Below are 92,525 nucleotides of genomic sequence, written 5' to 3'. Positions count from 1 at the left end.
CCACGCGTTACTCACCCGTCCGCCGCTGACACCCGAAAGTGCCCGCTCGACTTGCATGTGTTAAGCCTGCCGCCAGCGTTCGCTCTGAGCCAGGATCAAACTCTCACGTTGAAGAGATTGATCTGGCCGATCACGTAATTCTCAGACGGAGCCTCACAATCGATCCCGCAGCGCTTCACAGCGCGACGAAATCGGTGAGCTCAAAAAGAGAAACACGACGATCGGCACTAGTCTCTCACTTGCCAGGGCACGAAGCCCCAGCCGCAAGGACAAACGCCGTCCGCGTCTCCCTTCCTCAAATCCAACAATGTCAAAGACCCGCGGCACCGGCAGAACCGGTATCGCTGCAGACGATACGTCGATCCGGGCCGAGACCCCGATCCACCGCTTGTCCGACTAGGAGAACCGTGATACTGGCCAGACCATCCGGTCGGCCGCCTCAGCGGTGGAGGGCGTTTAGAGCCCGCCGATCTCCCTGTCAACCCCGTTGTTCAGCCCGCGGAAGCGGAGAAGACCTCAGGGTCGGCATCGAACAAAAACAGCAGACCGCCCGGCAAACCCGCCGGCCAATCGCCGATCCTGTTAGAAGATGCTTCAGCGCCCGGGCCACTTCCGCGGCCGGCGCCGATGGACAGCTCTATAGGCAGGTGAACCGGGGGCGTCAACCGGTTTGTTGCGGTGCGATCGTGGGCCTGTGTGAATCCGGAAAACCAGCGCGCAGCGCTCAGTAGCCCTTCTTCACCTGGGCCAGCGCACGGCCGAGGCCCTGCGCGATGCGCGCGCGCTCGTCCGGATCGGCATCGCGCGCGACCAGAGCCTGCTGGCGCCGCGACACCAGGGTGAGTCGCTGGAGCCCGTACTCGTCGTCCTCGACCGTCACGATCTTGGTCCAGAGCGGATTGAACCGCCATTCGTGCCGCTCGCCCGTGTAGCTGACCCGGGCGAGCAGGATCTCGATCTGCGAGATCATCACCTCCTCGAAGGAGCGGCCGCGCCGGAAGCTGACCTTCAACGCCGCGTAGATCGCCAGCATGTCGAGGCCGAAGAACCCGGCCACCGGCCAGAACCCCATCCGCCAGGCCCAGACCGAGACGGTGAGCGAGACCAGGCAGCAACCGGTCATCACGATGCGGAAGCCGAGACGGCTCAGGGATTGATGCGGCCGGATGGTGGCGGAGAAAACCGGCCGGTCGATCGTGTCCGGGTCGAGCCCGTGCGGATGGACGGAAGGATTGCCGGTCGCCATGCGATCCATATAACGCGCCGATGCCCGCCAGAAAGCCTCCGCCCTCGGTTAACAGCCCCCCTCGACGGCGTGCCGCAGGCGGGACCGCGAAGGCCGCGGCGTCCGGGCGTCTCGGCGGACGGATCGGCCCGGCCCAGACCGCCCGAATCGAGACCGCGCCGGAGGCGGTCGATCCGGCGACGCTCACCGAGATCTTCCGGCGCTTCCACGCGGCAGAGCCGGAGCCGAAGGGCGAGCTGCAGTACGTCAACCCATTCACCCTCCTGGTCGCCGTGGTCCTGTCGGCGCAGGCGACCGATCGCGGCGTCAACCTCGCCACCGGCCCGCTCTTCGCGGTGGCCGACACACCCGAGAAGATGCTGGCGCTCGGCGAGGAGACGGTCCGCGGCTTCATCCGCACGATCGGGCTGTTCAACACCAAGGCGAGGAACGTCATCGCGCTCTCGCGCATCCTGGTCGAGCAGCATGGCGGCGCGGTGCCGGCGAGCCTCGAGGCGCTGCAGGTGCTGCCCGGGGTCGGGGCCAAGACGGCGAGCGTCGTGCTGAACGTCGCCTTCCAGGTGCCGCGGATCGCGGTCGACACCCATATCTTCCGGGTCTCGAATCGGATCCCGCTGTTCGTCGGAGGCACGACCGACAAGGTCCAGGCCGGGCTGGAGGCGATCGTGCCGGAGCCCTACCGGCTGCATGCCCATCACTGGCTGATCCTGCACGGCCGCTACACCTGCAAGGCGCGCAAGCCCGAATGCCCGCGCTGCCTCATCGCCGATCTCTGCCGATACCCGTCGAAGACCGCCGCGTGACGGCGTGATGGGTGGGGCCCGCAGGCGGTCGGCGGCACGTCCGGGCCCGCGCCCGCAATCCCGCCCTGCGGGCCAACGCGTTGTGCTGGAACCCCGGTTCGGCTAGTTTGAACGGCAGTAGCCGGGCCCTCGGGCAGAGGCCGTCCGGCTGCCCGACCTCAGCATCCGGTCGCCGCGCCGCGGATTCCTCCCAATCGTCGCGCATCAGGAGCCTCGGCCCATGGACTTCCTCAAACCACGGTACACGCCTATGAACCGCCGCCGTCGCATCTACGAGGGCAAGGCGAAGGTCCTCTACGAGGGGCCCGAGCCCGGGACGCTCATCCAGCACTTCAAGGATGACGCCACGGCCTTCAACGCGAAGAAGCACGAGATCATCGACGGCAAGGGCGTGCTGAACAACCGGATCTCGGAATTCGTGTTCCAGCACCTCAACGACATCGGCGTGCCGACGCACTTCATCCGCCGGCTGAACATGCGCGAGCAGCTGATCCGGGAGGTCGAGATCATCCCGCTCGAGGTGGTGGTGCGCAACGTCGCGGCGGGCTCGCTGGCGACCCGGCTGGGCCTGGAGGAAGGCACCCAGCTGCCGCGCTCGATCATCGAGTTCTACTACAAGAACGACGCGCTCAACGACCCGATGGTGTCGGAGGAGCACATCACCGCGTTCGGCTGGGCGACGCCCCAGGAGATCGACGACATCATGGCGCTGGCGATCCGCGTCAACGACTTCTTGTCGGGCCTCTTCCTCGGCGTCGGCATCCGGCTCGTGGACTTCAAGATCGAGACCGGCCGCCTGTGGGAAGGCGACATGATGCGCATCGTCGTGGCCGACGAGATCTCCCCGGATTCGTGCCGGCTGTGGGACATCAAGTCCTCGGACAAGCTCGACAAGGACCGGTTCCGCAAGGATCTGGGCGGCCTGATCGAGGCCTATACGGAAGTCGCCAAGCGGCTCGGGATCATGTCGGAGAACGAGAAGGTCCAGGGCGGCGGCCCGCGCCTCGTCCAGTAGGCCGCGCCTCGCGCCTCGCCCGACCCGGAAGCCGGCGGCCACCTTTCGGGGCGATGCTCTAGGCGGGCGGGCGTCGCACCGGTGCCGGACCCGCTTCCGGAAACCCCGCGCGCAGGCGTGCGTGGGTCGAGAGATCCGGGTCGAAGCCCGGGTGATAATGGGGGTCCTGCACCAGCAGCGGCCCCCATCGCTTTTTGAGCGCCGCGATCTCGCGCTCGTGGCGGGCGCGGGCCTCCCGGGTCCAGCGGCGGCTCGCCGATTCGCGGTGATGCAGCACCGCCCCGGGCACCAGCAGCGTATGGTGACCGGCCGCGTTCAGGCGCAGGCACAGGTCGACATCGTTGAAATCGACCGCGAAATCCGCATCGTCGAAGCCGCCGACCGACCGGAATTTTCGGGTCTCGACCATCAGGCAGGCGGCGGTGACCGCGGACACCGCGTGGGTCGCGCGCAGGCCCGCGAGGTAGCCCGGAGCGTCCCCCGGGAAGTGGCGATGCGCGTGCGTGACCAAGCCGCCGGTGCCCAGCACGATGCCGCCGTGCTGGATCCGACCCTCGCCGTCGAGGAGCCGGGCGCCGACCGCGCCGATCTCCGGGCGCAGGGCCTCCCGGGCCATCCGGGCGAGCCAATCCGGCCGGAACGCCTCGACGTCGTTGTTGACGAAGACCAGCAGCGCACCGCGGGCGCGGGCGGCGGCGGCATTGTTCATCGCGGCGAAGTTGAACGGCCCGGGACAGGGCACGACGCCCCCCCTCCCCTCACGCTCGAGGTTTTGCAGGAAGGCCAGCGTCTCGGGCTCGCGGCTGTCGTTATCGCAGACCAGGATCTCGAGGTTCGGCCAGTCGGTGCAGGCCGCGAGGCTGTCGAGGCAGGGGCGGAGCAGGTCGAGCCGGTCGCGGGTCGGCACGATGACGCTCACCAGGGGTCGCGGATCGGGCAAAGGATGCTCGACCTGCAGGAGGCCGTGCCCATCGACGACGATGCGGCTCGCGGTCTGGCCCGACCGGTCGAGGTGGCGGCGCAGGGCGTCGCGATGGCGGTGCCGCCCCCCCTCCCCTGCCGGCGACACGGTGTCGGCCGGGTCGCCGCGCCGGATCGCGAGGATCTCGGGCAGGTGGCCGATCGTGCGGGCGCCGTACCGCTCGGCGATCTGGAACGCGGCGTCGGCGGGCCCGCTCGGCTGCGTCTCCGGCGCCAGGGCTCCCGGACGGCAGGCCAGCAGGGGCTCGAGATAATCGACCGCGGCCAGGAGGTCGGTGTCGAAGACCGGCGGGAGCAGCGGCCGCACCGGGCCGCGCGCGCGGTCCTGAATCAGCGCGTCGCCGTAGACCGCCTGGAGTTCGGGATCGGCCGCGAAGGCGGCGGCGATGCGCGCGGCCGCGCCCGGGACGAGGACGCCGTCGCCGAACACCCGGATGGCGTCGCGCGGCGGGGCCGGCGCGGGCGGGAAGCGATCGAGGATGCCCGCCGGGAGCGCGAGCCGGTGGTCGATCCCGACCAGAGCCGCCAGCTTCTGGCGCGCGCGCAGGCGTCGACCCTGGAGCCGCGCGAGCAGGATCTCTCCCGTCGCCCGGGGGCGGCCGAGAAGATGGCGCAGCGCAGCGAGCATCGCGCGGCCGGGGCGGCGCGGGATGCCGAGATGCAGCGTCTCCGCAAGCTCCGGCGCAGGCCGTTTCATGGCCGCCGCATCATTCGAGATCCTCGCCGAAGGTCGTGAGCGACAGGGCGGGATGGTAATACGGATCGTGGCGGATCACATCGCGCCAGCGCTCGGAGAACCGGGCGGCCTCCTGCTCGAAACGGGCGCGCTTGGCCCCGACCGACGGCCCCCGGCTGACGGATTCGAGATGGGCCAGGGTGGCGGACGGGGTCCAGATCGTCTTCCAGCCGGCGGCGCCCAGCCGCAGGCAGAAATCGACATCGTTGAAATCCACCGGGAAGGATTCGGCGTCGAAGCCGCCGACCGCCAGGTATTTGTCGCGCGATACGGCGAGGCAGGCGGCGGTCACCGCCGAGACCTCGTGGGCCACGCGCAGGCGGCCGAGATGGCCCGGCGTATCCCCGGGACGGCGGCGCAGGATATGGCCGGCGCGCCCGCCGAGGCCGACCACCACCCCGGCATGCTGCAGGGTACCGTCCGCGTAGAGGAGCTTTGCGCCGACGGCCCCGACTTCCGGGCGGCCGGCCTGGCGGACCATCGCGTCGAGCCAGCCGGGGTCCAGAACCGCCACATCGTTGTTGAGCAGCACCACGATCGCGCCGGTCGCGGCGGCGACGCCGTCATTGACCATGGCGGCGAAGTTGAAGGGTCGCGGGTCGATCAGGATCCGGACCCGCGGGTCCCGGCGCAGCTCGTCGTAATGGGCCAGCACGGCCGGATCGGTGGAGCCGTTATCGACGATGATCAGCTCGAGATCGGCATAGGCGGTCTCGTGCAGCACGCCGCGGCAGACCCGCTCGATCAGGTCGAGGCGGTCGCGCGACGGGATCACGATGCTGGCCCTCGGGGCGGGGCTCGGCAGCGGCCAGTCGAGCTGGATCGCGCCGTTGCGGAAGGCGGCCCGGACCGGGGCGGCCAGCCCCTCGAGGCGGGCAGCGAGCGCCCGCGCGCGCGCCGGCGGATCGAGGACATCGCTTGTCGTGCGGGCGAGGACGCGCGGGACATGGGTGCCGCGCGCGCCGGCAACGATCGCCGCGGCCTCGATCGCCAGGACCGCCTCGGCCATGGATCCGAGCGGCCGGGGCGGCAGCCGGTCGAGCAACGTGCGCGCGAACAGGGCCGCGCGGCTCGCGTAGCCGGTGGCGAGGGCGAGATCCGGGCTCCAATCCGGCTTGAGCCGCGGCCGGTCGTCGGGGCCGAGTTCGTCGCCGTAGGCGAGATCCGCCCCCGCCAGGGCCGGCGCCAGCAGGGCGAGCGCGTCGGGGGTCGGGATGTCGCCGGCCCGGAGCAGGCACAGGGCGTCGCCCCCGGCGATCAGGTCGGCCGCGGTGGCGCGATCATCCCAGATTTGATGCGCGGCCCGGGGATCCGGCGATGCGGGGCGGGCATCCTCCCAGGCGACGCCGATGCTATGGGTCGGGTGGCCCTGCACGGCCAGCGCGTCGAGGGTCGCGGCGAGCGCCGCCGCCTCGCCGGATCGGGTCAGGACGAGGCAGCGGATCCGCAGATCGGTCGGAACGGCGCGGACCGGGCGGTCCCGCGATGCCGCCCAGGACCGGTACTGCGTCAGCGGCGTCACCGCGCAGGCCCCGCGCAGCGTATCGCGGTAGCGCCGCTCGGACCCGCGCGCGCGTTCGTAGAGCGCCGAGACGAACCGCCCGGGCCGGCGCAAAAGGCATTGGGCGAGCACGGAGACCTCGCGCCGAGCCCCGACCCGCTCCAGCGCGAAGCCGGGGCCGGCCGACAGGCGGATCTCCCGGGTATCCGGGGGGATCAGGCCGAGCCAGTGGGCGTAGCCGTGCGCGGCGCCCGGCAGGACGAAATCCTGCGGCACGCCGTCGGCCCCGCGCAGGACCCGCAGGATCGGCCGGCGGGGCACGGCCCCCGGATCGCCGGCATAGCTCAGCACGATCCAGCCGGCCGGGTTGTCGGGCAGGACGAGGCGGCGATCGAAGACGGCATCGTCGGCCGACTCCAGCCGGAAGCGCGTCGCGCGGCCGAGCCAGGGCGCGCCGTGTCCGGCTTTCCCCGTCAGCGCGATCGGATCGACAAGACGCGCCGCGGCATCACTGGGCAGCGTCGCCTCCGCTGGCGGGCTCCGCGGCGACCGCCGGCTTCTTGCGCCGCGGCTTCGCGGCGGCCTTGCCGCCGGCGGTCCTGCCGCTGCCGACGCCGACGGTGATGTCGTAATCCTCGGCCGCGGCCGGCGGGACCGTGAGCTCCTCGGCCACGATGGTGGCGAAACCCTGCGCCTCGCCCGGGCCGACGACCACGCTGGAATGCTCGACGCGGCTCGCGAGCACCTTGCCCTCGTGGCGGATCTGGATCGTCACCGGCACGTCGAACCGGCCGGGGGCGCCCTTCGGGCCGAGCAGGACATTGGCCTCGACCCCGACCTTGACGGTGACCGAGCCGTCCTGGCGCCGGGTGCATTCCCGGGCGAGACGGCCGACCGAGAACTGGGTCCGCACGTCGCTTCCGGCGAGGATGCGATAGGCCGCGCCGTTCTCGGCCACCTCGACCGGGGGGCAATAGGGCGGATCGAGGCTCTGGGCCTGCGACGGCGGCACGGTCGTGCCGCCGAACTTGAACAGGTTGGAGAGGACGTTGCCCTCCTCCGCACGAGCCGGGCCCGCGGCCAGCGAACCCGCGAGGATCAGGCCGCACAGGCCCAGAAACAGGTCACGACCTCCGATCATCGCGCGGCTCCCGAGCGGCATCGTCATTTCAAGCTGTCGAACCCGGCCGCGAAGCCTTTCATCGAAAGCGGAATGCCGACGCCTTCCTCGGGCGTCTGGAACACGATGAAGGTCGCCTGCGTGCCGCCCTTGAACTGGCGGATCAAGCCGTCATCCATCACCACCTCGGCCACGCAACCGGTGGTGAGGCAGCGCACGAAGCCGGCCCGGCCGACATCGGTCTGGTCGATCTTCAGGCCGAGGCCGGAGGGAAGGAGCACGCCCAGCGGCGCCACCACGCGCAGCAGATAGCCGCGGTTGTCAGCGGTCTTCAGGACGATCACCACCAGGGTGAGGTTGGGGCGATCCTCCGCGGCCAGATACTGCACGAGCGCGCATTGCTCGGCCTTGGCGCCGGCCGGCGTCTCGCAGCGCAGCTGCCAGTCGTCGAAGGTCTTGCGCACCATGCCCTGGGCGGCGGCCGGCCCGGCGGAGGCGAGCCCCAGGGCGGACAGGGCGAGGGATACCGGCAGCGCGACGCGCCGGACCACGCGCCGAAAACGATCGAGCCTCGCGTGAAGCGGCACCACCGAACCCTTCGGAACGCCACCGCCGAGGACCGGCGGGGCCGTAAAATCGCGGGTGTTCCGACCATGGTCAGCCCCGCGCTGTCAAGCGATGCCGGCTCCAGTGTTGCCCCTGGGCGCTACCCGGGGGTTGCAGAACGACCTAAATGAAGGTCGCTTTTCCTCCAGCGCAGGATCCTGAAGCTGTGATGCGCCTGTTCGCCCTCTCGGCCGCCTGCTTGCTGGCCACCCTCGCGCAGGCCGGGGCGCAGTCGCTTCCGGTCTCCGAGACCACCTACGTGGAACGCTCCCTCAACCGCTCCGACACGCTGGTCGTCGAGCATCCGCCGGTGGCGGTGAACCCGTATGGCCGCCGCAACGGTCAGGCCGCGATCGCCGGCTATTGCCGCGAGGGCGGCCTGGTGCGGCGCCGCGACGCCTTCGGCAACCCGGTGATCATCCGCCAGCGCGAGGTCTGCGACAGCGTGGCCCCGCGCACGCTCGAGCCGGGCCATGTCGATCCGCGACCGGCCTGGCCAGCCGAGACCGTCACCCGCCAGAAGGTTCTGCGCGCCAAGGGCTGAGGCCCGATCAGCCGTAGCGGTGCAGGCTGGTGCCGTTGCGCTTCAGCCACGCCTCGGCCGCGTCGACGTTCGGGCACAGGCCGCGCAGCAGCGCCCAGTAGCGGGCGGAGTGGTTCATCTCGCGCAGATGCGCCATCTCGTGGGCGACGAGGTAATCCAACACCATCGGGGGCGCCAGGATCAGGCGCCACGAGAAGTTCAGCTCGCCCCGGGCCGTGCAGGAGCCCCAGCGGCTGCGTGTGTCCCGCAGGGTAATGCGCGCCGGCCTCTGGCCGAGCAGCGGCGCGTAGCGCTCCACGGCCTCGAGGAGGTCCCGCCGCGCCTCCCGGGTCAGGTAGTCCCGGATCCGGCGCGGGACATGCGCGGAATCGCAGGAAACCGAGAGCACCGGATCCCCCTCCCCCGCCTCGACGCGCACCGTCCCGCTGCGGGTGTCGCGCAGTTGCACGCGATGCGGCTCTCCGCGCACGGGCAGGATCGCGTCCGGGACGAACAGGACCCGCTCGGGCACGCGCGCCAGCCGCGCCGCGATCCAGCCGGCATGGCTGGTGGCGAAACGCTGGGCCGTGTTCACCGCGGTGCGGCTCGGCAGGGTGATCACGACCTCGCCGGTGGCGGCCGAGACCCGCAGGGTGATCCGGCGCGCGGTCGGCCGCCGACGCAGCGCGATCTGGAAGCTGGCTCCCTCGTGCTGGACCTCGAGGTGGCCGGGATCGGGGCGACGCAGCAGCGCGAACGACATGGTTCCGTTCTAGCCGGCCCCGGACCGGGGCTCCAGATCCCGTCGCCGGGAATCGCTCCGGTTGGCCCGTGCTGGCCGGTGTGTGCGGCGCGGCTGCGTCAGCCCGCGAGCGCCCGGGTCCAGATCTCGGTGTCGGGCATGACGAGGAGCGCGGCCGCGGCGAGCGCGATCCCGTAGGGGATGCCGGTCTTGGCGTCGTGAAGATGCAGCGCGAAGGGCAGCCGGGCGACGCGCATCGGCAACGGGTAGGCGCGCGCGGCCAGGATCGCCAGCGTCAGGGCGCCGCCGAAGATGGAGGCGACCAGGAGATAATCGCCCAGGCCCTCGAAGCCGAGCCAGAGCGCGGTGGCGGCGGCGAGCTTCGCGTCGCCACCGCCGATCACCCCGAAAGCGAACAGCGTGAAGGTTCCGGCAAGGACGGCGGCGCCAGCCCCGAGATGGAGGCCGATCTCGGACCAGCTCATCGGCCCGGTCAGGGCGAGCAGCGCGAAACCCGCCACCAGAGCCAACGAGATCCGGTTCGGGATCAGCATCGTCAGCAGGTCGCTCGCGGCCGCGTAGGCCATCAGGAACGGGAACAGCACCATGAGGCCGAAGCCCGCCGTGCCGAGGCTCGCGATCGCCGATCCTGCGCCAACCATCTCGGGTCCAACCCTATCCATGCCTGCCCGGTACGCGGCTCGGGATCGAGGCCGCCGCCGAACGGCGAATCCGGCCGGCCGAGGCTCCCTCGCGCCACGCGACGGAGCCTCGGACCTGCCGCAGATCCTGACCGCTCGGACGTCGATTACTGGGTGGCGGTCAGGTTGCCGGAGATGGCGCTGAACTTGGCGGACAGCGAGGTGCCGACGGTCTTCAGCGCGCCGATGATCACGACGGCGATCAGGGCGGCGATCATGCCGTACTCGATCGCGGTGGCGCCGGACTCGTCCGAGGCGAAGCGCGAGAACAGGGTCTTCATAGGAGGCGATCCTTCGAACAAGAACTTGTAACGTGAAGCTTGTGAGATGACCGACGAAGATTTCTACGTCCCGATCGGCGGCCGCTGCAGACTGTTCGATACGCCTTGAAAATCGGTTAAATCACGCCTCGATCAAAGTTCGCGCCGGTCCGTCTGCGAGCTTAGTGAAGGATCAGTTTCGCCGCCGCTTGACATGCCGCGGCATTACTCATGCTTAGCGGTTCCTTCATCGATCCCGCGCTAGCGCTACAGCTTCAGGCGCCGCCTCGCGCGGGCGCCGGTCGCTTCCGAGAACCGCCCGATGCGCCGCACCCTGTCGAATGGGGCCCGAGCTGGCCTCGTCCTCCTGCTGACGGGCGCGTCGGTCGCGGCTGCCCAGCCGGAGCCGCTGCCGATCGTCACCGTGCTGGTGGACAACGCCAAGGTGATCCGCCTGCCGGAGAAGACCGCGACCGTCATCGTCGGCAACCCGATCATCGCCGAGGTTACGCCGCAGAAGAACGGCGTGCTCGTGCTCACCGGCAAGAGCTTCGGCTCGACCAACCTGATCGCGCTCGATACCGGCGGCAGCCTGATCGCCGAGACGATGATCCGGGTCGAGGCGTCGCGGGATACGACCATCACGGTCCAGCGCGGGCTCGACCGGGAATCGCTCTCCTGCACGCCGAATTGCCAGCCGGCGGTGCAGCTCGGCGATTCGGCGAATTATTTCGGGACGACCAGCGGCCAGGCCGATGCCCGGCGCAGGCTGGCCACCGGCGGCGGCGCCGGCGCGCCCCAGGCCGCCGAGCATTGACGGCACCGAACGCGACACCGCGCGGATCCTGAGGCAAGATCCGCCCCGGCGCGGCCCCGACGCGATCCGGCCGGATCCTGCGGCGCGCCGTCAGCGAGGTCCCCGCCGATGCCCGGCATCACGCACAATCCGCCGCCGCCCGCCGTCGATCCCGACCTGCTCGCCGCATTCCAGGACGTCGCCACGGCGACGATCAGCGATTGCCTCGACCGGATGCCGGTCCTGCTCGGGCTGCGTGCCTTCCACCGGCGGAGCCGGCTGCTCGGCACGGCCTTCACGGTACAGGTGCGGGCCGGCGACAACCTCGCGATCCACCAAGCGCTGGAGCAGGCCCGTCGCGGAGACGTGATCGTGGTCGATGGCGGCAGCGATACGAGCCGGGCGCTGGTGGGCGACGTGATGAAGGCGATCGCGGAGAGCCGGGGCGTAGCCGGCTTTGTGGTGGACGGGGCCGTGCGCGACACCGACGCCTTCGCCGAGTCGGACTTCCCCTGCTACGCCCGCGCCGCGATCCCGAGGGGCCCGTTCAAGACCGGGCCCGGCGCCACGAACCTTCCGGTGTCCATCGGCGGCTGGACCGTGAACCCGGGCGACGTGGTCGTGGGCGATGCGGACGGCGTCGTGACCTTCCCGCCCGCGCTCGCGCCCGGTTTGATCGAGGCCGTGCATGCGCAGGTGGCCCGGGAAAACGAGGTGCTCGCGCAGATCCGGGCGGGCCGGTACGACGGCCGCTACGCCCGGGAGGCGAAGGGCTGAGGATCCGCCCTCACGCCTTGCGCGCGCGACGTCTCCTGTGGACGATGGCGCATGGAGTCCCAGACCCTCACCTACGCCATCGGCGACGTGCATGGCCGCGCCGACCTGCTGGATACGTTGCTGGAGCGGATCGCCGCCCATGCCGGGGAGCGCGCCCACCGCCTGGTCTTCCTGGGCGACTATGTCGACCGCGGCCCCGACAGCGCCGCGGTGCTGCGCACCATCAGCCGCCTGAGCTGGGCCGAGCCCGAGCGCGTCACCTGCCTGATGGGCAACCACGAGCGCATGCTGCTCGACGCGCTCCTGTCGCCGGATGCGGCCCGGCACTGGCTCTATTGCGGCGGCGACGCCACGCTCGACTCGTTCGGGGCGCGGGATCTCACCGGCCTGCCGCGCGACACCCTCGACTGGATCGAGGGGCTGCCGACCCTGCACGGGGACGCGGCACGCTGGTACGTCCATGCCGGCCTGCGTCCCGGCACCGCGGCGCCGGATTCGGACGTTCATGACCGCCTGTGGATCCGCGAGCCGTTCCTCGAGGGGGATCACGATTTCGGCCGGCACGTGGTCCACGGCCACACGCCCCAGCGCAGCGGCCGTCCGGAGGTGCGCCCCTTCCGGACGAATCTCGACACCGCCGCGGTCTATGGCGGCGCGCTCACCGCCGGCGTCTTCTCCGAGGCGCAGGGGCCGGCGCTAGACTTCCTGTCGGTACGCGCGGCCTGAATTCCGGGCCGGCTACGACGCGATCTTCTGGCGCACCGCGATATCGGGGCTCGACGCGCCGCAAGTCGGCAGACTCTCGACCGGACCGTGGACCGCCGACGTGCTCGACGAGAGGTCGTGGTAGCAGATGCAGCCTTCGGCGAAATAATGGTGCACCAGCGCCTTGCGCGAATGGCGCAGGTCGTTGCGGGCCGATCCGCCGTGCAGGAGATTGGCGTGCCAGAACAGCACGTCGCCCTTGCGGGCCAGGAAGTGCTGCGGCTGGGCGCCGTGATCGGCGATCTCGCGCTTGATCGCGGGCTCGTAGCGCTCCGCATAGGCCGCGTAGCCGCGCTCGCGGAAATCGTCGGTCGAGATGCCGACGTCGTGGCTGAACAGGTACGGCAGGCGGTGGGTGCCCGGATAATAGACCAGCGGCCCGCAATCGGCGTGGATGTCCTCCATGGCGATCCAGCAGGCCGCGAGATAGCCGAGCGGATACGTGGTCATGTGGATCGAATCCGAGTGCTCGGATTGCTGGCTGCCCTTGTGCGAGGCGATGGTCTGGAACGGGATCGCCGGGCGCCCCAGAACCATGCTGCTGAAATTGACCAGCACCGGGTGCTTGAGCAGCTGGTCGAGCTCCTCGACCTTCAGGTGCGGGTTGAGGTAGCGGCCCGGATGGGGATCGTCCTCAGCGGCCTTCTCGGGCGCCAGGGTCAGGTCGCCCCGGGCGATCGCGGCCTCGTAGGCGGCCCAGGCCTCGTCGATCGTGTCGGGGTCGATCGCCCCGCGGGCGACGTAGTAGCCATGCTCGGCCCAGTAGCGGCAGATCTCGGCCTGCTTGGCGGTGATCTCACCCCGGGCGACGCGCCGCGCGATCGTTTCCAGCGCATCGGGTCGGTCGAGCCACGGGCTCGGTCCCGATTCCGGAAAGTTCTCGGCGCGGAAGACCTTGATGCAGCCGATATCGACCGGGATGTCGGCGTCGACCGCGTAGGATCGGGGCGGCGGCAATACGGGGGCGACCGGCAGCGCCTCGTCGCGTCCGAAGGTGAGGTTGCGCGCCGCGGTACCCCAGCTGCGCGCGAGCGTCTTCACCCGCGAGAGTCCGTTCGCCACGTTCCGCCCCCTGGTCCTCATCCCGTGCGGAGCGAAGGGAGCGGGGGAATGCGGTGTTCCTAAGGCACATCACGATGGCGTGACATGCGTCCCGCCTCCGTTGTTACCCAGCGTGATGGGGCTCGCGCCGACCGGGAATCAGGGCGCCGATCGCCCCCAGGAGCCAGCCGCCCATCAGGGCGAAGCCGCCGATGGGGGCGGCCATCGGGAAGAGCGGCTGCTGCAGCCAGGTCCGCACCGAGAGGTCGCCGCAGAACAGGATCAGGCCGAGCACGAGCAGCCCGGCCGCGCCGCGAGCGAGCGCCGGCCGCGCCAGACCGAGGCGGCCGAGACCCGTGAGCCCCAGGATCGCCGGAGCGTGGAACAGCAGGAACTGGGCCGCGGTCTTGAGCGAATCCGCGCCAGGAATATGGGCCGCCGCCGCGCTGAGCGCGACGCCGAGCAGCCCGGCCAGGCAGGCCAGCGCCACGAGCGCCCGGTCGAGTCCCGAGACCCTCATGCGCCGCGCTCGACCAGCAGCCTGGCGATCGCCGCGCGAAGCTCCGGCACGCCGAGATCGTCGCGGCTGGAGGTGAGGATGACCTGCGGGAAGGCCGCCGGCCGCTTGGCCAGCCCCGCCTGGATACCGGCGATCCGGCTCTCGATCTCGCCCTTCTTCAGGGAGTCGCCCTTGGTGAGCACCACCTGATAGCTCACCGCGGCCTTGTCGAGCCCGTCGAGCACGTCGGTGTCGATCGACTTGAAGCCGTGGCGGGCGTCGATCAGCATGAACACCCGGGCGAGGTTGGCCCGGCCCTTCAGGTAGGCGTGGATCAGCTTGGTCCAGGCTTCGACCTTGGCCTTCTCCACCGCCGCGTAGCCGTAGCCCGGCATGTCCACGAGGGAGAGGCGATCGCCGATCCGGAAGAAGTTGAGCTGCTGGGTCCGCCCCGGCGTGTGGGAGGTGCGCGCCAGGGTGTTGCGGCCGGTCAGCGCGTTGATCAGGCTCGACTTGCCGACATTCGAGCGCCCCGCGAACGCGATCTCGACGCCCTCCATGGGCGGGATGCGCTCAAGGACCTGGGCAGCCGCGTAGAAGTCGGCCGCGCCGGCAAACAGGAGGCGGCCGGCCTCCAGGAGGTCGGCCGCGTCGTCGTTGGTCTCGGTCACGACTTTCCTTGTCAGCCCTTGGTGGCCGCCGCCTTGGTGCCGCCGCGCCGGAACGTGGTCCGCAGGTTGTCCCACAGCTCCACCTTCACGCCGTTGCGACGCATGATGACGTATTGCTGGATCACCGACAGGGTGTTGTTCCAGGCCCAGTAGATCACCAGGCCGGCGGGGAACGAGCCCAGCATGAAGGTGAACACGATCGGCATGAAGGTGAAGATCTGCGCCTGGACCGGGTCCGGCGGCGCGGGGTTCATCTTCATCTGCACGAACATGGTCACGCCCATGATCAGCGGCCAGACGCCGAGATGGACGAAATCCGGCGCCGGGAAGGGCAGCAGGCCGAACAGGTTGAGGATGCTCGTCGGATCCGGCGCCGCGAGATCGTGGATCCAGCCGAAGAACGGCGCGTGGCGCATCTCGATGGTGATGAACAGGACCTTGTAGAGCGCGAAGAAGACCGGGATCTGGATCAGCACCGGCCAGCAGCCGGCGACCGGATTGATCTTCTCCTTCTTGTACAGCTCCATCGTGGCCTGCTGCTGCTTCAGGCGATCGTCCTTGTAGCGCTCCCGGATGGCGGCCATCTCGGGCTGCACGGCCTTCATCTTGGCCATGGACACGTAGGAGCGGTTGGCGATCGGCAGGAACAGCAGCTTCAGGCAGAAGGTGACCACCAGGATCGAGACGCCGAAATTGCCGAACAGGTGGAAGAAGAAGTCCAGCGCCCGGAACATCGGCTTGGTGATGAAGAAGAACCAGCCCCAATCGATCATCAGATCGAAGTGCTTGATGCCGAGGTCCTTCTCGTAGTTGTTGATCAGGTTCACTTCCTTGGCGCCGGCGAACAGGCGCTGGGTCGTGGTGGCCGAGGCGCCGGCTTCCAGGTTCACGGCATCGCCGCGGATGCTCGCCTGGTAGACGTTGGTGGCGCCGTCGGTGCGGTCGGTGAAGGCGCCGGTATAGGGCGCGTTCTGGTCGCCGGGCATCACGGCCGCGGCCCAGTACTTGTCGGTGATGCCGACGAAGCCGCCGCTCACGCCGTTCCAGGCACGGCCCTTGGTGTTGGCGCCGCCATAGGCGCCCTCCTTGGCGAGCTTGTCGTAGGTGAATTCCTGCAGGCCCTCGTTGCCGAGATAGCCGATCATGCCCTCATGCAGGACGTAGTAGCCCTGGGTGTGCGGCTTACCCCAGCGGGAGACGAGGCTGTACGGGTAGAGCGTCACCGCGCCCGAGCCCTTGTTCTCGACCTCCTCGCGGACGGTGAACATGTACTTGTCGTCGACCGCGATGATGCGCTTGAAGACGAGGCCGGCGCCGTTGTCCCAGGTCAGGGTCACGGGCATGCCGGGGGAGAGCGTCTTGCCGTCGCTGGTCCAGAGGGTCTCGCTGCCGGGCAGCGGCCCGGCATTGGCGCCGACCCAGCCGAACTCGGCGTAGTACGGCGCCTCGCTGCCGGCCGGGGAGAACAGCACGATCTCCGGGCTCTTCGGGTCCACGGTCTCGTGGTAGTTCTTCAGCGACACGTCGTCGACGCGGCCGCCCTTGAGGGCGATCGAGCCGCTGAGCGCCGGGGTCTCGATGCGGATGCGCGGCGAGCGGGCGAGCGCGGCCTCGCGGGAGACCGGGCCGCCCTGGCCGGGAACCGTGCCGGGCACCGGCGCGGCCGGGCCGCCCTCCTTGGGCGAGGGCGACGGCACGCCCTCCGGGGTCACGCCCGGCGGCTGCTGCTGTTGCTGCGCGGCCTTGTTCTGCGCCTCAATCAGGCGCTGCTGCTCCACCCGGGGGCCGGCCACGAAGTACTGCCAGCCGAGCAGCACCAGCAGCGACAGGCCGATGGCCACGAACATGTTCGTCTTGTCATTGCCCATCGGGGACACCGCCGCACGCGTTCGGAGTGGCAACAGGAGCGGCACCGACCCGATCGGGCCCGCGCGCATCCGTGATTCGGGAGTCTCTGGCATCACCCGGCGACGGGTCGCGACCCGATGCGCCGGAGGATGCAGGCTGCGCGGGCGCCCGGCCCGCATCGCGCTGGAGAGGTGTGGTCTTGGACGGCCGGCCGCCAGACTTGCTGCCAGACTTGCCGCCGGATCTCGCACCGGGCGGCCGCGGCGTGGCCGGTCGCGTCACGGTCGGGATGGCGCGGCGCAGATCCTCGGCCAGGGTCTCGAAGGGCGCAGTCAGGGCCGGACGCCGGGCGATCAGCACGATGTCGGCGGGCAGCCCGGCTACTTCGCCCGGGAGATCGGGCGCGACAAGGCTCACGGCCGCGCGCAGGCGCCGCCGGATGCGGTTGCGCTCGACCGCATGGCCGACGCGCTTCGTGATGGTGAAGCCGAGCCTCAGCCCGTCCGCGGCCTGCGGATCACGCAGGCGGCCCTGGGCGGTCATGCGCTCGGTATGGAAGCGGCGCCCCTCGGCTGTCGCCAGGAAGTCGGGCCGCTTCTTCAGCCGCTCGATCGTCGCCATCGATGGTTCGATCCCGGCCGATCTCATCCTGTGTGCTGCATGACGCGTTCGGAAAACCGGGTTTCACGTTTCCGCGTCATGCTCACGCCTCGCAGCGCGGCTGCCTGAGCAAGGCCGCGCCGGCGAGGATCCGCCGGCTCAGGCCGACAGGCGCTTGCGACCGTGGGCGCGACGGCGCGCGATCACCTTGCGACCACCCGCGGTGGCCATGCGCGCACGGAAACCGTGACGACGCTTACGGACGAGCTTGCTCGGCTGGTAGGTTCTCTTCATGGCACAGAGCCTTCAAAGGTCGAGGCGCGCTCGCGGGCGGCTGATGCCGCACCCGACCTTCACGCGTCCTGGTTGTCTGCAAACACGAAGGGCGCCCATGCGGGGCGCCACGTCGCGAGTGGCGGGCTTATGGCGGATGGGTCCCGCGAAGTCAACGTTTCGTGGACGTCAATGACCCTCGAACTGCATCAGGGCGCGCACTTCGACGCCCATGTCGCGCAGGCGCTGCGCCCCGCCGATATCGGGCAGGTCGATCACGAAGCAGGCCGCCACGATCTCGGCGCCGATCTGCCGGAGCAGGTTCACGGCCGCCGTGGCGGTCCCGCCGGTGGCGATCAGGTCGTCGACCAGCAGCACCTTGTCGCCGGGCTTCACGGCGTCGACATGGATCTCGATCTCGTCGGTGCCGTACTCAAGGGCGTAGGCCATCGAGACGGTCTTGTGGGGCAGCTTGCCCTTCTTGCGGATCGGCACGAAGCCGCAGGACAGCTGGTGCGCGATGGCGCCACCCAGGATGAAGCCCCGCGCCTCGATGCCGGCGACCTGGTCGATTCGCCCGCCGGCATAGGGATGGACCAGCGCGTCCACCGCCCGCCGGAAGGCGCGCGGGTCGCTGAGCAGCGTGGTGATGTCGCGGAAGATGATGCCGGGCTTCGGGTAATCGGGAATCGAGCGAATCGAATCCTTCAGCGCGACGTGGCGGCGGGCTTCCATGGGTTCGGGCCTTCCGTGGGGGACGGCGCGCTTAAAGCAGATGCCCCGGTCCCTGACCAGTTTCGCGGGCTCTTGCGGCGATCAGGCCGCCTGCACCTTCTTGAGCAGGGCGAGCAGCTCCCGGTGCAGCACCTCGTTGCCGCAGGCCACCGAGCGGGCGGCGAGCGGCTCGGCCGCCCCGTCCGCCGAGGTGACGTAGCCGCCGGATTCGCGCACCAGGATGACGCCCGCGGCGAAATCGTAGGTCTGGAGGTCGCGCTCCCAGTAGCCGTCGAGGCGGCCGCAGGCGACGTAGGCGAGGTCGAGGGCCGCCGAGCCCATCCGCCTTGTGCCCCCGGCCACAGCCATCACGGCACCCAGCTCGCGCAGCAGGCGCGGATGGCTGCCGCGACCGAGATAGGGCGTGCCGTAGCCGACCAGCGCGTCGGCCATGTCCTGCCGGCCCGAGACCCGCAGGCGGCGGTTGTTGAGATAGGCGCCCTTGCCGCGCTCGGCGACGAACAGCTCGTCCTTGATCGGATCGAAGATCACGCCGGCCACGATCTGGCCCTCGCGCTCGAGCCCGACCGAGATCGCGAAATGCGGCACGCCGTGCAGGAAGTTCGAGGTGCCGTCGAGCGGGTCGACGTGCCAGGTGTGGCTCTTGTCGGTGCCCTCGATGATGCCGTTCTCCTCCAGCACCAGGCTGTAGCCGGGACGGGCCTTCATCAGGGCGTCGCGCAGGGTCTCCTCGGCCTTCCGGTCCGCGGCCGAGACGAAGTCGCCCGGCCCCTTCCGCGAGACCTGAAGGTTCTCGACCTCGCCGAAATCGCGGCGCAGGCCGCGGGCGGCCTTGCGCACGGCGTCGACCATCACGGTCATGAGCGGAGAGGAGATCATTGGTCCGGGACTTTTCGGGGAATGGAGGTTGGCGCCGTGGTTACAGGCCGGCGCCGGAAAAGACGAGCCTGCCCGAGAATGGGCAAGGTTAGCGGATTGTGGCGGGGGCTTCCGACACAGGCGGAGCGAAGCTGACGCGCGCCATCCCCTCCCCCCTGCGGGGGCGGGCGGCCCCTGCGACAGCAGAGGTCGGGAGAGGGGAACCCGGCGCCCGGAAGAGCGGCGTGGGCGTGACGGCGCAGCCTCATTCTCCACTGCCGCTCCCCTTCCCCGCAGAGGGGGCGGAGCGGCGCGCGAGGCCGGCCGCAGCAAACCTACTCGGCCGCCTCGACGAACACCGTCCCGGCGCGCGGCAGGTCCAGGGTTTCCCAGGTCTCGGCCAGCGCCGCGGCGAGGCGGGCGATATGGGCCGCGTCGTGGAACGGCGACGGGGTGATGCGCAGGCGCTCGGTGCCGCGCGGGACCGTCGGGTAATTGATCGGCTGGATGTAGATCGCGTGGCGCTCCAGCAGGTGGTCGGCGGCCGCCTTGCACAGCTCGGCGTCCCCGACCATCACCGGCACGATATGCGTCTCGGTCTCCAGAACCGGCAGGCCGGCCTCGGTCAGCGCCGCCTTGGTGGCGGCGGCCTGGGCCTGGTGCGCCTCGCGCTCGGTATTCGAGCGCTTGAGATAGCGGACCGAGGCCCGGGCGGCCGCGGCCACCGCCGGCGGCAGCGCGGTGGTGAAGATGAAGCCGGGGGCGAAGCTGCGCACCGCGTCGCAGATCGCAGCCGAGGCGGTGATGTAGCCGCCGACGCAGCCGAAGCCCTTGGCGAGCGTCCCCTCGATCACGTCGACCCGGTGCATCACGCCGTCGCGCTCGGAGATGCCGCCGCCGCGGGGCCCGTAGAGGCCGACCGCGTGGACCTCGTCCAGGTAGGTCATCGCCCCGTAGGTGTCGGCGAGGTCGCAGATCTTGCCGATCGGCGCGATGTCGCCGTCCATCGAGTAGACCGACTCGAACACGATCAGCTTCGGCCGGTCGCCGGCGGCGCGGAGCAGCTCCTCGAGGTGCTGCAGATCGTTGTGGCGGAAGATCTTCTTGTCGCAGCCGGAATGGCGGACGCCCTCGATCATCGAGTTGTGGTTGAAGGCGTCGGACAGGATCAGGCAGTTCGGGATCAGCTTGGCGATCGTCGAGATGCCGGCCTGGTTCGAGACGTAGCCCGAGGTGAAGACGAGGCCGGCCTCCTTGCCGTGCAGGTCGGCGAGCTCGCGCTCGAGATCGACGAGCGGCGAGTTGTTGCCGGCGATGTTGCGCGTGCCGCCCGCGCCGACGCCGCAGCGCGCGGCGGTGTCGGTCATCGCGGAGACGACCTCCCTGTGCTGGCCCATGCCGAGATAATCGTTGGAGCACCACACGGTGATCTCGGTGGTCTTGCCGTCGGGCTTACGCCACTTGGCGGTCGGGAACCGGCCGGAGATCCGCTCGATATCGGCGAAGACACGGTAGCGCCGCTCGCCATGGAGCTGGTCCAGGGCACCCCGGAAATACCGCTCGTAGCCAGAGCCGGCGCGCGTCGAGCCCGCTTGGGCGAGCATCGTGCTGGGCATCCGGGTGACGGTCATCGAGCGTCCTTCGCGTGTTCGGCCGTGCGGGCGGTGCCGGCACGGCACCCAAGTCCCGCGATCGAGGTACGGCCTCGGTCCAGTCCTTCGCGTGAGAGGCGCAAGATACGCGCGGATCTGGAACTGGTTCAAGGTAAGGTTCCGACATCTCTGCCCTGCGCCCGTTGAGAGGCCAGGACGAACCCGCTAGCCTCGCGGCCGCTCGCGACCCACCCGAACACGGCTCCAGATCCTTGAGCATCCCCTCGTCTTGCTGCCGAATGGCCTGCCCCGGTGCGGGATCGCGCACCTCAAGCCTGCGGCGACGAAGGGTCGCGCGATGAGCGAGACCAAGGATGCCCGCGCCGAGCGCCTGAAGGCGGCGCTTCGCGAGAATCTGCGGCGGCGCAAGGCCCAGGGTCGCGGCCGCGCCGAAACGGGGCCGTCGCCCGGGGCGGGCGAGTCCGAACCCAGCGAAACCGATTCTCGCGGTCCAGATTCCGACAAAACCGGTCTATAGGGGACGGCCAAGCCTGGGCGCCGCGGCGTCCACCAGGAGAACGGCCGGCCGCGCGCCAGGGAGGTGCGCCGCCCGAGGACACACGATGGACCGCATTCACATCACCGGCGGCGCGCCTCTCAACGGCGTGATCCCGATCTCGGGCGCCAAGAACGCGGCGCTGCCGCTGATGATCGCGAGCCTGCTCACCGGCGAGACGCTGGAGCTGATCAACGTCCCCCGCCTCGCCGACATCTCGGCGCTGACGCGGATCCTGGGCAATCACGGCGTCGACCACATGGTCGTCGGCAAGCGTCCCGGGCAGACCACCGAGACCGGCCAGACGATCCGCCTCACCGCCTCGAACGTCATCGACACCACCGCGCCCTACGACCTGGTCTCGACCATGCGGGCCAGCTTCTGGGTGGTGGCGCCCCTGCTCGCGCGCTTCGGCGAGGCCAAGGTCTCGCTGCCGGGCGGCTGCGCGATCGGGACCCGGCCGGTGGACCTGCTGATCATGGCCCTGGAGAAGCTCGGGGCCGAGATCGAGATCGACGCCGGCTACGTGGTCGCCCGCACCAAGAACGGCCTGCGCGGGGCCGAGGTGAATTTCCCCAAGGTCACGGTCGGCGGCACGCATGTGGCCCTGATGGCGGCCTCGCTGGCCTACGGCACCACGGTGATCGAGAACGCCGCCCGGGAGCCCGAGGTGGTCGATCTAGCCGAATGCCTGAACAAGATGGGCGCCAAGATCCGCGGCGCCGGCACGCCCCGGATCGAGATCGAGGGCGTCGCCCGGCTGAACGGCGCGCGTCACGAGGTGCTGCCCGACCGGATCGAGACCGGCACCTACGCCATGGCGGTGGCGATGACCGGCGGCGACGTGATCCTCAAGGACACCCGGGCCGAATTGCTGCATTCGGCGCTCGACGTGCTGTCGACCACGGGGGCCGAGATCAGCCAGGTCGAGGGCGGGATCCGGGTCCGCCGCAACGGCGGCGGGATCGCGGCGGTGGACGTGACCACCGACCCGTTCCCGGGCTTCCCCACCGACCTCCAGGCGCAGTTCATGGCGCTGATGACGCTCGCCAAGGGCCAGTCGCATATCCGCGAGACGATCTTCGAGAACCGGTTCATGCACGTGCAGGAGCTGGCCCGCCTCGGCGCGAAGATCCGGCTCGAGGGCGACCTCGCCATCGTCGAGGGCGTCGAGCGCCTCAAGGGCGCGCCCGTGATGGCGACCGACCTGCGCGCTTCGGTCTCCCTGGTGATCGCCGGCCTCGCCGCCGAGGGCGAGACCCAGATCAACCGGGTCTATCACCTCGACCGCGGCTTCGAGGCGCTGGAAGCCAAGCTCGGGCGCTGTGGGGCACAGATCGAGCGGGTGCGGGCCTGAAGCAAATCTGATTTCGGTTGAACGACGTCTCGCCAGCTTGGAAATCCTTGTTCCCAATACGGGAACAGGCTAATGGCGTTACGTGTGAACGTCGTGGCGCGCTCTGCCCTCGTGGCTTTCTGGACGCGGTATCCCCGATCGGAGGTGCCGCTGCGGGCTTGGTATAGTCAGGTCACGAAAGCTACCTGGGCAGGCCCGGCCGATATCAAGCGCCTGTTCGGCAACACAGTAGATTTCATTGGCGACAACCGAATCATCTTCGATATCGGCGGCAATAAGTATCGATTGATCGCCCGAGTGTCCTACACATACAAAGCGTGCCAGATAAAATTTGTCGGCACGCACGCCGAATATGATGCCGTTGATCCGCTCACGGTGGAGATCGGATGATGCAGATCGAAACGGAAGCCGTTCGAGAGACGGATTCGGTTAGGGGTGTCAGGCCAATTCGCACGGCCGACGATCACCGTTGGGCGCTTGCGGAAGTCGATCGCTACTTTGCCAAGGAGCCCGCCGTCGGGACCCCGGACGGTGACCGGTTCGAGGTTCTCCTCACGCTGATCGCGGCCTACGAAGAGCGGGTCTTTCCAATCGCAGCGGCTGATCCGGTCGAGATCCTGCACGCCGCCATCACAGACATGGGCCGGTCGCAGGCGGAGCTGGCCCGTCTTCTCGGCTCGCGGGCGCGCGCCTCGGAGATCCTGAGCCGGAAACGGCCCCTGAACCTCGCGCAGATCCGCGCCATCAGCGAGGCCTGGCACCTGCCGATCGCGCTGCTGGCGGCGCCGTATCGTCTCGCGCACGACGCCGCCTGAGACGCCTCAGCCGCCGATCTGCCCGCGCTTGTACCCGAAACCGGGTATCTCGCAGCCGCAGGGCGCGTTGTACGGGGCGGGACGGGTCGGGCAATCGCCTCGGGCCGTGACGCAGATGCTGCCGTTGCGCCAGCGCCGGTCGTAGCGCGGCCGATCCCAATCGTCGTCCGGGGGCGGCGGGGGCGGGGGCGGGCGCCGACGCGGCCGGTCGTAATCGTCGTAGGGCGGCGGTGGCGGGGGCGGAGGCCGGCGGGGCCAATCGTCGTCCGGCGGCGGCGGGGGTGGCGGCCGACGGCGGCGGTCGTACTCGAAGCGGTCCGGCCCGGGGCGGCCGTAGATGTAGACATCCGCGTCCGGGCCAACCTGCGCGCGCACCGGGACGGGGATCAGCTGTGCCAGGGTCAGGGCGGCCAGGGCCGCGAGCGGGATCCGTTTCACCATCGTCGTCCTGCCTCGAATCGTCGCCTCTTCGTCCGGCCGCCCGTCTCGACGGAGCCCGGTCGGCCTTCTTTTGGGCGCGCTCGCTTGCGCCGAACCGGTGTCCGCTCCGGCGGCGAGCGCACGAGCGTGAATCGGATGAACCGCCGCCGAGACGGCGATCCCGGCCCCAGCCGTTGCCCGCGCCGGGTCTGACCGCTACCTACGGCCTGCCGCGAAGCCGCCGCCGTCGCACTCCGCCCGCGCCCCGCTATCCCCGAGGATCCTTTCATGGAGCTGCTCAAGCTCGCCGCCCTCGATACCGAGGACCTGACCGTGATCTCCGCGCACCTCCAGGACGCGATCCTGCGCCCGGAGGATCTGACCTACCTGGCGGGCGAGCAGCGCTTCCTGATGGTCGTGCGGCGCTTCGACTGGACCCCGGACGTCCCGCCCCGCCGGCGCCTGGCCGGGGTGCATTTCGAGCGCGTCCTGCGGGTGAAGACCCGCGGCCTGGCACCGGGCGACGCGATGCCGATGAGCCTGCTCGCCCTGACCTTCGAGGCGACCGACGCGCCGTCCGGCCATATCGACATGGTGTTCTCCGGCGGCGCCGCGGTCCGCCTGGAGGTCGAGTGCATCGAGGTCCGGATGAAGGATCTCGGCCCGGTCTGGGAGGCGGTCGCCCGCCCCGGCCACGCGATCGATCCCGAGATCGACGCCATCCCCGCCCCCGGCCCGGCGGCCTGAGACAGACGAAAGACATCCGATGGTCCGGCTCGACAGCCAAGCTCCGAACTTCGCCGCCGACTTCGCGCGGCTGCTCACCGCCAAGCGCGAGATCGCCGAGGATGTCGACGAGGCGGTCCGCGGCATCATCCACGAGGTCGTGACCCGCGGCGACGCCGCCCTGGTCGAGTTCACCCGGCGCTTCGACCGGCTGGGTGCGGAGTTTTCCGCCGACGCGCTGCGGATCACAGAGGCCGAGATCGACGCGGCCGTGGCGGCCTGCCCGGCCGAGGCGCTAGACGCCCTACGCCTGGCCGCGGAGCGTATCGAGGCGTTCCACGCGCAGCAGAAGCCGCAGGATTACCGGGCGACGGACGCACTCGGCGTGACCTCCGGCTGGCGCTGGACGGCGCTGGAATCGGTCGGCCTCTACGTGCCGGGCGGGACGGCGAGCTACCCCTCCTCGGTGCTGATGAACGCCGTGCCGGCCCGGGTCGCGGGGGTGCCGCGGATCGTCATGGTGGTGCCGACGCCCGACAACACCCTCAACCCCCTGGTGCTCGCCGCCGCCCGCCTCTCCGGGGTCCACGAGGTCTACCGGGTCGGCGGCGCCCAGGCGGTCGCGGCCCTGGCCTACGGCACCGCCAGCATCGCGCCGGTGGCGAAGGTGGTCGGCCCGGGCAATGCCTGGGTGGCGGCGGCCAAGCGCCGGGTGTTCGGCCAGGTCGGGATCGACATGATCGCCGGCCCGTCCGAGGTGCTGATCCTGGCCGACGGCCACGCCAATCCGGACTGGATCGCCGCCGACCTCCTGGCCCAGGCCGAGCACGACACCGCCGCCCAATCGGTGCTGATCACCGACAGCGCCGCGCTGGCCGAGGCGGCGGAGGCCGCCGTCGAGCGCGCGCTCACCACCCTGCCCCGGGCCGAGATCGCCCGGGCGAGCTGGCGCGATTACGGCGCGATCATCCGGGTGCGGGATTTCGACGAGGCGGTGCCGCTGGTCGACCGGCTCGCCCCCGAGCACCTGGAGATCGAGACCCAGGATGCCGAGGCGCTCGCGGGCAAGATCCGCAACGCCGGGGCGATCTTCCTGGGGTCGCACACCCCGGAGGCGATCGGCGACTATGTCGGCGGCCCGAACCACGTGCTGCCCACCGCCCGCTCGGCCCGGTTCTCCTCGGGCCTCGGCGTCCTGGACTTCATGAAGCGGACGACGATTCTGGCCTGCACCCCGGAGAGCTTGCGGGCGCTCGGCCCGGCGGCGATAACGCTCGGCCGGTCGGAGGGTCTTGAGGGTCATGCCCGCTCCGTCGCGATCCGGTTGAACCTGTGAGGGTGTGGGGATGGCCGAGAAGCAGCGCGGGCCGAACCGCCTCGCCAAGGTAAGCCTGGACGAGGCGTCCATCGCCCGCGGCAACCCGGATCAGGAGCACGAGCGGGCGATCGCCCTGTTCGACATCCTGGAGGACAATTCCTTCACCATCCCGGGCCGGGAGGGGCCCTACGCGCTGACGCTGGGTCTGGTCGAGAACAAGCTGTCCTTCGCGATCAGCACGGTGGACGGCGAGCCGGTGATGACGCACCTCCTGTCGCTGACGCCGTTCCGACGGGTGATCCGCGACTACGAGATGATCTGCGAGAGTTACTACAACGCGATCCGCACCGCCTCGCCGTCGCAGATCGAGGCGATCGACATGGGCCGGCGCGGCCTGCACAACGAGGCGTCCGAGACGCTCAAGCAACGCCTCGACGGCAAGGTCGATCTCGACCACGACACGGCGCGCCGCCTCTTCACCCTGATCTTCGCCCTGCACTGGAAAGGCTAGGGCGCCCTCCGGCCCCGAGCGGCGATGGCTGAGCCCTTTCCCGAGACCACCCCGAAGAAGCGGCGGGTGCAGTCGGTCCTGTTCATGTGCAACTACAACGCCGTGCGCTCGGCCGCGGCCGAGGCGATCGCGCGGGCCTATTTCGGCAAGTCGACCTACGTCCAGTCGGCCGGCGTCCGCTCGGGCGAGCCCACCGACCCGTTCATGATCGCGGCCCTCGACGAGGTCGGCATCGACGCGAGCCGGCACCGCCCCCGCACCGTCGAGCAGCTCGAGGATTGGGAAGGTCTGAACTTCGACCTGATCATCACGCTCTCGCCGGAGGCCCACCACCGCGCCCTCGACCTGACCCACACGATCGCGGCCGATGTCGAGTACTGGCCGACGCCGGACCCGACGCTGCTGCAGGACGCCTCCCGCGAGCAGCGGCTGGAGGCCTACCGGGACGTGCGCGACGGGCTCACCCGGCGGATCAAGGCGCGGCTGAAGACATAGCCGCGACGCGCTCCACCCGGGACAGAAGGCAGCCGGGCCGCGCGGTGTGGACGTTGACGAAGGCCGTGCGGGGATCGTCCAGGGCGCGCAGCAGCGGCGCGTCCACCTCCGCGCCGGGACAGACATGGCCGAGCTCGTACAGGCAGAGATCCTCCGCATCGTAGGCCCGGACCGACACCAGGGCGTTGGCGCGGATGATCGGGGCGACGACGTCCGCCGCCTCGAAGCCCGGGCAGGCCTGCGCGTGCAGGAAGATCGGGCTCGGGGTCCAGTAGATGCCGCGCGGGCGCCCGAGATCGTAGGAGCCCAGCAGCATCGGCGCGCCCGGTTCGGCGCAGAGCAGGCAGCGCCGGCACGGAAATCCGCCCGCACCGGTCGCCGTCACTCGCCGCAGCGGGTTGTCGAAATCGTCGCGTCCGCTGCGGCGGAAACGGTCGGCGACGGCGGCGTCGATCGGGATGCAGCGATATCGGGTCATGGATCTCTCCGGGGGCCCGAAACCGTGCCGTCCAGCCGACCGGAAAACGTCCCGTTCCTTGCTGCCGCGTCCCGGTTTCCCCGCCCATCGAGGGCCTGAGCCGTGCCGCCGCGACGGCCAAAACATTTCGCCAGCGAATGTAACCGCCCCGTGATTCCCCTGTCCGCGGAAAGTTCCTCACGCCCACAAATTGCTATAGTTTCCGAGACCGTCAATCGTTTCGGAAAAATCTCATGTTCAAGGCGCGATTTCTTGCAGTATCCGCCTGCGCCGGCATCTTGTCTTGCGCGCCGGCAAGAGCACAATGGAGCCCCGTCGGGGGCCTATTGAATGTCGCGGTCACCCAAAACTGCACGTTGACCTCGGGGAATATCGCCACCGCGACGCGAGACGGCATGTTCCTGTGCCCGGCCCGGGCGGAGCTGGTCGACTCCCAGGTCAAGGACGCGAGCCACTTCTATGTCGTCCATGAATACGGTCTTCTCGCCATCAGGACGAACTCGGATAAGCTGGCGGATTGCTGGGCCGCGCACCAGCTCGCCCGCGCGCCGAACGGGCCGCACTACGTCAAGCAGTGGATCACGCACTGGAGCAATTACGGCATGACCCGCCAGACGCTCGGCACGCCGGCGCAGAGGATCGCCAATGTGCGGGCCTGCTGCGCCTGCGGGATCTAGCGGTGTCGCGCGCGATCGGGTTGCGGCCGGCTGCGCGCCCGTTGCGTCGCTCGACGCGTGAGCGCGCCTCGGCGGCTCACCCCCGGCTGCTGACCAGCCATGCCCGGATGCGGCCGGCGAGCCTGGGCCGGGCGCGGGCGACGTCGTCATCGTCCAGGAGCGGGGAGCGCGCCAGGGCCGCGAGATAGGCCTCCTCGGCAGCGCGGCAGGCGCGGAACGCGGCATCCGCGGCGGGATCGGGATCCGTGAGCGCCGCCTGAATCTGGAAGTTGCGGCTCAGGCATTCGCGCCAGCTGCCGTGGCGCATCTCAGTTTCGCTGCCGGCGCGCGCAGGCCCGGTGACGAGCAGCAGCGCCGCGAGCAGGGCAGACGATACGAAGGTGGCTGGCGACATGGATCGGGCACTCGGTCCAGCGGCAGAGTGCGTCCACAGGGTTAGCGAAGGGTTAAGTGCGCACCGCAATACCGGTGCAGATCACGAGCCCGCGGGCCCCCGACACGAGAAGATCCGGCGCCCGAGCGGCGCGGCCGATGCGATCAGCGGTTGGCGGTGGTGACCGGCGAGGTGACGCCGCCGAGGGAAACCCAGGCCGTGGCGTCCTGGCTCTCGCGCTTGATGAACACGTAGCCGGTCTTGTGCCACGGCACGATCGCGTTGGTCTTGTTGTCGAGAACCATATCGCCCCGATCGGTGATCAGGGTGAGGACCGCGTGGCCCTCGCCCTTCTCGTCGATCACCACGGTCATCCGCATCGCCCGGCGGGGCAGGCCGGCCTCGGCCAGCAGGTGGCGCTTGAGCAGCTGGAAATCCTCGCAATCGCCGATGCCGTCCTCGGCGAGGTCCCAGCGGTCGGCGACGTGGAGATGCTCCATGTCGGTCTTCGGCTCGACCGACTTGTTCACCCGGCGGTTGACCGAGACGATCGTCGCCCAGATCGCCGGGGTCAGGCTGATGCGGGCCGGCTCGCTCCGGTCGACCGTGCATTCGGCCGCGTAGGCTTGGCAGAACGTCACCCAGGCCGCGATCGGGCGGGCGGCGCCCTGGGGCTCGGCCCCGAGCTGGGGGGACGGCAGGCTCGCGAAGGTCTGCGCCTGACCGGCATTGGCGCCGAGCCCGGCGAAGCACAGGGCGGCCCAGGCGAACCCGGCCAGAACGCGACGGCGGCGGGAAACCCGACGCGGCGCAGAGCTGGCGACCGAACCCTGCACCTTGGAAGCCGCGAACCGCATCGCCGTGACCCAACCGTTAAGCTCTCGTTAACGAAAGCTCTCACGCCGGGGGGCCGGCGGCAATCGGCGGCTTAACAAAAGGTTAATGCTGTGCGCAACGCGGACGGCGCGGGATTTTAACGGGCTGTGGCGCCGGCGCCCTTCGGGGTTTGGCCGACGCGCAAAATCGTGAACGTTCTCAACGCGGATCCGGTCGTTCGGCCGCTGTCACCCAGGTGCCGCATCCGCGAAAATCTTGGGGCGGCCGGCGACCACGGGGCGTCACCTACGGCGCATGCACCGCCATCCATAGCGTAGGGAGCGCGGCGGGGCTCAGCCGGATGCCTTGGAGGCGGCGAGCAGCAGCGTCCGAAATCGGGGCCCACCGTGCCGGCCTGCTGTGCCTCTGAACGCAAAAAATCCGCCCGATGACCGGGCGTCTCGCGAGGAGCGCCCGCGCCCGCGCCCGCGCCGGGACCATCGCCACGGGAGCGGTCGGCGTTGCGTGCCGGGTCGGCCGTGCTAAGTCGCCGTCGCTTGACAGCCGGTAAGGAGTGTCCGTGCGCGCGACCGCCCCCCTCATCCTCACCCTGTTCCTCGCCCTGATGCCCCGCCCCGCGCTTTCGGCGCCGGACGAGGCCGTCTACGCGGCGGTGAAGGCCCAGAACGACCCGTATCGCGAGACGCTGAAGGGGTTGGTCGACGTCGATACCGGCACCGGCCAGGTGCCGGGCCTCGGGAAGGTCGAGGCGACCCTGCGGGGGCGGCTCGAGGCGCTGGGCTTCTCGGTGGAGGCCCGCCCCGCGCCGGCGCTGGGCGGCAACACCCTGGTCGCGACCAAGCCGGGCAAGGGCCAGCGCCGGATCATGATGCTGGTGCATTACGACACCGTGTTCGGCGAGGGCGACGCCGCCAAGCGGCCGTACACCGAGCGCGACGGCCGCGCCTACGGTCCGGGCGTCGCCGACGCGAAGGGCGGCGTGGCGATGGTCCTGCACACCGTGGCCGCGCTGAACGCCCTGCATTTCGACGGCTACGGCACCCTCACGGTCGTGTTCAATCCCGACGAGGAGCGCGGGTCGCCCGGCTCCCGGGCCGAGATCGGCAAGGTCGCGCGCGGGCAGGACGTCGTCCTCTCGTTCGAACCCTCCTTCGATGAGGCGGGCGTGGATGCGGTCACGGTGGCGACCAAAGGCATCAACTACGCGAGCTTGACGGTGAAGGGCCGCGCCTCGCATGCCGGCGGGGCGCCGGAGGCCGGGCGCAACGCCGTCGTGGAGATCGCCCACCAGATCCTGCAGCTCCAGGATCTGGGCGACGCCGACAAGGGCACGAGCCTGCACTGGACCACCGTCCAGGGCGGCACGAAGCCGAACATCATCCCGGACGCGGCGAAGGCGGAGGGCGACATGCGCTACTTCGTGCCGAGCGAGTATGACCGCGTCCTGGCCCAGGCCCGGACGATCATCGAGCGGCACCGCGTGCCCGACACCGAGGTGCGCTTCGACCTCGCCAAGGGCCGGCCGCCGCTGCCGCGCAACCCGGCCACGCAGGACCTCGGCGCGCGTGCCCGCGCGATCTACGCGGAGCTGGGCGCCGATCTGAAGCTCGCCGAGATCGGGGGCGGCACGGATGCGGGCTACGCCTTCCAGCCGGACAGCCCGGGCAAACCGGCGATCCTGGAATCCCTCGGCATCGTCGGCGGACGCTACCACAGCGCCGACGAGTTCGCGGTGCTGGCGAGCATCACGCCCCGTCTCTATCTCGCCACCCGGCTCGTCATGGAGGCGTCGAAGGCGGACGGGACCAAGGACGGGACCAAGTAGGCCTCCGCCTCGCTCCCGGCTCGCGCACGCCCGCCGCCGAAGCGGGCGCCGGTCCGGCGGGCGGATCCGATCAGATCCGCCGATCGGAATCCAGGCCCTGCAGCGGACGTCCGCCCTCGGCATTGTCCCGGTCGAGGCGCCCCATGACGCCCCGTTGCGCAGATCGGTTGTGCACGACATACTCCCGTCAAGACTCTGAAGAGCGCGCGGAAAGTGCGCCGAGGGGGACACCAGGGGATGGAACGTGGCTCAAGGATCGGGAGTGCGCCGCCATCTGTGCGGCATCTGGACCGCCTGGTCGGAGGCGGCATCGCCGGACGCCGCGGCCGGTGAGATTGCACGGGCGATCGGTACCCCTTCCCTGTCCCAGGTCGTCGCGTTCTTCTCGGCCGATTACGATCCCGAGATCCTGGCCGCCGCCCTGGAGGCCCGGTTTCCGGGCGTGCCGGTCGCGGGCTGCTCGATGTCGGGCGGCATCGCGCCGTCCGGCGGCCTCGACCGGGGCCTCGTGGTCATCGCGTTCCCGGCCGAGCGCTTCCGCATCGTCTCGACCGTGCTCGCCGCCATCGACCAGCTCGATGTCGAGCGCACCGCCTCTTCCGTGCGCGCCCTGCGCCGGACCCTCGATCCCCCCGGCGCCTGCCGCGAGGCCGAGGCGCCGGCGGCCGGCGGCCGCTTCGCGCTGTCGCTGATCGACGGGCTCGCCAACGCGGAGGAGACCGTCGTCTCGGCCATCGCCTGGGCCCTCGACGGCATCCCGATCGTCGGCGGCTCGGCCGGCGATGATTTGCGCTTCCGCGACGCGGTGCTTCTGCATGGCGGCCGGATCCACCGCAAGGCGGCGGTGCTGGTGCTGGTCGAGACCGATTGGCCGTTCGAGATCTTCAAGAGCGACAATTTCGAGCCGACCCAGACCAAGTTCGTGGTCACCGCCTCGGACAGCGAGCGCCGCACCGTCCACGAGCTCAACGCCGAGCCGGCGGCGCGGGAATACGCGATGGCGATCGGCCTCGACCCCGAGGGCCTGTCGCCGATGAGCTTCGCGGCCTACCCGCTCGCCGTGAAGGTCGGGGGCGAGTATTTCTGCCGCTCGATCCGCCGCGTGAACCCGGACGGGTCGCTGAGCTTCTTCTGCGCCATCGACGAGGGCGTGGTGCTGACGCTGGCCGAGCCGCGCGACATCGTCACCTCCACCCGGGCCGAGCTGACGCGGCTCGACACGGCGCTGGGCGGCGTCGACCTGATCATCGGCTTCGAATGCGTGCTGCGCCGGCTCGATGCCGAGAGCCGTCAGGTGGGCCACGGCATCGCCGACCTCTACCGCCGCTACAACGTCGTCGGCTTCGAGACCTTCGGCGAGCAGTACCGGGCCATGCACCTGAACCAGACCTTCACCGGCATCGCCATCGGCAAGGGGCTGAACGCGCGCGACGGCGCCGGCGACGCCCCGGCCGCGTCATGACCCTGCACCCGTCCGGGCTCGAGACCGACGCGTCCCTGCGCCGGCGGATCGAGAAGCTGGAGCGGATCAACGCCGCGCTGATGTCCCATGTCGAGCGCAGCATGGATCAGCGCGGCAGCGCCTACTCGCTGTTCCAGACCGCGATCATGCTGGAGGGGCGCGTCCGCACCCGCACGGAGGAGCTGACCGGGCTGATGCACCGGCTGGAGCGCTCGAACGCGGCGCTGGCGGCCGCCAAGGAAGAGGCCGAGACCGCCAACCGCTCCAAGACCCGCTTCCTGGCGGCGGCGAGCCACGACCTGCTGCAGCCCGTCAACGCCGCCCGCCTGTCGATCTCGGCGCTGGACGACCTGCCGCTGCCGCCCGAGGCGCGCGCCATCACGGGTCAGGTCGAGCGGGGTCTCCAGACCATCGAGGACCTGATCAAGACGCTCCTGGACATCTCCAAGCTCGATGCCGGCATCGTCCGGCCGCAGCTGCAGGCGGTCTTCCTGCCCGACCTGCTGGCGGAGCTGGCGGAGCGCTTCAAGCCCTTCGCCGAGCGCAAGGGCCTGCGGCTCGCGGTGCGCTGCCCGCAGCTGACCGTCACCAGCGACGTGATGCTGCTTCAGCGCATCCTCCAGAACCTGGTCTCGAATGCCATCCGCTACACCGCCACCGGCGGCATCGTGCTGGCGGCGCGCCGGCGCGCCGGTGGGGTGCGGATCGACGTGACCGATACCGGCTGCGGCATCGCCGCCGAGGAGCGCGACCTGGTCTTCGAGGAGTTCTTCCGGGGCGGCGCCCGGACGAGCAGCGCGGAGGAGCCGGGCCTCGGCCTCGGCCTGTCGATCGTCCGCCGGATGGCCCAGGCGCTGGACCATCCCCTCACCCTCGCATCCCGGCCCGGCCACGGGACCCGGGTGACGCTCGGCCTGCCGATGAGCTCGGTCCCGGCTGCCACGGCGCCCCCGGTGCCGGTGGCGACCCGGCTCTCGGGCGCCCATGTCCTCGTGGTCGAGAATGACGCCGCCACGGCCGACGCCATGGCGCGCCTGCTCCAGAACTGGGATGCCCGGGTCTCGACCTTCCGGGATCTCGCCGGCGTGCGCGGGGCGATCGAGGCCGGGGCCGCGCTGCCCGACATCCTGGTGCTGGACTACCATCTCGACGACGGCGCTTGCGGGCTCGACGTCGCCGCCTATCTGCGCGGCCGATCTGCGCGGCCGCTCCCCGCGATCGTCACCACCGCCGACCATTCCGAAGCGATCGAGGCGCGGGTGGCGGAGGCCGGCGCCGAGCTGGTCCACAAGCCGGTCAAGCCCGCCCAGCTCCGCTCATTGCTCACCTACATGCTGGCCTGACGAACAATCCCGTCCGCGCCGTGACATAGGACACGCCGCGGCCCTCGACGCTGTGCCGCGGCTGCGCGAGAGGGAACCGGAATCCGCGGTGCATCTGCACCCGGGTTTCCCCACGCAATCGACGTCGCCGGCCCTCCGGGACGCCGCAGGAGCGCGCGCATGGCGCAGGTCCCGGCCGGTACAGGCGTCCCCGCCCAGCATGACGGCCTGCCGCCGCGGGAGCGGGTCCTGGCGATGGCGGCGATCGGGCTGGCCATGACCATGGCGGTGCTCGACGGGGCGATCGTCAACGTGGCGCTGCCCGTGATGGCCAAGGACCTCGCGGTGAAGCCCGCCGACGCGATCTTCGTGGTCAACGCCTACCAGATCGCCGTGACGGCGAGCCTCCTGCCCTTCGCGTCGCTCGGCGACATCTTCGGCTTCCGCCGGGTCTACCTGCCGGGGCTCGCTCTGTTCGTGGTGGCCTCGCTCGCCTGCGCGCTGGCGCCGAGCCTGCCGCTCTTGATCGTCGGGCGGATCGTCCAGGGGCTCGGCGCCGCGGCGATCATGAGCGTGAATATCGGCTTCGTCCGGTTCATCTACCCGCACCGCATGATCGGCCAGGGGGTCGCCAACGTCGCCCTGGTGGTGGCGGTGGCCTCGGCGGCGGGGCCGACCGTGGCGGCCGCGATCCTGTCGGTGGCGAGCTGGCCCTGGCTGTTCCTGGTCAACGTCCCGGTGGGGCTGCTCGCCCTGGCGGTGGCCACGCGCACCCTGCCGGCGACCCCGGCGAGCGGGCGGCGCTTCGACCTGGTGAGCGCGGTCCTCAACGCGCTGACCTTCGGCCTGCTGATCATCGGCATCGACGGGCTCGGCGACCCCGAGGGCCGGGCGATCGCCGTCGCGGAACTCGTCGGCGCCCTGGTGATCGGCACGGTCTTCGTGCGCCGCCAGATCCGGCTGCCCGCCCCGCTCCTGCCGGTGGACCTGCTGCGGATCCCCGCCTTCGCCCTGTCGATGGCGACCTCGGTGGCCTCGTTCTGCGCCCAGATGGTGTCCTACGTCGCGCTGCCGTTCTACTTCCAGGACGTGCTGCACCTTTCCAGCACCCAGACCGGCTTCCTGCTCACCCCCTGGCCGATCGCGGTGGCCGCGATGGCGCCGATCTCGGGGCGCCTGGCCGACCGCTACCCGCCGGGGCTGTTGGGCGGCATCGGGTTGGCGATGCTGGCCGCCGGCCTCGTCTGCGTGACGCTGCTGCCCGAGGCGCCCGCCACCATCGACATCGTCTGGCGCCTGACCCTGTGCGGGCTCGGCTTCGGCCTCTTCCAGTCGCCCAACAACAAGGTGATCGTCACCTCGGCGCCGCGGGAGCGCGCCGGCGGGGCCAGCGGGATGCAATCGACGGCCCGGCTCACCGGACAATCGCTCGGCGCCGCCCTCGTGGCGGTGATCTTCGGGCTGACCCACGGGCTAGGCGCCGAACGGGCCGTCACCTGGTCCCTCGTCTGCGCGGTGGTGCTCGCCACGATCGGCGGCTGCGCCAGCATCCTGCGGCGGGGTAAGGGCGGTTAGGCGGGCCCGGCATGCCACCGACCGGCCCGGCGCGCGTTGGCCGGAGATCCGCAATCCCGCGTTCCCAGCCCCGGAGCCTCCGTCCATGGATCTCGACCTCACCGGCAAGAAGGCCCTCGTCACCGGCTCGACCGGCGGCATCGGCTACGCCATCGCCAAGGAACTCTGCGACCTCGGTGCCGAGGTCGGCATCAACGGCCGCACCGCCGAGCGCGTCGAGGTTGCGCTGACCCGGCTGCGCGGCGAGACCAAGGCCGGCCGCGTCTTCGCGGCGCCGGCCGACGTCGCCAGCGCGGAGGGGGTCGAGGCCCTGACCCGGGCGCTGCCGGCGGTGGACATCCTGGTCAACAACACCGGGATCTTCGAGCCGAAGCCGTTCTTCGAGATCCCGGACGCGGATTGGCAGCGCTTCTACGACGTGAACGTGATGAGCGGCGTGCGCCTGTCCCGCGCCTACGCGCCGGCCATGGCCGAGCGTGGCTGGGGCCGCGTGATCTTCATCTCGAGCGAGTCCGGCATCAACACCCCGACCGAGATGGTCCATTACGGGATGACCAAGACCGCGCAGCTGGCGATCTCGCGCGGCCTCGCCCAGACGGTGGCCGGCACCGGCGTGACGGTCAACAGCGTGCTGCCCGGGCCGACCCTGTCGGAGGGCGTCGCGGAATTCATGACGCAGATGGCCGGAGGGGCGAAGGATGCCGACCTCGACGCGATGGGCCGGGCCTTCGTGGCCGAGCATCGCCCGTCGTCGCTGATCAAGCGTCTCGCGACGGTGGAGGAGGTGGCGAGCCTCGTCGCCTATCTCTGCAGCCCAGCAGCGAGCGCCACGACGGGCGCTGCGCTGCGGGTGGATGGCGGTGTCCTGCAAGGTCTCGCGTAGACCGCCTCGGGCGAAACGGTCATCGGCTCGGGGCCGTCCGGCCCCGTTTGATCGCGCGCCACCGGTCCGGCGTAAGCGCCGGACACGGGCTTAGCCGATCAAGACTTCAGGTGAGCCGCGAGATGCTTGTTCATCTCGAACATGGAGCACTTGTCCTTACCGAAGACCTTCTTGAGCTTGTCGTCGGCGAGGATCTCGCGCTTGTTCTCGGGGTTCTGCAGGTTGTGCTTCTTGATGTAGTCCCACACCTTGCTGACCACCTCGCCGCGCGGCAGCGGGTTGGTGCCGACGATCGCGCCGAGATCCGCCGACGGCTTCAGCGGCTGCTGCAGGGCGTTCGGCTTCGCACCGGCGGCCTTGGTGGCGGCAGGCTTGGCAGCCTTCGCGGGCGCGGCCTTGGCGGCCTTCGGCTCGTCAGCCTTCGTGGTCTTGGCCGCCTTCGGCGCAGCCTTCTCGGTCTTCGTGGCCATAAACTTCCTCCGGTTCTCGGGCCGCAGGCCGGGGCATGAGCGCCCCACGGCCGAGCCAGCATAGCAGCAACTAAGCGGTGCTGCCGCCGTTCCAAGGGGAAATCGCCTTCGCGGGGCCCTCATCCACAGGGCACGCGCGGAAATCCACACCGGAACCGGCCGATCTGCACCGCCGCGCAGAACATTCCGTCGGCCTTGCGCGCGCGAAACCTGATCTTAACGGTGGCGCGCGAGAAATACAGTCATGTTTACCCCGGTCCTCGCGCTCGCGCTGTTGCTCGCCACCGGGCTCGTGCTCGGTCTTGGTCTGAGTGTCCGGGCCGAACCGGCTGCGTCCGGCCTGGAACCGCCCCGCGGGCTGGTCTGAAGCGTCCGGGATTGCCGCGCCGCGCCGTCCGGTGCATCTGCCCGCGAGCATGATCGATCCCATCACCTCCACCACCCTGGAAAGCACCGCGCACGTCGTCCAGGTGGCGCTGAGCCCGGTCTTCCTGCTGTCCGGCCTGGCGACGCTGCTCAACGTGTTCGGCGCCCGGCTCGCCCGGGTCGCCGATCAGGCCGAGCGCGTGTCGACGCTGCTGGCCGGGGCCGGCGAGGCCGAGCGCATCGTCCTGGGCCAGCGCCTCGACCGGCTGCACACGCGCTCGCTCGCGCTGGATGCGGCGGTGCTTTTGGCCGCCCTCGGGGGCGTGGCGACCTGCGGCTCCGTGCTGACGCTGTTCGTCGGCGCCCTGCGCGACAGCACCGTGGCGAGCCTGCTGTTCGGCCTGTTCGGGGCCGCGATCCTGTGCACGCTCTGCGCGCTCATCGCCTTCGGCTTCGAGATGCTGCTGGCGAGCCGCTCGGTGCGGGACCGGATCAACCAGCGCCGGGCCAATGCCGGGATGCTCGCGGATCTTTAGGGCGACCGGAACCCGCTCCCGCCCCGGCGTTTAGTCACCAGGGCCGGGGGAACGTCCGGCCCGGTCTGCGTAACCCGGGAGTCACCATGCCGACGGATCTGCCCACCGAGCGCACCGTGAGAAAGACGGGCACCCTGGAGCTCGATCCCACCGGCGAGGGTATCGCCATCGACGAGACCGCCCGCCTGATCGCCTCGAACAAGGTCGAGGGCACGGCCGTCTACGACCGTGAGGGGAAGCACCTCGGGGCCGTGTACAACTTCATGGTGGATAAGGTCACCGGCCAGGTCGCCTACGCGGTCCTGGCCTTCGGAGGCTTCCTCGGCCTTGGCGAGAACCATCACCCCCTGCCCTGGAAGGCGTTGACCTACAGCACCGAACTCGGCGGCTACGTGGTCGACATCGATCCGGGCAACCTCGCCGGCGCTCCGAGCCACGGCCCGGGCGAGGACGCCTTCGCCGACCCGAACTATCGCGGGAAGATCGAGGATTATTACGGGGTGCGCGCGCCGACCCTGTGAGCCGGGGGGCGCGGGCGACCTCTCAGCGAATGCCCGGAGTTCGCACATCGCTGGCGGATGAGCGCAAACGCGATCCCCGGGCGCGCCTCCCTCCCCCGCGGGGAGGAAAAGCGCCGCCGGTTTGCCCGCCCCGCGCCCGCCCTTAGAACTTCCCGCCGAGGCCGACGCTGCCGCCGGGCGAGAGCATCGGGCCCATCGAGCTGCTGCCGGAGCCGCTCGACGCGTTGCCGCCCTCGATATCCTCGCGCCGGATCCGACGCTCGGCGGCGCTGGCCGATTGCGTCGCGCCGCCGGCGCTCCTGGGGATCGCGAGCTGCTTCGTCGGGGTGGTCTGGAGCGGCTGGCCGTCGGGATCGACCGCGGCGTTGCGCGGCTCGCGGTTGGGCAGGGACCCGCGCAGCGACGGCGGCAGCCCGACATCCGAGGCCGGCATCACGCCGCCCCCGCCGCCGAGCGCCTGACAGCCGGCCACCAGGCCGACCAGGGCGGCGCCGAGCGCGAGGCTGCGCGCCGCGGCGCGTCCCGACGAGGTGAGGGTCGACATCGTGTAGTCCTCGCAAGGGGCCGCAAGGGTCTGCGCGGCTCGCATGGGTTTCTGGTCCGCTGTCTACGCTGGGGTTGCGGCGAAAACCAGACACCCCCTCTGCGGCGCGGAACTTGCGGCCCGGCCGCGACGATCCATAACTTCGCCCAGGTCCTGCGACAGGATGCTCTCCGCAGGCGAGGTCGCGCCGGCGGCGGGCCCGAATCCGGCCGATACGGTCGCGGTCGTGCCGGCGCGTCGGCTCGGCCCGGCCCTTCCTCAGAGGATGTAGCGTGTTCAGAACCTCCCGGATGATCGCGGCCGTGACGCTCGCCCTGTGGGCGTCCGGCGTTGCGGCGCAGGCCCCGTCCAGCCCGGGCGATGGTGCATCCGGCCAAGCCCCGCCCCAGGCCTCGCCGCCGAGCCCGCCGGCCGCGCCGCCGGCCCCGGGCGCGACCACGGGAACCGCGCCCGCGACGCCACCCGCCCCCGCCACGCCGGCGGCCCCGGCGAACGCCGCGCAGCAGCAACAGCAGGGGACCCCGGCGACGGTCCTCGACACCCAGGATTACGAGAGCCTGCTCGGCCGCAGCGTGCGCAGCGCCGGCGGCGACGAGCTGGGCCGCGTCATCGACATCATCATCGACAAGGACGGGCATCCCCGGGCGGCGATCATCGATTTCGGCGGCTTCCTCGGCGTCGGCACCCGCAAGATCGCCGTGGATTGGCGCGCCCTGCGCTTCACCCCCGACGGCAACAAGGAGCGCAAGCTCTCGGTCGCGCTGACCCGCAACCAGGTCCGCGTGTCGCCCGAATACAAGGCCGGCGAGCCGATCGTCGTGCTCGGCCCGGCGAGCCCGGCCGCGCCCCCGCCCGACGGCGACCAGGCGACGAGTGCGGCGTCGCCTGCCGGCCCCGCCGCGCCCGCGCCGACGGCCGCCGCCCCGGCCGCTCCGCCGACGGCGCCCGCCGCCGCGACCGCGCCCTCCGCGCCGACGCCGGCCGCGCCGCCCCCCGCCACCCCTCCTGAAAAGGCCCCGGACAAGTGACGGTGGCCCGATTGAAGGCCAGACCCGCCGTTTCCCCCCGCGAGCGCGAGGTGTCCCGTCAGGACCCGCGGTCGCGGCCCGTCCGCCTGAAGGATCAGTCGGCCGAGGTCGCGCGCGAGCCCTCGCGCGCAGCCGCGGAGGCGGCGCCGGTGGACCGAACGGTGTCGGCGGTGAGCCGCCACGGGCTCGACGCCTTCGCGTTCTTCGTGGCCAACCTGCAGACCGGGTTCGGGCCGTTCCTGGCCGTCTACTTCTCGCAGGCGAAGTGGACCCAATCCGATATCGGCTTCGCCCTTACCGTGGGCAGCCTCGTCGCCCTGCTCGGGCAGGTGCCCGGCGGCGCCTTCGTGGATGTGGTGCGCTCGAAGCGCTTCGCCGCCGCGGTGGCGGTGATCGGCATCTCGGGCAGCGCCTTCGCGCTGGCGGTCTGGCCGAGCTTCCCGGTCGTGCTGCTGGCGATGGCGGTCCATTCGGGCGCGAGCTGCGTGCTGACCCCGGCGATCGCGGCGATCAGCATCGGGCTGGTCGGCCGGGCCCGGGCGGGCGAGCGCCTCGGCCGCAATGCGAGCTTCGCGGCGGTCGGCAACGCGCTCGGCGCCGCCGGCATGGGCGCCATCGGCTACTACCTCTCGAACGGCGCCGTCTTCTACCTGACCGCGGCCCTGGTGGTGCCGACGATCATCGCGCTCAGCCGCATCCGCGCCCAGGAGATCGACGCCAACGTGTTCCAGGAGCCGGCCGCTCCGGCGCAGGCGCCGCGCGCCTCCGGCAAGGACGGGGTCCGGGCGCTGCTGACCAATCGCGGGCTCCTGTGCTTCTCGGCCTGCATGGTCCTGTTCTTCCTCGCCAACGCCGCGATGCTGCCGCTGGTGGGCAGCGTGCTGACCCTGCGGGCGAGCGAGACCGCCACCGCGCTGATCGCCGCCTGCATCATGGTCCCGCAGGCGGTGCTCGCGGTGAGCGCCCCGGCGGTCGGCCGGGCGGCCGAGCGGTTCGGGCGCTACCCGGTGCTGCTCCTCGGCTTCGGCGCCCTGCCGGTGCGCGGGCTGATGCTCGCCTACACCACCAACCCCTACGGTCTGGTCGCCATCCAGGTGCTCGACGGGATCTCCGCCTCGGTGCTCGGCGTGATGGTTCCGCTCGTGGTCTCGGATCTCACCCGGGGTACGGGGCGTTTCAACCTCGCGCTCGGTGCGGTCGGCACCGCGATGGGCGTGGGCGCGGCCCTGTCGACGTCGCTCGCCGGCATCATGGCCGACCGCCTGGGCAGCCACAGCGCCTTCCTGGGGCTGGCCCTGATGGGCTTCGCGGCCTTCATGCTGGTGGCGCTGATCATGCCCGAGACGCGCCAGCCCGCGGAGGAGGCGTGATCCGCGGCACCAGATTCGCTTGCGTGTATCCACGCCGCTCAAGCGGCGTTCAGGTTTGACAGATAAAAGCGCGCGGGAGGTGCGGGCCGGTGCAACATATGGCAACGCTGTCGCGTTGCCGCTGCGGGTCCGACTGCGCCCGCGTTGCACTCCGCCTCAGCCCGCACCAGCCAGTGCCGCGTGAATACGGAATGGTCACCGCGATGGAAGAGCTGCACCAATACGCTGAGAGGCCCTTCGCCTTTGTCGGGCGATACCTCCGGCGCCGCTGGGTGCCCCACCTTGTGATCCTGATCTCCGTGCTCGGCGCGGTCGGGTTCTCGGTCTCGACCGATTACGCCCTCAAGGGCGTGGTCGACGCGCTGACCAAGGGTCCGGGCCCGGGCAACACCGTGGTCTGGGGGGCGCTCGCGGTCCTGATCGGCTTCATCGCGGCCGACAACATGCTCTGGCGCGTGGCGGCGCTGACCGGGGCCTTCACCTTCGTGGGCGTGACCGGCGACATCCGCCGGGACCTGTTCCGGCACATGACCGGCCATTCCCCGACCTTCTTCTCCGACCGGCAGCCGGGCACCCTGGCCTCGCGCATCACGGCGACCTCGAACGCGATCTTCACGGTCGAGAACATGTTCGTGTTCAATGTGATGCCGCCGACGGTCGCGGCCTTCGGGTCGATCGCCTACATCGCCACGGTCAACACCACCATGGCGGCGATCCTGGCCGGCGTCTTCGCCGCCGTGGTCGTGCTGATGTTCAAGATGGCCGCGGCCGGCAAGCCGCTGCACCACGACTTCGCCGCCAAGGCGGCCTCGGTGGACGGCGAGATGGTCGATCTCGTCGGCAACATGTCGCTCGTGCGCGCCTTCTCGGGCTTCAAGCGCGAGGGCCAGCGCTTCGAGGGCACGATCGCCACGGAGATGCGCGCCCGGCGCTCGTCGCTACTCTACCTCGAGAAGCTGCGCATCGTGCACGCGGTGCTCACCGTGCTGGCGGTGTTCGGCCTGCTCTACTGGGCGATCCAGATGTGGGAGGCCGGGCAGGCGACCAACGGCCAGGTCGTGCTGGTCTGCACGCTCGGCATCCGCATCCTGGCGGCCACCCGCGACCTCGCGGTGGCCCTGGTCGACGCGACCCAGCACACCGCCCGCCTCGCCGAGGCCCTGCACACCCTGCTCCAGCCGCACGACCTCGTCGACCATCCGGAGGCCAAGCCGCTGACCGGACAGGGCGCCAAGATCGAGTTCGACCACGTCGCCTTCAACTACCCGGACGGGCGCCCGGTCTTCACCGATTTCGATCTGGTGATCGAGCCGGGCCAGAAGGTCGGCCTCGTCGGCAAGTCCGGCGGCGGCAAGTCGACCCTGTTCTCGCTGCTGCAGCGCTTCTACGACGTGAAGAGCGGCGAGATCCGGATCAACGGCCAGAACATCGAGCGCGTCACCCAGGAATCCCTGCGCGAGGCGATCACGGTCGTGCCCCAGGACGTATCGATGTTCCACCGCTCCCTGCGCGAGAACATCCGCTACGGCCGGCCCGACGCCACCGACGAGGAGGTCTGGCAGGCCGCCGAGGCGGCGCGCTGCACCGAGTTCATCCAGGCCCTGCCGGAGGGCTTCGACACGATGGTCGGCGACCGCGGCGTGAAGCTCTCGGGCGGCCAGCGCCAGCGCATCGCCATCGCCCGGGCGATCCTGAAGAACTCGCCGATCCTGCTGCTCGACGAAGCGACCTCGGCGCTCGACGCGGAATCCGAGCAGGCGATCCGCCAGGCGCTCGCCAACCTGATGAAGGGCCGCACCGTCATCGCGATCGCCCACCGCCTCTCGACGCTCCAGGACTTCGACCGGATCGTCGTGCTGGAAGGCGGCCGCATCATCCAGGACGGCTCGCCCGACAACCTGACCCATCTCGACGGCTTCTTCCGCGAGCTGATGAAGAAGGAATCGATGTCGATGTCCCTGGCCGCGGCCTGAGGGCGGCGCTCCGGGGAATCCGGCTGTGCCCGACCTCGACAGCGTCATCCGGGAGATCGCGGCGGAGATGGCGCAGCGCTCCGACCGGGGCGCGGTGGCCGACTACATCCCCGAACTGGCCCGGGTGGACCCGAACCAGTTCGGCATCGCGGTGATCGATGCCGACGGCCGAGTCACGACCGGCGGCGACAGCGAGACGCCGTTCTCGATCCAGAGCGTGTCGAAGGTGTTCACGCTCACCCTGGCGCTCGGCATGGCCGGCGACCGGCTGTGGAAGCGGGTCGGGCGGGAGCCCTCGGGCAACCCGTTCAACTCGATCGTCCAGCTGGAGCGCGAGTGCGGGGTGCCGCGCAACCCGTTCATCAATGCCGGCGCGATCGCGGTGACCGACCTGATCCTCTCGGGCCACGAGCCGCGGGAGGCGCTGGGCGAGATCCTGCGCTTCCTACAGTTCCTGGCCCAGGACCCGACCATCACCATCGACGAGCGGGTGGCGGCCTCGGAGAAGCGCACGGGCTTCCGCAACACCGCGCTCGCCAACTACATGAAATCCTTCGGCGTCATCGAGAACCCCGTGGATTACACGCTCGGCGTCTACTTCCACCATTGCGCCATCGCGATGAATTGTCGGCAGCTCGCCATGGCGGGACGGTTCCTGGCCCATAACGGCCGCAACCCGTCGACCGGCCACAATGTCGTCTCGGCCGAGCGGGCGCGCCGCATCAACGCGATCATGCTGACCTGCGGCCACTATGACGGCTCGGGCGAGTTCGCCTACCGGGTCGGCCTGCCGGGCAAGAGCGGCGTCGGCGGGGCCATCCTGGCGGTGGCGCCCGGCAAGGCCTCGATCGCGGTCTGGTCGCCCGGCCTGGACGCGGCGGGCAATTCCCATCTCGGCCGCGTCGCGCTGGAGCGCCTGACCCAGCGGATGGGCTGGTCGGTGTTCGGGGCCTGAGGTTCGCTGGCTTCAGCGCGCCACCGTCTCTGCGAGATCCACGCGGACGGCTCCCGCGAGCCAAAGGACCAATCCCCTCATCCTGAGGGGCCGCGAAGCGGCCTCGAAGGAGCCCTCAAGCCGGCCGCGCGATCCCTGGAGGCCTCCTTCGAGGCCTTCGCTTCGGCACCTCAGGATGAAGGTTTGGGTCGGAGCGGCTCCGGTGAGGCCCAGACCCGCCCTCGGACGGGTCCCGTGTCGCGAGGGAGCAGTTGCGCAGCAGAGCCTTTCGGATCTCGCCGTCGCCTCGAAACGCCGATGCAACGTCATCCGGCGAACGGCCACCGCCCACGATCTTCGAGGAACGCGTCGTATGCTATCCGGGATGCCCCTCGCCCGTCGAAACGGCCAATCCCGGCTTGGCTCGGACACGCTCGCCCTGCCTGTGCACCAACGAACCCTTGCAGGCGTGACAGTTCCAAGGCAGTGGCGAGCACATAAGCGACAGGGCTGGGTACGGGAGGCGCGGGCGGATGGCGACGACACGGATCGCGCAGCCTGACGGACCCGCCCTGGAGCCCGGCGCCATCCTGGCCCGCCTCGACCGCCTGCCGCCGACGCGGACGATCTGGCGCCTCGTGGCTCTGCTCGGCCTCGGCTTCTTCTTCGAACTCTACGACCTGCTGTTCACCGGCTACGTCGCCCCGGGCCTCGTGAAGGCCGGGATCCTCACGCCGACCACGCCCGGGCTGTTCGGCGCCAGCGGCGTGGCGAGCTTCGTGGCGGCCCTGTTCACGGGGCTGTTCATCGGCACCCTGATCTGCGGCTGGCTCGCCGATCGGTTCGGCCGTCGGGCGATCTTCACCTGGTCGCTCCTGTCCTACACGGCCGCCAACGTGGTGATGGCCTGCCAGACCGACGCGTTCGGGCTCAATCTCTGGCGGCTGATCGCCGGCATCGGCCTCGGCCTCGAGATGGTGACCATCGGCAGCTACCTCTCGGAGCTGGTGCCGAAGGGGATCCGCGGCCGCGCCTTCGCCCTGTGCCAGGGCATCGGCTTCACCGCCGTGCCGGTGGTGGCCTTCCTGTCCTACCTGCTGATCCCGACGGCACCGCTGGGCATCGATGGCTGGCGCTGGGTCGTGCTGATCGGCGCCACCGCGGCAATCGGGGTCTGGTGGCTGCGCGCCGGCCTGCCGGAGAGCCCGCGCTGGCTGGTCGAGCGCGGGCGGCTCGCGGAGGCCGACGTGGTCCTGCGGCGCCTCGAAGGCCAGGTCGCCGCCGAATACGGCCGCCCCCTGCCGCCGCCCGCAGCACCGGAGCGGGTTGAGCGGCGGGGCGCCTACGGCGACCTGTGGGTGGCGCCCTATCGCCGCCGGGCGCTGATGATGGCCGGCTTCAACGTCTTCCAGACGGTGGGCTTCTACGGCTTCGCTAATTGGGTGCCGACGCTGCTGGTGGCGCAGGGCATCACCATCACGTCGAGCCTCGCCTACACGGCGCTGATCGCGCTGGCCGCCCCGGTGGGCCCGCTGATCGGGCTCGCCATCGCCGACCGGTTCGAGCGCAAGCACGTCATCGTCGCCGCCGCGCTGGTCTACATCGCCTGCGGTCTGGCCTTCGCGCAGACCCGGGACGTGTCGGTGATCGTCGCGCTCGGGATCGGGCTGACGCTGGCCTCCAACGTGATGTCCTACAGCTTCCACGCCTACCAGGCCGAGCTGTTCCCCACCGGCATCCGGGCCCGGGCGGTGGGCTTCGTCTATTCCTGGAGCCGCTTCTCCGCGATTTTTACGGGGTTCGTCATCGCCTTCGTGCTGCGCGAGGCCGGCACCCCAGGGGTGTTCCTGTTCATCTCCGCGGCGATGCTGGCGGCCGGGTCGCTCGTCGGGCTTCTCGGGCCCCGCACCCGGGATGTGGCCTTGGAGAAGATCGCGGGGTGAGGCGCGGTCCGCACGCATGCGAATCGTGTTAGCCTGACGGCATGGTCGCACAGCCGAAACCCCGGATGACGGTCGACGAGTTCCTGGTCTGGGCCGAGGGCCAGCCAGGGCGCTACGAGCTGGTCGAAGGCCAAGTTGTGGCGATGTCGCCGGAGTGGGTTCGGCACGCGGAGGTCAAGGCTTCGGTCTACCTCGCGCTCCGATCCGCCCTGAACCGGACTCAGTTTCCCTGTCGCGCGCTACCGGATGGAATGAGCGTCCGCATCGATGACACGACGGTCTTCGAGCCCGACGCCCTGGTCTATTGCGGTGCGCGTGCGGACCCGGACGCGACCGAGATCCCGAATCCCGTCATTGTCGTCGAGGTTTTGTCGCCCAGCACCGTCGCGGTTGATTCCGGCCGCAAGCTTTCCGGCTATTTCAGCGTCGCCAGCGTCGCGCACTATCTGATGATCGACCCGGTCAAGCGCCTCGTGATCCACCATGCGCGCGGCACCGAAGGGCTGATCGAGACCCGCATCGCCAGCGAGGGACAACTCGCTCTGACCCCACCCGGCCTGAGCTTGTCCGTCGCCGAGCTGTTTGCCGATCTCCCGCCCCCCGCAGATCCCACGGCTTGATCCGATCCGAGGCGGATGTCACAGCGGCGCAACCGCGAATCAGGACGCCTGGATGACCACACCCCTCGATCTCCTCGTGCTCGGCAACGCCATCGTCGACGTGATCGCCCGCACGGACGACGCCTTCCTGGACGCCCAGGGGGTGACCAAGGGCGCGATGCAGCTGATCGACGAGGAGCGGGCGGAGGCTTTGTTCGCCGCGATGGGCCCGGCCACGATCGTCTCGGGCGGCTCGGGGGCGAACACCGCGGTGGGCGCGGCTCTGCTCGGCGCCAAGACCGGCTTCGTCGGCAAGGTGCGGAACGACGAGCTCGGCGGCCTGTTCGGCCACGACCTCAAGGCCACGGGCGTCGGCTTCACGGTGCCGCCGGCGAGCGAGGGGCCGGCCACGGCCCGCTGCTTCGTGCTGGTGACGCCGGACGGCGAGCGCACGATGAGCACCTATCTCGGCGCCTGCCAGGGGCTGAAGCCCGAGGACGTGGACCGGGCGCTCGTGGCCTCGGCCCGGGTGGTCTACCTCGAAGGCTATCTGTGGGACCCGCCGGCCGCCAAGGACGCGTTCCGCAAGGCGGTCCAGATCGCCCACCAGGCCGGCAATGCGGTGGCGCTGACCCTGTCGGACGCGTTCTGCGTCGGCCGCTACCGGGACGAGTTCCTGGGGCTGGTGCGCGACGGCAGCATCGACATCCTGTTCGCCAATATCGGCGAGCTGCAGAGCCTCTACCAGACCGACGATCCCGAGGCCGCCGTGGCCGCGCTCCGCGACGAGCGCAACGCCCGGGGCCGGCACCTGCTCGGCCTGGTCACCCGCTCGTCGGAGGGCGCCCTGGTGGTGCAGGGCGGCGAGGTCCGGTCGGTGGAGGCGAGCCCCGTCCGCGAGGTGCTGGACACGACCGGGGCCGGCGACCTGTTCGCGGCCGGGTTCCTGGCCGGCCATGCCCGCGGCCTCGACAACGTCACCAGCGCCCGCCTCGGCGCGCTGGCGGCCGCCGAGGTGATCCAGCATATCGGCGCGCGCCCCCAGGCCGACCTGGTCGGCCTGGCCAAGGCGCGCAAGCTGATCTGAACGGGGCCGCTCAGAGCGCGGGCCGCCGAGGCGGGTATCGGTTCGGCGTAAGCGAGCGCGCGTTGCGATCGCGGACTCGGAGCCGAGCCCGATGGCAACGCGCTCGGGACCGGCTCTAGGCGGCGCGCACCGTCGCGAGGAAATGCGTCACCTCGCTCCGGAGATGCTCGGAGCGCAGCGACAGCTCGGACGCCGAGCTGAGCACCTGGTCGGCCGCCGCCCCGGTCTCGTTGGCGGCGTCCGCGACCCCGGAGATGCTGCTCGTCACCTCGCCGGCGCTCGAGGCCGCCTCGGTGACGTTGCGGGCGATCTCCTGGGTCGCGGCCCCCTGCTCCTCGACGGCGGCGGCGATCAGGGTCGCCACCGCGCTGATCTCCTGGATCCGCCCGCCGATCCGGCCGATCGCCGAGACGGCGTCGTCGGTGGAGGCCTGGATCCGCCCGATATGGCCGCCGATCTCGTCGGTGGCCTTCGCGGTCTGGCTCGCCAGTTCCTTCACCTCGGCGGCGACCACGGCGAAGCCGCGGCCGGCCTCGCCGGCGCGCGCCGCCTCGATCGTGGCGTTGAGCGCCAGCAGGTTGGTCTGGCCGGCGATGGTCGTGATCATCGTCACGACGTCGCCGATCCGGGCGGCGGCGCCGCTGAGCTCCTGCACCAGATGCGCCGTCGACGCCGCGTCCTCGACGGCGGCCTGGGTCAGCGCCGCCGCGTTCGAGACCTGGCGGCCGATCTCCTGGACGGAGGTCTCGAGTTCCTCGGCGGCCGAAGCCGCGGTGTTGACGTTGGCGGCGGCCAGCTGGGCCGCACTCGCCACCCGCAGGGATTGGCTGGCGGTGCCGGAGGCGGTTTTGGTCATCGTCGTGGCGGTGGTCTGCAAAGCCGCCGCCGCCCCCGACACCGTCCCGATGATGCCGCCCACCGCGCCCTCGAAGGCGTCCGCGATCTGGCGCATGCCGGTCTTGCGCTGCTCCTCGGCAGCCTGCCTTGCCTGGGTGGTCTCCGCCTCCAGCGCGCGGGCCCGGATCAGGCCGTCCTTGAAGACCTGGACGGAGGCCGCCATGGCGCCGATCTCGTCCCGCCGCCCGGCATAGGGAACGGCGACGGACAGGTCCTGCGCCGCCAGCCTGGCCATGATCGCGGTCATGGACCGGATCGGGCGGGCGACGCCGCGCAGGATCAGCAGGAGGGCTCCGGCCGTCGCGGCCAGGCCGGCGACCAGCAGGGCGGCCGTCACGGTCCAGGCGGTCCTGTAGGCGTCCTCGGCGCGCCGCGTCGCGGCCTGCGTGCCCGCGGCATTGACCTTGGCCAGGTCCGACAGCGCCCCGAAGACGTTGACCAGGGGCGTGCGGGCCGGCGCGATGGCGTCGCGGGCGGCGTTGCGGTCACCGCGCTTGAGCGCCGCCATGATGGGTTCGCGGGCGGCGAGATAGGCCTGCCACCGCGCCTCGAAGGCGTTCCACAGGGCGGTCTCGTCGGCGGATCCGAGATGGGACCGGTACTGCTTGAACTTCTCGGGAATGGCCGCATCCATCTCGGTGAACTCGGCGTCGAGGTCGCGGTTTTCGGCGCTGTCCTCGGCGATCACCTTGCGGATCGTCGTCGTGTGGTACCGGAGCGCCAGGAACTGGAGATCGTCCAGCTCGTGATTCTTGACGTTCCAGACCTCCCGCATCTCCCGGGCCGACTCATGCACGTCGTGAATGCTCAGAATATTGGTCAGCGAATTGACGATCAGAAGAACGAAGCCAACAAACGATACAAGAAACAATCGAATGGCAATACTACGCGCCCACTGCATTCTACCCTCCATCCCACGTCGCCGCATTGAACCTTAGCGCGTCGGGATGACAAAAAGAGTTTAAATTTCGACGCCCCATCTCAAAAGCACGGCGGATCGGCGCGGAAGACCGCGGAAGATCTTTCGCGCCGGCCGACTGACATCTGGAGCGGGGCAACGCCCCCGCCGGATCAGGGCTGCAACAGCACCTTGCCCACCGCCGCCCGGCGGGTGAGCAACCCGAAGGCCTCCTGGAAGTCGGCCAGCGCGTAGGTGCCATGGACCTGCGCGGTGAGCTTGCCCTCGGCGACCCAGGCCAGCAGGCGGCGCTGGTCGGCCCGGTGCGCCTCCGGCTCGCGGTCGAGGAAGGCGCCCCAATGGACGCCCTGCACGTCGAGCTCCTTCAGGAGCATCAGGTTGAGCGGCAGCCGCGGGATGCCGCCGGCGGCAAAGCCGATGACGAGGTAGCGGCCGCGCCAGGCCAGGGCCCGCAGGGCGGGCTCGGCGTAATCGCCCCCGACCGCATCGTAGACCACGTCGACCCCGCCGCCGCTGATCCGTCGCAGCGCGTCCTTCAGGGTCGCGGGGTCGTAGACCAGCGTCGCCTCGGCGCCGTGGGCGCGGGCGACCGCGAGCTTCTCCTCCGACGAGGCGCAGGCGATCACCCGGGCTCCCATCAGCCGGCCGAGCTCCACCGCGGCGAGGCCGACGCCCCCGGAGGCGCCGAGCACGGCGAGCCACTCGCCCGGCTGGATGCGCGCCCGGTTGGCGAGCGCGTGCAGCGAGGTGCCGTACGTGATGGTGATCCCCGCGGCCTGCGCGTCCGGCACGGCCTCCGGCACCGGGGTCAGCTTGGCGGCGTCGACAGCGATCCGTTCGGCGCAGCAGCCGGAGCCGGCATGGACGATGACCCGGTCGCCGACGGAAACGCCCGCAGCCCCCTCCCCCAGCGCCTCGACCACGCCGACGCCCTCGCCCCCGGGCGAGAACGGCAGCGGCGGCTTCACCTGGTAGCGGCCGGCCACGATCAGCGTGTCGAAGAAGTTGAGGGCGGCGAGGCGGATCCGCACCAGGGCCTGCCCGGGGCCCGGCACCGGATCGGGGCGCTCCACGATCTCCAGATGCTCCGGCCCGTCGAGCCTCGTGCACAGCAGCGCCCGCATCCTGTCCTCCCGGTTGGTGTCTTTCGCTCTGTTCAGGCCCGGACCGGCGGCGGGGTCAAGCCGTCCCGATCATCTCGCGGATGCGCGCGCCCAGCACCTCGACCACGAACGGCTTGGTGATCACTTGCATGCCGGGGTCGAGCTGGCCGTTGCCGAGCACGGCGGCCTCCGCGTAGCCGGTGATGAACAGCACCTTGAGGCCGGGGCGCGTGGACCGCCCGGCCTCGGCCATCTGCCGCCCGTTCATGCCGCCGGGCAGCCCGACATCGCTGACCAGCAGGTCGATGCGCACGTCGGATTGCAGCACCTTGAGGCCGGCGACGCTGTCGGCGGCCTCGATCGCCGTATAGCCCAGATCCTCCAGCACTTCGGTGACCAGCATGCGCACGGTCGGCTCGTCGTCGACCACCAGCACGGTCTCCCCCGGCGCAGCCCGGGCCGGCGCCCCGGCGGCGGCCAGCGGATCCTCCTCCGCGACGGTGCCGCCATGGCGGGGCAGGTAGAGGCAGACCTTGGTGCCCCGGCCGAGCTCCGAGACGATCCGCACCTGGCCGCCCGATTGCTGGGCGAAGCCGTAGATCATCGACAGGCCGAGGCCGGTCCCCTGCCCGAGCGGCTTGGTGGTGAAGAACGGCTCGAACACCTTGCCGACGATCTCCGGCGCCATCCCGGTGCCGGTATCGGTGACGCGCAGCAGCAGATACGGCCCCGGCGGCATGTCGCGCTGCCGGGCCTCGCGCGCGTCGAGCGCGGTGTTGGCGGTCTCGATGATGATCGACCCGCCCTCCGGCATCGCGTCCCGGGCGTTGATGCACAGATTGAGCAGCGCGTTCTCGAGCTGCGGCGGGTCGACCAGAGCCGGCCACAGGCCCGTGGCGGCGATCACATCGACCGTCACGGCCGGGCCGACCGTGCGCCGGATCAGCTCTTCCAGGCCGGCGACCAGCCGGTTCACGTCGGTGGGTTTGGGGTCGAGGGTCTGCCGGCGGGAGAAGGCGAGCAGGCGGTGCGTCAGGGCGGCGGCGCGCTTCGACGCGCCCTGGGCGGCGTTGATGTAGCGGTCCACATCCTTGAGCCGGCCCTGGGCCAGCCTGGTCTGGATCAGCTCCAGCGAGCCCGAGATGCCGGCCAGCAGGTTGTTGAAATCGTGAGCGATGCCGCCGGTGAGCTGGCCGACCGCCTCCATCTTCTGCGACTGGCGCAGGGCCTCCTCGGCGGCCGCCAGGGCGTCGGCGCGCTCGCGCTCCGCGGTGAAGTCGCGCCCGACCGCGTTGATCACCGTCTCCCCGGGCCGCGCCGCCCAGGTGATCCAGCGGTAGCTGCCGTCCCGGTGGCGGTAGCGGTTGTCGAAGCGCGCCTGGCTGCGCCCCTCGGCGAGCTGGCGCCCGCCCTCGGCGGTGCGGCCGAGATCGTCCGGGTGGACGAAGTCGATCAGGTTCGTGCCGACGAGCTCGTCGGCGCGCCAGCCCAGCACCTCCGTCCAGGCCGGGTTCACCGCGGTGATCGTCCCGTCGAACAGGCAGCGCAGCATCATGTCGGACGAGAGGGTCCACAGGGCGTTGCGGTCGGCGGTGCGCTCCTCGACCTGCCGGGCCAGCGAGGCATTGAGGTCGCGCAGCTCGGCGAGTGCCGTCTCCAGCCGGGCCTGGCTGTCCGTGAGGGCGGCGTCGGACAGGACCCGGCCGGTGGTCTCGTTGGTGAGGATGAACAGGCCCGCGACCTTGCCGTCCGCGTCGAGCACCCGCGAATACGAGAAGGTCCACCACGTCTCCCGGGCGCCCCGGTCGCTATCGAGCCGCCACGGCAGGTCGGTGAACCGCTCGGGCCGACCGTCCATGGCGGCGTCGATGATCGGCTTGGCCTGCGCCCAGCCATCGGCCCAGACCTCATCGAACCGCGCGCCCATGGCCCAGGGCAGGCGCGGCCCGAGCAGGGGCACATACGTGTCGTTGAAGAAGAAATGGAGATCCGGGCCCCAGGCCAGGATCATCGATTCCGGCGAGTTGAGCACCAGCGACAGGGCGGAACGGAACTCCGCCCGCCAGGTCTCCGGCGGGCCGAGCGGATGGCCGGACCAGTCGCGCGCGCGGATCATCCGCGCGGCTTCGCCGCCGCCGGCGAGGAAGGCCAGGGGATCGGTCACGGGGCGATGGCGATCCGGGTCATGGAAAAGCGTCGGCGTTTCGGTTTTGGGTCATCTCGCGAGCCGAAAACCACTTTTCGAGACGCCGCGCTAGACCAACTTGAGACGGACAACGCCAAGGCCAGGCTAGAGCGCGTGCGCCGGTCTTGGCTTTACCCCCTCAATGCGCCTCTTGCCAATTCTCCGCCGCGTTGGCTTCCACCACCAGCGGCACCTTGAGGGTCAAGGCCGGCGCGGGCGCCTCCTCCATCACGCCGCGGATGATCGGGATCGCCCGATCGACCTCGTCCTCGGCGGCCTCGAAGACCAGCTCGTCGTGCACCTGCAGCAGCATGCTGACCTTTAGCTTCTGGGCGGTGAGCGCGGTCTCCATCCGGGTCATCGCCCGGCGGATGATGTCGGCGGCCGAGCCCTGGATCGGGGCGTTGATCGCCTGGCGCTCGACGCTGGCCCGCTCGGACGGGTTGTTGGAGCGGATCTGCGGGTAGTGGCAGACCCGGCCGAACAGCGTCGTGACGTAGCCCTTGTCCCGGCAGATCTTTTTCGTGCTGTCGATGTAGTCCCGGATGCCCGGGAACTGCTCGAAATACTGCTTGATGAAGGCCGAGGCCTCCTCCCGGCCGATGCCGAGCCGGTCGGCCAGCCCGAAGGCCGAGATGCCGTAGATGATGCCGAAATTGATGGTCTTGGCCCGGCGCCGCAGGTCGGGGGTCATGTCCTTGAGCGACACGCCGAACATCGCCGAGGCTGTTGCCGCGTGGATGTCGATGCCGTCCGCGAACGCTTTGCGCAGCTCCGGGATGTCGGCCATGTGGGCCAAGAGCCGCAGCTCGATCTGCGAGTAATCCGCCGAGATCAGGCGGTTGCCCGGCGCGGCCACGAAGGCCCGGCGGATGCGGCGGCCCTCCTCGGTGCGGATCGGGATGTTCTGCAGGTTCGGCTCGGAGGAGGACAGGCGGCCCGTCGTCGTGGCCGCCAGCGAGAACGAGGTGTGGACCCGGGCGGTCTCCCGGTCGGCATGGGTCTGGAGGGCATCCGTGTAGGTGGATTTCAGCTTCGAGAGCTGGCGCCACTCGAGGATCTTTTTCGGCAGGGGATGCCCGGCCTGGGCCAGTTCCTCGAGCAGCGTGGCGGGCGTCGCCCATTGCCCGGACGGCGTCTTCTTCGCCCCCGGCAGGCCCATCTTCCCGAACAGGATGTCGCCGATCTGCTTGGGCGAGCCGACGGAGAACTTCTCGCCGGCATCCTCCTGGATCTCCTCCTCCAGGCGGACCAGGATCTGCGAGAAATCGCCCGAGAGCCGGCTCAGCATCTCGCGGTCGACCCGGATGCCGCGCTGCTCCATCCGGGCGATCACCGGCAGGAGCGGCCGCTCCAGGGTCTCGTAGACGGCGACCCGCCGCTCGGCGACGAGGCGCGGCTTCATCATCCGCCACAGGCGCAGGGTGACGTCCGCGTCCTCGGCCGCGTAGGCGGTGGCCTTGTCGATGGCGACGCGGTCGAAGCTGACCTTGTTGCGGCCGGTGCCGGCCACGTCGGTGAAGGTGATCGGCTGGTGGCCGAGATGGCGCCGGGCCAGCTCATCCATGCCGTGGCCGCCCTTGCCGGCGTCGAGCACGTAGGAGATCAGCATCGTGTCGTCGAACGGCGTGATCTCGATGCCGTAGCGGGCGAGTACGACCCAATCGTATTTCAGGTTCTGGCCGACCTTCAGCACCCCGGGATTCTCGAGGAGCGGCTTCAGCCGGGCGATGGCCGCGTCGAGCGGGATCTGGCCGGGCACCGGCTCGGCGACATCGGAGGCCGCCGCGCCCTCGCCGAACAGGTCGGTGGAATCGGCCTGCACCTTCGCGGCCTGGATATGGGCCAGCGGGATGTAGCAGGCCCGGCCGGTGGCGGTCGCCAGCGAGACGCCGACGAGCCCGGACTTGTGCGCGTCGAGCGCGTCGGTCTCGGTATCGACCGCGACCACCCCGGCCTCCTCGGCCTCGGCGATCCAGGCGTCGAGCTGCTCCAGCGACGCGACGGTCTCGTAGGCGGCGGTGTCGAACGGCGCCACCGCCTCCGCGGCGCGGGCCGCGACGACGTTGCCCGGCGTCGCCTCGATCGGCGCCCGGGGCTTGGCCGGCGCGTCCGGCAGGTCGAGATCGGCGAAGGGATCGACCTCGCCGCCCTCGGGCGGGGCGGCGCCCGGCGGCCGCTCGGCCCCGGCCGCCGCGGTCTCCGGGTCCGGCGGCACGGAATCGCCGAAGAACGGCACCGCGTCGCTGCCGCCGGCGCCGTTCCGGTAGCCGTGGGGCCGGGCGCCCGGCAGCAGGGCCGGATCGGGCTTCACCGCTTCGGGATCGACATGCAGCATCTGGGCGATGCGGCGGGTCAGGGTGTTGAACTCCATCGCCTTGAGGAAGCCGACAAGCTTCTCCGGGTTGGGCTTGGGCACGGCGAGGTCGTCGAGGGGCACCGGGACGGCCACGTCCTCCATCAGCGCCACGAGCTTGCGTGAGAGCTTGGCCTGCTCGACATTGGCGAGCAGGGTTTCGCGGCGCTTGGGCTGCTTGATCTCGCCCGCGCGCTCCAGCAGCGCGTCGAGGCTGCCGAACTCCTTGATCAGCGCGGCGGCGGTCTTCAGCCCGATGCCGGGCACGCCGGGGACGTTGTCGGAGGTGTCGCCGATCAGCGCCAAGGCGTCGCCGATCTGGTTGGGCTGCAGCCCCTCCCACTTGGCGATGATCGCCTCGACATCGAGGTTGCGCTCGGGCCGGTAGCCGGCCTTGCCCTTGGCGCCGGATTCGAAATCGTAGAACCGGACCAGCGGCCCCACGAGCTGCATCAGGTCCTTGTCGGAGGAGACGATGATGACGCCCGCGCCCCTTGCCTCCGCCTGGCGGGTGTAGGTGGCGATCAGGTCGTCCGCCTCGTAGCGCTCCAGCTCCACCGCGTGCAGGCCGAAGGCGCGCACCGCGTCGCGCATCAGCGGCATCTGGCGCTTGAGGTCGTCGGGCGCGTCGGGGCGGTGCCCCTTGTAGTCCGGGAACATCTCCTTGCGGAACGAGCCCTCGGACTTGTCGAAGACGATCCCGAGATGGGTCGGCATCGTGCCGGCCGCGCCCTCCTGGATGAACTGCGCGATCTTGGTGCAGAACAGCCGCACCGCGCCGGTGGGCAGCCCGTCCGAGGGCCGCGAATTGTACTTCTGGTCCTGGTTGATCGACTGGAAATAGGCCCGGAAGATGAACGACGAGCCGTCGACCAGGATCACCTGATCACCCGGGCCGACCTTCTTGGGACTTGCGATGGCGATCTCGGCGGTCATGGGCGAAGGCGTCTCGGGGCGATCAGGGCTCGGGCGCGCGGTCCAGCTCGGCACGGCAGGCCGCGACGAGAACGGGCAGTTCGTCGTGGACGGTGAGCCAGACGATGTCCAGAGTCACGCTGTCGTAGCCGTGCCGGTAGACGTTGCCCGCACCCGCGATCAGTCGCCACGGCACATCCGGATGCCGGGCCTTCGCGGCGGAGCTGAGCCGGCGGCTCGCCTCCGAGATGATCTCCAGGCAGCGCACGACGGCGTAGTGGGTGCGGTCGTCCGCCGCGAAGGTTGGAAATGTGAACCCGGCCACGAAGGCGACGGCCCGCTGCGCGTTGGCGACGATATCCGAGCAGGCGGCGCGGTCGCGCTCAGAAGGCGACAAGGGCATCGCGCTCGGCCCGCTCCCGGATCCGGTCCTTCAAGCCCGCGCGGTTGGCGACATCGACGCGGATCGGGAACAGGTCGCCGATGAACCGGCACAGCCCGACATACCCGTAGACGCCGCCCACCACAGGGGCATCGATCTCGATCATCACGTCGAGGTCGCTGTCCGCCCGGGCCTCGCCGCGGGCCACGGAACCGAACAGGGCCGCGTGCCGGACGCCGCGACGGCGCAGCTCAGCCTCGTTGGCGCGCAGGATGGCGAGGGCGGCGTGGCTGTCCATGGCGGAGGGGCCGTGCGGATGCGATGGCCGGCAGGTTAACAGAAACGGGGTGTGAGGGCTCAAGCCTGACTGCTTGCATTCCCGCCGGATTGTCGGAACTCAGCCGCGACGGCCCCTCACGCGGCCAGCTCGCGTCCGAGCTCCTCCACCCGGCGCAGGTCGTCCACGAAGGCCGCGTAGGCTTCCGCCTTGGCCTCGTCGGGCAGGCGCAGCAGGTAGGACGGGTGGACGGTGATGAAGCCCTGGAAGCGGTTGTCGAGCCGGTCGAACCGGAACGGGCCGCGCGCCCGGGTGATCGGGACCGCCTTGCCGGTGAGCGCCAGAACCGCGGTGGCGCCGAGCGCGACCACGAGCTTCGGGGCGACGAAGTCGAGTTCCCGGTCGAGCCACCAGCGGTAGTGGCTGACCTCGCCGGCCGTCGGCTTCTGGTGGATGCGGCGCTTGCCGCGCTCCTCGAACTTGAAATGCTTCACCGCGTTCGTGAGGTAGCTCGCCTCCCGGTCGATCCCGGCCTCCGCCATGGCGCGCGAGAGCAGCTGCCCCGCCGGTCCGACGAAGGGCCGGCCCTGCCGGTCCTCCTGGTCGCCCGGCTGCTCGCCCACGAAGGCGATGGTGGCGCCGACCGGCCCCTCGCCGAGGACCGCCTGCGTGGCGCCCGGGACCAGCGGCTCGGTCCGCTTGATGATCGCGTTCAGCGCGTCGAGACTCTTCGGGTCCTGGTCGGCCATGGCGGCGACGGCGCGGGCGGGTTCGCGGCGTGTGGGCAAGGTCGGCTCCCTCTCGATCATGGCTTCGGTCCGTCCCGCCGCCGCCCGGACGAGGGCGGGGATCGCGGCGGTCTCGGGCATGTTGCGCCAGTACTTCTTGGGCATCTCCGCCCGCATGGCCTTCAGGTTGGTGCGGGCCGGGTTGAACGTGCTCTCGTAATAGGTCTGCCAGCCGGCCTCGAAGCCGTCGCCCTCGGGCAGCGCAGCCCGGTCCCCCGGCGGACCGAAGGCCAGGGTCTCGGTATCCCAATGCGCCGAGCCGTCGGGCGTCAGGATCGACCAGCGCATGCCGCGAAAGCGCGCGACGAAGAACGGCGCGGCCGCCTCCAGGATATGGTGGTCGGGCTCGAACCACGCCACGAAATGCTCGCCCCCCGAATCCTCGGCGCGGCGGAAGCGCAGGAAGGCGTGCATCTTGTGCAGGTCGCGCCCGATCGCCTTCGCCATCCGGTGCAGGCGGTGGACCAGGGGATCGCTGCCGACCTCCATCAGATGGCGCTCGCCCCGGCAGACCCGCCAGATCAGGGCGTAGAGCAGGCCGTAGCGCTCCGGATCGCGATGGGGAATCACCTGGGGGATCAGGCCGGCGACGGCCTTGGGCAGGGCGAGCGGGCCGGCGGGCGCCTGAGCCGTCTCGGCACCGAACAGGCTGGGCGAATCCGTCACCGACCACGTCACCGCCTCGGGCGGGACGCCCTGCGCCACGAGCCGGCGCGCGGCATCGCGGAAGCCGGCGAGATCGGCGCCGGGGCGCAGGAGGATGCTCTGCGGCGCGTGCGCAGTCCCTCCCCCCTCTGCAGGGGTGGGTGGGCCTCGCATGAGCGAGGGTCGGGAGAGGGGCCGCGCGACGGTGGTGGATGGAGCAATCGTCGCGCCCTGTCCGGCATCGTCGCTCCCCTCCCCCGACTCGCTTCGCGGACCACCCTCCCCCACAGCGGGGGGAGGGAATGCACGCAGGCCGCTCATCAGAACAAGCTCAGCTGCCGGGCCGGCTCGACCAGGCGTTCGCGCAGGTCGAGCCGGTCGGTCAGCCCCACCGGGCGATGGTCGGCGGCGATCAGGAACGGGCGGGCGCGCTTCAGCCCGGAGGTCAGCCGGGCGACGTCGTCGAGGCGCAGGGTCGCGTGGCGGCGCGCCTTGACGATCTTGTCGACCGCCTTGGCACCGAGGCCCGGCACCCGCAGCAGCCATTCCCGGTCGGCCTTGTTGACGTCGACAGGGAATTTCTCGCGGTGCTTGAGCGCCCAGGCGAGCTTCGGGTCGATGTCGAGGGCGAGCATGCCGCCGTCCGAGGCGTCGGCGACCTCGTCGGGGGTGAACTCGTAGTACCGCAGCAGCCAGTCGGCCTGGTAGAGCCGATGCTCGCGCTGGAGCGGCGGCGGCTTCGGCGGCAGGATCGACGACCCGTCCGGGATCGGGCTGAAAGCCGAATAATAGACCCGCTTCAGGCCGACGCTGCCGTAGAGATGCGCGCTCTTGCGGATCAGCGCCTCGTCGGTGGTGGCGTCGGCCCCGACGATCACCTGGGTCGAGTGCCCGGCCGGGGAGAAGCGCCGCTTCTCGGCCTTGGCCTCGACGATGCGCTCGCCGATCTGCGCCATGGCGTTCTGGATCGCGGCGCCGTCCTTCTCGGGGGCCAGCCGCTCCAGGCTCGCCTCGGTGGGCAGCTCGACATTGATCGAGAGCCGGTCGGCGTAGAGGCCGGCCTCCTCGATCAGCCAGGGGCTCGCCTCCGGGATCGACTTGAGATGGATGTAGCCGGCGAAGCCGTGGTCGCGCCGGAGCGACTTCGCCACCCGGGTCAGCAGCTCCATCGTGTGATCCGGCGACTTGATGATGCCGGACGACAGGAACAAGCCCTCGATGTAGTTGCGCCGGTAGAAATTGAGGGTGAGGTTCACGACCTCCTCGACGGAAAATTTCGCCCGCCGGACGTTCGAGGACCGCCGGTTGATGCAATAGGCGCAGTCGAACAGGCACCAATTGGTCAGCAGGATCTTCAGCAGCGAGACGCAGCGCCCATCCGGCGTGTAGGCGTGGCAGATGCCCGCCCCGGTGGTGGAGCCCAGCCCATCCTTCCCGGCCGCGCGCTTCGGCGCCGCCGAGGAGGCGCAGGAGGCGTCGTATTTGGCGGCATCAGCCAGGATGCGCAGTTTCTTGGCCAGGGTCTCGTCCATCGAACAGACAATGAACGAGAGGCCTCAAGAGGCAAGGCCGACCGGCGCCCGGCCCCCGTCCGCGATGCCGCACCCCGAGCGCAGGCAATCCCCTGGCTCGTTTCCGCATGGCGTCCTGCTCAGAATGCCGAGGCAGGACAATACGTATCGGCTAGTATAGTACTTGCCCTGAAGGATTAAAGATAAATAATTTACACATGATAACTAAGTAATTACGGAATCAATATTGGAATTATAAAAAGCAGACGCGCACTTGATTCCTTGGCATCGCGTTCCATTGTTATGTCTCGTGGACGAAAAAATTCGCCTGAGGCACCTGATGGGTGCCGAAAAATGGACGAAACCAAGCATGATGCTGGCGTCCGGCGGATTCTTCTACATAATTGGGGGCTATATTTGAACTCGACTCGGTCCTCCGGGTCGCTTGAACAGGAGTTGTCTGATGAGTGCCACCATCGTTCCGGCATCCGCCCTACAAGCTCGCATCGTCCCAGACTCGGTAGTCAGCTCCGACAATAATCGGTCGGACGCTGTCAAAACCGCGCCCAGCAATCCGTCCGCCGATCCTCGCCCCGCGCAAACTGTCTCGCCCCGACAGGGCGATGCAATCCTGAGCCTTGCCAGCACGGACGGCTCAACAGCGCCATCCCAACAGGGTAACGGCGGTAGTCAGAGCGTTTCGGCGGCGAACCGGGCATATCAGGACACGGGTTCGCGCTCGAACAATGAGGACAGTGTTTTACGGCCGCAAAGCGTGGATGATGATGTGAATTCGCGTGACATTTCAGTTGGCCCTGGCGGTTCATCCGGTAGCAGCGACGGCAGCGAAAGCGTTGGAGGGGGTGGAACGCCTGCTGCCGGAGTCGGGAATGGGGACGGAAACGGCTCAACATCGACCCAAGATTCAACGCCAGCTCCAACTGACCTCACCGACCGCGGCTTAGGTGCGACGACCTATGTCTAAGGTACGATATAAAAGGCCCTCTATCGCGCCCACGGATATCGCTCAATAAAACTTATCACGCAGGCAAGACAATAATCGATCCAATGCTCTTGCGAACAATAGCACCGGAGCTATAGTATTTCCGGTGTGTTGATCCTGCCCCTGCAACCAGCCTCTGGTCTACATATTGAGTGAAGGTCCGCCAAGGAAAAGGCGGGCCTTCCCCCGCGAAAAGAGTCGAGGCGACCCGAACAGGGAGGGCACATGGTCCGGGTATTTGTTGTTCTGCCCTGTTATTGTTGAAGGGAACAGTTTCATATTCTCAACCATTAATTCGCAACGATATATATGAAATTAAGGAATATCTGCCAATTGTCGCTTTTGATAGGAGCGACGATCGCTCGTTAGAGCCTATGGCATGGAGCGCATTCACGCCAAGGAAGATGGTTCTCGCTTTTGAAGCTCTACCTTATTCCTGCTATCCCAACACGCTATCGTTCCAGTTATCGAATGGTAATATCGTATTTTATCTGAATAATACTGAGGACACTACAACCAGCGGCCACCAACAGCCTCCTGAATTCGAGGCGGGGCAAGCCAATACGTTTGTTTTGGCAATCGGATTGCCGACTTGCCGCTACAAAATTGCTGTTCAGAGCCTTGACATTGATGGTCTTCACTGGAGAGCAAAGACCATTGAACCGACGAATCCGGTAGAAGTTTCATTGAGCAATATCTGGAAGAAACTGAGGGACGAGGATATTTCTGATGCGGATCGCTCGATTTTTACGGCCGAGCGCAAGCGACTAGAAGCTGAATTGAATAAGCAAACTGAGAAATATATAGAGGGGCTTAAAAGTGCGCTGACATCAAAAGGCTACGACGCTGATCAGCCCATCAGCAGCATCCATGAAAGAAGAGACAGTTTTTCTAAAACCTCAGCGTCTTTTCGCTCGGATTTTCGGCCGTCAACGAATTGTTTTTTCGGGAGCGGTCATATCGATTTCTCGGGCGACAATCCGGTCATGGCCTATGTTGCCAATCCTCCGACCGAGAGCGCTGACGACAACTGGTTCGAAACCCGTATCATAAATCCACGCCGGGACGATAAATATGAGGTCATTCTTCAGTAATCGTTGGGGTGCAGTCAAGATCGAACTGGCGAAAGAAGTGAAGATCAGGGGCAATTGGATCAGCTTGCCCGCGATACAGTAGGGCTGATCCAGATATCGACGAACACCGTCTGATCGGCGCTCAGCAGTTTCGCCCGGGAGCGCCTCGATCCCGGCTACACGCTGAACGATTGGGCTGCGGCGCCTCCATAATCCCGAGATGACCGACTCGGAACCGGCCGAACTGCGGCCGGTGAGCGCAGTGCCGGAGGTCGTCCGCATGCTTCCGAAGCGCGGACGGCAGAGCGCCGAAGCGGTCCAAGACCCAGACCCGATGGATCACTCCACCTCGTCCGGGTCGGCATCGACCACGCGACGGGCGAGGTCGTAGGAAAAGCCGGCCCGGGCCAGGGCGCCGAGGTCGCGGTCGCGATGCAGGGCCCGCGTGTCGGGCCTGCGGTGCATCCCGAGGCGCCGTCGCTTGGCGTAGGCGCGGGCGGCCTGCAGCTCGATATCGGCGGCTTCCACGTCGGGGATCGCGTCGCGCTCGGCCTGCATGGCCGCCTCGACCACGTCGCGGGGCACCCCCTTGGCGGCGAGCTTCGCCGCGGCGCCCCGGCTCGACGTGCCGCGGCGTCGCAGGGTGGCGAGGCGCATGTCAGCGAAGCGGACGTCGTCCACCAGCCCGGCCGAGACCGCCCGCGCCACGGTGGCGTCAATCAGCTCGGCGAAGGGGGCCGGATCCTCGCCGCGCAGCCGCGCGCGCTTGTCGACCCGCCGCGCCAGGGTCCGGCGCAGCATCTCGGTCGAGGCGCTGTAGCGCTCGAGATAGTAGAGCGCGACCCGCTGCAGCCACGCCGGGCTGACCGGGCCGGGCGGCCGACGCTCGGCGGGTCGGTCCTTATTCGCGGGGCGGCCGTTCGGCCCGGGCTCTGCAACGAATGGGGGTTTCACCGGTTCTTCACGATCTCGACAGGTTTGCGTTCCATGACTTGGGGATGGAACGCGCGCAACGCGACAGGCTCGGCCATGGTCCGGACCAACGCCCTACGCCGGATCTCAACCACGGCCCGTGGCGGCGACGCCTGCGCGCCGCGGCGACGATCGTGATGCGCCGCGAGTGGCTCCTCGTCCTGTTGGCCTTCGGGCTGGCCGCGATCGCGGCCGGGATCGTCTATCTGTCGCGCCCGACCACGCTGACGGTCGCGGTCGGCCCCCAGGACGGCGCCGAGGCCGCCCTGATCGAGGCCTATGCCAGCGCTCTCGACCGGAGCCGTGAGGATGTCCGGCTCAAGGTCGTCCGGTTCGCCGACGTGCGCGACAGCGCCCTGGCGCTCCAGCGCAACCGCGCCGACCTCGCGGTGGTGCGGCCGGACGTGTTCCTGCCGGAGAACGGCCTGACCCTGGCGATCCTGCACGACGAGGCCCTGGTGATCGCGGCGCCCGAGGCGTCCGAGATCGAGGACGTCCCGGCGCTGGCCCGCAAGCGGCTCGGCGTCGTCGTGCGCCACGGCGCCGACCTGCCGTTCCTGACCAACCTGCTCTCCTTCTACGACCTCCTGCCGGACAGCCCGCTGACGGAGGCGCCGGAGGCCGATCCCGCGACCGAGGCCGAGATCGCCGCCGGCCACGTGCAGGTGGTGCCGCTGAAGATCGGCGAGGTCACGGCCGCGATCGCCGAGAAGCGGGTCGACGCGGTGGCGGTGATCGCGAGCCCCGCCTCGAAGATCGCCGGCGCGGTGGTGCGGGCCATCGAGCTGGGCTCTCCCGAGCGCAAGATCGGCTTCGTGTCGATCCCGGACGGGGACGCGATCCTGCAGCGCTTCCCGGAATTGCAGGCGGTGACCATCCCGGCCGGGACCTTCGGCGGCCGCCCGAAGCGCCCGGACGAGGAGGTCCGCACCGTCGGCGCCTCCTATCGACTGATGGCGCGGGGTTCGGTGAGCCGGGTCGCGATCGCCTCGGCGACGCAGCACCTGTTCGAGTGGCGCTCGCGGCTCGCCGCCGCGGCCCCGGCCGCCAAGCTGATGAAGGCGCCCGATTTCGACACCACGGTCGCGGCGACCTCGGCGCGCCTGCCGAACCATCCGGGCGCGGTCGACTATTTCGAGCGCGAGCAGCAGACCTTCCTCGATCGCTACGAGGATTACATCTACCTGCTCGCCTTCTTCGGCGGCACGATCGGCTCCGGCATCGCCTGGATCGGCCAGCGGCTGGCGCGCAAGCGCCGGGAGCGGATCGACATCGTGCTCGACCGCCTGCTCGACATCATGCGCGAGGTCCGGGCGGCCACGACCACGGCCGAGCTCGACGCCATCGCGGTCGAGACCGACGGGCTCGTGGCCGATGTCGTCTGCTACGCCCGGGAGCGCAGCATCGACGCCCGGACGGTGAGCGCGCTCATCCTGGCGGTGGACGGCGTCCACGCGGCCATCGCCGATGCACGGCGGCGCGCCAACGACTCGGCGCCGGGGGCGACCGGCCGCCCGCGCACCGCGCGGCTGCTGGCCCTGAATCTCCCGGCCGCGGAATAGCGGTGGCATTCCGCGTCGGCGCGCCGGTCCTTCGACGCACGGCTGGCGGCGTAGGCATATCATGCTAACGGGGGGCATGTTCGATCCCGCCGCCGCCCTCCAAACGGTTCTCGACAACCTCGACCGCGATGCCCGCGAGCCGACCAAGCTGCGCGCCCTGCTCGTGCCCGAGCTGCGCCGCGTCATCGAGGAGGGCCATCGCGCCGCCGAGGCCCAGCTGCTCGAGGACCGCAACGGGCTCCGCTGCGCGCAGGCTTTGTCGGATCTGACCGACGCCGTGGTGCGGACGATCCACGACGCGGTGGTCCGGCAGCTCTACCCCAACGACAACCCCTCGACCGGCGAGCAGCTCGCGGTGGTCGCCACCGGCGGCTACGGCCGGGGCACGATGGCGCCGGGCTCCGACATCGATCTGCTGTTCCTGCTGCCCTACAAGCAGACCGCCTGGTCCGAGAGCGTCGTCGAGGCGATGCTCTACGTCCTGTGGGACCTGAAGCTGAAGGTCGGCCACGCCACCCGCTCCGTGGAGGAATGCCTCCGCGAGGCTAAGGCGGACATGACGATCCGCACCGCGCTCCTGGAGGCGCGCTACCTGTTCGGCACGCGGATCCTGTTCGAGGAGCTGGTGACGCGTTTCGACGCCGAGCTGGTGGTCGGCTCGGCCGCCGAGTTCGTGGACGCGAAGCTGCGCGAGCGCGACGCCCGGGTCTCGAAGGCCGGCTCCTCGCGCTACCTGGTCGAGCCCAACGTCAAGGACGGCAAGGGCGGCCTGCGCGACCTGAACACGCTGTTCTGGATCGCCAAGTACACCTACCGGGTGCGCGACCAGATCGAGCTCGTGGGCGCCGGGCTGTTCACCCCGGAGGAATACGCGCTGTTCGAGCGCTGCGAGGAGTTCCTGTGGCGGGTCCGCTGCCACATGCACTTCGTCACCAAGCGCTCGGAGGAGCGGCTGTCCTTCGGCCTGCAGCCGCGGATCGCCGAGCGCTTCGGCTACGAAGCGCGGGGCGGCCTGTCCGGCGTCGAGCGCTTCATGAAGGCGTATTTCCGGGTGGCCAAGGATGTCGGCGACCTCACCGCCATCGTCTGCGCCGAGCTGGAAGCGCGCCATGCCAAGCGCACGCCCGTGCTCGACCGCTGGATCGGCCGGTTCCGCGACCGGTTCCGCGCCACCGCCATCGAGGCCGAGGATTTCTGGATCGACCACGGCCGGGTCAACCTGCGGGCCGAGGACGCGTTCGAGCGCGATCCGGTCAACCTGATCCGGCTGTTCTGGCTGGCCGACCGGCACAACCTGGCGATCCATCCGGATGCCAAGCGGCTGGCGAACCGGTCGCGGCGCCTCATCACCCCGACCCTGCGGGCGGACCCGGAGGCCAACCGGCTGTTCATCGATATCCTGACCTCGCGCAACGCCCCCGAGGAGGCCCTGCGCGAGATGAACGAGGCCGGCGTGCTCGGCCGGTTCATCCCGGATTTCGGCCGCATCGTCGCGATGATGCAGTTCAACATGTACCACCACTTCACGGTGGACGAGCACCTGCTGCGCACCGTCGGCATCCTGGCGGCGATCGAATCGGGCCGCGCCGAGGAGGCCTACCCGCTGGTCTCGCGCCTCGTGCACACGATCCACAACCGCACGGCGCTCTACGTCGCGATCCTGCTGCACGACATCGCCAAGGGCCGGCCCGAGGACCACTCCATCGCCGGGGCCGCGATCGCGGAAAAGCTCTGCCCGCGCTTCGGCCTCACCGAGGCCGAGACCGAGACCGTGACTTGGCTGGTCGAGCATCACCTGCTGATGTCGATGACCGCGCAGAGCCGCGACCTCTCGGACGCCAAGACGATCGAGCGCTTCGCCTCGGTGGTGCAGAGCCTGGAGCGGCTCAAGCTCCTGACCATCCTGACCGTGGCCGACATCAGTGCGGTCGGCCCCGGCGTGTGGACCGCCTGGAAGGGCACCCTGGTCCGCACCCTCTACGACGAGACCGAGGTGTTCCTCTCGGGCGGCCATTCCGAGATCGCCCGCACCGACCGGGTGCGCCTCGTGCAGATGAGCCTGCGCGAGCAGCTGCCCGGCTGGGCCTCCGAGGAGTTCGACGCCTACGCGGCGCGCCACGGCCAGGCCTACTGGCTGAAGGTCGACAGCCCCCGGCAGATCAAGAACGCGATCTTCCTGCGCGACGTGCTGAGCGAGGGCCGGACCAGCGCCACCGACGTGGCGCTCGACCCGGTGCGCGGGGTGACCGAGATCACGATCTACTCGCCGGACCACCCGCGCCTGCTCGCGATCATCACCGGCGCCTGCGCGGCGGCGGGCAGCAACATCGTCGACGCCCAGATCTTCACCACCACCGACGGCTTTGCCCTCGACACGATCTTCATCTCCCGGGCCTTCGAGCGCGACGACGACGAGCTGCGCCGGACCAAGCGCATCACGGCGGCGATCGAGCGCGCCCTGAAGGGCGAGATCCGCATCGCCGACCTCGTGGCCGACAAGCACCCGCCGACCAGCGCCCGGGCCAAGACCTTCCTGGTGCCGCCGGATGTCGGGATCGACAACGCCCTGTCCTCCCGCGAGACCGTGGTGGAGGTGACCGGGCTCGACCGGCCGGGCCTCCTCTACGAGCTGACCACGGCGTTCGGCCGGCTCTCGCTCAACATCACCTCGGCGCATGTGGCGACCTTCGGCGAGCGCGCGGTGGACGTCTTCTACGTCACCGATCTCACCGGCACCCGGGTGACGCAGCCCGACCGCCAGGCCGCGATCCGGAAGGCGATGCTGGACGTGTTCGCGGGCGACGTCGCCATGCTCAGGGCCGAGGGCCTGGAGGCCCTGGTCGCCGCACCGCCGCCGCGCGAGGCGTGAGCGTGCGGGTTGATTTCGGCCGCTCCGGGTCAGATATCAGCGCCGAATCCGATAACCTCCCACCCATCCCTGTCGACGACTGAAACGTGATGACGAGCAACGACATGTCCCAGGATGACCAGCGCCAGACCACGGTCGAGGCCGGTGCCAGCGCGGCCCAGGATACCGCGCCTGCGGGCAAGCCCGCCGAGGGGGCGTCCGTCGATCCGGTCGCCGAGGCCCTGGCCCTGCTGACCGCCGAGCGCGACGAGTTGAAGGACCGGATGCTGCGCACGCTGGCCGAGATGGAGAATCTGCGCCGGCGCACCGAGCGGGAGATCGCCGATGCCCGCGCCTACGCGGTCACGAACTTCGCCCGCGACGTGCTCAACGTGGCCGACAACATCCACCGCGCCCTGGAGAGCGTCCCGGCCGACGCCAAGGCCTCGGCCGACGGCGCCCTTAAGGGGCTGATCGACGGGATCGAGCTGACCCAGCGCGACCTGGTCAAGACCCTGGAGCGCCACGGGGTGAAGCCCGTCGAGCCGCAGGGCCAGAAGTTCGATCCGAACCGCCACCAGGCGATGTTCGAGGTTCCGAACCCCGACGTCCCGGCCGGTACCGTCGTGCAGGTGGTGCAGACCGGCTACGTGATCGGCGAGCGCGTGCTGCGGCCGGCCCTGGTCGGCGTCGCCAAGGGCGGTCCCAAGGCGGCGGCCAACCCGGCCGACGCCGCCTGATCAGCGCGCCTGGGCCGACGAACCCTCGGTGCAGGGAAGCGCGGTCGCGAAATCCGCGATGAACTGCGCCGCCTGCCGGGTCTCGGCGCGCGCGCGCGGATCGCGGGCGACCTGACCCGCCTCGACCTCGAGGCGGCGGTTGCAGGCGCAGCTCGGCATCAGGCCCGAATCCGGGTCGGGCCAGCAGGCATCGTGATGCGCGCAGGCGCGGTCGAGCGCGTCGATCGGCGGATAGCCGGGGCCGCGATTCCCGGGCCCACAGAAATTGCCGTAGATCAGGAGCGCGCCCCGGCCGGACGGCCCGGGCGGCACGATCTCCTGCGCCGATGCGGCGCCGGCGGCGAGTGCGAGGGCGAACAGGGCCGTCGCGACGGCCTTGGGGCGAGGAACAATCACGGCCGATCCTGCGTCGCGTCTGCCTGCTGACGCCGCGCCGCGTCCGCGGCGCAGCATTCGGCGGCCGCCTTCCCGGCCCGCCGAGGATCCCCGGGCGGCGGACGGATTCGCGAAGCCGAACGTCTCGCATAGCGACCGAATGCAGCGATACCGTCAAGATCGGTCGTGACGGTTACTGCCCTGAATCCGCATTTCGCACCCGTCTCGACCTGCCCGCGGCCCGCATCCTGTTTGCCGGCACTGTAATGGTCGAGAGCGCCGGCGCTGTAATCTGTTGTTCCTGCGACGCGCCGGCTCACAGAGCCAGCAGCAGAAGGCCCATGACGATCACGGCGAGGATCAGGCAGAGGGCGAGATCGAGGATCGGCCCGCCGCCGCAGGCGGGCGGCTGCCGGACCCGATCGCCGACATGTTCAAGCGTCATGCTCAGGATCGCATGTCCGTGCTTATCGCCTTCGCAACCACGGCCTCCGCAGCACGGAGGCGCGCGACGACGCCGGCCAGCGTCGCTCCCCCGCTCGGAGGGATCGCGGCGGTCCGAAACGACCCCGTTTCACAGAGGCCGTGGACCTTATCCGCGGCCACGATGCCGATGGCCGGCAGCCCGAGCGCGGCGAGGAGATAGGCGATGCGCCTGAGCCGCAGGAGCGGATCGATCCGAGGGGACCGGCGGGACATCGTCCGCGGCAGCGTCAGGGGCGGCAAGGGTTCGGCGACCAACCTACGCGTCTCAACCCGCATCCTCTTGGCCCCCTGTGTGACGTGGGAAATTTGACCACGCATCCAAGCTACGTGTGCAAAATTCCCACGTCAATAGGAAATCAGGACGCCCGCACGTGGATCCGCAGCCTGTGGGATTGTCTCCCACGGCACATCCGCTAACGATGCCCCATGTCCGAGAGTGCCGACACCAGACCGGAGGGCGCCGCCCTGCACGCCCCGCTCGCGCGGTTGCTAAGGCCGCTCGTGCGCCTGCTCGTTGCCCGCGGCCTCACCTTCCCGGCGCTCACCGACCTGCTGCGCGAGCTCTACGTCAACGTGGCCGAGCACGACTTCGCCCTGCCCGGCAAGGAGCAGACCGACAGCCGCGTCTCCCTGCTCACCGGCATCCACCGCAAGGAGGTGCGCCGGTTGCGCGGGGCCGGGGCGCCGGTGAGCGCCGTGCCGGCCGTGGTCTCGCGCACGAGCCGGATCATCGCTCGCTGGATCGCCGACCCGGCCTTCACCGATCCGCAGGGTCAGCCCCTGCCGCTGCCGCGCACCGCCGAGGCGGGCGCGCCGTCTTTTGAGGCCCTGGTCGCCGGGGTGACCCGGGACCTGCGCCCCCGGGCGGTTCTCGACGAGTGGTTGGACCGCGGGCTCGCCTTCACGGATGCCCAGGACCGGATCGTGCTGGCGGAGGCCGCCTACGTGCCGCGCGGGGACGGCGGGGCCGAGCCGCAGCTCTACTATTTCGGCCGCAACCTGCACGACCATATCGCGGCGAGCGTCGCCAACATCCTCGGCGACACGCCGCGCTTCCTCGAGCGGGCCGTGCATTACGACGGGCTGTCCAAGGAACTCGCCGCCCAGCTCGAGGCCCGGGCGCGCGAGATCGCCATGGCGGCCCTCCAGCAGGCCAACCGCGAGGCACACGCCGCCTGCGCGACCGATCCCGGCGGCCCGCACCGCTGGAATTTCGGCCTCTACGTCTACGCCGAGGCCGCACCGCCGGCCCGGCCCGCGGACGGGCGCTGAGAGGCCGGCCGGTGCGATCCTTCCCGAACCGCCGATTCGTCCTGCGCCTGCTCGCGGGCGCCGCCACCCTGCGGCCCGGAATCGCCCGGCCCCAGGAAAGCCCGCCCGATCAGGGGATCGGCGGCACCGGCATGAAGATGACCGACGAGCCGAAGGACGGCCCCCTCGGCGAGGGCGACCGCGGCATCGGCGGCACCGGGGTGATCGGCACGATCCGCCGGTTCGGCTCCATCATCGTCAACGACCTGCGGATCGCCTACCCGTCGGAGGTCGAGGTGCGGATCGACGGGGAACCCGCCAAGGCCGCGGACCTGAAGATCGGCCAGGTCGTGCAGGTCGTCGCCCGGCCGGAGCGCGGCGGCCTCGGCACAAGCCGCATCGACGTGACCAGCGAGGTTGTCGGCCGGGTGGATTCCGTCGCCCCGGGGCAGATCATCGTGCTCGGCCAGCGGGTCGCCACGACCGGGCTCGCGGGCGATTGGCAAGCCGGCACCCGGGTGGCGGTGAGCGGCCTGCGCCGGCCGGACGGCGTGATCGTGGCGAGCCTGATCGAGCCGCGCAATTTCGGGCCCGACCGCGTCGCCGGGCCGGTGCGGCGCGACGCGGACGGGGGCCTGGCGATCGGCGGCCTGCGCCTGAAGGGCGCCGACGCCCTGCCCCCGGGCCGGCGCGCGATGGTGACCGGCGTGACCGAACCCGGACTCCTCGACGTGACCAACACCCCGGAGGTCGGGCTGCCCTTCCCGCCGGGCCTCCGGCGGGTGTCGATCGAGGCCTATATCGGCCGGGCCGATGCGGGCGCCGGCCTCGATCTCGGTTCGGGCCTCGCCGTGTCGGGCTATGCCGGGCTGCGGGTGCCGCGCCAGGGCAGCGTGCACGGGGTGCTCACTGCCGACGTCGCGCCGGATGGCGGCCTCACCCTGGAGCGGCTCCGGGTCGACGACCGGATCCCCTCCGAACCGTCCCGGCAGCCGGGATCGCCCCGGTTCGAGCGCGAGCGCGACCGCCTCGACCTGCAGAAGCTGCCCGACCTGCCGGAGATGCCCCGCGAGCGGCCCGGCCGGCTCGGCGCAGAGCCGGGCAGAGGCCGGAATCCGTTCGGCGGCCTCGGCGATTCCCACGGCCCCACGATCGACACCCGCCCCGGCGCGGGCAGCATCCCGGGCACGGACGGCCCCGGCGGTTTCGGCCCGCCCCGCGGCTTCGGTGGTCCTCCGGGGGGACCGGGCCCGGGCGCCCCCGGCGGCGGGTTCGGGGGACCGGGTGGTTTCGGCGGCCCGCCCGGCGGGGGTGGCCGGCGCTGAGCGGCGCGATCAGCCCCCGGCCTCCCGCGTCAGCAACGCGCGCTTGCGTGCGACGCCCCAGCGGTAGCCCGACAGGGCACCGTCCGACCGGACCACCCGGTGGCACGGGATCGCCACCGCCAGATGGTTCGCCCCGCAGGCCTGGGCGACGGCCCGCATGGCGGTGGGCGCCCCGATGGCGCGGGCGATGTCGGCGTAGGTGGCGGTCGCACCCACCGGGATCGCCCGGAGCGCCGCCCAGACGCGCTGCTGGAACGCCGTGCCGCGGATGTCGAGGGGCAGGTCGAGGCCGGTGCCCGGCGCCTCGACGAGGCCGATGACCCGGGCCATCCAGGCCTCGAATTTTGGGTCGCCGCCCTCGATCTCCGCCCCCGGGAAGCGATCCTGGAGGTCGCGGACCAGGGGCTCGGGCTCGTCACCGAGCAGGATCGCGCAGATCCCCGCCTCGGTGGCGGCGACCAGGATCGCCCCGAGGGAACAGGCGCCGACGCCGAACCTGATGCGGATGCCGAGCCCGCCCTTGCGGTAGGCGGCGGGCGCCATGCCGAGGCGCCCGGCGGCCTCCGCGTAGAACCGGCTCGCGGTCCCGTAGCCGGCCTCGTAGAGCGCCTCCGTCACGCTGGCCGCCTTGGGCAGGCTGGCGGCCAGCGCCTCGGCCCGGCGGGCGGCCGCGTAGGCCTTCGGGGTGACCCCGGTGGCGGCCTTGAACACCCGGTGGAAATGGAAGGCGCTCAGGCCCGCGGCGCGGGCGAGGTCGGCCAGCGGCGGCATCGTCTCCGCGGCGTCGATCAGGCGGCAGGCCCTGGCCACGGCCTCGGCCCGGCGCTCGGCCAGCCCGGGCTCGTCCGGCCGGCAGCGCCGGCAGGGCCGGAAGCCCGCGGCCTCGGCCTCCGCGCAGGTGGCGTGGAAGGTGACGTTCTCGGGCCTTGCCGCCCGGGAGGGGCAGCTCGGGCGGCAATACACGCCGGTGGTGCGGACCGCGTAGACGAAGCGGCCATCCGCCCGCCCGTCGCGGGCGGCGAGCGCCGCCCAGCGCTCAACATCCTCGGAAGCGGCGGTGGAGAGAGCGGCCATGGCCGCATTATGCGGTGTGCCGGCCGCGTTGGGGAGGGGCTTGGCGGAGGCGGACATGACGGGACCTGCCGGCTGCGTATATCGAGTGCCCGTCACCCTGCCGTCCGGCGGCCGGGGCCGCATCCCGCGCCTTGCTGCCGAATTCCCGATCGTCCTCCCGAGTGCGTCATGGCGTCGAGCAACACCGATCACATCCATGTCGGGCGGGACGGCTGGCTGTTCCTGAAGACCGGGACCAACGACATCCTCGGGCAGTTCGAGCGCCCGGAGGAGACCACCGACCTGATCTGGAGCTGGCGCAGCCTGATCGCGACCCGGGAGCGCCGGCTGCGCGCGCTCGGCATCCGCTACCGCCACGTCGTCGCGCCGGACAAGCTGCTGATCTACGACGATCGCCTGGACGGCATCGCCATCGCGCCGGAAGCCTCACCGGCCTACCGGCTGCTCCACACCGAGCCGCCGCTCGGCAGCCGTTGGCGGCGGGGCCTCACCGGCCTCTACGCGGATTGGCGCCGGCGGACGCGCTGGCGGGAGACCTGCATCGACCTGGTCACGCCAATGCGCGCCGCACGCGACGCATCCGACCTCTATTGCCGGACCGACACCCATTGGAGCTTCGACGGCTGCTACCTGGCCTATGCCGAGATCTGCCGGGCCTTCGGGACGGAGCCGCGGGCGGATCTGCGCGAGCGGCCCTTCACCCAGATCGACCACGATGGCGACCTCGGCAGCGCCTTCGACCCGCCCCGCCGGGCGCCGTCCCGGGCCTACCGGATCCAGCAGGATGCGGTGCGGACCTATGCCAGCCCGATCGTCGAGGCGCGGGAGAAGGCCGGGCTGCTGCACACGCTCCATGTCGGCGCCAACGTCGTCTACGGCAACGCGAAAGCGACCGACCCGCGCCGCCTGGCGCTGTTCGGCGACTCGTTCTCGCACGTCATGCCGTACATGCTGACGATCCTGCTCGCGGAGACGTTCCGCGAGGTCCACTTCGTCTGGAACACGTCGCTCGACTGGTCCTACATCGACCGGGCGAAACCGGACCTGGTCCTGACCGAGGTGGCCGAGCGCTTCATGGCCCAGCTGCCGGACGACAGCTTCTCGCTCGACGCCTACGTGCAGGAGCGGTTCGGCGCCGAGCTGGCGAACCGGGGCGCTTAGCCTTCCAGCTTCGCCATCAGCGCCTCGGACAGGGCGAAGTTGACGTAGACGTGCTGCACGTCGTCCTGGTCCTCGATCACCTCGACCAGGCGGATCAGCTTCTCGCCGGTCTCGTCGTCGACATCGATCGTGTTCTGCGCCTTCCAGATCAGGCCGGTGCGGGTCGGCTCCCCGAATCGGGCCTCCAGGGCCTTGGCGACCTCGCCGTAGGAATCCTGCGCGCAGACGACCTCGTGGCCCTCCTCGCTGGAGCTGACGTCGTCAGCGCCCGCCTCGATCGCCGCCTCCAGCATCGTGTCGGCATCGGCCACGCTCGCCGGGAAGCCGATCACGCCGACGCGGTCGAACATGAACGCCACGGCGCCGGTTTCGGCGAGGCTGCCGCCGGACTTGGTGAAGGCCGAGCGCACGTCCGAGGCGGTGCGGTTGCGGTTGTCGGTCTGCGCCTCGACGATCAGCGCGGCGCCGCCGGGGCCGTAGCCCTCGTAGCGGATGTCCTCGTAGTTCTCGCCCTCCGCACCGGCGGCCTTCTTGATGGCGCGCTCGATATTGTCCTTGGGCATGTTCTCGGCGCGGGCCGCGATGATCGCGGCGCGCAGGCGCGGGTTCATGGCCGGGTCCGGCGTGCCGAGCTTGGCCGCCACGGTAATTTCGCGGGCGAGCTTGCCGAACACCTTCGAGCGGACCGCGTCCACCCGGCCCTTCCGGTGCATGATGTTCTTGAACTGCGAATGGCCTGCCATGTTGCGTGAGACTTTGTTCGTTGGCGAAGGCGGGCCTGAGGGACCCCGCCGTCGCGGCTGTGAGGTCGCCGCGTTATAGGCCGCCGGCTTCCGACGAAGCAACGCGCCAGCTGATCGTCACGACAGGGGAAAGATCGCGTCCCCCGGACGTTGATGCACATCCGCAGCTGGAAACCCGATGTCGAGCCGGACCGAACACACCCATCCCGTGACGACCGCACGGGCCAGCGACCGCCGCTGGCTCAAGCTCGGAATCGCCACGCTGCTCGGCGCGGTGGCCGGCTCCATGCTGTTCGCCACCGAGGCCAAGGGGCGGCCCGACGCGCGCCGGCACTAGGCGGCTTCACCCGTCGGCCCGCGCGATCCTCCGACCCATGCGGGCAATGCCGCCTCAGGCCGCCCGGACAGTCGCCAGGAAGCGCCCGACCTCGGCGGTGAGCCGCTCCGATTGGCGCGACAGCTCGGAGGCCGAGTCCAGGACATCGCCCGCCGCCGCGCCGGTCTTCTCCGCCGCACCGGCCACGCCCGTGATGGTGCGGGTCACCTCGCCGGTGCCGGAGGCCGCCTGACCGACATTGCGGACGATCTCCTGGGTCGCCGCATCCTGCTCCTCCACCGCCGCCGCGATCGAGGCGGACACGGTGCTGATCTCCCGGATGCGGGCGGCGATCTGCCCGATCGCGGTCACCGCCTCGCCCGTCGCACCCTGCACCTGGCCGATCTGATGGCCGATCTCGTCGGTGGCCTTGGCGGTCTGGTCGGCCAGCGCCTTGACCTCGGACGCCACCACCGCGAAGCCCTTGCCGGCCTCCCCGGCCCGGGCCGCCTCGATCGTGGCGTTGAGCGCCAGCAGGTTGGTCTGCGCGGCGATGCCCGAGATCATGCCCACCACCTCGCCGATCTTAGCGACGCTCGCACTCAGAGTCCGCACGAGCGCGGCGGTCTGGTCCGCCTCGCCCACCGCGGCCTGAGCCAGATCGGCCGAATCCGAGACCTGACGGCCGATCATCTGGACGGAAGAGCCCAGTTCCTCGGCGGCCGCCGCCACCGTGCTCACGTTGGACGCAGCCTGCTCGGCGGCGGCCGCGACGGTGGTCGAGCGTTCCGCCGTGTCGGCGGCGGTGGATGCCATGGTCTGCGCCGTGGCCTGCAACGCCCCGGCCGAGGTCGAGACCGCGCTGATGATTCCCCCCGTGGCCTGCTCGAACACGTCGGCCATCTGGTGCATCGCCCCGCGGCGCTGTTCCTCGGCGACGCGCCGGGCCTCGGCGGTTTCCGCCTCCAGGGTCTTGGTCCGGATCAGGTTGTCCTTGAACACCTGTACGGCCCCGGCCATGGAGCCGAGCTCGTCCGCGTGCTGCGTGCCGGGCACCTGCGTCCCGAGCTCTCCGTCGGCGAGGCGCCGCATGGCCGCCGCCAGACCGAGGATCCGCCGTACCACGCGGAACTGCACGGTCAGGATCGCGGCTATCGCCAACCCGACCGTGAGGAGGATGGCCGCGACGGCGACGAGGAGATCCTGCCGGGCCTCGGCGGCGGCCGCGCGGGTCCTATCCACCGCGGACGCGATGACCGCGATCGCCGCATCCGATACGGCCTTCTGCCCTGTGACGACCCCGCCATCCCAGGCCGCGTTGGAAACCGGGATCTTCCGCCCTTCCGAGACGGCGGCGACAACCGCGTTCCGGAGTTCAGCCATGCGGCCGCCGAAATAGATATCGTTGGCCCGGGCATAGGTGTCGCGCACGGCTGCGTCGAAGCCGCCGATCTCGATGGTGCGCGCGGCAACTTGCCAAGCCGTCAGGGCCTGGGTGTCGGCAGCATTCAGTTGCGACGCTTCCGCAGGCGTAGCGGCACGACCGCTCGCCAAGAGCGCACTCACGATGGCGGCGCTGCGGCCACTGCTCGTCCGCGTGAGCCATATCGCGGCCCGGGCATCGAGGAAGCTTCCAAACGCGGAATCGAGAGCTTGGATCTGCTTTTCGATGGCGTCGGACGCGGCTTCGAGCGCGATCAGGAAGCGGTTGCCGAACTCGTCCAGCTGCTTGCGGAGGGCTGGATCGCGAGCTGCAAGGGGCTGATCGAGGGCCGGGTCCACGGCCGGGCGCAGCCGCCGCCACGTGTCCAGGAAGGATTGCAGCTCGACGCCCCGAGCCCGCAAGGCGGCATCGGGCATCCAGTTCAGATCGGTGAGCGCACCGTCGATCGCCGCGTCGAACGCCTGGCGGCCATCGCGGGCGGTCTGTCGATGGACCCGGTTGTCCTGAGGCTCCTCGAGAAGCGCGGTCATGTTCCAGCCGCGCTCGATCCGGAGCTGCGTCAGGCTCGTGAACAGATTGCGATCGATCGCCATATAGGCGGCGACCTGATTTGCCAGATCCGAGCGCGTCTTGCTTCTGAACAGTTGCGAGGCCGCCAGGCCGATCGCCACGGCACTGACGAGCGCGACAATCGCGACAATGATAAAGCGAAGCGAAAGCCTAGGCACGATCAAACACCAGAGTTGAGCGACCGAGATGCATACCTCTCGGTCGCACGAAAGGCCACGATTTTCTTACTTGCGGTTGCCAAAACGATTTATAATACAAAGGTCTTTTGTTTTGTATGTCTGTATCATTGCGGATAAATATTTGAAATTCAGCGAATCAATGCGGGATCAACGTCCCGGATATTTCGGCTCCTGGACGTTCAGCTCCGTACGAAACCGCGGCCAGAGGTATGCAACAGGCGCATAAGGCTCACGCGTATCGGCCGGCGCCTTCTCGAAAGCCGACATTCAAGAATGCCGGTCTCCCGAGCGGTGGAACGCGGGCCAGAAGATGCCGGGCGTGCCGGAGAAGCAGCGCGGAAAGCGGTCACCGTCTTCGCGCTTCTGGCCGGGCGGCGGGACGGAAGCTGTCGCGTCGCCGGCCGGCACGTCGATGAGGCAGACGAGGCCGGGAGTCCGCCAGTCGAGGTCGGCCTCCTGCGCCTGCGCTGCGCCGATGCTGAGAAGGATGAGCGGGGCGAGGATCCGCATCGGGTCCGCTCCAAGCACGAGGGCCGTTGCGGTCGCACCCGACGAATCGCCGGGACGACCGGACCGATCCCCGGGCACCATCCGGGCAATTCTGCGGCAGGCGCTCCAGCACGCCCTCCGGACAGGCGCGGCGGGCGGATCCCGCCTCAGGCCGCCCGGACAGTCGCCAGGAAGCGCCCGACCTCGGCGGTGAGCCGCTCCGATTGGCGCGACAGCTCGGAGGCCGAGTCCAGGACATTGCCCGCCGCCGCGCCGGTCTTCTCCGCCGCCCCGGCCACGCCCGTGATAGTGCGGGTCACCTCGCCGGTGCCGGAGGCCGCCTGACCGACATTGCGGACGATCTCCTGGGTCGCCGCATCCTGCTCCTCCACCGCCGCCGCGATCGAGGCGGACACCGTGCTGATCTCCCGGATGCGGGCGGCGATCTGCCCGATCGCGGTCACGGCCTCGCCCGTCGCGCCCTGGACCTGGCCGATCTGATGGCCGATCTCGTCGGTGGCCTTGGCGGTCTGGTCGGCCAGCGCCTTGACCTCGGATGCCACCACCGCGAAGCCCTTGCCGGCCTCCCCGGCCCGGGCCGCCTCGATCGTGGCGTTGAGCGCCAGCAGGTTGGTCTGCGCGGCGATGCCCGAGATCATGCCCACCACCTCGCCGATCTTGGCGACGCTCTTCGTGAGCGCGGTGACGAGCGCGGCCGTGTGGTCGGCCTCGCCCACCGCGGTCCGGGCCAGATCGGCCGAGCCCGAGACCTGCCGGCCGATCTCCTGCACCGAGGCACCCAGCTCCTCGGCGGCCGCCGCCACCGTGTTCACGTTGGACGCGGCCTGCTCGGCGGCGGCCGCGACGGTGGTCGAGCGTTCCGCCGTGTCGGCCGCGGTGGATGCCATGGTCTGCGCGGTGGCCTGCAACGCCCCGGCCGAGGTCGAGAGCGTACCGACGATTCCGCTGGTGGCCTGCTCGAACACGTCGGCCATCTGGTGCATCGCCCCGCGGCGCTGCTCCTCGGCGACGCGCCGGGCCTCGGCGGTTTCCGCCTCCAGGGCCTTGGTCCGGATCAGGTTGTCCTTGAACACCTGCACGGCCCCGGCCATGGACCCAAGCTCGTCCCGGCGATCGAGGCCTGGCACCTCCGTCCCGAGCTCTCCGTCGGCGAGGCGCCGCATGGCCGCCGCCAGGCCGACGATCCGCCGGACGACACGGAACTGCACGATCAGGATCGCCAGCACGGCCAATCCGGCAGCGACCACGATCGCCGTGACGGCGACGGCGAGGTCCTGGCGGGCTTCGGCGGCGGCCGCCCGCGCCTTGTCGACGGCAGAGCCGATGACCGCGGCCGCCGCCTCCGAGACCGCCTTCTGGCGGCCGAAGATCCCTGCATCCCAGTCCGCGCTCGGAACCGAGATCTTGCGGCCGGCCGCGAAATCGGCCGCGACCGACGCCTGGACCTGGACCCATTGCGGATTGGCGTGGGCCGCCTTCGCGCGGGCATAGGCCTCCTTCACGGCAGCGGCGAAATCGCCGATCGCGATGACGCGCTCGGCGACCCGCCAGGCCGTGAGGGTCTCCGTCTCGGCGGCATTCAACCGGACCGCATCCGCGGGCGTGGGGACACGACCGCTGGCCATGATCTCGCCGACCAGGGACGCGGTCCGGCCGCTGCTCGTCCGTGAGAGCCACGTCGCCGCCCGGGCATCGATGAAGCTGCCGAAGGCGGGGTCGAGCGCCTGGATCGTCCGCTCGGTCATGTCGGATGCGGCTTCGAGCTCGGCCAGGAAGCGGTCGCAGAGCTCGTCCAGCTTGGTGCCCAGGGTCCGGTCCCGCGCCGCGACGGGCACATTGAAGGCCGCGTCCACGGCCGGACGCAACCGCCGCCACGCGTCCACGAGACCCTGGAGGTCGACGCCCTTGGCCTTGAGGGCGCCGTCGCGCACGTCGCCCAGCTCGGCCAGGGCCGCGTTGACGGCCGTGTCGAACGCGGCGCGCCCCTCGAGGGCGGTCTGCCGGTGGAGGCGGAGGGCATCGGCTTCATCCAGAAGCGCGATCTTGGTCCATCCGCGCTCGGTCCGAAGCTGGTTGAGGCTGGCGAAGAGATCGCGGTCGATCGCCATGTGCTGGGCGACCTGCGTCGCGATATCGGATTTCCTCCTGTTTCCACCGACCTGCATGGCGGCCAGGACGATAGCCAGAAGACCGACAAGCGAGACGATCGCCATGAGAAGCATGCGAATCGTTATTCTAGGCATGGTCGGCCGTCCGTCTCAGTAGATACCTTCGTATAAATCTAAGCTTAGCTCATGTCTAGAATTTTGTGATCCAACTTTATTTTCGACATCCGATAGTAATGATCGCCATATCGCAAAAACTTATCACTACGCCAATCGGGATACAACTTCATATAGAAACGCATCCGGGTAACCGGCATTCATGATTGATCGGATGGAGGCTGGAAACTTGTCGTCCGAGAGTCGGGCGGGGCTTTTCGCCCACCCTTGCTCTGCGATCCGGCGTCGCCGGGAACCCGCGCGGGACCAAGCCGGATCCGGGCGGCCCACCTTCGGGCGTGCGGAAGCGCGCGGCAAAGCGGGCGATGACGGCTCGAAGCCGCGGCCGGATGCTCGGGTCTCCCCCTGCCCCGCTACGATCCGGGCCTCGCGCTCGGCGGCCCATGCCGGAGATGACCGAACCGCTCGAGCGATCCCGGCCAAGCTTCGGGGGGCGTAAGCATCGCGTTCCGTGCAAGCCGGTGGATCGCCGCCTCAGCGCAATCCCGCGTGCCAGTCCCTCAGCGCGGCCAGCGTCACCACCCGGTCCGGCCATTCCAGCCCGGCCAGGTGCCGGTGCGGGTGACCGGGCTCGCCGAGGTCGGAGAGTGCCGAGAAGGCGCCGTCGAGACGATGGCTGTCGGTGTAGCGGCTTCGGGTCGCCAGGACCGGCAGGCCGGCGGCGCGGGCCGAGGCGATGCCGGGGGCGGAATCCTCGAAGGCCACCGCCTCCGAGGCCGGCACGCCGAGACGGTCGAGCGCCAGCAGGAAGACGTCGGGGGCGGGCTTCTTGCGGTCCGCCTCGTCGCCGGCCGCGATCACCGCGAAGGGCGCATCGGAGGCCGGAAAGTTCGCCGCCAGCAGCCGATCGACATTCGGCCGGCTGGTGGTGGTGGCGATGGCCAGCCGGAGTCCGCCAGCCCGGGCCTCGGCGATGAGCCGGGCGATCCCCGGGCGCAGGGGCAGCCCGGTCTCGGCCATCAGGTCGCCATACGCGATCGTCTTGCGGGCGTGGATCTCGGGCGCCTGCGCGTGGAAGGACGCGGCCTCGCCGGGATGGCGCGTATCGATGTAGTGGCTGAGCCGCTCCTTGCCGCCCATCACGGTGAGCAGGTCGGCGTAGAGCGCCGGGTCCCAGCGCCAGGGCAGGTCCAGCGCCGCGAAGGCGCGGTTGAAGGCCTGCCGGTGCAGGTCCTCGGTCTCGGCCAGCGTGCCGTCGACGTCGAAGATCAGCGCCTTCAGCACGAGAGATCGCGGCCGGAGGCGCCCTCCGCGCCGGCCCGGATCGCCGCGATGCGCTCCGCATAGGCGTCGGGACCGCCGCTGAAGACCGCGTTGCCGGCCACGAACGTGTCGGCGCCGGCGCGGCTCGCCGCCTTCACGGTCTCGGCATCGATGCCGCCATCGACCTGGATGCGGATGTCGCGCCCGGCCACCATGGCGCGGATCCGCGCGACGCTCTCCATAGTGCTCTTGAGGAATTTCTGCCCGCCGAAGCCGGGATTGACGGTCATCACCAGCACGAGATCGACCATGTCGAGCACCGGCTCGACCAGGGCGGCGGGGGTGCCGGGGTTGATCGCCACGCCGGCGCGCTTGCCGAGGTCGCGGATGGTCTGGAGCGAGCGGTGGATATGCGGCCCGGCCTCGGCATGGACCGTGATCCCGTCGGCCCCGGCCTCCGCGAAGGCCGCGAGATACGGGTCGGCCGGCGCGATCATCAGGTGCACGTCGAAGAATTTTTGCGTGTGCGGGCGCAATGCCTTCACCACCGGGGGGCCGAAGGTGATGTTGGGCACGAAGTGGCCATCCATCACGTCGAGATGGATCCAGTCGGCCCCGGCCGCGTCCACCGCGCGGGTCTCCTCCGCGAGGCGGGCGAAATCGGCGGACAGGATCGACGGGGCGATGACGGGAGGCAGCATGGGATATCCGGGATCGGGCGTGCGCGCACAGAGGCCGACAGGTTTCGCCCCGTTTACGTCGCCTCGCCGGCGGTTCCTACCCCCGCGTTTGGCCCTGCCGGATGAGCGCGATGGCGGTCTTCGCTGCCAGCGTCAGGGGCTCGGGCGGCGCCTCCAGGGCGAACCAGTCCAGGCCGTCGTGCTTGTCCGGCTCGATCCCGATGCCGAGTTCCTCGGCGACCTCGCGCTTCACCGCGTCGGCCACAGGCTCGAACAGGTCGACCTTCCCGCCCGCCAGCCCCCAATGCCCGGCCTCCGGCTCGGCTCTGTCGGTAGCCAGGATCGTCATTGCGAGCGCAGCGAAGCAACCCAGTGATCCGCCACGTCTTGGGAGCGCACGCTGCCCTGGGTTGCTTCGCTGCGCTCGCAATGACGGCGGGGAATGATTGGCTGAGAGATCAGTGCAGGACCAAGTGCAAGTTGCATGGCTGCGTCATTCCGAAACGACGGAGGCGAGCCCCCCTCCCTGCAATCAGGGAGGCCCCATCCCAGAAAATCACGCCAGACGGCGGCGGCGTTCCACGAGTTGCATGATCATCGGCGTCAGGATCAGCTGCATGGCCAGATCGAGCTTGCCGCCCGGGATCACGATGGAATTGGCCCGGCTCATGAAGCTGTCGTGGATCATCGACACGAGATAGGAGAAGTCGATCCCCTTCGGATCCTTGAACCGGATCACCACCATCGATTCGTCGGCGGTGGGGATCCAGCGGGCGATGAACGGGTTCGAGGTGTCGACGGTGGGAACCCGCTGGAAGTTGATGTCCGTAAACGAGAATTGCGGGCAGATGGTCTGCACGTAATCGGGCATCCGGCGCAGGATCACGTCGGTCACCGCATCCGTGGAATAGCCCCGGAACGAGCGGTCCCGGTGCAGCTTCTGGATCCATTCGAGGTTGATCACCGGCACGACGCCGATCTTCAGGTCGGCGTAGCGGGCGATGTCGACATCCGGGTCGGCCACGCAGCCGTGCAGACCCTCGTAGAACAGCAGGTCGGAATCCGGCGGGAACTCCTCCCAGGGGGAGAAGCTGCCCTCCGGGATGCCGTAGGCCCGGGCGTCGTGCTGGTCGTGGGCGTAGTGGCGGGTCCGACCGGTGCCGCTCTCGGCGTAGCTGCGGAACACCGCCTCCAGCTCGGGCAGCAGGTTCGCCCGGGGCGCGAAATGCGACAGCGTCGGCTCGCGCGCCATCATGGCCCGCATCGTGTCCCGGTCGAAGGCGTGGAAGCCGTCGCCCTCGATGAACACCGCGCGCACGTCCTCCCGGCGGAAGATCTGCTCGAAGGTGTTGCGCACCGAGGTGGTGCCGGCCCCGGAGGAGCCGGTCACCGAGATGATGGGGTGCCGCGCCGACATGGTTCTGGACTTTGCGTTGCGTCTACGACCGCATCAGCCCGCGCTGGCCGAACAGCGGCGAGCGGCCGGCATCGGGCTTGCCGCCGGCATAGTAGGTGGCCACGCAATCGACCTCCTCGGTGGAGCCGCAGACCAGGGGCGCGCGCTCGTGGATCCCGGTGGCCACCAGGTCGAGGATGCGGGTCTGGCCGTCCGTCGCGGCCCCGCCGGCCTGCTCGACCAGCATCGCCACCGGGGCGACCTCGTAGAGCAGCCGCAGGCGGCCGCGGGCGTAGTTCTTGCGGGCGTCGCCCGGATACAGGAACACGCCGCCCCGGGTCAGCACGCGCTGGATGTCGGCCACCAGCGAGGCGAGCCAGCGCATGTTATAATCCTTGTCGCGCGGCCCCTCGGTGCCGCGCTGGCAATCCTCGATATAGGCCTTCACCGGGGCGTCCCAGTGCCGGGCGTTGGAGGCGTTGATCGCGTATTCCTTGGCCGAGGCCGGGACCGACATGGCCGGGCTGGTCAGGCGGAACACGCCCTCGGCGCGGTCGAGGACGTAGGATTGCGTGCCGTCGCCCAGGGTCAGGATCAGCGCGGTGGCCGGGCCGTAGGTCACGAAGCCGGCGGCGATCTGGGCGGTGCCGGGGGTCGCGAACGAGGCGAGCGGGTTGGCCGGATCCTTGATCGACGGGCGGATGCCGAAGATCATCCCCACCGCCATGTTGACGCCGATGTTGGACGAGCCGTCGAGCGGGTCGATGGCCACCGCCAGCGGCGCGTCCGGGTTAAGCCGCATCACCTCCTCGGCCTCCTCGGAGGCGACCTCGGCCACGGGGGCGCCCTGCAGGGCGGCGGTCACGCTCTCGTGCGCGATCACGTCGAGCGCCTTCTGCACGTCGCCGTCGCTGTTGTGATCGCCCGCCGCCGCGAGGTCGCCGCCGAGCGCACCGCGCCCGATCAGGGCGCTGATCTCCACCGCCGAGCCCGCGATCGCACGGATCACCGCGGCGGCATCCTTCAACGCCGGGTTGGTCTCGACCGCCTGCGCCAGGCAGGTCTCGAGAGGTGTCCCGATCGCTGCTGAAATTGCCATCGGCCTATCTCTCCTGCTGGGATCCCGCCTGCCGGGATCGCGCGTTCCGCGCCGGGTCTGTAGCGACCCCTCTATCACCATGATAGCGGGCGGCGCGCCCCGATCGACAAGAACCGGAGACGCCACGCTCAAGATTTCTGGGGGATCTTGTGTCATAGGACAAAAAAAACGAGACCTCCGCCATGCGCAATCTCTCCCTCAAGCAGCTCCAGGCGGTGGCGGCGGTGGCCCGCCTGGGTACCATGACCCGGGCGGCCCAGGAGCTGAACGTCACCTCGGCCGCGCTCTACGCGCGCATCCGGCAGCTCGAGGAGGAGGCCGGCCTGCTGCTGTTCGACCGGACGCCGGGCGGCCTCAAGCCCACCGATGCCGGCCGCGAGATGCTCTGGGCGATCGACAGCATCAACACCGTGCTGGAGACCTGCACCGACCGGCTGCGGACCCTGCGCGGCGCGGAAGGCGGGCGCGTCGCGCTCGGCGTCGTCTCGACGGCCAAGTACTTCGCGCCCCAGGTGATCGCCGGCTTCGTCAAGAAGCATCCGGGCGTCGAGATCAGCCTGTCGGTGCGCAACCGCGGCCAGACCGTCGAGGCCCTGCGCGGCTACGAGATCGACTTCGCCGTGATGGGCCGCCCGCCCCGGGACTTCCCGATCGAGGCCGCGACCTTCGGCCCGCACCCGCTGGTGCTGGTGGCCGCTCCCAGCCACCCGCTCGCCGGCCGGACCGGCCTGTCCCGCGAAGACCTGGCCGACCAGCCGTTCTTCTTCCGCGAAGAGGGCTCCGGCACGCGCACGGTCTTCGAGGAGTTCATGAGCGGCATCCTGGTCAAGCGCGCGCTCCTCGACATCGATACCGGCTCCAACGAGACGATCAAGCAATCGGTGATGGCCGGGCTCGGGATCGCGCTTCTGTCGGTGCATTCCGTGGCGGCCGAGGTCGAGAGCGGCCGCCTCGCCCTCCTCGACGTCAAGGGCCTGCCGATCCGGCGCGACTGGTACGCGGTGCGCCGGGCCGACAAGGTGCTGGGGCCGGCGGCCTCCGCGGTCTGGTCCTACCTGATGAGCGACGGTGCCCGCATGCTGCCGGGCGTGGCGCTGCCGGACGCCGCCGGAGCCAAGGCATGAGCGCGGCCGGCATCGTCGTGGCCGGCGCCGGCCAGGCGGGCTTCCAGCTGGCCGCCTCCCTGCGCGAGGGTGGCTTCCGGGACCCGATCACCCTGGTCGGCGACGAGACCGCCCTGCCCTACCAGCGACCGCCCCTGTCCAAGGCCTATCTCGCCGGCAAGACCGACGCCGAGGGCCTGTTCCTGCGCCAGCCCGGCTTCTTCGCCGAGCACGCCATCGCCCACCGGCCGGGGATCCGGGCCGTCGCGATCGACCGGGCCGGGCGGAGCCTGCATCTCTCGGACGGCCAGAGCCTCGCCTACGACCACCTGGTTCTGGCCACCGGCGCCCGCAACCGGCCGCTGCCGGTGCCGGGGGCCGATTTCCCGAACGTGCGCCAATTGCGCGGCCTCGCAGACGCCGACGCGCTCCGGACGGCGCTCGGCGAGGCCAGGGCGATCGTGGTGATCGGCGCCGGCTTCATCGGGCTGGAATTCGCCGCCGTGGCCGCCGCCCGGGGCCTGTCGGTGACCGTCGTGGAGGCGGCCGACCGGCCGATGGCCCGGGCGGTCTCGCCGGAGATCGCGCAGTTCTTCCGCAGCGCCCATGAGGCGATGGGCGTGCGCTTCGCGTTCGGGGCCGGCGTGACCGCGGTCACCGGACGGGACGGCCGCGCCACCGGCATCACCCTGGCCGATGGAAGGGAGCTGCCCGCCGACTTCATCCTGATCGGCATCGGCGTGCTGCCGAACCGGGAGCTCGCCGCGGAGGCCGGTCTTCCGGCGGAGGACGGGGTGCGGGTCGACGCGTTCCTGGCGACGCCCGATCCGGCGATCTCGGCGATCGGCGATTGCGTCCGCTTCCCGAGCCCGTTCGCCCACGGGCTCAGCCCCGACGGCACCGTGCGGATCGAGTCGGTGCAGAACGCCATCGATCAGGGCCGCTGCCTCGCCGCGCGGCTCAACGGCAAGCCGGCGGCCTACGGGGCGCTGCCGTGGTTCTGGAGCGACCAGGGCCCGCACAAGCTGCAGATCGCCGGCCTGTCCGGGCCCGGCGATGCCAGCGTGGTCCGGGGCTTAAGCCCGGCATTCTCGGTGTTCCGCTTCCGGGACGGAGCCTTGAGCGCCGTGGAATCGGTCGACCGGGCCGCCGACCACATGATCGCCCGGCGCCTGCTGGCGGCGGGCACGCGGCTCACCCCGGAGCAGGCGGCCGATCCCGGCTTCGACCTCAAGGCGCTGGCGATGGCGCGGCCCTGAGCGGCCCGGTCAATCCGAGAAGGCGATCTTCGGGCCCGGCCGCTGGAGAGCCGCCGCGGTGGCGATCCCGAGGGCCAGGATCGTGACCGCGCAGGCGGCGAGCGCCCCGAACTGCCCGAGCTGCAGCAGCGCCTGGCCCAGGACCGCGACCCCGAGCGCCTGACCGCAGAAGAACGAGAAGGCGTGCAGCGCCACCGCGGAGGCGCGGGCGGTCGGCGCGACCTCGGTCACCTGGGTCTGGAAGGTGTTGTGCAGCATGTAGAAGCCGAGCCCCATGGCGGTGAGCGCCGCGCAATCGACCTGCCAGCTTCCGGCCAGCCCGACCACGGTGAGCGCGGCGCCGCAGATCAGCCCGCCGCCGATCAGCATCCGGGGCATGCCGAGCAGCCGCACCAGCAGCCCGACCAGGGCCGAGTAGAGCAGGCCGCCGATGGCGAAGCCCGCGAGCACCAGGCCGGCCTCGCGCGGGCCGCCCTCGCCGCGGGCCTCGATCAGCGGGGCGAGATGCGGGAACACGCCGAAGATCGCGATCGCCTCGATGAACACCGCCGAGAACAGGATCCGGGCGCGCGGATTGGCCAGGATGGTGCGGTAGCGCCGCACCGCCTGCCCGAAGGCCGGGCGGCGGGCGGGGGCGCGGCCGGTCCGGTCGAAGCCGAACACCGTCGCGGCGCAGGCGATGGCGGCGACCAGTGCGGTCACGGCGAACACGCCGCGCCAGCCGATCGCGACCTCGATCAGCCCCGCGAAGGTCGAGCCGGTGAGCTGCCCGAGGATCGCCGCCACCAGGAAGCGCCCGATCGCCACCTGCCGCCGGTCCATCGGCACCCGGTCGCCCAGCAGCGCCAGCGACAGCGGGATGCAGCCGCCCGCCGCCGCCCCCGCCAGCATCCGCAGGCCGAACAGGGCGCCGATATTGGGGGCCAGGCTGCACAGGACGAGGGCGCCCGCGAGCACCGCCAGGCAGACGCTCATCACCCGCTCCTTGCCGAGCGCGTCGCCCACCGGGCCGAGCACCGGCTGGATGAAGGCGTAGGGCAGCGCGAAGGCGGTGGAGAGCAGCGCCACCGTATGCGCGTCGCTGCCGAGGTCCCGGGCCAGCACGCCGACCAGGGGCTCGACCGAGCGCAGCGCGAAGGTGCTGCCGAACCCGGCGCAGGCCAGCACGACGATCAGGCGCGGGATCGAGCCGGCGGCCGGCTCCGGCGCGCGGGTCGCGGGCGGCGTGAGGGCCGGCTCTTGGCGGTCGAGCATGGGGCGGATTCGCAAGGCGGGCGGAACTCGATGCGGCATCGCATCTCCTTGCCCGAAGCGGAACCCCACCGGGATCAGTGCACGTAGAAGGCCGGGTCCGAATTGTCGCTCGGATGCTCGAACGCCCAGCGGAGCGCCGAGGACAGGGGGATGTTGTAGGTCAGCCCCCGCGGCGGCACCGGCTTGAGGAACCAAGTCTCGTAGATCGTCATGATCGCGGGGCTGCGGTAGAGATCCGCGGTGGCCTTATCGACCACCGCCTTGAAGGCCGGGTCGTCCCGGCGCAGCATGATCCCGTAGGGCTCCGGATCGGACAGGGTCTCCTGGCTGATCACGTAGGCCGCCGGATCCTTCGACTGGGCTGCCACGACGCTGAGTTGCACGTCGTCCATCACGAAGGCCGCCGCCCGGCCGGTCTCGACCATCAGGAAGGCCTCCGGCACATCCTTGGCGGCGATCACCGTGATGCCGAGCTTGCGCTCGTTGTTGGCCTTGATCAGCATCAGGATGTTGGTCGAGCCGGCCACCGACGAGACCACCTTGCCGCGCAGATCATCCAGGCTGGCGAACTTCTGGTCCTTCCGGGACACGAACCGGGTCGCCGTGAGGAAATGGGTGTTGGTGAAGGCGACCTGCTTCTTCCGCTCCGCGTTGTTGGTCGTGGTACCGCATTCGAGATCGGTGGTGTTGTTGGTCATCAGCGGGATGCGGGACGAGGAATTCACGAACTCCATCGCGACCTCGAGCCCCGGCATCTTCAATTCACGCTTCACGGCGTCGGCGATCGTCCGGCAGATATCGACCGCGAAGCCGACGACCTTCTGGTTCTGGTCCAGGTAGCTGAACGGCGGTGAGCTATCGCGCACGCCGAGCACGAGCCGGTTGCTGTCCTTGATCTTCTTGAGGGTGCCGGTCAGCGGGTCGGCCTGCGCCGCCGGGGGTAGGATCGCGAGCAGCACGGCGAGGATCGGGGTGAGCAGGCGCATGGGCTGGCGGGCTCCGGGATCGTGCATCGGGGCGCCGTCCGAGCTGGGCGGCGGGGTGCCCGACCGCGTGCCGGAACGGGCGCCCGCCTATCCCTCAGCAAGAGTCCGGCCGCGACAATGCCGAACGGTGGGCCGAAGACCCGTTTCCGACCACATCGGGCCGCTTGATGCCGGTTATCGCCCGGATTCATCCGCGTGCAGCACCGGCAATGTCCGCAGGGCCTCGGTGGCGTAATCGAGGAAGGCGTTCACCCGGGCGGGCCGGAGCCCCTGGCTCGGGGTCACGAGCTGGACCGGCATCGGCGGCGGTTCGTGGGCCGCGAGCAGGCGCACGAGGCGACCGGCGGCGATGTCCTCGGCGGTCTGGTAAGAAAGCACCCGGGCGATGCCCCGGCCGGCTCGGGCCGCGATCAGCGCCGCCTCGATCTCGTTGACGATCAGCCGTGGTGCCAGGCGCACGCGGTTGGTCCCGAAGCGCCATTCGCGCAGATTGGCCCGGACCATGCCCAGGATCGTGTCGTGGTCGCTCAAGTCGGCGGGCGTCCGGGGCGTGCCCCGCGCCGCGAGGTAGCTCGGGCTCGCCACCACGACCTCGCGCACCTGCCCGACCCGCCGCGCCACGAGGCGGGATTCCGCCAGCTGCCCGATCCGCAGGGCGACGTCGATGCCCTCCTCCACCAGGTCGAGGTTGCGGTCGGCCAGCACCAGCTCGACCTGCACCTCCGCGTAGGCGTCGAGGAAGCCCGACACGATCGGCGCGACGTGCTTGCGCCCGAACAGGACCGGGGCCGTGACCCGCACCAGGCCGCGCACCGCGTCGCCCGCCACCCCGGAGACGGCCGCCTCGTAGCCCGCGAGCAGGCTGCGTGCCCGCTCGGCCAGTTCGAGGCCCGCCGGGGTCGGGGCGAGGCGCCGGGTCGTGCGCTCCACCAGCCGAGTCCCGGCCCGCGTCTCCAGGCTCGCCAAGGCTCGGGTCGCGGCGGCGGCCGAGCGGCGCGACCGGCGCGCAGCCCCGGCGAGGCTGCCGGCATCGATGATCGCGACGAAGAGGGCGAGCTCGTCCAGCCGGTCCATGGATCATTTCAGAAGCTGAAATTCTGACTGCCACAGGTTCCGGATTATCGCCGCCCTTTGCAAGAGCCATATTCGGGCCTCACTGGAGACCCCGACCATGTCCGACCCCGACCTGACCCTCTACGGCCTGCGCCTCTCGGGCCATTCGCACCGCGCGGAACTGTTCCTGTCCCTGCTGGGGCTGCCCTATCGCTTCGTCGAGGTGGCCAGCGCGGAGCAGCGCGCGGATTCCGCATTCCGGCGCCTCAACCCGCTGGGCCAGATCCCGGTCCTGACCGATGGCGCGGCGGTGATCCCCGACAGCAACGCGATCCTGGTCTACCTGGCCGCGCGCTACGCGCCGGAGAACGGCTGGATGCCGGCCGATCCGTTGGCCGCCGCGGAAGTCCAGCGCTGGCTCTCGATCGCCTCCGGCGAGGTCCGCACCGGGCCCGCCCTGGCCCGGCTGATGGTGGTGTTCGGCGCGACCGCCGACCGGGCGGCGGTCCACGCGACCGCGGCCCGGATCCTCACCTTCATGGATGGGCATCTGGCAGAGCGCCGGTATCTCGCCGCCGAGCGGGCGACGCTCGCCGACATCGCCTGCTATTCCTACGTCGCCCACGCCCCCGAGGGCGGCGTCTCGCTCGCGCCCTACCCGGCCGTGCGGGCCTGGATCGCCCGGGTGGAGGCCCTGCCGGGCTTCATCCCGATGCCGGCCTCTGCCATCCCCGAACAGGCGTGAGGTGCGCCATGGCCAATTTCCACGCAGACGAACTCATCGCCCAGGCCCAGGCCGGGCACATCCTGGGCGGGACCCCGGCGATCCGGCCGTTCATGCCCGATCAGCACCGCCTGTTCTTCGCGGGGCTCCCCTATCTCCTGATCGGGACCGCGGACGCCGCCAGCGCGCCGGTCGCGACCTTCCTGACGGGGCCGCCCGGCTTCGTGCACAGCCCGGACGCGACGCATCTCGCCATCACGGCGATGCTCGACCCCGCCGATCCGGCGGCCGAGTTTCTCGTGCCGGGTGCCGAGGCCGGGATCCTCGGCATCGACCTGGCGACACGGCGGCGCAACCGCGCCAACGGCCGCATCGTGAGCCGCGACCGGGGCGGCCTGACCGTGGCGGTGGACCAGAGCTTCGGCAATTGCCCGCAATACATCCAGCGGCGCGCGGTCGAGCCGGTGCGGCGCGAGCCGGGCCCGACCGAGATCCTGTCGGCGCTGGATCCGGAGGCCGGAGCGCTGATCGATGCCGCCGACACGCTGTTCGTGGCGACCCGGTCGCGGGACGGCTTTCGGGAAGGCGGCGCCGACATCTCGCATCGGGGCGGGCGGCCGGGCTTCGTCCGGCGCCGCGGCGACGTGCTGACGGTGCCGGATTTCTCCGGCAACCTTTACTTCAACACCCTGGGCAACCTGATCGGCGAGCCGCGGGCGGCGCTTCTGTTCCTCGACTTCGCCAGGGGCGACCTGCTGGTCCTGCAGGGGCGCACCGAGATCGACTGGACGGGCGCGACGGGCCTCCTCGGCGCGCAGCGCTCCTGGTCCATCACGGTGACGGGGGGCTGGCGGCGCCGGGCTTCCGTTCCCCTGCGCTGGAGCGCGCCCGAGCCGGCGCCGCAACTCGCGCGCACCGGCATCTGGGCCGAGGCCGAGCGGGTCTGATCGTCAGGCCGCGCCGGCAGCCGCAGCCTCGTGTTCCTGGGCGAGCTTCGCATCCGCGGCCGCGACGGTCTGGAAGGCCGGGCGGCCGCGGACACGGGCGACATAGGCCGACAGAACCGGATCGGGCGCGACCAGGCCGAAGCCCATCGTCCAGCCGAGCGCGCTGCCCCACAGGATGTCGGCGGCGCTGAAGCGCTCGCCCAGCAGGTACGGGCCCGGCTTCAGCGCCTCGGTGATGCGCGCGATGACGCTGTCGTAATCGGCATAGGCCGACATGGCCCGCGGCCCGGGCTCGCGCTTGAGATGGCGATCGATGACGGCGGGCTCGAAGCAGGAGCCGTAGAACACCATCCAGCGCAGATACGTCCCCCGGGCGGGATCGGTGAGGGCGGGCGCGAGGCCGGCCTCGGGGAACAGGTCGGCCAGATACAGGTAGACCGCCGCCTGCTCGGTCACCAGCGCCTCGCCGTGGCGGATCGCCGGCACCTTCGCCATCGGGTTGATCGCGCGATAGGCGTCTCCGAGATGCTCGCCCGCCCGCATGTTGAGCACGTGCAGGCGATGCGGCGCGCCCAGTTCCTCCAACAGCACGCGGACACCGGTCGAGCGCGTATTGGGCGCGTGATAGAACGCGATCTCCGGCGTAAGCGTCATGGATGATCCTCCAGAATTCTCTGACTCGCGGCGCGACACGCTTCGTCCCGCGGGCGAGGCGGGTCAATCGTGCAGCGCGCCGATCCGGCCCGGCAGAACATCCCGGCGTGGCCGATGCCGTTCTGTACGGGGACCTCTCTTCCGCAGGGACCGGAATCGCGGCAGGGACGTTGGGCGTTTGTGCGTTGCCGCGCGTTGGGCTGCCGGCCGGCTCAGCGCGACCCGGGGATTCGAGTTCTGATGGCGAAGATACTGTTGGTCGAGGACCATGAAGAGATCTGGGACTTCCTGTCCCGACGCCTCAAGCGCCGTGGCTACGAGGTGATCCTGGCCCATGACGGCGAGGCCGGCGTCCAGCAGGCCCGGTCGGGCCAGCCCGACGTGATCCTGCTCGACATGAACCTGCCGATCCTCGACGGCTGGTCGGCGGCGCGGGCGCTGAAATCCGGATCCGACACGCGGGCGATCCCGATCATCGCGCTCACCGCCCACGCCATGTCCGGGGACCGGGACAAGGCGATCCAGGCGGGCTGCGACGACTACCATCCCAAGCCGGTCGATTTCTCCAAGCTGCTCAGCCAGATC

At 70.2% G+C, this 92,525-nt stretch carries 91 protein-coding genes and 1 rRNA gene (1 of these 92 running past the window's edge); 43 read left to right on the top strand and 49 right to left on the bottom strand.

What is annotated here, in order from left to right:
* A 16S ribosomal RNA gene (locus BMZ47_RS20285) occupies positions 1-111 on the bottom strand; the annotation flags it as partial.
* Between the two features lie 613 nt (positions 112-724).
* On the bottom strand, positions 725-1,246 hold the full coding sequence (locus BMZ47_RS20280) for a DUF2244 domain-containing protein (RefSeq protein ID WP_007558071.1): 522 nt from the start codon (positions 1,244-1,246) through the stop codon (positions 725-727).
* Between the two features lie 20 nt (positions 1,247-1,266).
* On the opposite strand from BMZ47_RS20280, the gene nth reads away from it, so the two are divergent.
* Together nth and purC are read left to right on the top strand one after the other, a co-directional pair.
* Positions 1,267-2,049 (top strand): endonuclease III, encoded by a 783-nt coding sequence (gene nth / locus BMZ47_RS20275; protein ID WP_244536888.1) that lies wholly within the window; start codon positions 1,267-1,269, stop codon positions 2,047-2,049.
* A 220-nt stretch (positions 2,050-2,269) separates the two neighbouring features.
* Complete coding sequence (gene purC / locus BMZ47_RS20270) at positions 2,270-3,064, top strand: phosphoribosylaminoimidazolesuccinocarboxamide synthase (RefSeq protein ID WP_007558076.1); 795 nt, start codon at positions 2,270-2,272, stop codon at positions 3,062-3,064.
* A 58-nt stretch (positions 3,065-3,122) separates the two neighbouring features.
* Here the strand turns inward: purC and BMZ47_RS20265 are convergent, their stop codons facing one another.
* The 4 genes from BMZ47_RS20265 to BMZ47_RS20250 form a co-directional block, all read right to left on the bottom strand.
* Positions 3,123-4,742, bottom strand: a complete 1,620-nt coding sequence (locus tag BMZ47_RS20265) for a glycosyltransferase family 2 protein (RefSeq protein ID WP_091863952.1) — start codon at positions 4,740-4,742, stop codon at positions 3,123-3,125.
* Positions 4,743-4,752: 10 nt separating this feature from the next.
* Positions 4,753-6,633 (bottom strand): glycosyltransferase family 2 protein, encoded by a 1,881-nt coding sequence (locus BMZ47_RS20260; protein WP_208601075.1) that lies wholly within the window; start codon positions 6,631-6,633, stop codon positions 4,753-4,755.
* Positions 6,634-6,790: 157 nt separating this feature from the next.
* Complete coding sequence (locus BMZ47_RS20255; RefSeq protein WP_091863966.1) at positions 6,791-7,423, bottom strand: hypothetical protein; 633 nt, start codon at positions 7,421-7,423, stop codon at positions 6,791-6,793.
* Positions 7,424-7,446: 23 nt separating this feature from the next.
* Complete coding sequence (locus BMZ47_RS20250; protein ID WP_039901894.1) at positions 7,447-7,953, bottom strand: invasion associated locus B family protein; 507 nt, start codon at positions 7,951-7,953, stop codon at positions 7,447-7,449.
* A 224-nt stretch (positions 7,954-8,177) separates the two neighbouring features.
* On the opposite strand from BMZ47_RS20250, the gene BMZ47_RS20245 reads away from it, so the two are divergent.
* Positions 8,178-8,552, top strand: a complete 375-nt coding sequence (locus BMZ47_RS20245; protein WP_007558085.1) for a hypothetical protein — start codon at positions 8,178-8,180, stop codon at positions 8,550-8,552.
* Positions 8,553-8,559: 7 nt separating this feature from the next.
* Here BMZ47_RS20245 and BMZ47_RS20240 read toward each other — a convergent pair whose 3' ends face one another.
* The 3 genes from BMZ47_RS20240 to BMZ47_RS20230 form a co-directional block, all read right to left on the bottom strand.
* A complete protein-coding gene (locus BMZ47_RS20240) occupies positions 8,560-9,294 on the bottom strand; it encodes a M48 family metallopeptidase (RefSeq protein ID WP_091863950.1) in 735 nt (244 codons plus the stop codon).
* 98 nt (positions 9,295-9,392) lie between these two features.
* Positions 9,393-9,935, bottom strand: a complete 543-nt coding sequence (locus BMZ47_RS20235) for an A24 family peptidase (RefSeq protein WP_091863949.1) — start codon at positions 9,933-9,935, stop codon at positions 9,393-9,395.
* 146 nt (positions 9,936-10,081) lie between these two features.
* Positions 10,082-10,255 carry a Flp family type IVb pilin gene (locus BMZ47_RS20230; protein ID WP_007558091.1) on the bottom strand — a complete coding sequence of 58 codons (174 nt, stop codon included), beginning with the start codon at positions 10,253-10,255 and terminating at the stop codon, positions 10,082-10,084.
* A 301-nt stretch (positions 10,256-10,556) separates the two neighbouring features.
* On the opposite strand from BMZ47_RS20230, the gene BMZ47_RS20225 reads away from it, so the two are divergent.
* The 3 genes from BMZ47_RS20225 to BMZ47_RS20215 all read left to right on the top strand — a co-directional run bounded on the left by BMZ47_RS20225 (position 10,557) and on the right by BMZ47_RS20215 (position 12,533).
* Positions 10,557-11,051, top strand: a complete 495-nt coding sequence (locus BMZ47_RS20225) for a pilus assembly protein N-terminal domain-containing protein (protein WP_007558093.1) — start codon at positions 10,557-10,559, stop codon at positions 11,049-11,051.
* A gap of 108 nt (positions 11,052-11,159) precedes the next feature.
* The gene (locus tag BMZ47_RS20220; RefSeq protein ID WP_091863948.1) at positions 11,160-11,807 is read left to right on the top strand and encodes an RraA family protein; all 648 of its coding nucleotides are present in this window, start codon (positions 11,160-11,162) and stop codon (positions 11,805-11,807) included.
* Between the two features lie 51 nt (positions 11,808-11,858).
* Positions 11,859-12,533, top strand: a complete 675-nt coding sequence (locus BMZ47_RS20215) for a metallophosphoesterase family protein (RefSeq protein ID WP_091863947.1) — start codon at positions 11,859-11,861, stop codon at positions 12,531-12,533.
* A 12-nt stretch (positions 12,534-12,545) separates the two neighbouring features.
* Here the strand turns inward: BMZ47_RS20215 and BMZ47_RS20210 are convergent, their stop codons facing one another.
* From BMZ47_RS20210 to hemA, 9 genes are all read right to left on the bottom strand, one after another.
* Entirely contained in the window at positions 12,546-13,634 is a 1,089-nt protein-coding gene (locus BMZ47_RS20210; RefSeq protein ID WP_091863946.1) for a phytanoyl-CoA dioxygenase family protein, read from the bottom strand.
* Positions 13,635-13,737: 103 nt separating this feature from the next.
* Positions 13,738-14,133, bottom strand: coding sequence for a DUF423 domain-containing protein (locus BMZ47_RS20205; protein ID WP_091863945.1), 396 nt, complete (start codon positions 14,131-14,133; stop codon positions 13,738-13,740).
* Positions 14,130-14,783, bottom strand: coding sequence for a ribosome biogenesis GTP-binding protein YihA/YsxC (yihA, locus tag BMZ47_RS20200; protein ID WP_091863944.1), 654 nt, complete (start codon positions 14,781-14,783; stop codon positions 14,130-14,132). The genes BMZ47_RS20205 and yihA overlap by 4 nt, the downstream gene beginning before the upstream one ends.
* Before the next feature lie 11 nt (positions 14,784-14,794).
* Positions 14,795-16,651, bottom strand: coding sequence for a membrane protein insertase YidC (gene yidC, locus BMZ47_RS20195; protein ID WP_091863943.1), 1,857 nt, complete (start codon positions 16,649-16,651; stop codon positions 14,795-14,797).
* A complete protein-coding gene (gene rnpA, locus BMZ47_RS20190) occupies positions 16,641-17,252 on the bottom strand; it encodes a ribonuclease P protein component (RefSeq protein WP_091863942.1) in 612 nt (203 codons plus the stop codon). Before rnpA ends, yidC begins: the two co-directional genes overlap by 11 nt.
* Before the next feature lie 138 nt (positions 17,253-17,390).
* Positions 17,391-17,525 (bottom strand): 50S ribosomal protein L34, encoded by a 135-nt coding sequence (rpmH, locus tag BMZ47_RS20185; protein ID WP_007558110.1) that lies wholly within the window; start codon positions 17,523-17,525, stop codon positions 17,391-17,393.
* 168 nt (positions 17,526-17,693) lie between these two features.
* Positions 17,694-18,239 carry an adenine phosphoribosyltransferase gene (locus tag BMZ47_RS20180; RefSeq protein WP_007558111.1) on the bottom strand — a complete coding sequence of 182 codons (546 nt, stop codon included), beginning with the start codon at positions 18,237-18,239 and terminating at the stop codon, positions 17,694-17,696.
* A gap of 81 nt (positions 18,240-18,320) precedes the next feature.
* The gene (locus BMZ47_RS20175; RefSeq protein ID WP_050733962.1) at positions 18,321-19,118 is read right to left on the bottom strand and encodes an inositol monophosphatase family protein; all 798 of its coding nucleotides are present in this window, start codon (positions 19,116-19,118) and stop codon (positions 18,321-18,323) included.
* A 314-nt stretch (positions 19,119-19,432) separates the two neighbouring features.
* Positions 19,433-20,701: a 5-aminolevulinate synthase gene (hemA, locus tag BMZ47_RS20170; RefSeq protein WP_370881365.1), complete on the bottom strand. Its 1,269-nt coding sequence runs from the start codon at positions 20,699-20,701 to the stop codon at positions 19,433-19,435.
* 346 nt (positions 20,702-21,047) lie between these two features.
* On the opposite strand from hemA, the gene BMZ47_RS20165 reads away from it, so the two are divergent.
* The 4 genes from BMZ47_RS20165 (at position 21,048) to BMZ47_RS20150 (ending at position 23,417) form a co-directional block, all read left to right on the top strand.
* On the top strand, positions 21,048-21,227 hold the full coding sequence (locus tag BMZ47_RS20165) for a hypothetical protein (protein WP_007558114.1): 180 nt from the start codon (positions 21,048-21,050) through the stop codon (positions 21,225-21,227).
* Positions 21,228-21,312: 85 nt separating this feature from the next.
* Entirely contained in the window at positions 21,313-22,602 is a 1,290-nt protein-coding gene (gene murA / locus BMZ47_RS20160) for a UDP-N-acetylglucosamine 1-carboxyvinyltransferase (protein ID WP_007558115.1), read from the top strand.
* Between the two features lie 84 nt (positions 22,603-22,686).
* Positions 22,687-22,992, top strand: a complete 306-nt coding sequence (locus BMZ47_RS20155; RefSeq protein ID WP_208601076.1) for a type II toxin-antitoxin system HigB family toxin — start codon at positions 22,687-22,689, stop codon at positions 22,990-22,992.
* Entirely contained in the window at positions 22,989-23,417 is a 429-nt protein-coding gene (locus BMZ47_RS20150) for a helix-turn-helix domain-containing protein (RefSeq protein WP_091863939.1), read from the top strand. Before BMZ47_RS20155 ends, BMZ47_RS20150 begins: the two co-directional genes overlap by 4 nt.
* A gap of 6 nt (positions 23,418-23,423) precedes the next feature.
* Here the strand turns inward: BMZ47_RS20150 and BMZ47_RS20145 are convergent, their stop codons facing one another.
* The gene (locus BMZ47_RS20145; RefSeq protein WP_244536887.1) at positions 23,424-23,858 is read right to left on the bottom strand and encodes a hypothetical protein; all 435 of its coding nucleotides are present in this window, start codon (positions 23,856-23,858) and stop codon (positions 23,424-23,426) included.
* A gap of 267 nt (positions 23,859-24,125) precedes the next feature.
* On the opposite strand from BMZ47_RS20145, the gene BMZ47_RS20140 reads away from it, so the two are divergent.
* The 4 genes from BMZ47_RS20140 to BMZ47_RS20125 are packed head-to-tail and all read left to right on the top strand — an operon-like array spanning position 24,126 to position 26,887.
* On the top strand, positions 24,126-24,584 hold the full coding sequence (locus BMZ47_RS20140) for a DUF2948 family protein (RefSeq protein WP_007567957.1): 459 nt from the start codon (positions 24,126-24,128) through the stop codon (positions 24,582-24,584).
* A gap of 19 nt (positions 24,585-24,603) precedes the next feature.
* Positions 24,604-25,899, top strand: coding sequence for a histidinol dehydrogenase (hisD, locus tag BMZ47_RS20135; protein WP_050733959.1), 1,296 nt, complete (start codon positions 24,604-24,606; stop codon positions 25,897-25,899).
* A gap of 10 nt (positions 25,900-25,909) precedes the next feature.
* On the top strand, positions 25,910-26,392 hold the full coding sequence (locus BMZ47_RS20130) for a UPF0262 family protein (protein ID WP_007567961.1): 483 nt from the start codon (positions 25,910-25,912) through the stop codon (positions 26,390-26,392).
* A 24-nt stretch (positions 26,393-26,416) separates the two neighbouring features.
* Positions 26,417-26,887: an arsenate-mycothiol transferase ArsC gene (locus BMZ47_RS20125; RefSeq protein ID WP_007567963.1), complete on the top strand. Its 471-nt coding sequence runs from the start codon at positions 26,417-26,419 to the stop codon at positions 26,885-26,887.
* Here BMZ47_RS20125 and BMZ47_RS20120 read toward each other — a convergent pair.
* On the bottom strand, positions 26,865-27,365 hold the full coding sequence (locus BMZ47_RS20120; protein WP_091863938.1) for a DUF1203 domain-containing protein: 501 nt from the start codon (positions 27,363-27,365) through the stop codon (positions 26,865-26,867). The two genes, BMZ47_RS20125 and BMZ47_RS20120, sit on opposite strands and share 23 nt — an antisense overlap.
* Positions 27,366-27,598: 233 nt before the next feature.
* Between BMZ47_RS20120 and BMZ47_RS28140 the strand changes: the two genes are divergently transcribed.
* Positions 27,599-28,042, top strand: a complete 444-nt coding sequence (locus tag BMZ47_RS28140; protein WP_139221026.1) for a hypothetical protein — start codon at positions 27,599-27,601, stop codon at positions 28,040-28,042.
* Positions 28,043-28,118: 76 nt separating this feature from the next.
* Here BMZ47_RS28140 and BMZ47_RS20110 read toward each other — a convergent pair whose 3' ends face one another.
* Positions 28,119-28,436 (bottom strand): hypothetical protein, encoded by a 318-nt coding sequence (locus BMZ47_RS20110; RefSeq protein WP_091863936.1) that lies wholly within the window; start codon positions 28,434-28,436, stop codon positions 28,119-28,121.
* Between the two features lie 143 nt (positions 28,437-28,579).
* Positions 28,580-29,272 (bottom strand): transglutaminase-like cysteine peptidase, encoded by a 693-nt coding sequence (locus BMZ47_RS20105; protein WP_007567971.1) that lies wholly within the window; start codon positions 29,270-29,272, stop codon positions 28,580-28,582.
* A 539-nt stretch (positions 29,273-29,811) separates the two neighbouring features.
* Between BMZ47_RS20105 and BMZ47_RS20100 the strand changes: the two genes are divergently transcribed.
* The 5 genes from BMZ47_RS20100 to BMZ47_RS20080 all read left to right on the top strand — a co-directional run bounded on the left by BMZ47_RS20100 (position 29,812) and on the right by BMZ47_RS20080 (position 36,319).
* Positions 29,812-31,077 (top strand): glutamate carboxypeptidase, encoded by a 1,266-nt coding sequence (locus BMZ47_RS20100; protein ID WP_091863935.1) that lies wholly within the window; start codon positions 29,812-29,814, stop codon positions 31,075-31,077.
* 262 nt (positions 31,078-31,339) lie between these two features.
* Complete coding sequence (locus BMZ47_RS20095) at positions 31,340-32,539, top strand: FIST signal transduction protein (protein ID WP_244536886.1); 1,200 nt, start codon at positions 31,340-31,342, stop codon at positions 32,537-32,539.
* Positions 32,536-33,882, top strand: a complete 1,347-nt coding sequence (locus tag BMZ47_RS20090) for an ATP-binding response regulator (RefSeq protein WP_091863933.1) — start codon at positions 32,536-32,538, stop codon at positions 33,880-33,882. The genes BMZ47_RS20095 and BMZ47_RS20090 overlap by 4 nt, the downstream gene beginning before the upstream one ends.
* 159 nt (positions 33,883-34,041) lie before the next feature.
* Positions 34,042-35,436 carry an MFS transporter gene (locus BMZ47_RS20085; protein ID WP_091863932.1) on the top strand — a complete coding sequence of 465 codons (1,395 nt, stop codon included), beginning with the start codon at positions 34,042-34,044 and terminating at the stop codon, positions 35,434-35,436.
* Between the two features lie 85 nt (positions 35,437-35,521).
* On the top strand, positions 35,522-36,319 hold the full coding sequence (locus tag BMZ47_RS20080; RefSeq protein WP_091863931.1) for an SDR family NAD(P)-dependent oxidoreductase: 798 nt from the start codon (positions 35,522-35,524) through the stop codon (positions 36,317-36,319).
* Between the two features lie 98 nt (positions 36,320-36,417).
* On the opposite strand, the gene BMZ47_RS20075 is transcribed toward BMZ47_RS20080, so the two are convergent.
* Positions 36,418-36,789, bottom strand: coding sequence for an SWIB/MDM2 domain-containing protein (locus BMZ47_RS20075; protein WP_007567987.1), 372 nt, complete (start codon positions 36,787-36,789; stop codon positions 36,418-36,420).
* Positions 36,790-37,033: 244 nt separating this feature from the next.
* Between BMZ47_RS20075 and BMZ47_RS29195 the strand changes: the two genes are divergently transcribed.
* The 3 genes from BMZ47_RS29195 (at position 37,034) to BMZ47_RS20065 (ending at position 38,212) form a co-directional block, all read left to right on the top strand.
* On the top strand, positions 37,034-37,156 hold the full coding sequence (locus tag BMZ47_RS29195) for a hypothetical protein (RefSeq protein ID WP_007567989.1): 123 nt from the start codon (positions 37,034-37,036) through the stop codon (positions 37,154-37,156).
* A 49-nt stretch (positions 37,157-37,205) separates the two neighbouring features.
* Entirely contained in the window at positions 37,206-37,691 is a 486-nt protein-coding gene (locus BMZ47_RS20070; RefSeq protein WP_091863964.1) for a DUF2721 domain-containing protein, read from the top strand.
* 86 nt (positions 37,692-37,777) lie between these two features.
* A complete protein-coding gene (locus BMZ47_RS20065; RefSeq protein ID WP_007567993.1) occupies positions 37,778-38,212 on the top strand; it encodes a PRC-barrel domain-containing protein in 435 nt (144 codons plus the stop codon).
* 142 nt (positions 38,213-38,354) lie between these two features.
* Here the strand turns inward: BMZ47_RS20065 and BMZ47_RS20060 are convergent, their stop codons facing one another.
* The gene (locus BMZ47_RS20060; RefSeq protein ID WP_039904165.1) at positions 38,355-38,756 is read right to left on the bottom strand and encodes a hypothetical protein; all 402 of its coding nucleotides are present in this window, start codon (positions 38,754-38,756) and stop codon (positions 38,355-38,357) included.
* Between the two features lie 290 nt (positions 38,757-39,046).
* On the opposite strand from BMZ47_RS20060, the gene BMZ47_RS20055 reads away from it, so the two are divergent.
* The 7 genes from BMZ47_RS20055 (at position 39,047) to BMZ47_RS20025 (ending at position 47,690) form a co-directional block, all read left to right on the top strand.
* Positions 39,047-39,784 (top strand): PRC-barrel domain-containing protein, encoded by a 738-nt coding sequence (locus BMZ47_RS20055; RefSeq protein ID WP_091863930.1) that lies wholly within the window; start codon positions 39,047-39,049, stop codon positions 39,782-39,784.
* Positions 39,781-41,154 (top strand): MFS transporter, encoded by a 1,374-nt coding sequence (locus BMZ47_RS20050; RefSeq protein WP_091863929.1) that lies wholly within the window; start codon positions 39,781-39,783, stop codon positions 41,152-41,154. Before BMZ47_RS20055 ends, BMZ47_RS20050 begins: the two co-directional genes overlap by 4 nt.
* 203 nt (positions 41,155-41,357) lie before the next feature.
* A complete protein-coding gene (locus BMZ47_RS20045) occupies positions 41,358-43,127 on the top strand; it encodes an ABC transporter ATP-binding protein (RefSeq protein ID WP_039902032.1) in 1,770 nt (589 codons plus the stop codon).
* A gap of 25 nt (positions 43,128-43,152) precedes the next feature.
* A complete protein-coding gene (locus tag BMZ47_RS20040; RefSeq protein WP_007558718.1) occupies positions 43,153-44,082 on the top strand; it encodes a glutaminase in 930 nt (309 codons plus the stop codon).
* 512 nt (positions 44,083-44,594) lie between these two features.
* Positions 44,595-46,004, top strand: a complete 1,410-nt coding sequence (locus BMZ47_RS20035) for an MFS transporter (RefSeq protein ID WP_091863928.1) — start codon at positions 44,595-44,597, stop codon at positions 46,002-46,004.
* Between the two features lie 65 nt (positions 46,005-46,069).
* Positions 46,070-46,624 (top strand): Uma2 family endonuclease, encoded by a 555-nt coding sequence (locus BMZ47_RS20030; RefSeq protein WP_244536885.1) that lies wholly within the window; start codon positions 46,070-46,072, stop codon positions 46,622-46,624.
* 52 nt (positions 46,625-46,676) lie between these two features.
* Positions 46,677-47,690 carry an adenosine kinase gene (locus BMZ47_RS20025; RefSeq protein ID WP_091863926.1) on the top strand — a complete coding sequence of 338 codons (1,014 nt, stop codon included), beginning with the start codon at positions 46,677-46,679 and terminating at the stop codon, positions 47,688-47,690.
* Positions 47,691-47,805: 115 nt separating this feature from the next.
* On the opposite strand, the gene BMZ47_RS20020 is transcribed toward BMZ47_RS20025, so the two are convergent.
* The 8 genes from BMZ47_RS20020 to BMZ47_RS19985 all read right to left on the bottom strand — a co-directional run bounded on the left by BMZ47_RS20020 (position 47,806) and on the right by BMZ47_RS19985 (position 59,689).
* Complete coding sequence (locus BMZ47_RS20020; RefSeq protein WP_091863925.1) at positions 47,806-49,488, bottom strand: methyl-accepting chemotaxis protein; 1,683 nt, start codon at positions 49,486-49,488, stop codon at positions 47,806-47,808.
* Between the two features lie 170 nt (positions 49,489-49,658).
* Positions 49,659-50,630, bottom strand: coding sequence for an NADPH:quinone oxidoreductase family protein (locus BMZ47_RS20015; RefSeq protein ID WP_091863924.1), 972 nt, complete (start codon positions 50,628-50,630; stop codon positions 49,659-49,661).
* A gap of 55 nt (positions 50,631-50,685) precedes the next feature.
* Positions 50,686-52,773 (bottom strand): hybrid sensor histidine kinase/response regulator, encoded by a 2,088-nt coding sequence (locus BMZ47_RS20010; protein WP_091863923.1) that lies wholly within the window; start codon positions 52,771-52,773, stop codon positions 50,686-50,688.
* 160 nt (positions 52,774-52,933) lie between these two features.
* Positions 52,934-56,086, bottom strand: a complete 3,153-nt coding sequence (gene polA, locus BMZ47_RS20005; RefSeq protein WP_091863922.1) for a DNA polymerase I — start codon at positions 56,084-56,086, stop codon at positions 52,934-52,936.
* Positions 56,087-56,108: 22 nt separating this feature from the next.
* Positions 56,109-56,468 (bottom strand): HepT-like ribonuclease domain-containing protein, encoded by a 360-nt coding sequence (locus BMZ47_RS20000; RefSeq protein ID WP_007558703.1) that lies wholly within the window; start codon positions 56,466-56,468, stop codon positions 56,109-56,111.
* Complete coding sequence (locus BMZ47_RS19995; RefSeq protein WP_007558701.1) at positions 56,449-56,745, bottom strand: nucleotidyltransferase family protein; 297 nt, start codon at positions 56,743-56,745, stop codon at positions 56,449-56,451. The genes BMZ47_RS20000 and BMZ47_RS19995 overlap by 20 nt, the downstream gene beginning before the upstream one ends.
* A gap of 116 nt (positions 56,746-56,861) precedes the next feature.
* Entirely contained in the window at positions 56,862-58,331 is a 1,470-nt protein-coding gene (locus BMZ47_RS19990; protein ID WP_091863921.1) for a UdgX family uracil-DNA binding protein, read from the bottom strand.
* Between the two features lie 146 nt (positions 58,332-58,477).
* Complete coding sequence (locus BMZ47_RS19985; protein WP_091863920.1) at positions 58,478-59,689, bottom strand: putative DNA modification/repair radical SAM protein; 1,212 nt, start codon at positions 59,687-59,689, stop codon at positions 58,478-58,480.
* Between the two features lie 1,134 nt (positions 59,690-60,823).
* Between BMZ47_RS19985 and BMZ47_RS28135 the strand changes: the two genes are divergently transcribed.
* Positions 60,824-61,765, top strand: coding sequence for a hypothetical protein (locus tag BMZ47_RS28135; protein ID WP_139221025.1), 942 nt, complete (start codon positions 60,824-60,826; stop codon positions 61,763-61,765).
* 318 nt (positions 61,766-62,083) lie between these two features.
* Here BMZ47_RS28135 and BMZ47_RS19980 read toward each other — a convergent pair whose 3' ends face one another.
* A complete protein-coding gene (locus BMZ47_RS19980) occupies positions 62,084-62,698 on the bottom strand; it encodes a RecX family transcriptional regulator (protein ID WP_091863919.1) in 615 nt (204 codons plus the stop codon).
* 155 nt (positions 62,699-62,853) lie between these two features.
* Here BMZ47_RS19980 and BMZ47_RS19975 point away from each other — a divergent pair, with 155 nt between their 5' ends.
* From BMZ47_RS19975 to grpE, 3 genes are all read left to right on the top strand, one after another.
* On the top strand, positions 62,854-64,278 hold the full coding sequence (locus BMZ47_RS19975; protein WP_091863918.1) for a TAXI family TRAP transporter solute-binding subunit: 1,425 nt from the start codon (positions 62,854-62,856) through the stop codon (positions 64,276-64,278).
* 76 nt (positions 64,279-64,354) lie between these two features.
* A complete protein-coding gene (locus tag BMZ47_RS19970; RefSeq protein WP_091863917.1) occupies positions 64,355-67,147 on the top strand; it encodes a [protein-PII] uridylyltransferase in 2,793 nt (930 codons plus the stop codon).
* An 89-nt stretch (positions 67,148-67,236) separates the two neighbouring features.
* Positions 67,237-67,866, top strand: a complete 630-nt coding sequence (gene grpE, locus BMZ47_RS19965) for a nucleotide exchange factor GrpE (RefSeq protein ID WP_244424032.1) — start codon at positions 67,237-67,239, stop codon at positions 67,864-67,866.
* Here the strand turns inward: grpE and BMZ47_RS19960 are convergent, their stop codons facing one another.
* Together BMZ47_RS19960 and BMZ47_RS29190 are read right to left on the bottom strand one after the other, a co-directional pair.
* Positions 67,867-68,262 (bottom strand): phospholipase A2 family protein, encoded by a 396-nt coding sequence (locus BMZ47_RS19960; RefSeq protein ID WP_091863916.1) that lies wholly within the window; start codon positions 68,260-68,262, stop codon positions 67,867-67,869.
* Between the two features lie 295 nt (positions 68,263-68,557).
* Entirely contained in the window at positions 68,558-68,686 is a 129-nt protein-coding gene (locus BMZ47_RS29190) for a hypothetical protein (RefSeq protein ID WP_280142743.1), read from the bottom strand.
* 467 nt (positions 68,687-69,153) lie between these two features.
* On the opposite strand from BMZ47_RS29190, the gene BMZ47_RS19950 reads away from it, so the two are divergent.
* Positions 69,154-69,999 (top strand): DUF6502 family protein, encoded by an 846-nt coding sequence (locus tag BMZ47_RS19950; protein ID WP_091863914.1) that lies wholly within the window; start codon positions 69,154-69,156, stop codon positions 69,997-69,999.
* Positions 70,000-70,010: 11 nt separating this feature from the next.
* A complete protein-coding gene (locus tag BMZ47_RS19945; protein ID WP_091863913.1) occupies positions 70,011-71,303 on the top strand; it encodes a DUF5666 domain-containing protein in 1,293 nt (430 codons plus the stop codon).
* 9 nt (positions 71,304-71,312) lie between these two features.
* Here BMZ47_RS19945 and ada read toward each other — a convergent pair whose 3' ends face one another.
* Entirely contained in the window at positions 71,313-72,377 is a 1,065-nt protein-coding gene (gene ada, locus BMZ47_RS19940) for a bifunctional DNA-binding transcriptional regulator/O6-methylguanine-DNA methyltransferase Ada (RefSeq protein WP_091863963.1), read from the bottom strand.
* A 168-nt stretch (positions 72,378-72,545) separates the two neighbouring features.
* On the opposite strand from ada, the gene BMZ47_RS19935 reads away from it, so the two are divergent.
* Positions 72,546-73,538: an alginate O-acetyltransferase AlgX-related protein gene (locus BMZ47_RS19935; RefSeq protein ID WP_091863912.1), complete on the top strand. Its 993-nt coding sequence runs from the start codon at positions 72,546-72,548 to the stop codon at positions 73,536-73,538.
* On the opposite strand, the gene BMZ47_RS19930 is transcribed toward BMZ47_RS19935, so the two are convergent.
* Complete coding sequence (locus tag BMZ47_RS19930; protein ID WP_007558666.1) at positions 73,535-74,281, bottom strand: YebC/PmpR family DNA-binding transcriptional regulator; 747 nt, start codon at positions 74,279-74,281, stop codon at positions 73,535-73,537. The two genes, BMZ47_RS19935 and BMZ47_RS19930, sit on opposite strands and share 4 nt — an antisense overlap.
* Before the next feature lie 178 nt (positions 74,282-74,459).
* On the opposite strand from BMZ47_RS19930, the gene BMZ47_RS28655 reads away from it, so the two are divergent.
* Positions 74,460-74,618, top strand: coding sequence for a hypothetical protein (locus tag BMZ47_RS28655; protein WP_167369066.1), 159 nt, complete (start codon positions 74,460-74,462; stop codon positions 74,616-74,618).
* Positions 74,619-74,672: 54 nt separating this feature from the next.
* Here the strand turns inward: BMZ47_RS28655 and BMZ47_RS19925 are convergent, their stop codons facing one another.
* The 8 genes from BMZ47_RS19925 to BMZ47_RS19890 form a co-directional block, all read right to left on the bottom strand.
* Positions 74,673-76,769 carry a methyl-accepting chemotaxis protein gene (locus BMZ47_RS19925; RefSeq protein WP_091863962.1) on the bottom strand — a complete coding sequence of 699 codons (2,097 nt, stop codon included), beginning with the start codon at positions 76,767-76,769 and terminating at the stop codon, positions 74,673-74,675.
* A 288-nt stretch (positions 76,770-77,057) separates the two neighbouring features.
* Positions 77,058-77,300 carry a hypothetical protein gene (locus BMZ47_RS19920; RefSeq protein WP_091863911.1) on the bottom strand — a complete coding sequence of 81 codons (243 nt, stop codon included), beginning with the start codon at positions 77,298-77,300 and terminating at the stop codon, positions 77,058-77,060.
* 146 nt (positions 77,301-77,446) lie between these two features.
* Positions 77,447-79,522, bottom strand: coding sequence for a methyl-accepting chemotaxis protein (locus BMZ47_RS19915; protein ID WP_244536882.1), 2,076 nt, complete (start codon positions 79,520-79,522; stop codon positions 77,447-77,449).
* Positions 79,523-80,056: 534 nt separating this feature from the next.
* Positions 80,057-80,806, bottom strand: a complete 750-nt coding sequence (locus BMZ47_RS19910) for an HAD-IA family hydrolase (RefSeq protein ID WP_091863909.1) — start codon at positions 80,804-80,806, stop codon at positions 80,057-80,059.
* Positions 80,800-81,486, bottom strand: a complete 687-nt coding sequence (rpe, locus tag BMZ47_RS19905; RefSeq protein ID WP_007565697.1) for a ribulose-phosphate 3-epimerase — start codon at positions 81,484-81,486, stop codon at positions 80,800-80,802. Before rpe ends, BMZ47_RS19910 begins: the two co-directional genes overlap by 7 nt.
* Before the next feature lie 76 nt (positions 81,487-81,562).
* Positions 81,563-81,814: an NUDIX domain-containing protein gene (locus BMZ47_RS19900; protein ID WP_091863908.1), complete on the bottom strand. Its 252-nt coding sequence runs from the start codon at positions 81,812-81,814 to the stop codon at positions 81,563-81,565.
* Positions 81,815-82,021: 207 nt separating this feature from the next.
* Positions 82,022-82,882, bottom strand: a complete 861-nt coding sequence (locus BMZ47_RS19895) for a phosphoribulokinase (protein WP_091863907.1) — start codon at positions 82,880-82,882, stop codon at positions 82,022-82,024.
* A gap of 22 nt (positions 82,883-82,904) precedes the next feature.
* Complete coding sequence (locus BMZ47_RS19890) at positions 82,905-83,960, bottom strand: class 1 fructose-bisphosphatase (RefSeq protein WP_091863906.1); 1,056 nt, start codon at positions 83,958-83,960, stop codon at positions 82,905-82,907.
* A 182-nt stretch (positions 83,961-84,142) separates the two neighbouring features.
* Here BMZ47_RS19890 and BMZ47_RS19885 point away from each other — a divergent pair, with 182 nt between their 5' ends.
* Together BMZ47_RS19885 and BMZ47_RS19880 are read left to right on the top strand one after the other, a co-directional pair.
* Complete coding sequence (locus BMZ47_RS19885; RefSeq protein ID WP_007565705.1) at positions 84,143-85,084, top strand: LysR family transcriptional regulator; 942 nt, start codon at positions 84,143-84,145, stop codon at positions 85,082-85,084.
* Positions 85,081-86,322 (top strand): NAD(P)/FAD-dependent oxidoreductase, encoded by a 1,242-nt coding sequence (locus BMZ47_RS19880; RefSeq protein WP_091863905.1) that lies wholly within the window; start codon positions 85,081-85,083, stop codon positions 86,320-86,322. Before BMZ47_RS19885 ends, BMZ47_RS19880 begins: the two co-directional genes overlap by 4 nt.
* A 9-nt stretch (positions 86,323-86,331) precedes the next feature.
* Here BMZ47_RS19880 and BMZ47_RS19875 read toward each other — a convergent pair whose 3' ends face one another.
* From BMZ47_RS19875 to BMZ47_RS19865, 3 genes are all read right to left on the bottom strand, one after another.
* The gene (locus tag BMZ47_RS19875) at positions 86,332-87,576 is read right to left on the bottom strand and encodes an MFS transporter (RefSeq protein WP_244536881.1); all 1,245 of its coding nucleotides are present in this window, start codon (positions 87,574-87,576) and stop codon (positions 86,332-86,334) included.
* Between the two features lie 74 nt (positions 87,577-87,650).
* On the bottom strand, positions 87,651-88,562 hold the full coding sequence (locus BMZ47_RS19870) for an amino acid ABC transporter substrate-binding protein (RefSeq protein ID WP_007565711.1): 912 nt from the start codon (positions 88,560-88,562) through the stop codon (positions 87,651-87,653).
* 174 nt (positions 88,563-88,736) lie between these two features.
* Positions 88,737-89,636: a LysR substrate-binding domain-containing protein gene (locus tag BMZ47_RS19865; RefSeq protein WP_091863904.1), complete on the bottom strand. Its 900-nt coding sequence runs from the start codon at positions 89,634-89,636 to the stop codon at positions 88,737-88,739.
* A gap of 97 nt (positions 89,637-89,733) precedes the next feature.
* On the opposite strand from BMZ47_RS19865, the gene BMZ47_RS19860 reads away from it, so the two are divergent.
* Together BMZ47_RS19860 and BMZ47_RS19855 are read left to right on the top strand one after the other, a co-directional pair.
* Positions 89,734-90,360: a glutathione S-transferase family protein gene (locus tag BMZ47_RS19860; RefSeq protein ID WP_091863903.1), complete on the top strand. Its 627-nt coding sequence runs from the start codon at positions 89,734-89,736 to the stop codon at positions 90,358-90,360.
* Positions 90,361-90,368: 8 nt separating this feature from the next.
* Positions 90,369-91,286, top strand: coding sequence for a pyridoxamine 5'-phosphate oxidase family protein (locus tag BMZ47_RS19855; protein ID WP_091863902.1), 918 nt, complete (start codon positions 90,369-90,371; stop codon positions 91,284-91,286).
* Positions 91,287-91,289: 3 nt separating this feature from the next.
* Here the strand turns inward: BMZ47_RS19855 and BMZ47_RS19850 are convergent, their stop codons facing one another.
* Positions 91,290-91,940, bottom strand: a complete 651-nt coding sequence (locus tag BMZ47_RS19850; protein ID WP_091863901.1) for a glutathione S-transferase family protein — start codon at positions 91,938-91,940, stop codon at positions 91,290-91,292.
* A 240-nt stretch (positions 91,941-92,180) separates the two neighbouring features.
* Between BMZ47_RS19850 and BMZ47_RS19845 the strand changes: the two genes are divergently transcribed.
* Positions 92,181-92,525 carry the 5' portion of a response regulator gene (locus BMZ47_RS19845; RefSeq protein ID WP_007565721.1) on the top strand. Its footprint extends 36 nt past the window's final position, so the window shows 345 of its 381 coding nt (coding positions 1-345); it begins with the start codon at positions 92,181-92,183; its stop codon lies off the right edge, out of view.

Origin of the sequence: Methylobacterium brachiatum (assembly GCF_900113845.1) — a bacterium.
GTDB classification, from domain to species: Bacteria; Pseudomonadota; Alphaproteobacteria; order Rhizobiales; family Beijerinckiaceae; genus Methylobacterium; species Methylobacterium brachiatum.
The sequence above is the reverse complement of the archived record's forward strand: the minus strand, read 5'-3'. Positions and strand labels throughout refer to the sequence as shown.

Excerpts from the sequence above, each read along its gene's own strand:
- BMZ47_RS20280 (WP_007558071.1), bottom strand. The coding sequence starts at position 1,246 with ATGGCGACCGGCAATCCTTCCGTCCATCCGCACGGGCTCGACCCGGAC.
- nth (WP_244536888.1), top strand. The coding sequence starts at position 1,267 with ATGCCCGCCAGAAAGCCTCCGCCCTCGGTTAACAGCCCCCCTCGACGG.
- purC (WP_007558076.1), top strand. The coding sequence starts at position 2,270 with ATGGACTTCCTCAAACCACGGTACACGCCTATGAACCGCCGCCGTCGC.
- BMZ47_RS20265 (WP_091863952.1), bottom strand. The coding sequence starts at position 4,742 with ATGAAACGGCCTGCGCCGGAGCTTGCGGAGACGCTGCATCTCGGCATC.
- BMZ47_RS20255 (WP_091863966.1), bottom strand. The coding sequence starts at position 7,423 with ATGATCGGAGGTCGTGACCTGTTTCTGGGCCTGTGCGGCCTGATCCTC.
- BMZ47_RS20245 (WP_007558085.1), top strand. The coding sequence starts at position 8,178 with ATGCGCCTGTTCGCCCTCTCGGCCGCCTGCTTGCTGGCCACCCTCGCG.
- BMZ47_RS20240 (WP_091863950.1), bottom strand. The coding sequence starts at position 9,294 with ATGTCGTTCGCGCTGCTGCGTCGCCCCGATCCCGGCCACCTCGAGGTC.
- BMZ47_RS20235 (WP_091863949.1), bottom strand. The coding sequence starts at position 9,935 with ATGGTTGGCGCAGGATCGGCGATCGCGAGCCTCGGCACGGCGGGCTTC.
- BMZ47_RS20230 (WP_007558091.1), bottom strand. The coding sequence starts at position 10,255 with ATGAAGACCCTGTTCTCGCGCTTCGCCTCGGACGAGTCCGGCGCCACC.
- BMZ47_RS20225 (WP_007558093.1), top strand. The coding sequence starts at position 10,557 with ATGCGCCGCACCCTGTCGAATGGGGCCCGAGCTGGCCTCGTCCTCCTG.
- BMZ47_RS20220 (WP_091863948.1), top strand. The coding sequence starts at position 11,160 with ATGCCCGGCATCACGCACAATCCGCCGCCGCCCGCCGTCGATCCCGAC.
- BMZ47_RS20215 (WP_091863947.1), top strand. The coding sequence starts at position 11,859 with ATGGAGTCCCAGACCCTCACCTACGCCATCGGCGACGTGCATGGCCGC.
- BMZ47_RS20205 (WP_091863945.1), bottom strand. The coding sequence starts at position 14,133 with ATGAGGGTCTCGGGACTCGACCGGGCGCTCGTGGCGCTGGCCTGCCTG.
- yidC (WP_091863943.1), bottom strand. The coding sequence starts at position 16,651 with ATGGGCAATGACAAGACGAACATGTTCGTGGCCATCGGCCTGTCGCTG.
- rnpA (WP_091863942.1), bottom strand. The coding sequence starts at position 17,252 with ATGGCGACGATCGAGCGGCTGAAGAAGCGGCCCGACTTCCTGGCGACA.
- rpmH (WP_007558110.1), bottom strand. The coding sequence starts at position 17,525 with ATGAAGAGAACCTACCAGCCGAGCAAGCTCGTCCGTAAGCGTCGTCAC.
- BMZ47_RS20180 (WP_007558111.1), bottom strand. The coding sequence starts at position 18,239 with ATGGAAGCCCGCCGCCACGTCGCGCTGAAGGATTCGATTCGCTCGATT.
- BMZ47_RS20175 (WP_050733962.1), bottom strand. The coding sequence starts at position 19,118 with ATGATCTCCTCTCCGCTCATGACCGTGATGGTCGACGCCGTGCGCAAG.
- hemA (WP_370881365.1), bottom strand. The coding sequence starts at position 20,701 with ATGCTCGCCCAAGCGGGCTCGACGCGCGCCGGCTCTGGCTACGAGCGG.
- BMZ47_RS20165 (WP_007558114.1), top strand. The coding sequence starts at position 21,048 with ATGAGCGAGACCAAGGATGCCCGCGCCGAGCGCCTGAAGGCGGCGCTT.
- murA (WP_007558115.1), top strand. The coding sequence starts at position 21,313 with ATGGACCGCATTCACATCACCGGCGGCGCGCCTCTCAACGGCGTGATC.
- BMZ47_RS20150 (WP_091863939.1), top strand. The coding sequence starts at position 22,989 with ATGATGCAGATCGAAACGGAAGCCGTTCGAGAGACGGATTCGGTTAGG.
- BMZ47_RS20145 (WP_244536887.1), bottom strand. The coding sequence starts at position 23,858 with ATGGTGAAACGGATCCCGCTCGCGGCCCTGGCCGCCCTGACCCTGGCA.
- BMZ47_RS20140 (WP_007567957.1), top strand. The coding sequence starts at position 24,126 with ATGGAGCTGCTCAAGCTCGCCGCCCTCGATACCGAGGACCTGACCGTG.
- hisD (WP_050733959.1), top strand. The coding sequence starts at position 24,604 with ATGGTCCGGCTCGACAGCCAAGCTCCGAACTTCGCCGCCGACTTCGCG.
- BMZ47_RS20130 (WP_007567961.1), top strand. The coding sequence starts at position 25,910 with ATGGCCGAGAAGCAGCGCGGGCCGAACCGCCTCGCCAAGGTAAGCCTG.
- BMZ47_RS20125 (WP_007567963.1), top strand. The coding sequence starts at position 26,417 with ATGGCTGAGCCCTTTCCCGAGACCACCCCGAAGAAGCGGCGGGTGCAG.
- BMZ47_RS20120 (WP_091863938.1), bottom strand. The coding sequence starts at position 27,365 with ATGACCCGATATCGCTGCATCCCGATCGACGCCGCCGTCGCCGACCGT.
- BMZ47_RS28140 (WP_139221026.1), top strand. The coding sequence starts at position 27,599 with ATGTTCAAGGCGCGATTTCTTGCAGTATCCGCCTGCGCCGGCATCTTG.
- BMZ47_RS20110 (WP_091863936.1), bottom strand. The coding sequence starts at position 28,436 with ATGTCGCCAGCCACCTTCGTATCGTCTGCCCTGCTCGCGGCGCTGCTG.
- BMZ47_RS20105 (WP_007567971.1), bottom strand. The coding sequence starts at position 29,272 with ATGCGGTTCGCGGCTTCCAAGGTGCAGGGTTCGGTCGCCAGCTCTGCG.
- BMZ47_RS20090 (WP_091863933.1), top strand. The coding sequence starts at position 32,536 with ATGACCCTGCACCCGTCCGGGCTCGAGACCGACGCGTCCCTGCGCCGG.
- BMZ47_RS20085 (WP_091863932.1), top strand. The coding sequence starts at position 34,042 with ATGGCGCAGGTCCCGGCCGGTACAGGCGTCCCCGCCCAGCATGACGGC.
- BMZ47_RS20080 (WP_091863931.1), top strand. The coding sequence starts at position 35,522 with ATGGATCTCGACCTCACCGGCAAGAAGGCCCTCGTCACCGGCTCGACC.
- BMZ47_RS20075 (WP_007567987.1), bottom strand. The coding sequence starts at position 36,789 with ATGGCCACGAAGACCGAGAAGGCTGCGCCGAAGGCGGCCAAGACCACG.
- BMZ47_RS29195 (WP_007567989.1), top strand. The coding sequence starts at position 37,034 with ATGTTTACCCCGGTCCTCGCGCTCGCGCTGTTGCTCGCCACCGGGCTC.
- BMZ47_RS20070 (WP_091863964.1), top strand. The coding sequence starts at position 37,206 with ATGATCGATCCCATCACCTCCACCACCCTGGAAAGCACCGCGCACGTC.
- BMZ47_RS20065 (WP_007567993.1), top strand. The coding sequence starts at position 37,778 with ATGCCGACGGATCTGCCCACCGAGCGCACCGTGAGAAAGACGGGCACC.
- BMZ47_RS20060 (WP_039904165.1), bottom strand. The coding sequence starts at position 38,756 with ATGTCGACCCTCACCTCGTCGGGACGCGCCGCGGCGCGCAGCCTCGCG.
- BMZ47_RS20055 (WP_091863930.1), top strand. The coding sequence starts at position 39,047 with ATGATCGCGGCCGTGACGCTCGCCCTGTGGGCGTCCGGCGTTGCGGCG.
- BMZ47_RS20045 (WP_039902032.1), top strand. The coding sequence starts at position 41,358 with ATGGAAGAGCTGCACCAATACGCTGAGAGGCCCTTCGCCTTTGTCGGG.
- BMZ47_RS20035 (WP_091863928.1), top strand. The coding sequence starts at position 44,595 with ATGGCGACGACACGGATCGCGCAGCCTGACGGACCCGCCCTGGAGCCC.
- BMZ47_RS20030 (WP_244536885.1), top strand. The coding sequence starts at position 46,070 with ATGACGGTCGACGAGTTCCTGGTCTGGGCCGAGGGCCAGCCAGGGCGC.
- BMZ47_RS20025 (WP_091863926.1), top strand. The coding sequence starts at position 46,677 with ATGACCACACCCCTCGATCTCCTCGTGCTCGGCAACGCCATCGTCGAC.
- BMZ47_RS20020 (WP_091863925.1), bottom strand. The coding sequence starts at position 49,488 with ATGCAGTGGGCGCGTAGTATTGCCATTCGATTGTTTCTTGTATCGTTT.
- BMZ47_RS20015 (WP_091863924.1), bottom strand. The coding sequence starts at position 50,630 with ATGCGGGCGCTGCTGTGCACGAGGCTCGACGGGCCGGAGCATCTGGAG.
- polA (WP_091863922.1), bottom strand. The coding sequence starts at position 56,086 with ATGACCGCCGAGATCGCCATCGCAAGTCCCAAGAAGGTCGGCCCGGGT.
- BMZ47_RS20000 (WP_007558703.1), bottom strand. The coding sequence starts at position 56,468 with ATGCCCTTGTCGCCTTCTGAGCGCGACCGCGCCGCCTGCTCGGATATC.
- BMZ47_RS19995 (WP_007558701.1), bottom strand. The coding sequence starts at position 56,745 with ATGGACAGCCACGCCGCCCTCGCCATCCTGCGCGCCAACGAGGCTGAG.
- BMZ47_RS19990 (WP_091863921.1), bottom strand. The coding sequence starts at position 58,331 with ATGCGAGGCCCACCCACCCCTGCAGAGGGGGGAGGGACTGCGCACGCG.
- BMZ47_RS19985 (WP_091863920.1), bottom strand. The coding sequence starts at position 59,689 with ATGGACGAGACCCTGGCCAAGAAACTGCGCATCCTGGCTGATGCCGCC.
- BMZ47_RS19975 (WP_091863918.1), top strand. The coding sequence starts at position 62,854 with ATGCGCCGCGAGTGGCTCCTCGTCCTGTTGGCCTTCGGGCTGGCCGCG.
- BMZ47_RS19970 (WP_091863917.1), top strand. The coding sequence starts at position 64,355 with ATGTTCGATCCCGCCGCCGCCCTCCAAACGGTTCTCGACAACCTCGAC.
- grpE (WP_244424032.1), top strand. The coding sequence starts at position 67,237 with ATGACGAGCAACGACATGTCCCAGGATGACCAGCGCCAGACCACGGTC.
- BMZ47_RS29190 (WP_280142743.1), bottom strand. The coding sequence starts at position 68,686 with ATGACGCTTGAACATGTCGGCGATCGGGTCCGGCAGCCGCCCGCCTGC.
- BMZ47_RS19950 (WP_091863914.1), top strand. The coding sequence starts at position 69,154 with ATGTCCGAGAGTGCCGACACCAGACCGGAGGGCGCCGCCCTGCACGCC.
- ada (WP_091863963.1), bottom strand. The coding sequence starts at position 72,377 with ATGGCCGCTCTCTCCACCGCCGCTTCCGAGGATGTTGAGCGCTGGGCG.
- BMZ47_RS19935 (WP_091863912.1), top strand. The coding sequence starts at position 72,546 with ATGGCGTCGAGCAACACCGATCACATCCATGTCGGGCGGGACGGCTGG.
- BMZ47_RS19930 (WP_007558666.1), bottom strand. The coding sequence starts at position 74,281 with ATGGCAGGCCATTCGCAGTTCAAGAACATCATGCACCGGAAGGGCCGG.
- BMZ47_RS28655 (WP_167369066.1), top strand. The coding sequence starts at position 74,460 with ATGTCGAGCCGGACCGAACACACCCATCCCGTGACGACCGCACGGGCC.
- BMZ47_RS19920 (WP_091863911.1), bottom strand. The coding sequence starts at position 77,300 with ATGCGGATCCTCGCCCCGCTCATCCTTCTCAGCATCGGCGCAGCGCAG.
- BMZ47_RS19915 (WP_244536882.1), bottom strand. The coding sequence starts at position 79,522 with ATGCTTCTCATGGCGATCGTCTCGCTTGTCGGTCTTCTGGCTATCGTC.
- rpe (WP_007565697.1), bottom strand. The coding sequence starts at position 81,486 with ATGCTGCCTCCCGTCATCGCCCCGTCGATCCTGTCCGCCGATTTCGCC.
- BMZ47_RS19900 (WP_091863908.1), bottom strand. The coding sequence starts at position 81,814 with ATGACGATCCTGGCTACCGACAGAGCCGAGCCGGAGGCCGGGCATTGG.
- BMZ47_RS19895 (WP_091863907.1), bottom strand. The coding sequence starts at position 82,882 with ATGTCGGCGCGGCACCCCATCATCTCGGTGACCGGCTCCTCCGGGGCC.
- BMZ47_RS19890 (WP_091863906.1), bottom strand. The coding sequence starts at position 83,960 with ATGGCAATTTCAGCAGCGATCGGGACACCTCTCGAGACCTGCCTGGCG.
- BMZ47_RS19885 (WP_007565705.1), top strand. The coding sequence starts at position 84,143 with ATGCGCAATCTCTCCCTCAAGCAGCTCCAGGCGGTGGCGGCGGTGGCC.
- BMZ47_RS19880 (WP_091863905.1), top strand. The coding sequence starts at position 85,081 with ATGAGCGCGGCCGGCATCGTCGTGGCCGGCGCCGGCCAGGCGGGCTTC.
- BMZ47_RS19875 (WP_244536881.1), bottom strand. The coding sequence starts at position 87,576 with ATGCTCGACCGCCAAGAGCCGGCCCTCACGCCGCCCGCGACCCGCGCG.
- BMZ47_RS19870 (WP_007565711.1), bottom strand. The coding sequence starts at position 88,562 with ATGCGCCTGCTCACCCCGATCCTCGCCGTGCTGCTCGCGATCCTACCC.
- BMZ47_RS19865 (WP_091863904.1), bottom strand. The coding sequence starts at position 89,636 with ATGGACCGGCTGGACGAGCTCGCCCTCTTCGTCGCGATCATCGATGCC.
- BMZ47_RS19860 (WP_091863903.1), top strand. The coding sequence starts at position 89,734 with ATGTCCGACCCCGACCTGACCCTCTACGGCCTGCGCCTCTCGGGCCAT.
- BMZ47_RS19855 (WP_091863902.1), top strand. The coding sequence starts at position 90,369 with ATGGCCAATTTCCACGCAGACGAACTCATCGCCCAGGCCCAGGCCGGG.
- BMZ47_RS19850 (WP_091863901.1), bottom strand. The coding sequence starts at position 91,940 with ATGACGCTTACGCCGGAGATCGCGTTCTATCACGCGCCCAATACGCGC.